General features: G+C 58.2%; 99 protein-coding genes and 1 pseudogene. 41 read left to right on the top strand and 59 right to left on the bottom strand.

Going from position 1 to position 87,694, the window contains the following annotated elements:
* Window positions 1-459: 459 nt before the first annotated feature.
* From ACYVNQ_RS04265 to ACYVNQ_RS04385, 25 genes are all read right to left on the bottom strand, one after another.
* Window positions 460-1,110, bottom strand: a complete 651-nt coding sequence (locus tag ACYVNQ_RS04265) for a TolB family protein (RefSeq protein ID WP_460901031.1) — start codon at window positions 1,108-1,110, stop codon at window positions 460-462.
* A 42-nt stretch (window positions 1,111-1,152) separates the two neighbouring features.
* Entirely contained in the window at window positions 1,153-1,524 is a 372-nt protein-coding gene (locus ACYVNQ_RS04270; protein ID WP_460901032.1) for a hypothetical protein, read from the bottom strand.
* Between the two features lie 106 nt (window positions 1,525-1,630).
* Complete coding sequence (locus ACYVNQ_RS04275) at window positions 1,631-2,260, bottom strand: hypothetical protein (RefSeq protein ID WP_460901033.1); 630 nt, start codon at window positions 2,258-2,260, stop codon at window positions 1,631-1,633.
* Between the two features lie 15 nt (window positions 2,261-2,275).
* The gene (locus tag ACYVNQ_RS04280; RefSeq protein ID WP_460901034.1) at window positions 2,276-2,542 is read right to left on the bottom strand and encodes a hypothetical protein; all 267 of its coding nucleotides are present in this window, start codon (window positions 2,540-2,542) and stop codon (window positions 2,276-2,278) included.
* A gap of 164 nt (window positions 2,543-2,706) precedes the next feature.
* Entirely contained in the window at window positions 2,707-2,907 is a 201-nt protein-coding gene (locus ACYVNQ_RS04285) for a hypothetical protein (protein WP_460901035.1), read from the bottom strand.
* A gap of 162 nt (window positions 2,908-3,069) precedes the next feature.
* Window positions 3,070-3,519: a hypothetical protein gene (locus ACYVNQ_RS04290; RefSeq protein ID WP_460901036.1), complete on the bottom strand. Its 450-nt coding sequence runs from the start codon at window positions 3,517-3,519 to the stop codon at window positions 3,070-3,072.
* Window positions 3,519-4,076: a hypothetical protein gene (locus ACYVNQ_RS04295; RefSeq protein WP_460901037.1), complete on the bottom strand. Its 558-nt coding sequence runs from the start codon at window positions 4,074-4,076 to the stop codon at window positions 3,519-3,521. The genes ACYVNQ_RS04290 and ACYVNQ_RS04295 overlap by 1 nt, the downstream gene beginning before the upstream one ends.
* Before the next feature lie 305 nt (window positions 4,077-4,381).
* Window positions 4,382-4,750 carry a hypothetical protein gene (locus ACYVNQ_RS04300; protein ID WP_460901038.1) on the bottom strand — a complete coding sequence of 123 codons (369 nt, stop codon included), beginning with the start codon at window positions 4,748-4,750 and terminating at the stop codon, window positions 4,382-4,384.
* 72 nt (window positions 4,751-4,822) lie between these two features.
* Window positions 4,823-5,047, bottom strand: a complete 225-nt coding sequence (locus tag ACYVNQ_RS04305; protein WP_460901039.1) for a hypothetical protein — start codon at window positions 5,045-5,047, stop codon at window positions 4,823-4,825.
* Window positions 5,044-5,304, bottom strand: coding sequence for a hypothetical protein (locus ACYVNQ_RS04310; protein ID WP_460901040.1), 261 nt, complete (start codon window positions 5,302-5,304; stop codon window positions 5,044-5,046). The genes ACYVNQ_RS04305 and ACYVNQ_RS04310 overlap by 4 nt, the downstream gene beginning before the upstream one ends.
* A 310-nt stretch (window positions 5,305-5,614) precedes the next feature.
* Entirely contained in the window at window positions 5,615-6,004 is a 390-nt protein-coding gene (locus ACYVNQ_RS04315; RefSeq protein WP_460901041.1) for a DoxX family protein, read from the bottom strand.
* A 76-nt stretch (window positions 6,005-6,080) separates the two neighbouring features.
* Window positions 6,081-7,289: an SGNH/GDSL hydrolase family protein gene (locus tag ACYVNQ_RS04320; protein ID WP_460901042.1), complete on the bottom strand. Its 1,209-nt coding sequence runs from the start codon at window positions 7,287-7,289 to the stop codon at window positions 6,081-6,083.
* Between the two features lie 60 nt (window positions 7,290-7,349).
* Window positions 7,350-7,619, bottom strand: a complete 270-nt coding sequence (locus ACYVNQ_RS04325) for a hypothetical protein (RefSeq protein ID WP_460901043.1) — start codon at window positions 7,617-7,619, stop codon at window positions 7,350-7,352.
* Between the two features lie 227 nt (window positions 7,620-7,846).
* Complete coding sequence (locus ACYVNQ_RS04330) at window positions 7,847-8,149, bottom strand: H-NS histone family protein (protein WP_460901044.1); 303 nt, start codon at window positions 8,147-8,149, stop codon at window positions 7,847-7,849.
* Window positions 8,150-8,495: 346 nt separating this feature from the next.
* Entirely contained in the window at window positions 8,496-9,350 is an 855-nt protein-coding gene (locus tag ACYVNQ_RS04335; RefSeq protein ID WP_460901045.1) for a cellulase family glycosylhydrolase, read from the bottom strand.
* Between the two features lie 137 nt (window positions 9,351-9,487).
* On the bottom strand, window positions 9,488-10,531 hold the full coding sequence (locus ACYVNQ_RS04340) for an acyltransferase family protein (RefSeq protein ID WP_460901046.1): 1,044 nt from the start codon (window positions 10,529-10,531) through the stop codon (window positions 9,488-9,490).
* A gap of 5 nt (window positions 10,532-10,536) precedes the next feature.
* Entirely contained in the window at window positions 10,537-11,658 is a 1,122-nt protein-coding gene (locus tag ACYVNQ_RS04345) for a hypothetical protein (protein WP_460901047.1), read from the bottom strand.
* Window positions 11,648-12,934, bottom strand: a complete 1,287-nt coding sequence (locus tag ACYVNQ_RS04350; protein ID WP_460901048.1) for a lipopolysaccharide biosynthesis protein — start codon at window positions 12,932-12,934, stop codon at window positions 11,648-11,650. Before ACYVNQ_RS04350 ends, ACYVNQ_RS04345 begins: the two co-directional genes overlap by 11 nt.
* Before the next feature lie 14 nt (window positions 12,935-12,948).
* Window positions 12,949-14,106, bottom strand: a complete 1,158-nt coding sequence (locus ACYVNQ_RS04355) for a polysaccharide pyruvyl transferase family protein (protein ID WP_460901049.1) — start codon at window positions 14,104-14,106, stop codon at window positions 12,949-12,951.
* Window positions 14,103-15,338: a glycosyltransferase gene (locus tag ACYVNQ_RS04360; protein WP_460901050.1), complete on the bottom strand. Its 1,236-nt coding sequence runs from the start codon at window positions 15,336-15,338 to the stop codon at window positions 14,103-14,105. Before ACYVNQ_RS04360 ends, ACYVNQ_RS04355 begins: the two co-directional genes overlap by 4 nt.
* Window positions 15,338-17,626 (bottom strand): polysaccharide biosynthesis tyrosine autokinase, encoded by a 2,289-nt coding sequence (locus ACYVNQ_RS04365; protein ID WP_460901051.1) that lies wholly within the window; start codon window positions 17,624-17,626, stop codon window positions 15,338-15,340. Before ACYVNQ_RS04365 ends, ACYVNQ_RS04360 begins: the two co-directional genes overlap by 1 nt.
* A 17-nt stretch (window positions 17,627-17,643) precedes the next feature.
* Window positions 17,644-18,156 carry a low molecular weight protein-tyrosine-phosphatase gene (locus ACYVNQ_RS04370; RefSeq protein ID WP_460901052.1) on the bottom strand — a complete coding sequence of 171 codons (513 nt, stop codon included), beginning with the start codon at window positions 18,154-18,156 and terminating at the stop codon, window positions 17,644-17,646.
* Complete coding sequence (locus ACYVNQ_RS04375) at window positions 18,153-19,205, bottom strand: polysaccharide biosynthesis/export family protein (RefSeq protein ID WP_460901053.1); 1,053 nt, start codon at window positions 19,203-19,205, stop codon at window positions 18,153-18,155. The genes ACYVNQ_RS04370 and ACYVNQ_RS04375 overlap by 4 nt, the downstream gene beginning before the upstream one ends.
* A 162-nt stretch (window positions 19,206-19,367) precedes the next feature.
* Window positions 19,368-20,750 carry an undecaprenyl-phosphate glucose phosphotransferase gene (locus ACYVNQ_RS04380; protein ID WP_460901054.1) on the bottom strand — a complete coding sequence of 461 codons (1,383 nt, stop codon included), beginning with the start codon at window positions 20,748-20,750 and terminating at the stop codon, window positions 19,368-19,370.
* Between the two features lie 102 nt (window positions 20,751-20,852).
* Window positions 20,853-22,127, bottom strand: a complete 1,275-nt coding sequence (locus ACYVNQ_RS04385; protein WP_460901055.1) for an EAL domain-containing protein — start codon at window positions 22,125-22,127, stop codon at window positions 20,853-20,855.
* A gap of 254 nt (window positions 22,128-22,381) precedes the next feature.
* Here ACYVNQ_RS04385 and ACYVNQ_RS04390 point away from each other — a divergent pair, with 254 nt between their 5' ends.
* A complete protein-coding gene (locus ACYVNQ_RS04390; protein ID WP_460901127.1) occupies window positions 22,382-22,951 on the top strand; it encodes a recombinase family protein in 570 nt (189 codons plus the stop codon).
* Here the strand turns inward: ACYVNQ_RS04390 and ACYVNQ_RS04395 are convergent.
* Complete coding sequence (locus ACYVNQ_RS04395; protein ID WP_460901056.1) at window positions 22,937-23,302, bottom strand: hypothetical protein; 366 nt, start codon at window positions 23,300-23,302, stop codon at window positions 22,937-22,939. The two genes, ACYVNQ_RS04390 and ACYVNQ_RS04395, sit on opposite strands and share 15 nt — an antisense overlap.
* Before the next feature lie 61 nt (window positions 23,303-23,363).
* The gene (locus ACYVNQ_RS04400) at window positions 23,364-23,966 is read right to left on the bottom strand and encodes a recombinase family protein (RefSeq protein ID WP_460901057.1); all 603 of its coding nucleotides are present in this window, start codon (window positions 23,964-23,966) and stop codon (window positions 23,364-23,366) included.
* A gap of 514 nt (window positions 23,967-24,480) precedes the next feature.
* On the opposite strand from ACYVNQ_RS04400, the gene ACYVNQ_RS04405 reads away from it, so the two are divergent.
* Complete coding sequence (locus ACYVNQ_RS04405) at window positions 24,481-25,524, top strand: helix-turn-helix domain-containing protein (protein ID WP_460901058.1); 1,044 nt, start codon at window positions 24,481-24,483, stop codon at window positions 25,522-25,524.
* Between the two features lie 215 nt (window positions 25,525-25,739).
* Here ACYVNQ_RS04405 and ACYVNQ_RS04410 read toward each other — a convergent pair whose 3' ends face one another.
* The 3 genes from ACYVNQ_RS04410 to ACYVNQ_RS04420 form a co-directional block, all read right to left on the bottom strand.
* Window positions 25,740-26,933, bottom strand: a complete 1,194-nt coding sequence (locus ACYVNQ_RS04410) for a hypothetical protein (RefSeq protein ID WP_460901059.1) — start codon at window positions 26,931-26,933, stop codon at window positions 25,740-25,742.
* Between the two features lie 253 nt (window positions 26,934-27,186).
* A complete protein-coding gene (locus ACYVNQ_RS04415; RefSeq protein ID WP_460901060.1) occupies window positions 27,187-28,194 on the bottom strand; it encodes a ParB/RepB/Spo0J family partition protein in 1,008 nt (335 codons plus the stop codon).
* Window positions 28,195-28,196: 2 nt separating this feature from the next.
* Window positions 28,197-29,396, bottom strand: coding sequence for a ParA family protein (locus tag ACYVNQ_RS04420; protein ID WP_460901061.1), 1,200 nt, complete (start codon window positions 29,394-29,396; stop codon window positions 28,197-28,199).
* Between the two features lie 398 nt (window positions 29,397-29,794).
* On the opposite strand from ACYVNQ_RS04420, the gene ACYVNQ_RS04425 reads away from it, so the two are divergent.
* Entirely contained in the window at window positions 29,795-30,139 is a 345-nt protein-coding gene (locus ACYVNQ_RS04425; protein WP_460901062.1) for a hypothetical protein, read from the top strand.
* Window positions 30,140-30,183: 44 nt separating this feature from the next.
* On the opposite strand, the gene ACYVNQ_RS04430 is transcribed toward ACYVNQ_RS04425, so the two are convergent.
* Both ACYVNQ_RS04430 and ACYVNQ_RS04435 read right to left on the bottom strand, forming a co-directional pair.
* Window positions 30,184-30,531 carry a hypothetical protein gene (locus ACYVNQ_RS04430; protein WP_460901063.1) on the bottom strand — a complete coding sequence of 116 codons (348 nt, stop codon included), beginning with the start codon at window positions 30,529-30,531 and terminating at the stop codon, window positions 30,184-30,186.
* A 540-nt stretch (window positions 30,532-31,071) separates the two neighbouring features.
* Entirely contained in the window at window positions 31,072-32,004 is a 933-nt protein-coding gene (locus ACYVNQ_RS04435; protein WP_175113301.1) for a LysR family transcriptional regulator, read from the bottom strand.
* 319 nt (window positions 32,005-32,323) lie between these two features.
* On the opposite strand from ACYVNQ_RS04435, the gene ACYVNQ_RS04440 reads away from it, so the two are divergent.
* The 5 genes from ACYVNQ_RS04440 (at window position 32,324) to ACYVNQ_RS04460 (ending at window position 38,569) form a co-directional block, all read left to right on the top strand.
* A complete protein-coding gene (locus ACYVNQ_RS04440; protein ID WP_460901064.1) occupies window positions 32,324-33,238 on the top strand; it encodes a 2-dehydropantoate 2-reductase in 915 nt (304 codons plus the stop codon).
* 735 nt (window positions 33,239-33,973) lie between these two features.
* Window positions 33,974-34,918, top strand: coding sequence for an AEC family transporter (locus tag ACYVNQ_RS04445; protein WP_460901128.1), 945 nt, complete (start codon window positions 33,974-33,976; stop codon window positions 34,916-34,918).
* Between the two features lie 161 nt (window positions 34,919-35,079).
* Window positions 35,080-36,096: a ketol-acid reductoisomerase gene (gene ilvC, locus ACYVNQ_RS04450; protein ID WP_460901065.1), complete on the top strand. Its 1,017-nt coding sequence runs from the start codon at window positions 35,080-35,082 to the stop codon at window positions 36,094-36,096.
* A 112-nt stretch (window positions 36,097-36,208) separates the two neighbouring features.
* A complete protein-coding gene (locus ACYVNQ_RS04455) occupies window positions 36,209-37,174 on the top strand; it encodes a putative 2-dehydropantoate 2-reductase (RefSeq protein ID WP_460901066.1) in 966 nt (321 codons plus the stop codon).
* A 24-nt stretch (window positions 37,175-37,198) separates the two neighbouring features.
* Window positions 37,199-38,569, top strand: a complete 1,371-nt coding sequence (locus tag ACYVNQ_RS04460; RefSeq protein ID WP_460901067.1) for an acyl-CoA dehydrogenase family protein — start codon at window positions 37,199-37,201, stop codon at window positions 38,567-38,569.
* A gap of 264 nt (window positions 38,570-38,833) precedes the next feature.
* Here the strand turns inward: ACYVNQ_RS04460 and dinB are convergent, their stop codons facing one another.
* The 3 genes from dinB to ACYVNQ_RS04475 form a co-directional block, all read right to left on the bottom strand.
* A complete protein-coding gene (gene dinB, locus ACYVNQ_RS04465) occupies window positions 38,834-40,042 on the bottom strand; it encodes a DNA polymerase IV (RefSeq protein ID WP_460901068.1) in 1,209 nt (402 codons plus the stop codon).
* Between the two features lie 60 nt (window positions 40,043-40,102).
* Window positions 40,103-40,321 (bottom strand): hypothetical protein, encoded by a 219-nt coding sequence (locus tag ACYVNQ_RS04470; protein WP_460901069.1) that lies wholly within the window; start codon window positions 40,319-40,321, stop codon window positions 40,103-40,105.
* 131 nt (window positions 40,322-40,452) lie between these two features.
* Window positions 40,453-40,743: a hypothetical protein gene (locus ACYVNQ_RS04475; protein ID WP_460901070.1), complete on the bottom strand. Its 291-nt coding sequence runs from the start codon at window positions 40,741-40,743 to the stop codon at window positions 40,453-40,455.
* Between the two features lie 81 nt (window positions 40,744-40,824).
* Here ACYVNQ_RS04475 and imuA point away from each other — a divergent pair, with 81 nt between their 5' ends.
* The 9 genes from imuA (at window position 40,825) to ACYVNQ_RS04520 (ending at window position 48,567) form a co-directional block, all read left to right on the top strand.
* Entirely contained in the window at window positions 40,825-41,463 is a 639-nt protein-coding gene (imuA, locus tag ACYVNQ_RS04480; RefSeq protein ID WP_460901071.1) for a translesion DNA synthesis-associated protein ImuA, read from the top strand.
* Window positions 41,464-41,628: 165 nt separating this feature from the next.
* Window positions 41,629-42,591: an SOS response-associated peptidase family protein gene (locus ACYVNQ_RS04485; protein ID WP_460901072.1), complete on the top strand. Its 963-nt coding sequence runs from the start codon at window positions 41,629-41,631 to the stop codon at window positions 42,589-42,591.
* 635 nt (window positions 42,592-43,226) lie between these two features.
* Window positions 43,227-43,820, top strand: coding sequence for a recombinase family protein (locus ACYVNQ_RS04490; protein WP_460901073.1), 594 nt, complete (start codon window positions 43,227-43,229; stop codon window positions 43,818-43,820).
* Between the two features lie 247 nt (window positions 43,821-44,067).
* Window positions 44,068-44,253 carry a hypothetical protein gene (locus ACYVNQ_RS04495; RefSeq protein ID WP_460901074.1) on the top strand — a complete coding sequence of 62 codons (186 nt, stop codon included), beginning with the start codon at window positions 44,068-44,070 and terminating at the stop codon, window positions 44,251-44,253.
* Between the two features lie 115 nt (window positions 44,254-44,368).
* Window positions 44,369-45,085 carry a hypothetical protein gene (locus ACYVNQ_RS04500; RefSeq protein ID WP_460901075.1) on the top strand — a complete coding sequence of 239 codons (717 nt, stop codon included), beginning with the start codon at window positions 44,369-44,371 and terminating at the stop codon, window positions 45,083-45,085.
* 910 nt (window positions 45,086-45,995) lie between these two features.
* Entirely contained in the window at window positions 45,996-46,382 is a 387-nt protein-coding gene (locus tag ACYVNQ_RS04505) for a hypothetical protein (RefSeq protein ID WP_460901076.1), read from the top strand.
* A gap of 142 nt (window positions 46,383-46,524) precedes the next feature.
* Entirely contained in the window at window positions 46,525-47,463 is a 939-nt protein-coding gene (locus ACYVNQ_RS04510) for an AAA family ATPase (protein ID WP_460901077.1), read from the top strand.
* Window positions 47,464-47,474: 11 nt separating this feature from the next.
* A complete protein-coding gene (locus tag ACYVNQ_RS04515; protein ID WP_460901078.1) occupies window positions 47,475-48,293 on the top strand; it encodes an AAA family ATPase in 819 nt (272 codons plus the stop codon).
* Window positions 48,274-48,567, top strand: coding sequence for a single stranded DNA-binding domain-containing protein (locus tag ACYVNQ_RS04520; protein WP_460901079.1), 294 nt, complete (start codon window positions 48,274-48,276; stop codon window positions 48,565-48,567). The genes ACYVNQ_RS04515 and ACYVNQ_RS04520 overlap by 20 nt, the downstream gene beginning before the upstream one ends.
* Window positions 48,568-48,780: 213 nt before the next feature.
* Here the strand turns inward: ACYVNQ_RS04520 and ACYVNQ_RS04525 are convergent, their stop codons facing one another.
* Window positions 48,781-48,981, bottom strand: coding sequence for a hypothetical protein (locus ACYVNQ_RS04525; protein ID WP_460901080.1), 201 nt, complete (start codon window positions 48,979-48,981; stop codon window positions 48,781-48,783).
* Between the two features lie 754 nt (window positions 48,982-49,735).
* A complete protein-coding gene (locus ACYVNQ_RS04530; protein WP_460901081.1) occupies window positions 49,736-49,948 on the bottom strand; it encodes a type II toxin-antitoxin system TacA family antitoxin in 213 nt (70 codons plus the stop codon).
* Between the two features lie 117 nt (window positions 49,949-50,065).
* Here ACYVNQ_RS04530 and ACYVNQ_RS04535 point away from each other — a divergent pair, with 117 nt between their 5' ends.
* Both ACYVNQ_RS04535 and ACYVNQ_RS04540 read left to right on the top strand, forming a co-directional pair.
* Window positions 50,066-50,707: a hypothetical protein gene (locus tag ACYVNQ_RS04535; protein ID WP_460901082.1), complete on the top strand. Its 642-nt coding sequence runs from the start codon at window positions 50,066-50,068 to the stop codon at window positions 50,705-50,707.
* Window positions 50,708-50,822: 115 nt separating this feature from the next.
* Entirely contained in the window at window positions 50,823-51,353 is a 531-nt protein-coding gene (locus ACYVNQ_RS04540; protein WP_460901083.1) for a hypothetical protein, read from the top strand.
* Here ACYVNQ_RS04540 and ACYVNQ_RS04545 read toward each other — a convergent pair.
* Window positions 51,350-52,057, bottom strand: a complete 708-nt coding sequence (locus tag ACYVNQ_RS04545; protein ID WP_460901084.1) for a hypothetical protein — start codon at window positions 52,055-52,057, stop codon at window positions 51,350-51,352. The two genes, ACYVNQ_RS04540 and ACYVNQ_RS04545, sit on opposite strands and share 4 nt — an antisense overlap.
* Window positions 52,058-52,184: 127 nt before the next feature.
* On the opposite strand from ACYVNQ_RS04545, the gene ACYVNQ_RS04550 reads away from it, so the two are divergent.
* Complete coding sequence (locus ACYVNQ_RS04550) at window positions 52,185-52,616, top strand: DUF29 domain-containing protein (protein ID WP_460901085.1); 432 nt, start codon at window positions 52,185-52,187, stop codon at window positions 52,614-52,616.
* A gap of 1 nt (window position 52,617) precedes the next feature.
* Here ACYVNQ_RS04550 and ACYVNQ_RS04555 read toward each other — a convergent pair whose 3' ends face one another.
* Window positions 52,618-53,433, bottom strand: coding sequence for a recombinase family protein (locus ACYVNQ_RS04555; RefSeq protein WP_460901086.1), 816 nt, complete (start codon window positions 53,431-53,433; stop codon window positions 52,618-52,620).
* A 193-nt stretch (window positions 53,434-53,626) separates the two neighbouring features.
* Between ACYVNQ_RS04555 and ACYVNQ_RS04560 the strand changes: the two genes are divergently transcribed.
* The 3 genes from ACYVNQ_RS04560 to ACYVNQ_RS04570 all read left to right on the top strand — a co-directional run bounded on the left by ACYVNQ_RS04560 (window position 53,627) and on the right by ACYVNQ_RS04570 (window position 59,365).
* On the top strand, window positions 53,627-53,800 hold the full coding sequence (locus tag ACYVNQ_RS04560) for a hypothetical protein (protein WP_460901087.1): 174 nt from the start codon (window positions 53,627-53,629) through the stop codon (window positions 53,798-53,800).
* Between the two features lie 88 nt (window positions 53,801-53,888).
* Window positions 53,889-54,419, top strand: coding sequence for a hypothetical protein (locus ACYVNQ_RS04565; RefSeq protein ID WP_460901088.1), 531 nt, complete (start codon window positions 53,889-53,891; stop codon window positions 54,417-54,419).
* A 638-nt stretch (window positions 54,420-55,057) separates the two neighbouring features.
* Window positions 55,058-59,365 (top strand): NACHT domain-containing protein, encoded by a 4,308-nt coding sequence (locus ACYVNQ_RS04570; protein WP_460901089.1) that lies wholly within the window; start codon window positions 55,058-55,060, stop codon window positions 59,363-59,365.
* 508 nt (window positions 59,366-59,873) lie between these two features.
* Here ACYVNQ_RS04570 and ACYVNQ_RS04575 read toward each other — a convergent pair.
* From ACYVNQ_RS04575 to ACYVNQ_RS04595, 5 genes are all read right to left on the bottom strand, one after another.
* Window positions 59,874-60,557 (bottom strand): hypothetical protein, encoded by a 684-nt coding sequence (locus ACYVNQ_RS04575; protein WP_460901090.1) that lies wholly within the window; start codon window positions 60,555-60,557, stop codon window positions 59,874-59,876.
* A 292-nt stretch (window positions 60,558-60,849) separates the two neighbouring features.
* The gene (locus ACYVNQ_RS04580; protein WP_460901091.1) at window positions 60,850-61,740 is read right to left on the bottom strand and encodes a helix-turn-helix domain-containing protein; all 891 of its coding nucleotides are present in this window, start codon (window positions 61,738-61,740) and stop codon (window positions 60,850-60,852) included.
* Between the two features lie 366 nt (window positions 61,741-62,106).
* Window positions 62,107-62,439 (bottom strand): hypothetical protein, encoded by a 333-nt coding sequence (locus tag ACYVNQ_RS04585; RefSeq protein WP_460901092.1) that lies wholly within the window; start codon window positions 62,437-62,439, stop codon window positions 62,107-62,109.
* Window positions 62,440-62,759: 320 nt separating this feature from the next.
* Complete coding sequence (locus tag ACYVNQ_RS04590) at window positions 62,760-63,737, bottom strand: hypothetical protein (RefSeq protein WP_460901093.1); 978 nt, start codon at window positions 63,735-63,737, stop codon at window positions 62,760-62,762.
* Between the two features lie 8 nt (window positions 63,738-63,745).
* A complete protein-coding gene (locus ACYVNQ_RS04595) occupies window positions 63,746-65,263 on the bottom strand; it encodes an AAA family ATPase (protein ID WP_460901094.1) in 1,518 nt (505 codons plus the stop codon).
* Between the two features lie 350 nt (window positions 65,264-65,613).
* Here ACYVNQ_RS04595 and ACYVNQ_RS04600 point away from each other — a divergent pair.
* Window positions 65,614-66,203 (top strand): annotated as a pseudogene (locus tag ACYVNQ_RS04600) (recombinase family protein).
* 489 nt (window positions 66,204-66,692) lie between these two features.
* Here ACYVNQ_RS04600 and ACYVNQ_RS04605 read toward each other — a convergent pair.
* Window positions 66,693-67,703: a hypothetical protein gene (locus ACYVNQ_RS04605; protein ID WP_460901095.1), complete on the bottom strand. Its 1,011-nt coding sequence runs from the start codon at window positions 67,701-67,703 to the stop codon at window positions 66,693-66,695.
* Between the two features lie 401 nt (window positions 67,704-68,104).
* Here ACYVNQ_RS04605 and ACYVNQ_RS04610 point away from each other — a divergent pair, with 401 nt between their 5' ends.
* Window positions 68,105-68,809 (top strand): hypothetical protein, encoded by a 705-nt coding sequence (locus ACYVNQ_RS04610; protein WP_460901096.1) that lies wholly within the window; start codon window positions 68,105-68,107, stop codon window positions 68,807-68,809.
* A gap of 218 nt (window positions 68,810-69,027) precedes the next feature.
* Here ACYVNQ_RS04610 and ACYVNQ_RS04615 read toward each other — a convergent pair whose 3' ends face one another.
* Window positions 69,028-69,267 carry a type II toxin-antitoxin system CcdA family antitoxin gene (locus tag ACYVNQ_RS04615; protein ID WP_460901097.1) on the bottom strand — a complete coding sequence of 80 codons (240 nt, stop codon included), beginning with the start codon at window positions 69,265-69,267 and terminating at the stop codon, window positions 69,028-69,030.
* Window positions 69,268-69,958: 691 nt separating this feature from the next.
* On the opposite strand from ACYVNQ_RS04615, the gene ACYVNQ_RS04620 reads away from it, so the two are divergent.
* From ACYVNQ_RS04620 to ACYVNQ_RS04645, 6 genes are all read left to right on the top strand, one after another.
* Window positions 69,959-70,141: a helix-turn-helix domain-containing protein gene (locus ACYVNQ_RS04620; protein ID WP_460901098.1), complete on the top strand. Its 183-nt coding sequence runs from the start codon at window positions 69,959-69,961 to the stop codon at window positions 70,139-70,141.
* A complete protein-coding gene (locus ACYVNQ_RS04625; protein WP_460901099.1) occupies window positions 70,142-70,660 on the top strand; it encodes an HVO_A0114 family putative DNA-binding protein in 519 nt (172 codons plus the stop codon).
* A 73-nt stretch (window positions 70,661-70,733) separates the two neighbouring features.
* Complete coding sequence (locus ACYVNQ_RS04630; protein ID WP_460901100.1) at window positions 70,734-71,060, top strand: hypothetical protein; 327 nt, start codon at window positions 70,734-70,736, stop codon at window positions 71,058-71,060.
* Between the two features lie 14 nt (window positions 71,061-71,074).
* Window positions 71,075-72,154, top strand: coding sequence for a HigA family addiction module antitoxin (locus ACYVNQ_RS04635; RefSeq protein WP_460901101.1), 1,080 nt, complete (start codon window positions 71,075-71,077; stop codon window positions 72,152-72,154).
* A 42-nt stretch (window positions 72,155-72,196) separates the two neighbouring features.
* On the top strand, window positions 72,197-73,594 hold the full coding sequence (locus ACYVNQ_RS04640) for an AlbA family DNA-binding domain-containing protein (protein ID WP_460901102.1): 1,398 nt from the start codon (window positions 72,197-72,199) through the stop codon (window positions 73,592-73,594).
* Window positions 73,595-73,665: 71 nt separating this feature from the next.
* Window positions 73,666-74,835, top strand: a complete 1,170-nt coding sequence (locus ACYVNQ_RS04645) for a hypothetical protein (protein ID WP_460901103.1) — start codon at window positions 73,666-73,668, stop codon at window positions 74,833-74,835.
* Window positions 74,836-74,992: 157 nt separating this feature from the next.
* Here the strand turns inward: ACYVNQ_RS04645 and ACYVNQ_RS04650 are convergent, their stop codons facing one another.
* Window positions 74,993-75,163: a hypothetical protein gene (locus tag ACYVNQ_RS04650; RefSeq protein WP_460901104.1), complete on the bottom strand. Its 171-nt coding sequence runs from the start codon at window positions 75,161-75,163 to the stop codon at window positions 74,993-74,995.
* A 242-nt stretch (window positions 75,164-75,405) separates the two neighbouring features.
* Entirely contained in the window at window positions 75,406-75,945 is a 540-nt protein-coding gene (locus tag ACYVNQ_RS04655) for a hypothetical protein (RefSeq protein WP_460901105.1), read from the bottom strand.
* A 728-nt stretch (window positions 75,946-76,673) separates the two neighbouring features.
* Here ACYVNQ_RS04655 and ACYVNQ_RS04660 point away from each other — a divergent pair.
* Together ACYVNQ_RS04660 and ACYVNQ_RS04665 are read left to right on the top strand one after the other, a co-directional pair.
* A complete protein-coding gene (locus tag ACYVNQ_RS04660) occupies window positions 76,674-77,360 on the top strand; it encodes a replication/maintenance protein RepL (protein WP_460901106.1) in 687 nt (228 codons plus the stop codon).
* Window positions 77,361-77,432: 72 nt separating this feature from the next.
* Window positions 77,433-77,633: a hypothetical protein gene (locus tag ACYVNQ_RS04665; RefSeq protein WP_460901107.1), complete on the top strand. Its 201-nt coding sequence runs from the start codon at window positions 77,433-77,435 to the stop codon at window positions 77,631-77,633.
* 102 nt (window positions 77,634-77,735) lie between these two features.
* Here ACYVNQ_RS04665 and ACYVNQ_RS04670 read toward each other — a convergent pair whose 3' ends face one another.
* Entirely contained in the window at window positions 77,736-77,981 is a 246-nt protein-coding gene (locus ACYVNQ_RS04670; protein WP_460901108.1) for a hypothetical protein, read from the bottom strand.
* Between the two features lie 338 nt (window positions 77,982-78,319).
* On the opposite strand from ACYVNQ_RS04670, the gene ACYVNQ_RS04675 reads away from it, so the two are divergent.
* On the top strand, window positions 78,320-78,643 hold the full coding sequence (locus ACYVNQ_RS04675) for a hypothetical protein (protein WP_460901109.1): 324 nt from the start codon (window positions 78,320-78,322) through the stop codon (window positions 78,641-78,643).
* A gap of 110 nt (window positions 78,644-78,753) precedes the next feature.
* Here ACYVNQ_RS04675 and ACYVNQ_RS04680 read toward each other — a convergent pair whose 3' ends face one another.
* Complete coding sequence (locus tag ACYVNQ_RS04680) at window positions 78,754-79,098, bottom strand: response regulator (RefSeq protein WP_460901110.1); 345 nt, start codon at window positions 79,096-79,098, stop codon at window positions 78,754-78,756.
* Between the two features lie 215 nt (window positions 79,099-79,313).
* Here ACYVNQ_RS04680 and ACYVNQ_RS04685 point away from each other — a divergent pair, with 215 nt between their 5' ends.
* Window positions 79,314-80,459: an ATP-binding protein gene (locus ACYVNQ_RS04685; RefSeq protein ID WP_460901111.1), complete on the top strand. Its 1,146-nt coding sequence runs from the start codon at window positions 79,314-79,316 to the stop codon at window positions 80,457-80,459.
* Between the two features lie 34 nt (window positions 80,460-80,493).
* Window positions 80,494-81,192: an SOS response-associated peptidase gene (locus ACYVNQ_RS04690; protein ID WP_460901112.1), complete on the top strand. Its 699-nt coding sequence runs from the start codon at window positions 80,494-80,496 to the stop codon at window positions 81,190-81,192.
* Here the strand turns inward: ACYVNQ_RS04690 and ACYVNQ_RS04695 are convergent, their stop codons facing one another.
* Window positions 81,193-81,504 carry a hypothetical protein gene (locus ACYVNQ_RS04695; RefSeq protein ID WP_460901113.1) on the bottom strand — a complete coding sequence of 104 codons (312 nt, stop codon included), beginning with the start codon at window positions 81,502-81,504 and terminating at the stop codon, window positions 81,193-81,195.
* A 118-nt stretch (window positions 81,505-81,622) separates the two neighbouring features.
* On the opposite strand from ACYVNQ_RS04695, the gene ACYVNQ_RS04700 reads away from it, so the two are divergent.
* Window positions 81,623-81,823, top strand: a complete 201-nt coding sequence (locus ACYVNQ_RS04700; RefSeq protein WP_460901114.1) for a hypothetical protein — start codon at window positions 81,623-81,625, stop codon at window positions 81,821-81,823.
* 19 nt (window positions 81,824-81,842) lie between these two features.
* Here the strand turns inward: ACYVNQ_RS04700 and ACYVNQ_RS04705 are convergent, their stop codons facing one another.
* From ACYVNQ_RS04705 to ACYVNQ_RS04720, 4 genes are all read right to left on the bottom strand, one after another.
* The gene (locus tag ACYVNQ_RS04705; protein ID WP_460901115.1) at window positions 81,843-82,145 is read right to left on the bottom strand and encodes a DUF7673 family protein; all 303 of its coding nucleotides are present in this window, start codon (window positions 82,143-82,145) and stop codon (window positions 81,843-81,845) included.
* A 25-nt stretch (window positions 82,146-82,170) separates the two neighbouring features.
* The gene (locus tag ACYVNQ_RS04710) at window positions 82,171-82,542 is read right to left on the bottom strand and encodes a type II toxin-antitoxin system PemK/MazF family toxin (RefSeq protein WP_460901116.1); all 372 of its coding nucleotides are present in this window, start codon (window positions 82,540-82,542) and stop codon (window positions 82,171-82,173) included.
* A complete protein-coding gene (locus ACYVNQ_RS04715; RefSeq protein ID WP_460901117.1) occupies window positions 82,529-82,759 on the bottom strand; it encodes an antitoxin of toxin-antitoxin stability system in 231 nt (76 codons plus the stop codon). The genes ACYVNQ_RS04710 and ACYVNQ_RS04715 overlap by 14 nt, the downstream gene beginning before the upstream one ends.
* Window positions 82,760-83,191: 432 nt before the next feature.
* Window positions 83,192-83,740, bottom strand: a complete 549-nt coding sequence (locus ACYVNQ_RS04720) for a type II toxin-antitoxin system PemK/MazF family toxin (protein ID WP_460901118.1) — start codon at window positions 83,738-83,740, stop codon at window positions 83,192-83,194.
* Between the two features lie 274 nt (window positions 83,741-84,014).
* Here ACYVNQ_RS04720 and ACYVNQ_RS04725 point away from each other — a divergent pair, with 274 nt between their 5' ends.
* Window positions 84,015-84,239, top strand: a complete 225-nt coding sequence (locus ACYVNQ_RS04725; protein WP_460901119.1) for a hypothetical protein — start codon at window positions 84,015-84,017, stop codon at window positions 84,237-84,239.
* A gap of 17 nt (window positions 84,240-84,256) precedes the next feature.
* Here ACYVNQ_RS04725 and ACYVNQ_RS04730 read toward each other — a convergent pair whose 3' ends face one another.
* Window positions 84,257-84,619 carry a hypothetical protein gene (locus ACYVNQ_RS04730; RefSeq protein WP_460901120.1) on the bottom strand — a complete coding sequence of 121 codons (363 nt, stop codon included), beginning with the start codon at window positions 84,617-84,619 and terminating at the stop codon, window positions 84,257-84,259.
* Window positions 84,620-84,767: 148 nt separating this feature from the next.
* Between ACYVNQ_RS04730 and ACYVNQ_RS04735 the strand changes: the two genes are divergently transcribed.
* Entirely contained in the window at window positions 84,768-85,040 is a 273-nt protein-coding gene (locus tag ACYVNQ_RS04735) for a hypothetical protein (protein WP_460901121.1), read from the top strand.
* 70 nt (window positions 85,041-85,110) lie between these two features.
* A complete protein-coding gene (locus ACYVNQ_RS04740) occupies window positions 85,111-85,338 on the top strand; it encodes a hypothetical protein (RefSeq protein WP_460901122.1) in 228 nt (75 codons plus the stop codon).
* A gap of 16 nt (window positions 85,339-85,354) precedes the next feature.
* On the opposite strand, the gene ACYVNQ_RS04745 is transcribed toward ACYVNQ_RS04740, so the two are convergent.
* Together ACYVNQ_RS04745 and ACYVNQ_RS04750 are read right to left on the bottom strand one after the other, a co-directional pair.
* Complete coding sequence (locus tag ACYVNQ_RS04745; protein ID WP_460901123.1) at window positions 85,355-85,636, bottom strand: hypothetical protein; 282 nt, start codon at window positions 85,634-85,636, stop codon at window positions 85,355-85,357.
* Window positions 85,637-85,688: 52 nt separating this feature from the next.
* On the bottom strand, window positions 85,689-86,513 hold the full coding sequence (locus ACYVNQ_RS04750; protein WP_460901124.1) for a hypothetical protein: 825 nt from the start codon (window positions 86,511-86,513) through the stop codon (window positions 85,689-85,691).
* Between the two features lie 88 nt (window positions 86,514-86,601).
* Here ACYVNQ_RS04750 and ACYVNQ_RS04755 point away from each other — a divergent pair, with 88 nt between their 5' ends.
* Complete coding sequence (locus ACYVNQ_RS04755) at window positions 86,602-87,183, top strand: hypothetical protein (protein WP_460901125.1); 582 nt, start codon at window positions 86,602-86,604, stop codon at window positions 87,181-87,183.
* A 205-nt stretch (window positions 87,184-87,388) separates the two neighbouring features.
* On the opposite strand, the gene ACYVNQ_RS04760 is transcribed toward ACYVNQ_RS04755, so the two are convergent.
* The coding region (locus tag ACYVNQ_RS04760; protein ID WP_460901126.1) for a transposase at window positions 87,389-87,694 on the bottom strand (306 nt) is incomplete at its 5' end.

An 87,694-nucleotide genomic window follows, 5' to 3' on the forward strand; every position in this document is an offset into this window, starting at 1 on the left:
GACACGTCGCCCCAGTTTGATGTACAGCCTGACTGCGCGGATGCGGTCTGCGTATGAATACATGAACTACCCTCCAGGTAGTCCAGGATTTTGTCCGCATCCCCCCCGGGTCAGGGTTCCGCGCAAATCAACACATTGTTGACCGCGCTTCGAGCGTTCGGTACGATGCGCTCCCAATGACGTCCTATAAGCCGATGCAAGGGACTGCCCGCCCTCACAAGGGGTCCAGCTAAGTCTGGGTAAGCGGATTCGGACCGTAGCGCTAGAAGCCCCGCCTACATGCGCGGCTTCTGCTTTTTCGGATCCCAGAATGAAAAAAGGCGCTCCTAAGAGCGCCCTAAACAATAGTCTCGCTACGGGGAATAGACGAGAACTGCTTGAAAGACCAAGCCGAATGTTAGCTGCAAAGACGACGTGTGGGAATTGTCCGAAAGTCCCCCAGCGACTTTTGTACGTCGGCTATCTCTCCGATTCGACGCTCGTCAGCGCATTGCGCCCCTCCCCCACGACCTTGATCTCCTTGCCCGCTGGCGAGACGAGCACCTCAGGATCCCACGAACCGTGGCCGTCCATATAACGATGCTTTCGGACGAGCAGCGCGCCCGTGTATTTCCCCCGCGTGACGACATCAAGCGAGTTTCCGTCAGTCACGAACCGCTGCCGACCGCCTACAGACGGCACCGCGTGGATTGCTCCGGACGTAGTCCATGCAGCGGTCATGAAGTAGACGGTCGCGCCATCGGGCGAGAAGACCGGACGGTCAATGCCAGCGAGCACTAGCTTCGAGTCTTCGTCTCCTTGACGCTTGCCGGTGACGAGCCGTGTGGCCTTATGGCTTGCGATATCAAGCACCCAGAGATCGCTCACGGGGGGTTCAAAGTCCTCCTCGTCAGCCGCACGCGTGAGGCGCGTGAATGCTATCAGCTTGCCGTCAGGCGACATGATAGGCGCACTATCAGCACCCGTCTCGGTCAGAACCTCGGTCGCGCCATTAGCTGCCGTGTAAACGATGTTTCCCTCTTGCACCGATGCGTGCGGATCAGCGGCGTGAGCAACGCGGAACGTGAGCGTCAGGCACAGCGCGGCAATCCCTGCCAGCTTCTTGTTCATGTAGTTTCCTTTGCGGCCAGCGAAGGGGCCGCTGAAATGATGTTATCGCCCGCTCGCCGGATCAATGACGGAACCGTAGTGCGGGAGCAGTCGCGCCGGATCGTAGAGCTTGAACAAAACTGCCAGGCGCATCGCGACCGTGGGACGCCCTAACTTCTCGAGATAGATCATTGCGCCCGCACACATGCTCTCAGAGCCGCTAGCGTGGTATGTGCCTTCGTCGTCCCATTCGCCACCTGTGCGGTCGTTGTGGACCGTTTTGTGGCAATGGAACGTGCTCCGGTCATCGTTGACCAGGCCGTCGACAATTCCGGCGAGCCGCCCCGGTGCCAGTTCGATCGCGCCGTGTGTGCGAAAAGGACAGTTAGCGCATGGCTTGCGCAGCGCGAAGAAGGATTCGTGCGGAGCCTTCATATGTAGATCTCCGGCGTTATCGAAAAAGGGGTGCCCCGTGCGGGGCACCCAAAGGACGCGGTCGACCGGGTTGGCAAAACCGCGTCTCCGAGGCGAAGGTGATCGTTTAGTCGGCCGCGTTGCCGGCGCGTTGCTTCAGGCGCGCCACGAGACCGTCGTTCATGAAGGCCACGAGTTTGTCTTCGAGTCCGGCCCGTTTGCTCTTGTCGAAGAACTCCGTGCACGGCATCGAATGCTCGCCGAGCGCATCAAGACGGCAGATGCACGACATGGCCGCGAGATCGCTGCAGCCGTTCTCTTTCCAGTTCGAGCCGTCGGCTTCGTCGAAGTAAACACCCGCGTCTGTAAGACCGTATCCACGGATGTTCACCCATGGCGTCGGCCCGGACGTCCCCGTGTACGCCACAACAAATCGACCGTTGTCGCGCGACTGCTCCGTGATCCAGAGCGTGTAGTCGCCACTCCCCGGCTTCGGCTTCAGGTCGACCGCATCGAACTTGATACCGGCCTTCGACGCCTGCGCATAGAAGCGACCCATCACCTCGATGGCGATCTTCGAGGCCTCGTCGTGCAGCTGTTCGGATACCTGTTTGAGATGCGCCTGGGATTGCGCACTGTTGTCGATTTCGGACTGCGCGCGCGCGGCATCTGCGAGATTGCCAGCGTGTGATGCTGTGCACGCCGCAGCCGCGGCACACATGAGGATCGCACGAGAAAGGAAAGCTTTCATTTTCATGATATTCCTCCGATCTCAATGCAAATTGAAATCACGGGTCAACGGGTTATCGTGCAGAGCGCACGCGCGAAGCGTCTGGAGCACGATGTGCCCGTCGGTCGCACTGCGCGCGATCTGCTGCAAATCCGCGAGCGTTGCATCGGCATCGATCTCGACTTCAACGTCGGGAAACTGCCCATCAGGAAATTGCATCCAGCGAACGGCCAGCTGCGCGGCATCGCAGGCATGCTGAAATTGGTTTACATCTGCTGCGCACTCGGCGCGAAAGGAGAAAGTGGTCATTACCAAGCCTCAGTTTTCATTTTTTTAAGAATACGTCTGCGCGTTTGCGACGCGTGCGTACTGTAGCTCTGTTGCCGCGCGCGAGCGTTCGAAGTTCACGATAGGGACGACGGCAGGATCACGCAGCGCGCGGGGTTGGCTCATCGGGGCTTGGTCCATAGCGTTTACTTCGTGAAAGGACTCGGACTCGTCTCGCCCACGCGGTCCCGCACAGCGGCGCGTTCGTATTCTTGAAGCCACTCCAGATGCGCAATTTCGCGATTGATCACGCCAAGGAGATCCTCAAGAATCTTGACGCGCGGATTGCGCCAGATGATTCCTTTGCGATAGCGGCGTCGCGGCACAGGAGTGGTTGTTTCGTCCATCGTTCATCAGGTAGCGAGGTCAGCTCGGCGCGCAGTATAGCCCTCCTCGACCGTCGACTGGCCGGTGAACTCACGGATAGCTGCCGTCGCGCCTGTCGCCCAAGCTTCGCCGACGCGAACGCCATTAAAGAACACGTCGTATAGATGCATGGACGCGCGCCCTCAGTTCGAGCGGCCGGTCGGCATACCCGGCTCCCACATTAGTGGCGTTGTGTCGAGCCGACCATGCATTGCGTCATCGAGTGCGAGATTGAGCGCGGTGCCGGGTTCGTTGCGAAGCGTGTCGGACTCGTTTGAATCCCCATCGTCGCCGTCCTTCACGCGAGTGACGAACTCGCATGGCCGCTCGCAGGTGTAGCTTGTGTCGTGCTGAACGTCCACCAACATCATCAGGGACGGCGACAGCGCCACCGCATCGACCTGTCGTACGATCAGCAGCGGCTGACCTTGGCCGGTCTCGTATGCGTAGAGCGGACCTTCATGCTTCACGTATCCATGGGCCGGTCGGAATGCCGATTCAGCGGACGGCGTGGACGGCTTGCAGGCCGCGAGTGCGGCGCTCAGCACTAGCATTGAAATCGAGAATGCTTTTATCTTCATGATCTTTTCCATTAATCGCCCGCCCCACTTGCCGAAGCTCGAGCAAGCTCCATGCAGATCTCGACGGCCTGCTCGATGGGCATCGTGTTCAGAATGATCGCGTTGGGATGACGCTCCTTTACACCGGGCACCAACGTCATCGGGTCAACGTCGGGGCGCGATGACCGGCAGAAGCACTCCTGGCCGTTATTGACGAACACGACATGCTTCTTGTACGTGCGTTTCAGCCGCAACGCGACGCGCCGGCGGTTGTCGACATCGAATGCCATCTCGTCGGCGACGACATCCGGCGTGTATCGCAATGTCAGCCCGTACGATTCGTACGTACCCCGCGCGTTACAATGCGCAACAAAGAGCGCCTCCTCAGGCGTCCCCGTACGCTGAACCAGCGAGTCATCGTGGTCGAACGTCGTAAAAGCGACCCGATGGGCTGCAACGTCGCGCCAATGAAAGTCGACGGGGCCACCGGACGCGTGATCCCTCACGTCGGCGACAGCGGCACCATCCCGATTTAGAACCGCGTGAAAGCCATAACCATCGCGCCCGCGAAATGTGCGCACCTTCGACATCGAGTAGGTGCTTCCGGATACCAGCGCAGTCTGTTGAAGCGATTTCATATTTGTCTCAGTGATCCGTTATCGCGCAGCACGCATCGCGTCGATGCAAGCCGACACGCGCAGTACCAGAGGATCGGCAGCGGGCGGCATGGCAACCCCCGTCCCTACTTCCGTCCCGGTGCTATGCGTTGCCAACGCCGGCGCCGCAGGATGCAAAGCCGTCGCGATCGCCGAAGCGATGATCACGCCGAACACTGCCGAGATAACCGCGACCGTGATCGCAACGCCTCGGTCTTCCTTCGCAATTACCATGACGCTCAACCCTTCCGGCGAACCGGGTGCGCCGCAAAGCCCGGGCGCGGTTTCGTGCTGTACGCCGGAATCTCCTGCAACTTTTCCATGACGTTCCAGACGCGCATGTAGGCGTCGTGCAGCGCCGCGTCGGCAACGCTATCCTTGAAGTTGGAGTAGTCAATCTTGCTGATCGACTCGGCGATGGCCACGCCGACCACCTCGCGCGGGATCAGCGCGCGAAAGCCGTAGTCGCGGCCCGGCAGTACAAAGACCTCGTATTTCGTTCCGAACACCTCTTCGATATCGCCCTTGCGTCGAGCGCGCACCGACAAGCTCGCCGGATCCTTACTGGCAACGATCGAAAGAAACGCCTGATTCTGACAAATCCACATATGCAACCCCTTTTATTTTGTATGCCTAATTAATATGAAAGCTTTATCTCGTTCGGACCTACTGATTCCCGGCTACTGCTGAGCGCGCAGCTCCGCGATCTTCCGGTCGCATTCGTCCGCAGACCGCTTATAGTCGATGCGGCGCAAACCTGCCTCCATCATCGCGACGCGTTCGCTCAAGACGACGGGCCGCTTCTGCATCTCCTGGATTTCCCGTTGTTTGCCCGCGGCGAGATCCCGGAAATGCCGTGCTTCGGACCGCAGTCGGGCAATGCTATTCTTCACCTGGGTGCTCATTTCGACAGGCTCCGCGCTGCTTGCGCGAGCATGGCCTGCGCGGCTGAAACTGTTTCGAGGACCAACCCGAAGGTATTACCGGAGTGGCGGTCGCGCGCGATATGCATTTCGACGCTCGCGTAGACGGTCGTGGCAGAGCCGAGCGGCGAAGCGGTGGATACCGAGCCGGCAGTGTGCGAGATGACGTGGGTAAGCAGATGCGCAGATGTGCGCGCGGTCTCAGTCATGGTGAAGCCCCTCTGTTCCGAAGTGCCCACCAACCGTCGCCAAACGGTGGCGGGCGAGCAAAAGCAAGGTTGGCGAACCGGAAGGGGCACCGGCAGACACGAGGTCTCCCTGCTCCGCCCGCCCATGGGACGCACAGAAGCGACGAACAAAAAAAGCCGCACAACGGCGGCTATCCGCCCCTTCTAGCCAGTCGCCAAACTGGTCGCTGATGTCTCAGCGCGGTCGCATGATCCCGTAGTATTCCGAACGTTGCAACTCATTGATTCGCCTAGTTTTTACACTATTCGATATCGATTTTCGCAATAGAGACGCACACCAAAGCTGACCCCGAAATCCGCGTTACCTGGTCCTCCGCGCAAACGTGATCATGAGCAGACCCCCGACCAGGCTGATGTGCTCGAGCACCACGCGCTGCTCTGCGACCGCCTGCATGCCCTGCATGTGCCAGAAGTCGTGCGCGATTGGAATCGTGGCCAGCGTGAATAGCACGAGCATCATGACCCCGGTGCACGGCAACCAGTCGGCCACGATCAGTACGGACGGGACGATCAGGACAAAGACCATCAGCGCCGCCGTCGCGACGGGGAACGGCAGATGAAAGAACTTCATCTCTTCGACGGCGCCCGGGAAATCGATGAGCTTCAGAGAACCGCTGAGCCAGAACAGACTCGTAAACATCAGGCGAGCAAAGGTCTCGAGCCGCGACCTTGGGGGATTAGTGAATATCATGTTTTTTCGGGTGTTTGAGGCAGCTACGGCGTCGGCACTGCTTCTCGCGGGCCGACGCCTCAACCACTAACTGCTTTTACTTACCCAAGCCAGCGGCGGCAATTTGCTGCTGAACATACTGAGCGAACAGCGCGTACAGCTTCGTCGTCGGATGGACGGTGTCAGCAAACATATATGACTGGTCCGCGCCGTCTTCCTTGAACCACGGGGCCGAGCAGAACAGCGAGCTCGCGAATGCCTGCGCCGTCGCCGGGCTAGCGTTGAAAGGCGCCGGAGCCTGCGATGCCATCTTCGTCAGATCACATGCGGTGTCGGTGTTCGAGACTTTGAAGCCGAGCGCGGGGGCGTTCGCGACCTCGCCATCCAGCCATGTCTGCGCATCGATGAAGACGACGTGCTCCAACATGTGTGCGCTATTCAGCCCCGTCTTCAGCCCATCGTTGAACGCTTCCACGGCCAGCGGCGTGAGCAATCCGGCAACCGCCTGCTGCGAGGCGGGAAGCGTCGAAATGTACGGCGTCGCAGCCAGGTCCGGGACGTTCACGACGACAACATGCTGTGCGCCCGCAGCGATGATGTTGGTAATGTTCTCGATCTGTTGCGAAACGGCAGCCTGAAGCGCCTGTACGGTTGCAGGAGGCAGAGCGACAGTCGATGCAGCCAATGCCACGCGCTGCGTCGATGCGCTAGAACGTACTTCTTCCTGTGGCGCGCTCAATGCCGACAGCGCCTTCAGAATGTCATTCGCACCGCCCTCGACCAGCACCAGCTGATTTGCGTTGAACGCATGGCCATGCGCAGTGAAATAGTTAGAAAGCTGCTGCTGCACCGGGATCGTCAACGGACCCGCATTGTTCGGCAGCCATCCGATACCGCCGCTGCCATCGGTGCCCTCAACAATCGCACCGCCTTGCGCATAGCTATAGCCATTCGGGTTGTCGACCGGTGCCCCGCCGAAGCCACCGGTCTGAGCTGCGGTGAGCGTATCGCCGTAATAGGTCGCGACGAGCTGCGTCCAGTTTTGGCCCGGGTTGGTCGTATAGCGGCCACCACCGAACTGCGATGCGACCGGCGCGTAGGTGCCGACGTCCGACAGGCTATCGCCGAACGAAACCACCTGCAGCTTCACACCACCCGGCGGAAGCGCTGCCGGCGGATTGTTCGCATCCGTTTGCGTCGAACTGTGATCACTGCCCCCGCATGCCACGAGCGCCACAGACGCGCCGATGGCGATGGCAACCTGTGCAAGGCGGATCATTTTTCTGAATTGTGGTACCTGATGCATTTGACTTCTTTTCCTTGGTTTTTGACGTCGGTCGTTTTCCGCGGGACGACCGTGACCCGCTTACTGCGTTGAAACACATCTATGCCGCCGGCGATGCACCGATCGCAGTGGACCGGGACACGCCGCTTCAGCTTCGCGCTCGAGCAGCTGGGCGGCCTGCGCCGCGAACAGGAAATGGAGAACGAAGTACGTCGCGGCCTGGGAAAGATGCATTGCTGGCACCTCCCATTGCGCGACCGGCAGCGGCCTGTCGAACCATGACTCGAACGCGCGATAGATCTCTTCGATGAAGTCGCAGAACAGAAGCGCGGTCAGATAGTGATAGGCCATGCGATTGCGAAACATGCATAGAACGGTGAGCGGCAATGTCAGAGCCTCTACGTACTTCCATCCTGTGTGGTGCCATGCGAATAGCAGCGTGATATTCGTGAGCAGCCCGCACGCGGCGAGATAGACGAGCGCGACGTCGCACGCGCGGAAACCTCTACAGAACAGCGGCGCATGCAGCTTGGCTCTTGTTTCGGTCTGCATCGCGTCAGGACTCGATCAGGAACTTGTTACGGTTGCGCGTTGGCGAGCCACTCGGGCGCGCGACCGCGACCGCTCCATGTCTTGCCGGATTTCGGATCCTGATACTTCGCCGGAAGGACCCCGCGTGTCGGTGCAGCTTTATGGGGTGCGCGCTTCACCCGCATGCCGATTTCTTTCGGATCGATCCGATATTCGTCGATCAACGCCCGAATGCTCGCAATCACTTGCACTTTTTCATCGGCCATAACTGCTTCGATCTGATCCGCGATTGATGCAAGTTCAGCATGCAGTTCGTCGCGGCGCTTTTTTAGCGACTCAAGTTCCTTCATTCCCCTACCTTCAAAGCTACGAAAAAAACTGTCCCATCCGACAAGCAACGGTTCTTGCCGGGGCGTGTGAAATGTGGCGACGTCGGTTAGCCGCTGATCTCCACGGAGGCTGTCAACGATTTCCGCATAGAATTAACCTTATGTGTGCCCGTCCAAGATCCTTGACGAACGCCCTGCGAGCAACGAATGAGGAAGGTAAAAGCGATCATCGCCACAGCGGCGGCCTTTGTCATAGGTGAGGCCTTGGTCGTTATCTTGTGGACAGCCGCATTGACCACGCGCGCAATAGCTCGCCTTTCGAGATGCGTGCAAGGAACTCGCCGTCGACGCTAGATGGGTCGCGGTATCACTCGGCATGAAGCGCGGCCCTCACTCTTCCAAGGACCGGCTTCTCGTCACCGTTCCCATCCACGAGACCGAAACCGCGCTCGCGGACCTTCGAGGCGCCGTCACTGTCCTGCCACTCATACAAGGAGATGAGAGTCGTCTGCATCGACGTCGCGTCGGCTAAAAAAGACTCTACGGCTTGAGCTTGGTGAAATTTCCCGATTAGGGGAACCGAGGACGAAACGCCCCACTCTGTGATCACTGCGGGAACCCCGTATTCATCTCGGACGTAGCCCGCAGTCGCACGAATATCCTGCAACGACATACCGTAAGCATGGTAAGAAACTGCATCCACGCATGTCTTCAATTGCGGCATTAACTGCCGCAGTAGCTGTCCGGATTTCGACTGAGGTGCTGGGGCAGTCGCAAACGCGTATCCAATGATTGGTACCTGCGCATGAACCGGTCTCAATTTCTTGCAAACATGCTGCATGTAGAAGGCGAACGTCGCGGATACGTCCCCGGTAGGCCAATATTTAGATAGCTCGGGTTCATTCCAAAGTTCTATCGCCAGGATGTCACTTCTGTGTGCGCCGACGATCTCCTGCAAGACGGCTACCAGCTCATCTCCTGCAACAAGCAAATCCGCCTCACGCACGTTCGCCCGACTATTCACTGGCGCGAGTGGGGAGGTGGACCTGATAGTGACAACAACGGGAAGCCCAGCCGATCGGGCCGCACGGAACGCTGATTCGACGTTCGCTCGGTAGTCCAATCGATGCATGGAGTTGACCCATACACCGAACCGGACGAAGCGAAATCCAGTGTCTCTGATTCGCGAAGCATCCTGCATGGTGAAGCGTTCGATCTTCACTTGCACACCTACTGCCGCACCCTTCCCCGCAATTGCATGCCACTCGCTAAACTGAAGTTGTGCGTGAGCCCCCCCATGCTGAGCGAGTCCCAACAGAAACAGCAAGCATACAAGTACCGCACGAGCAGATGTGTGAGTCATGCGGCCCCCACGCGATGCGTCTCGGCGCGCTTGAATAGTCCGCGCACGCGCGACAGGATCGGTCGCTCAATCCACAGATGGCAAGCGTCCCCGACAACGCAAGCAACGAAAATCGCGATCAATGATGCTCCGGTAGCGGCCCAAGGTGTCATGTGCATTTCTTGGCCGATAACCTTCATCGCGAGGCCAATCACGAATGGATGCAGTAGGTATATCGCGTAGCTGGCCGCACCTAGTCTCGCGATCAGGACGCTCTGTGTCGCGCATCCGCCCATTTCCATATGCACCAACGTCGTGACTAACGCTAGCGCGGGAAGTCCATATGCGGCGACTCGAACGAAACCAGTTGGCGCACCGACAACGTAAAAATAGATGGGGATAGCACATACCGCACAGATCATTAGCGCCATCCGCGCCGCGTGGAATAGTCCCCTCTGCGGAACCAGATATACGATCCAGTACGCCGCCACCCCGAGACCAAATTCGATGACGTAGGGTTGCCCCAGATACGTCGCCATGTTCTCCGAGGTGGAAAGACACGCACTCAGCAGGCTGTAGACAATGAGCGCTGCAGCGGCCGCGGCGGTTGCGAATCGCGGCGTGACGACATGCAGGACACCCCAAATGGCCAGATAGAAAATCAACTCGTATTCGAGCGTCCATCCATTAAGGTTCAATGGCCCCCAATGACCGTCTGCCTTGAGATATGGAATAAAAAGCAACGACTTCACTAGGTATCCGACGCTGGCGTTCGTCGTATGCAACCAGTTCGGCTTCACTTCTCCCACGGCATAGACACCAATTGTGGAGATCCAGTAGAGGGGCACGATCCTGATCAACCGCTTCGCAAGGAAGTCCCTTCTTCGCTCCTGTGGGGCGACATGGGACATGATGAACCCGCTAATCACGAAGAAAATATCGACGCCGCATTGGCCAAAAGGAAGTAACCCAACGTGGTATGCGACGACCATCAACGCCGCGAGGCCACGGGCACCCTGCACATTCCGATAGATTGCCGGTCTCAATTTCTGATCGATCACGTTCCTCATCCTTCCCCAGTAGTTCGGGCTTCGGCAATAGCTTCGTTACTCGATGTCGCAGAGTTTCGCGTCAAGAGTGCGGCGCCGCGGCGGGGTGATGAAGGTGTAAGCCTCGAAAGTGCATAAGCACACAACAGCGAGACACTCGATAGATGGCGCGTGTAACTGCCGAGATCCGGTTCAAAGAGCATCGAAATCGCCATGTGCCCGAACACGAGGCACAGGAGAAAATCCATGCTGCCGTTGAGAAAACTCGGTTCCGCATGCCGCTTTCTGGAAAGCACCGCACCGACCATGATCCAGAGAAATATCTGCATCGCGATTTCTTTCGGCCCCGGGAAAAACATGACGGGCACATTGAGCTTCAGAATCGCGTAAACATAGTCTCCGCAAAATGCCAGGAACGACACCGGATCAAACGGGTTATAGAAGCCGGTACGCGCTCCGTATGGCGATCCCGATATGAGATAGTCTTCCGCCATGTCCCGCGGGTGGAGAAGCGCGGTGTATGCTGCATCTGGCAGCATGTACAGGCCGACGATGACCGTCAGAGCAATTATTGTTTTGCCGCGCAACGGTACGGTTCGAAAGAACCAGATGAAGAACGCGGCGGCGACGATCAATACGAAATAGATTCTCACCAACCCTGCATATCCAACATAGAGGATGATCGCAGCAAGAGTGACTGCACGTACTGTGGCTATCCGCGCGAGCAGGACGAGCGTGACGGACATCAGGACAACAAGCGTGTCCTTGCTGGCGACGAACAGGTTAAAGAACACGCACGGTGCGATCAGCACGTTATTCAATAGAAGAGGTCCGACTCTCTTCGAACTACGCACCATCAACCAGATGAACGTCGCACCGACAAATATCACGAACAAACTCGTCCCAAGATCGCCCAGCGCCGCGTAAAACTTCGCAACCGCGTCGAATGAGGTGTCTTGGTATGTGTTTGAGCCGCCGATCTGCGATTGAATTTTGTCGGAATCCCGGAAGACGAAATCCGGCAAAAACAGACTCGCCTTCGCATAGATTGCAATGTACAAAACAATGAGCACTATAGCGATGAGTCGCGTGACACCGTCGCTCAATAGAGGGCCGAACGCGAGGATCTTACGAAGCATTTGTCACCCCTTTCGCTACAGTGGATATTCCAGTAACCACGCGTTGTCTGCGCGCAATTAGAGCCGAGGTCGTCACGATCGAAGCACTCGCAAGCAAATGACCAAATGCAGCACCGAGCGTCGCCCATCGCCCTACGAAGATGTAGTTCATCGGTATGCTGACCGCCGCGATCACAGAAATGGAAATGGCCATGTCCTTGCCTTTGCGCAACGCGACAATCCCGCTCCAAAGAACATCGCAAACAGAACGCATGACAAAAGAAACGAGCAGCACCGAAAGCGTCAAAAACTCGCTTTCATTGCTCGGCTCATGCGCCATACGGAATAGGACTTTGTGTCCCGTCAAGACTAGCGCCGCAGCTATGGACGTGATGACGACCGCGAAGAGAAGGCTTTGATAGAGGGTCTTCATAAACGCACCGCGGGACGACGACAAAGCTCGCGCCAGCCGGGGCGCCGCTGTTACGACGATGGTGGCATAGCAGACAGTCTGGATCGAGTTGGCGACTGACCATGCGAAAACGTACTGCCCGAGCATGTCAGCACTAACGACGCCGCTAACAACGAAGCGCTCGGCGTACTGCAGCCCAGAGAGCACCATGGTTGCGATATAGAAGGGCAACCCGTCGAACCAGACAGAGCGAAATGGTGACTGCGGCAGGGACGGGGGACAATTCGCAGCGGCCTGCTTAGGGCCGCCCCCGGTTCTCCGGATCATCCACCATGCGATGGTCACCGCAATAACATTCGTTGCACACCAGAGCGCGAACACCGCGCTGATGGATCGGAATAGTCCACACAGCAGCCCGAGAATTGCTACGGCCGCCCATGCGCCTGTCCGCAGAAAGAGCAGGACGGACCCCGATCTCGCCTTTTGCAACGAGAACAAGTACGACGTCCCCTCAAGGGCGGCGTGCTCTGATAGCGCTACGGCAGTCACGCCCCAAAGCGTGGTGGTGGCGACGCCGTACAGTGACCCGAAGCGGGTGAGGTGGTCAAGCGTCGCTATTGTGATAGCCAGAAAAATGTAGACGGCCGCGTATAGCGCGACCAAAGACCGCAGGTCGCGCATGGTAGACGCCGAATTTTCGAGGCTTAGGCGACGATTAATCTCTGTGCTGAAACCAAGGCCCAATACCTTTGACGACACCACCGACACGGCTAGCGCGAGCCCGTAATCGGCTACGGCAGCAAATCCCAAGGTGCGCGCGACGATGATCGTCAATGCGAACTTGAACGCCAACGAAACGATCCGCAAACTAATGCGAAAAATCATGGTCTGCGTACCGGTTACACGTTGCCGCATCGCGCGAATCGAAGCGCATTCATCACGTCATCTGCGCCGACCTGGATACGATCAAATCCCGCACGGGTTCCACGCCAGAATTCACGGGTCGCGCCTGGCATCATAATCGTCGTGGCGACGCGGCCAGGATCAAAATCGGCAGCATTGGCGACCCATCCGCTGATACCGAGATCTGTGTATGCGCCAAAGCCCTTGCGCTCGTAGCTCAGATGGAACGCCGGCACGCCGTGCAACACCGATTCGAGTGCGCCGTGCAGTCGCACGGAAACAACGACGTCCGGCCTGTCTGTTCGTAGCAGATCCTTCAGCGAAGGAATCTCCTGTTCAATTCCAATGCTGCGGTAGTAGGCAAGATCATCGTTACCGCGACCGGTACTTTGAACGGCGAAGCTCACCCGGGCACGCCCTTTCAGCGTTTCGACTAGTGAGCGTGTCGCCGTCTCGTAATGGCGGATCTGTTTTGCAGTCCAGCTAGGTGCGCGACGTAAGACGAATGCCACATGGCGCACATCTGGATTTGCAGCTTCCGCCCGCTTCAGGATTTCCGAACTGCGCAGCCCGAAGTCCAAGACTGCCAGATCTGGCGCACGGCGCGTGTTTGCGTTTGAGGCGAGAAAGAAAGCAGACCGGTCGTCACGGACAAATACAGTCGAATATGTCCCGAGGATCCCTATCAAGTGAGACATAACGGGCCATGTCGGCATCGACGGTCCGATACTCTGAGGCAGATAGACCGTCGGTTTCCGCGCTGCTTTGGCGGCACGCATCTGCAGAATATGGCCAGCTTCGAGCTTTAGTGCCTCGATGCAGTTACGCGCCCGAAGATAGCCGCCTCCAACACCTACAACCAGGTCCACGCGATTCAAGAGCGATCGGACCTCGTCCAGGCGACGATTTCGCGTAACAGGCACCATCGTCATGGAAGCGTTGCAAATTCGAGCGATACCAGTGTCGGCCAGCACCGGAGCGCCAAGGACATTCGAGTATTCAGGGAATGACGAAGGCGCTGCAGCGACAATCGAAACCTTAGTCTCCTCGCCAAATGCACGCTTCAAAAGGGACACCGACAGATCGACGAGAAGCCCGTCGCCGGAGTTCTTCGAACTGTAGGCGTGCAGTAGCGCCACGTGTGTCGTCGTCATGCGAATTCCTCGAGCAGCAATATGCGATAGAGATCAACGGTCTTTTTGACCATCTGATCAGCCGAGAAACGTTCGACGGCAAGCGCACAATTCCCACGCATACGACGCCGCTTAATATCGTCTTTCACGAGAGCTGCGGCGGCTTCTTCAAATTGCCGCGTGTCATCTTCATTCGGCACGACGATGCCGATCTCCTCGATTTCGATCAGCTCCGCAACGCCCGATACACGCGTCGAGATAACCGGCACGTTCGCCGCCATCGCCTCGAGCGCCACATAAGGAAACCCTTCATAACGGCTGGGTAGTGCCAACAGGTCGAACGCGGAAAAGTAGCGTCGGGCATGCGGAAGCGATCCAACTAGATGCACGTTTTCCGGAATCGCGTTCCGTTGGGCACCTGCAGCCGCAGCAAAGTCGCCGGGTCCAACGACCGCGAATATCACGTTAGTGAAGCCCTTTGCGTTCATGGCATTGACGATTCGTAGCAGACGATCAATGCCCTTCTGGAATTCGAGTCGCCCCACAAACCCAATCACGAACACGTCCGTCGGAAGACCGAGAGCAACACGAGCATCGTGCCGCGGAACGAGGTCAGGCTTCGTGACACCGTTGATGATCGTCGCGACAATACCGGCCGGGATCCGCAGAGACTGCCGCAGATGATCGGCCTCGTCCTCGGAAACCGCGATGATGCGATGTGTACGGAAGCGCCCCAGTAGCCGTTCCACCAGTCCATAGAACCGGCGCTCACTGCGCTGCAGGTATGGATTCAATGTATAGACGGCGTGCGGTGTGTAGACCTGTTTCCACGGGCCAAAGCAGACCCGCGAGAGTGCGGCCGCCTTCGAACTGTGACTGTGGACAATGTCCGGCTTGATCCGATTCAAGCATCTGAACAGATGAGCGAATGCCACCATATCCGCAGGGCCGACCGAACGCACCATCGGAATGCGATGGACGGACGTGCATAGCGCGAGTACATCCTCGCCAATGATCGAGGCATCGAAGCGGTCCCCGATTGGAATGACGAGATGGATGTCAATCGCACGATATGTGCGCAAGCCACGGATCAAATCGGCGATATGCACAGCTACGCCGCCGGCCGCTGCTTCCACGACGAGCGCGACTCGCATTTTCCGGTCGAGACTGTTCCATCTCGCACTTCTTTCCGTCTGCCGCAGACTGGCGACGTGTACCGTCGCGGTCGACCGACGCTCGGTTTCAAGTTCCATTAGTGGCCCCGGCCACTAGTGAACATCTGACGCAAGCGAGCGCTGAAGCTGGGCCGGGCGTCCTCGTACGTGTACTGCACGTAACGGTATCCGCCGTGTTTCCGGCCATATGCTTGACGGCCCGAGCGCGGATCGACCCCGTTCAGGAGAGCCCCAGTGACATTCACGCCGTTATGCGCGAATCGCTTTACCGCTTCCGATAGTTCCGCAATACGTGTCTGCCCTGCTCGGACGACGAGCATCACCGTCGCGCAATGCCGTGCGAGAATTACCGCATCTGTGACAACAAGAACCGGCGGCGAGTCAATGAGCACAAGGTCATAGTCCCGCGAGCAGGTTTCAAGAATCTCCTCAATACGAGCGTGCATCAAAAGCTCGGCGGCATTCGGTGGCAATACGCCGGTCGACAAGAAATCAAGATTCGGTGCAACGTTCTGGTGAATCGCATCCTTCAACTGGACACCGTCACTTACGACATCGGTCAGTCCCCGTTCGCGCGAGCGCCGGAAGTATTCGTGGAGATAACCCTTTCGCAAGTCACCATCGATCACAAGAATGCGTTTGCCACTAGACGCTAGCATCGCGGCGAGATTGGCCGAAACAAATGACTTACCAACGCCGGGAATGGGTCCCGACAGAAGGATCAGGTTGTTCCGCGCGTTGACCATCGCGAACTGCAATGCCGTTCGCAAGCTGCGTAGACTCTCGATGGCAGGTTCGCGTGGATGCGCCTCCGCCAGCAGACGATCACCCGGCGCGCGCTTGGCAATAAGGCGCTCAATGCGCTGCTGATAGGGCGATGCGGGAATCGTCGCATACACGCTCAGACCAATCTCCTTCTCGATCTCGTCAGGCTCGTCAATGCCCGCAAACAGGAAGTCGTGTGCAAACGCGAAACCGATACCGATCAGGAGACCGATCAATGCGCCAGCGCAAATGGTTACAGGCCGGTTCGGAAAGGTGACGTCTTCCGGCACCACCGGTGTATCGACGATTCGTACGCTTCCCGTTTTGCCAGCGCGCACCAACTCCAGCTGCTGGATGTTGTTCATCACAGCCATATACAGGTCGGTATTGACCTTTACGTCCAGCATGAGGCGCGCGGCGTCCTGCTGAAGATCAGGTAGTCGCTTGATCTCTTGATCGAATGACTTTTGCTGGAGCGCCAGCGTCGCCATTTGTGCATTAAGTGCGACGACTTCGGGATGCGTAGGGGTGTAACGCGCGGCCAACTCATCACGCTTCTGTTTCAGCTCTAGGAGACGCGTTTTCGCATCTGCACTTTGCTGCAGCGCAATCTTCGCCTCCTCTGGAAGATCGACTGTCCCCTCTCGGTTGCGCAGACTCGTGTACCGATCTTCCGAAAGCTCGAGCTGCCTCTTCATCATTGGCAACTGCGCGTTCAAGAAATCGAGCGACTGCGCCGCGTCTTGTGTCTTACGCTCGACATTCTGTTTGACGTAGTATCGCCCAACAGCAAGCATCTCATCATGGACGAGCTTCGGATCGTGGCCTTTTAGAGTCGCGACCAGAACGTCTGATTGCTTAATTTTTTCTTCGATATCGAGACCTTTCTGCATGGTCTCAATTGTTTCCAATCGGGAGTTCCGAACCAGTTCGAACTTCGTGCCCGCGAGTGCATTCGCCGATTTGACGTGTAGCGTAATAGGACCGTATCCAGTACGCGTAACTTGAGTTACACCGATCTTGCCAATCATTGGTGCGTCCAGATCCCAACCGCTCAGTCGATACTGGCCACCAGAAAGAACGGTGAGCGTAAAGTGATCACTCTCCAACCGTTGCGGGACATCAAATTGCTCGACTTCGATGCTTTCTGTACCCCATGCAAAGCCGCCGAGTCCGAAGACGCCAGGTTGCGTGATAGTGTCGTTAAAGCGTGAGATGAAGTCCCCGATCACCGGGAAACGCTTGGGCTTGGCGACGATGTAACCATGCAGCTCGTCGACGACGCTCGTCACTACGAGCCGGGACTCCATGATCTGCTGTTCGGCGGCTGCGGTGGCCTTGTAGTCAAACAGCGACGAGACATCGCCAAGCAGGCTCTGTGCCGCGGCGGCAGCCATGTCGCTGCTGTCCTCAACCTGAATGAGGGCATCTGCCGTGTACAGCGGCGGATATAGGTATGCAAACAGGGTGCCGATGGTGAGACACACCAGGATTGCCTTGACGATGAACCAACGATACGCGACCAGGACGTCCAATACCCCGATTAAATCGATCTCGTCCTTTGTTGGCTCCTCGCTGGTGAGGGGCTGATTCGTTTTCATTCTGAGAAAGTGTGCTTTTATGAACCGATCAAAGTTGAGATTTCTGTGCTTCGTGCCTGCGACAACGACGCAGAAACTTTAGCGATGCGTGACGACCAGCCTTTGACCCCAAGTTCAATGAGTCTCAAGCTTTCTTCGAAAGACGCGCGGTCCCTTCGATATGGATCGGGAACGTCATACCCGTCGACCGACAATCCCGGTGTCGCTGAAAATTCCCCAATCCGAAAGACGCGACCGTGCAGCGACGCATATTTCCGTTTGAGCAACTCCTTTTGCACGCCGTCCATCACCAAGACCAAATCAGACTCCGCGCAAAGGCCGGACGATAGCTGACGACCGCGATGTGCCTTGATGTCCAGGCCGCGCTCCCGCATAAGCGTCACCGCCAGCGGATCGGCGGTACGACCGATCAAGGCATGAATGCCCGCCGATTCCACTGATACCGAATCGACGCGATGTGCGAGCAGTGCTTGGGCCATCGGGCTACGACATATGTTGCCCGTGCATACGACAAGAACCCGCTTAATCATTTGGCGACAAGCCCGGCAGTCAGACCCGCATCGATCGCAGGGAGCAAAAGACTAAGAATGCGATTGATGCGTACGAGATCAGTCGCGTCCACGTAGACAACGTCGTCTGGCCGCAATGGGAAGCGGTTCGCCATGACCATCGACACGGGCGAGCGAGCGTCGAGGTGGAAAATCTCGGGGTTTTCGCTCTGTGCGCCCCTGATGACATACAGCTGTTTCGGATTCGAAGTCGAAAGGTTGAAGCTGCCGGCCTGTGATAAAGCGTCGGCTAACGAAAGCGTGCCGTCCTGTTTCGGGATGGCGATGGTGGGCTTCGCAACCTCACCAATGACGTATGCGCCGTCCTGGTCCCGCGAGGTGACACGCAGTACGTCGCCGCGGCGAAGATAGATGGATGACGGGCTAAGACCGTGCTGCATCAGCACGGGCAGATTGAGCGTGTACGACTGGTCGTCCCTGAGCAGTGCAATGCGTCCTTGATCAGCTGCCGCAGTAAAGCCCCCTGCCCGGCCGATAGCCTCAGTAAGTGTCATGGGGACATCGTTGATCTGCTGCGCGCCCGGTGCATGAACTTCCCCATCAACGAGAATCTCCTTGGATCGAAATGAAGCCACGCGGACCGTCACCTGCGGATGCTCGAAATCTTGGGACAATGCCGTAGTGAGACGTTGCTGAATCGCGCGGGTCCCGAGTCCTGCTACGTGGAGAGAGCCAACGTAGGGAAACTGAAGATTCCCTTCCTGATCCACCACAAAGCCTTGTGGTGCGTCGGCCTGTCGTGGCGCGCTTTGCGGCAACGCTCCTTGAGCGGCGGCGAGCTCCGGGTGATCCCATACGGTGATTTGCAGGATATCTGCCGGGCCGACCGTGTAGCTTCCTGGCTGGACGCTCAATGCGCGCACGCTGCGGTCGAGCTGCTGCTCATGAATCTGCATCGTGGTCGCCACGGTATCTGCGTCGATTTCCAGCACACGAGCGTTCGAAACGCGCTCGTTGGGGGCAGTGGCCTGACGGTCTGCAGTGGCTTTCATTTCAGCCGGGAGATCCATGCCAGGTGCCATCGCGCAACCGCCAAGGAGCGCTAATGCCAAGCCAAGGCAGAGAAGCGAGACTCTCTTGGGAGTGAAATGCTTGTACACGTCCGGTGCGGTTTGGGAGTGAGGCTGCATCAATTCTTCTCTTTCGTTAGTCGAGGTGGCGGATGTTCGTCGTTAATAAGCGCGTTCGCTGACGAAGCCACGCCAGATTGTCGAAGCGACGATGCGAAGATCCAGCCAGAAGGACCAGTTACGCAGGTAATACAGATCGTGATCGACGCGCGCGGCCATCTTTTCGAGCCGATCCGTTTCTCCGCGGTGACCGTTGATCTGTGCCCAGCCGGTTATGCCGGGCTTGATCCGATAGCGGTCCATGTAGCCGGTGATCAGCGAACGATAGAATTCGTCGTGCTCGAGCGCGTGTGGCCGTGGGCCGACGACCGACATATCGCCCCGAAGCACGTTCACGAACTGCGGAAGCTCATCGAGACTGGTTCGACGAAGGAAGCGGCCGAGACGCGTCACTCGCGGATCGTGGCGCGTCGCCTGCCGGACGACGCCGTGCTCCGTCCGATGTAGGCGCATCGTGCGGAACTTGTAGATAGTGAAAGCGCGCCCGTTTAGACCCTTGCGCTTCTGCCTGAAGAAGACTGGCCCCGGGGAAGACAATTTGACTGCGAGCGCGATACCAGCAAGGACTGGCGAGAGCATAAGCAGCGCGGCAGCTGCGAACAGGCGGTCGAAAACCTCTTTCCCGTTGATTACGTCACGCGGAATCGAAGATGGCGACAGTGAAATCGCTGGCCGCCCCATCAGATCGAGCACACCTGCCGTAGCGCCGATTCCTAGAGAAGCTACGTCGGGCAGGTAGCGTAGATCGACGACGGTGCCACGCAGAGTGTGGACACAGCGCTGAAGCGCTTCGTCCGCGGTGAGCGGAAGTGCAAGCCAGACCTCCCGCAGTTCAGCGGCCTCGGCCATTGCGTGCAGATGCTCCAATTCGCGGGAGTCCCGGCGCTCTGCTCGCGCCGACACCGGCCGATCCACACCATGCAGCTCGATGACCTTTACTACCCGGAATCCAAGTGACGTGTGCAGCGCGAGATCGCGGAGCACTTGATCGATGTAGGGGCTTGAACCAACGACTGCCACCGGCCTGATGTCCGCACCTGCGCTCCTGATGCGAGCCAAGACCACGTAGACGACGCCGCGGACACCGAGAAGCCCCAAGCCCGTAAAACATGTCCACGACGAAAGCCATTGCAGTGACAGGGAGTGAATGCCGCGCAGCGCGATGACGAGCGTCGCCCCGATCATCTGCACCGTGAGCCACGCCAGCGACACGCGCAGGAACAGGAGAACATGTGCACGCCCGCGCCAAGACCGGTAGATCCCGAACAAGGGAAAGACTGCGACGGCGATAGCCATGATCAACGCGCTGAAAATCGCATGAAGCAGCGGTTCGGGAACCGACTCACCGAAGCACAACCGCGCGGAGACAAGCGCCCCAAGCACGATCACCGTGATATCGGAGAGGCGCGCGCAAACGACCTTCACCTGATTTCCCCCGTATTGAAGTTGCTCCGCCGCGAAAAGTGGGCAAAGCCGGTCCCGTGGTCGCCCGTGGAGCAACCGCCAAATTTCGATTACTTGCTGGAATTACTGCGTGCTCTGGCCGTAACGAACCAGCCCCTTCCCTTGCGGAATGCGCTGATCTCGCTCCGCGAAATGGAAGCCCTGAAGACATGTCGCGCCGCTCTCCCGGGCAATACGCGCGTCCACTTCCGTCTCAATGCCTTCAACCACTACAGTCTTCACGCATGATTTCGCGAAGGCGACGATGTGCGTGAGACGCGATATTGCCGTGCCGTCAGTTCGCGCTGCGCGTATGAGAGAGCCGTCGATCTTCGCGATGTCGGCCCCGAGATCGAGCAGGCTTTTAAAGCTGCTGTGGCCACCGCCAATATCATCGAGCGCGATCCGACATCCAACGTGCTGAAAGGCCTGCACGAAGCCGCAAGCCTCTCGATAGTCCGTAAGCGGAACCGTTTCCGTGATCTCAATCGTTAGACGCTGGGCGACTTGCGGAGATTCACGGAGTGCCAGTAATGTCAGGGCCCACCATGCATCGACGGTGGCGCTCTGCGCCGAAATGTTGCAGCCGAGTCTCGCGTGCGGTTCGCCGCGCAGCGTCTCAATGACGGTATCAACGACCCAACGATCAAGCCTGCGCATCAGGCCGAGACGCTCGAGACTGACTAGTCCGCCTCCAACCCGGACGCGATCCGATTGATCATCCGGCGTTTCACACAGAAGCACTTCCTCGTACGCCACCATGCCAAGGTCAGTGGCTTCGTGGACCGGTTCGAATTCCACGCTCAGTCGTCCGGTGCTCATGGCGTCGAACATTCGCTCGGCAACATCCATGTCGACAAGGAACTGATCGCGCCAGGCCTTACCAGGCTGCGCATCTTGAAGTGTTGCTTCGGCGATCACCGAAATATCGAAGGGACAGTCGCCCATGTCGGCGACCTTCGCGACAATCACAGGAAACGCGAGTGCCGCGCCGGCCATGACCGGACGGTCGCCAAGAATGGCCAAGACGCGATCAAGCAGGATCGCCGTGATCGGCGTCCAGCCGACGTCGGTGGCGTGCTCCGAGGTCGGTATGTCGAAGATGAACAGCATGTGATTGCCGCTCGTCGCGACGGAGCCGCTGCGCTCTTCGCATACGACGCGCGCACGCTCAAACACGGTGTGCCTTATTGCGGTGGCAAACGTGCCGCCGTGTGCCTGCTCGATCTGACGCAGATTCGTGATTGAAGCAACGATGCAGAGGGGTTCACGCGTTGCATGCCCGGGCGCGTTTTTCACGCCGAGGCGAGAGAGAAGCGCGCCAAGCTCGAATGTTTCAGGCAGCGAACTGGAGTTCATGCGGCGGCTCGCACACAGCCGAGCACGCCCATGAAAAGGCTAAATGGGACGAAAACGTTCGTTTCTGCCAGAGTTCAGCCTACACGGAAAAACGCTTGTAGAACATAGGAAAATCAATGCTTCAGGTGCGGCTGGAAAGACGGGTTTTTGAATGGACGAAAAGGAAGGTTTCCGTCAATCCATACGAACAATCGAACGGCCGGCAAACACATCATCGCGGTTGCTTCCGGTCGGTTGACGATGCAGAGGCCGCAATGCGAAAAATCGGATACGCACGGGTGTCCACCGAAGACCAGCACCTGGACCTTCAACTAACCGCACTTCGCGAAGCGCAGTGCACCCTACTCTTCGAGGACCATGGGGTGTCAGGCGCGAGCGCGCGACGGCCCGGCCTCGAGCGCGCGCTGGCACGCTTGAAGAGCGGCGATACACTCGTTGTTTGGCGACTCGACAGGCTCGGGCGCTCCATCAGCCATCTGGTGAATCTGATCGAACGGCTAAGCAAGCGTCAGATCCACTTCAAATCACTGACGGAATCGATTGATACAGGCACCTCGGGCGGCATGCTCGTTTTTCATCTCATGGCGTCGCTCGCGCAATTCGAGCGCGCCTTGATCAGCGAACGAACCAAGGCCGGCCTGATGGCAGCGCGCGCACGTGGTGCTTCTCTGGGACGCGCGCCACGGCTCAGCGCGGAGCAACGCGCACAGGCACTAGAACTGCTGAGGTTTCAAACGTACGAAGAGGTGGGTGCCGCGTTCAACGTGAGCGAGCGGACGATTCGACGTCTGGTGGAGACAGCGATGAACTCAGATAGCTGTTGACTGCTCCGCGCTGGCAATAGCCTCGCGGAGCGTCTCAATCTCATAGATGCTGTGCCCCATCGCGAAGGGGAGCGTCTCGAGCAGCGTTAGGTATGACCGGCAATGGCGCAGGAGCTGGGGCATACATTCGCCCTGGTTTGCCCGATCACCGATCGATTGACGTTGAATGACGGAGCCGATGTGCCAGCCCTGAAAGCGCGCGGCATCCGTCGGATGCTTGTACGCCGAATTCCATTCGCCTCGGGCAATGCTCTCGTTGTCGCGCTCAGGGACGTATGCAAAGCGCTCGAACATTTCCTGTTCGAACGTCTCCAGGCTCTCAAGCAGTTCAGGCTTTGTCGCACCAGGCATCGGTCAGTTGAGCGCTCAAAATTGGTTGGGGCGAGAATATATCGCAGTACGCAGCGAGTTGTCACATCGCAGCGCTTGTAGGCCTTCCTCGTCGAACGTTTGTCGATAGCCCTACCCTGCTTAAGCTTCGCATCAGGGTCTGCGGGTGGATGTTATATCGTGCGGCGACTGTCGCGCGTGGATGAGCCTCGAGCAATCTCTGCGCCTCGTAGCACTGTTCCATGCTCAACGCACGTCGTCGCCCATGCGGTCGTCCGTTCGCACGAGCAGCTGCTATGCCGGCGCGCGTACGCTCGCCGATGATCTTACGCTCCAGCTCCGATAGCGCTGCGACGACGTGGAAATAGAACGAACCCATCGCCGTCGTGGTGTCGATGGTGTCGATGAGACTGACGAAGTGAACGCCCTTCTTCGCGAGGCGCCCCATCAGATCGATCAGCTTGGCGATCGAACGGCCGAGCCGATCCAGACGCCATACGATGAGCGTGTCACCCCTCTTGAGTGTGCGGAACAGTCGATCAAGACCGGGGCGCTTAAATTGCGCACCCGAGATTCCATGGTCAGTAAAGATCCGATCACACGACGCCTTCTGCAGTGCCGCGATCTGCAAGTCGAGGTGCTGGTCATCGGTTGAAACACGTGCGTAGCCTATTCTCATCTTCATCTTTCATCGGGCGAGCCGAGCCACAACCCGATGGCATTCGTTGCCTTGGGGCTGATCAAGTCACGCTTCTAAATTGACGATCCAGATTCGGTCACTGCTGCTGCGCGAATGGGTCGCATGTCACAGCGCAGATGTGCGGTTGGCTGCCAGCGGAAATCACCGCGGCGCCGTGGGGCTTGTGGCCTCCGCAGCGGGAATGGAATTCGTCTCGGATATATCGCTGCAACGCGCCAACGTTTGCTCGACCGTCTTTTAGTTGCGGTCACAACCGTTGTACCAGCGTCAGCGAGTCTCGATTTCGGATCGGAGAGAGAACGCAGCCTTATTAGCGGGCAATCAGCATGGCGCTGGTTACCTTGATCCTTCTTGATCGGCGTAAGCGTTCAGAGAACATCTAGTGGCAGAATTCTAGATCCACTTAAATACCAGTAGTTTCCTGTCCGTCCCGATGTTTGCCTGAGCGTCCAGGCCGGTCACATTGGTGACACATTCGACACAGGGATAGGAGTTCGCAGTGTCGTCGCCCGCCATGCAGCAGATACCGTACGTCCGATTTGATTCGAAGGACGTGCCGCCAGATGATCGCCTCGACTATTGGCAGGGAAGCCTGTCCAATGTCTGCACACTGAGCTTCCCGAAAGAGCTGACGGCCGCCGGCTTTACCGCGAGCAATGAGATGTGGCTGCTCGGCGATATGATGCTGAGTCGACGCGAATGCAGTCCACACATCCTGCATCGTTCAGAGCGCTCGATCAAACTCGACCAGCTCGATCACTACAAGATCCATTTTCGGGTCGGGCATTCGGCGAACACAGACATGATGGCTGGCCGTCGTTTTGTGCACGTTAATGCCGGTGAAAGCGTGCTCACCGACATGGCCCGCCCTGAGCTCGTTCATGTCGACGGCGGCACGACGATCGCGGTCATCATTCCGCGCGATCGTCTCGACGCCCTCCTCCCTCGCCCGGTCGACTTACACGGCGTCGTCCTCAATGGCGCGTGCAGCGTCCTGCTGGCCACTTATCTCGCGACCTTGACCGAGACCATCAACGGACTGGCACGCGAGCAGCTGCCCGGCGTCACGCAGGCCACACTTCAATTGCTCGCAGCGACAATCACGCCGACGGTGGACACCCTCGCTCTGGCCCGGCCAATTGTCGAAGCCACACTCATGCGCCAGATCCGGCACTTCATCGAAACAAACCTTGAGCGCCCGGGGCTTTCGCCCGAACTCACTTGCGTGCATTTCAAGATTTCGCGCAGCGCGCTGTACCGGATGTTCGAGCCGCTCGGCGGCGTAGCCAGCTTCATCAAGGAACGCCGGCTGTATAACATTCATGCTTTGCTGACCTCGAGCGAGAGGCGCCCTCACCTTCATCGACTCGCCGAAATGCATGGCTTCAAAACGGCAGCCCATTTCAGTCGCGCGTTTCGGGAGCAGTTCGGGTACAGCGCACGCGAGCTTTTCGCAGCGTCCCCACAACGCCCGGTCCATATCCCGGTTACGGGCGGTCCACGTTACTCGATGGATCGTTGGCTGCATCTGCTCCGCGGCTAATGGGCCCTCGCGCGATTATTACGGGATTCGTAACGTTTACTACGAGCCATCCCGTGGTGCTTCGAGATACCGGGCGCAGCGCCGCACATACCCCGCTCCATCGTCGCTAAGCGCGTGAAACATTCAGCGGAAACAAGGTGAAGCCCTTAGTGGACAGGCGTTTCGGCGATTCGCAAAACGCTCCCCGTATGTTTCACGGGTGGTCGCATAGGACATCACGCTGCCCTGCCCGCGCCGATGCCGATCCCGCGCAACGCGGCACGCAGATTCGCGAGATGGCTACCGGCCGTCGCCGTAATGACGCGTGGTGCGTCCGGCGTCGGCGTCAGGGGGACCGTGCGCGACCGGCGCTCCTGTGCGAACGCTTCGAGGTCTTCCTCGGACGCCACGCGGATACGACCGGAGCGGACAGCCCGCGCGAAGCGCAGCTGCCAGTCGCCAGCCTCGTGCCGGGGCACGCTTTCGTCGACGCTGTAGACCGCTAGCGACGCACCCTCGGCGTCGAGGACCAGCTTGCGCGTTCCGGTTTCGTCCACGAGCGTCTGACCGGCCAGCTCGGCGACGAGGGCCTGTGCGGCGTCACGTTCGGCCTCGGTGTCACGGCTCGCGGCGTGCTCGGCGTCGCGAACGCGGACCTGGTAGCCGAAGTCGACCGGATTGCGAAGCAGGGCGCGCAGGTAGCAAATCGGTCGCTTGGCGGCCTTCAGGTGCGCCCACGTGGCCTCCACAACGTCCGACAGACGCTTGCCTGCTTTACGGGCCTGTTTCATGAGGTTGAAAATCAAGAACTTCGAAAAACCCAAGGGCAAGAGGCGCTGAAGGTCCGCAGGCACTTGCCCCGGTTGTCTCTTTTGAAAAGCAGGAGGGGGAAGATCTCCATATATAGCACCGTCTGCCACGTTGGCACACGGACCCTCAAACGAACCGGCGGGTGCGGCAGGAGTAGGCGTAGGCGACGGCGGCGTAACAGCTTCGACGAGACCGAGCAGGGTAGCCGCATGTTCAGTCAGATGCAGGTGCACGCGCCCGAACTTGCCGACTTCGACGTAGCGAGCTTGAACGGTGCGTGTGATCAACCCGGTCGACTCGAGATCATCAAGGCTGCGATAGAACGTCCGTGGGGACAGCATCGCGCGATCCATAAGCAGCTCGCGTCGCGCGTAGATCGCCGCGTATGGGCGTGCAGCGTCCACGGTGCGGGCTAGGGCAGCCAGAACCGCACGCGCCCGCGACGGAAGCGCGTCGACCCGGGAGGCGCGGAACGCGGCCCGGAAGATGATCCAAGGGAGATTTACTGCCTCGCTCTGAAAAGCGACTAGCGCCGCTGCGTCAATGCGGTTATCATCCGGCCCGTCCTGTGAAGGGTGCACCTCACCCTCGCCAGCAACGTCATGTTGCGCGATAGACATATCCATTCCGTCTAGAAATGGTTGATTTCTCTTGACGGCCTGGTTCTATCCGCTACACTCAGGGCGTACGTAATCCCACCTAGGTTTTCGTACCCTCGCCCGCGTCAACGGGTTGAGATTCGTGTGTAAGCGATGGTCCAGCCATCAAGCACGTTGTTCAAAAGCCTCCAGCGTCAACTGGAGGCTTTTGTTTTTCTGCCTCTACATTGCCTTCTCCGGTGTTTGCACTGCAAACCCATTAAAAATCAAACACTTAACTTTTTGAATCGGTCGGCGTTGCGGCTGCGAGAGATTCCAGATGCTGGCGAATCAGGTCGCGGACGCTATCAGCCAATTCCTCAGAGGCGAACTCGATGCGCATGACGTTCTTCGCAGCGCGCACGTCGCACCATGTCGCCTTTCCTGATTTGACCTTGAAGGAACTCGCAGCTGGACCTTGCTTAGGCGCGGCGTTGCTCGCCTTCGCATACTTGATCGCCTGCGATTGATCCAGCTTCTTGTCGGCGAGCTGCTGTACGGCTGCGACGACGCGCTCGCCCTTGCCTTGTTCGCTCGCGGCGGCCAACTCGAGCGCGGCCTTGGCTCCCAGAATTCCCGGGTTGCCTGCGATAATCGCGAGCGCCTCTGACGGAAGCCGGTCAAACGCTAGCAACGCGCTCACATGCCCTTTGCTGACGCCGGACTGTTCCGATATTTGCGATTGAGTCCAACCGGGATGCCGAGACAGCAGCTCCTTAAAGCCGATGTACTTCTCATAGTCGGTCAGGTCGGACTGCAAGAGGTTGGCGTAGAACGCGCTTGCTGCAGCCTCCTCGTCAGTCATCTCGACGGGCACTGCCTCGATACGGTCGCGCCCGAGCTCGGCGTACTGCTCGCCTCTGTTATGGCCCGAAATGATCTCGAATCTGCCGTTCGCCAGCGGTCGAATCGTGATCGGATGCGTGAGCTTGTTGTGGCGCAAGTTCTCGCGCAGTTCGAGCTTTTGCTCGTCGGTCAGGATTCGACGACGACCGGGCACCTCGTCTAGCAGATCGAGCGGGACCTCGAATGCAGAACCGCTCTGCCTAGCCTTGGCCAACTCGCGCTGAAGTTGGTCAATTTCTTTCTGTTGATTCAGGACACGGCCCTGCAACCCCATGAGCTGACCGGGAGCAGTTCTAGGCGATGCAGGCGCGTGAGCAGCATCCGAAGGCGCCGATGCATCATCGTCGTCGAGGTTGATGTTGGCCGCTTTCAGTCGTTGCTTAGCCGCTGTAGACATGATTACTCTTTCTCCCACAGGTAGCAGACCTTGTTGTCGATCAAATCGACGATCTGGTCGTAGGCTTCTCGAATTCGACGAAACACGGTGGCGTTCCCGTCGTAAGTCGGAAAGTCGTACACCGTGGAAAAATCGTTCGTTGTCGTCCGGGCAATATCAGTGTCTGGAATTTCAACTGGAAGAACGCGCTCTCCGTAGGTCGTAATGACCCAGTCACGCACCAGCGACGCGTTAGATCGATCCTTCATACGAGTTACGAGGATGTCGATGAAGTCAAAAACCTTAACTGCCTCGTCCGATGACTTCTGAAACTCGCGCATCCCACTAACCATGTCGGAGAACAGCGACCAAAACTGCACCATGGACGCAAAGGAAAGCGTGTCCGGCATCACAGGAACGATCACCCCATCTGCGGCAAAAAGCGCATTGATCGTCAAATAGCTGAGCGTCGGGGCCGTATCGATGATGATGTAGTCGTATTCCTTCTTAAGGTCGGCAAGACCTTCGTTCAATACGTTCCAGAACTGCGTATCTGGCGATGCATGTACGCGGGCGGGCAGCATGAACTCCGCGTTAAACAGATCGGTCGACGACGGGATAAGGTCGAGATTGTGCCAATACGTCTCCTGAGGCAGAGCGCTCATGCTGTACTTCTCGCCAGCGACATACGCTTCGACTAATGGAAGGATGGTCTGGTCGCCCGTAACCTCGGCGTGCGGATTGATCCCGTACAAGGTGGTTGCGCTGCCTTGCGGATCCATGTCGATGTGAAGGACGCGGCGACCACGACGCATTGCGAGTCCCTGCGCGAGTATCATCGACGTCGTCGTCTTGGTTACACCGCCCTTAAAGTTGCCAATGGCGATTACCTTGCCATCTTTGCCCGCGGGGCGCTGCATAGGGCGCCGCTCAGCGTTAACCCATTGGATGACTTCGGCCAGCGAAAAGTGGCGCGCTGCGCCGGCCTTCTGTTGAGATCCCTGCGGCAGCTCCCCCTTTTTAATCAGGTAAGAGAACCGCGGCTTATCGATGCCGCAGAGCTCCTGCAAGCGAGTGCTAGGGAAGGTGGGTGAAACCTTCCGGGGAAACGGCTGCAGCATCTGCGTTCGGATGCGCTCGAGCATCTTGGCCGACCGCCCCGACAGATTGACGAGGTCGTCCGGTGTCACCTGAATCGGCGGCTTCGATAAGTTGATCTCCATTGAGGTCCTGGCTCCCGTGCGATGCTGAGTTTGTGGATTCTTCCTGATTCCGTATAAAAGGCTTAAACGGGAAGAAAATCGATGCACGGGAGATTAGTCCTCTGCGACCGTTTACGCAAGTAAACATTGCACGTTTACACAACGCTGGGAAGCCCGCCCAGCATGGCTCTCCAGGCGTTTTCTAGAATCCGGATGAGCAATCTGCGTATCGTGCAGAATGCCGACGGTCAGAAATTACAATTCGAATGTCCGCTGTAGCCGGTAAATGCGGCCGGTGAGGCCCCAGCGACCGATACACTTCACCACCGTTCACTGCAGGTAATCTGCGCATCGCACAGCGACGAACCAGGGAAAATCCCAGGTCAGAAAATCCGCGGCCAAAATGATGGAGACCTCCGATGACCGACACAGAAAAACTTGAATTCTTGAAATCGCTCGAGCGCGAGCGCGTGTATTTCACCGCTTTCGTCCCCGACATTTGCGGATCCCGGGAATGCAGGGCGACCGCAGCCCAGGCACTTCGTATGGCTACGGATCATGAGGGCGTCTATGCCGAGTTGACTGGCCTGAGCCGCGAGGACTACGCGACGTGGGTGGGGCAGGGGGGAAGCGTGTATTGTTCGGCGCGCACCCAGGCAGGCAAGCCATGCAAGAGCACGATCGTCGGCGGAACACTGCTCGAGCCGAGCAAATGGAAACAACTCAATGAGGCCGGGGGATATTGCAGCGTCCATGGTGGCTAACAACCGGCGTCGTGCCGGTCTACCAACCATGGAGGCTTGCTCCCTTAGCCGTGTCGCGGATCGAGTGCACCGGGGAACCTCCCGGCATGCGACGGATCGATGGGCGCCGGCGGTGCGAAACCTGGCGATGGGGCACCCGGCATAGGTGTCGCCATTGATCCAGGTCCCGGAAACGGTAGCGTCGGCGACATCGGGCGCGTCTCCGGAATGCGGTTTGCCACGAACGTGCCGGAGCTCAGCCCGAGCAGGTAGAGCAGCTCGACGCTGAACGTTGGCATCTGCAGCCTGTAGTACGTCGATGCCAAAAACACCATGAGCAGGGCAATCGTCCAAGCGACCATCTGAAAGCGGTAGATCGAATAGCCATCCGTATCGGCGAGTATGTCGCGCAACAGGGACCTGATGTGGCGCCTCGAATTCGATCGAGACCGTCACGCATCCATCACAAGTTGATACCGGAAATTGCGCCTATCCGGCCGCTGCCTGCCGACAGGTTTGCTGACACTTCCGCAACTTCTACTGGGTGAGGGGTAGGGTAGGCAGATCAATCCGCGCCGCACGTCGACGTCATATGACCGGATAAAATCGCAAGAAAGAGCGGGCCAGAATGCCGAACATAGTTGCAATGCTTATGAAGAAGCGTCTCAAGGCCACCGATGTGCATAGGTCAAACGGCTGCCTGCTTAGATTTTGGTGGAATGGCGGTTGTGGGTTCGAACGAGGGGCGTACACAGGGTACGCTAACAGCGGACGATTCATCGATTCAGCATCGGGCCGAGTGCGGCCATGAAGAGACGTTCGTCAATCGATCGATGATGACCGCTTTGCGATGAGTGGCCATCGGCCGGCGCGGTCCGGGACCAAACTCTATATGAGGCTGATGACACGATGGGCGGACGTGACCGCCGGGAGCAGCAATGACGTATCGCACATTAAGGCCGTGGCTCGGCGCCGGCCTGGGACACGAACGAGTCAGAGATCTGAAATCCCAGGGCACCCGCCGCGAGCGCTAACCAAGCCCTGCATCCATGGCTGACATAACTCTCCCGCAGTCGCACGAGTGCAAGCTCGAAGTGTATGGCAGGTTTCACAATGGGCACCGAGACGAAGTGCCTTACATTGTTCCTTTCGATGACAGACTCGGGCAAAACGGTTATGCCCATTCCGGATGCCACCATCGCCAGTACGAGGTCAAGGTGACTGCTGCGGCCAACGATCGAGGGAATGAATCCCTGCGCGCGGCACGCGTCTTCGATCAATTGACACAGTTTGAAGTCTTTAGTGAAGGTAACTAACGGCTGGCTCTTCAGCGCAAGAATCCTCATCGCTGAATAAGCGCTTATTTCGTGTCCCGGATTGACGACGAACATCAATCGATCCGCGGCGAACTGCTGTACGACAAAGCGCTCCGTGTCGACCGGCAGCATCGCCGCGGCAATATCAATCTCTCCGTCGTCGAGTGCCTGCTCAAGGTGGCTTGAAAAAAACTCGGCAATTTGCAGTTCGATGCCGGGATACTCCCTGCGAAATTTCGCTATCACGTCGGGAAAAAACGTCGATCCAACCAGAGGTGGTAACCCAACGCGTAACACGCCCTTCAGCTCTGACTTCATGTCTTTCAATTCAGAGGTGAGTTGGCGGGCTTGACGCAGCATCTGGGTAGCGTGCCGATAGACTACCTCGCCTTCGCGGGTGAGTTTCACTGTCTTCGGCTCGCGAGTCAGTAGTCGAACCCCACACTCCTCTTCAAGCAGGCGCACCGCGCGGCTGATTGCAGGTTGAGTCACGTGCAGGATCTCGGAAGCCCGACTAAAGCCCCCGCAGTTGACTACCTCAGCAAAATAGCGTAACGCGCGAATGTCCAAGCGCCGCCTCTATAACTATCCGTTATTTGTAGGCGACTATAGAACCTTCCTGTACGGCAAACATTAATCTTCATCGATCTGTTTGTGCCGCGATGTTGCATGTCAAAGGGCACAAACTGCGCATCTGTATGAGTATTGCCGACTGTAACAGCACCCGATGGGCAGGACTGCCCACCCGACCGTCTCCTATTACAAAAGCTTATGGCGACGATGACTATAAGTCACTTCATTTTTGTGCAGCGGCCGACCACACTTCCATGAACCAAATCGCATGACCATGCATGGCCGGAATACGGTTACTGCCGGAGAGGAGTTTTAGGTGACTCAGCGCACGTCGATTGCCATAATAGGAATGGGCGGTATTGGTGGTGTAGTGGCAAGCTGCCTTCAACTATCTGGACGTCATCAGATTGTCGTATGCGCACGCCGCAATGCCGAGGCGGTGACGCTGGAACAGCCCCAAGGTATACATCGTTTAACACTCGATGTTGTGACCGACCCCCTGCAAGCCGACCATGTCGACTGGATCATACTGTGTACGAAGACACAGGACACCGCGTCGGCTTCTGGCTGGTTTGAGCGCCTGTGCGGCCCCAGCACTTGCGTCGCTGTGCTGCAGAACGGAATAGAACACGAACGGCGAGTCGCGCCTTATGTGGGAAGCCGCGCCGTTGTCCCGGCAGTCGTATATTTCAATGGTGAACGGCGCTCGGCGAGCGATTTCGGTTTCCGCCATGCCAGCGAAGACGACATCGCGATTCCCGACAGTGCCACCGGTCAAGCCTTTGCAGCCCTGTTCGAAGGGACTTCGCTAAAGGTATCACCCCGGCAGGATTTTCCGCAGCGCCTGTGGACGAAATTGTTGTTGAATGCAGTCGCGAATCCGATTACGGCCCTTACGAGACGACGCCTCGCGGTTTTTCAGCGAGGCGATATTCATAGCGTCGCATCGGACATCATTCAGGAAGGTCTGGCCGTCGCACTCGCCTGCGGCGTCGATCTTGGCGAGAAGGCGCAGTCACAGGTGCTGGCGCGACTCTTGTCTTATCACCCGGATGTGGCGACGTCCATGTATTTTGACACCGTCAACGGACGCATACTGGAAGTGGATGCCCTAACGGGCGCTATTGTCCGAATGGGCGAATTGTGTGGTGTACCGACGCCCACGAACCGAATACTGTTAGCTCTACTACAAGCGGTAAGCGACGGCGCAAAATTAGAGGAGAGACGCTAGGGCTCACGACACCGCGGGTGCGATTCCCTGGTTGGTTTGCGCAATGAGCGACGGTTCACGCGCCGTCTGCAGCCGTTGATGCGACACACCTCGCCGACCGCTCAGGGTCGCGTGCTGCCGACCGCCGGCTCGCGAGATTCAGGTGGCGTATGCCGATTGAATCGGACAGCACCCGGCCAGAAGCGGCCGGTCGGGCATGACCGGGAGAACAGTGAAGGGCTCTGTGCGAGGATGACGTACCGACGATGCGCAACGCGCGAATGTCCAAGCGCCGCCTCAATAACTATCCGTTATGTGTAGGCGACTATAGACCCTTCCTATACGGCAAACATTAATCTTCACCGATCTGTTTGTGCCGCGATGGCTGCACGTCAAAGAGGGCGCAACCCGCACAATCTGTATGAGCATTGCCGACTGCACGTTCATTTGATCGGCAGGACGCTTGCCGACCGCCCCTATAACAATAGCTTATGGCGACGATGACTATAAGTCACTTCATTTATGTGCAGGAGCCGAGGATACTGGCTCGAACTGATCCAAATCGCATCACCACCGCAGACTTGTGGCTGCCGCCAAACCAGGGAGTGCTCAATGACCTCAGTGAGCATCGATTGCAGTAATAGTCTCGAGTTGTCCGGACGTCATCGTATTGTTGTATGCGCACGCCGCAGCGCGGTGTCGTTCGAGCAGCCCGAAGAAAATCCTGGTGGGGCAACCTACCGATGTGCACGACCGATGTTGACCACGCTCGAAATCCTGATTCCTGTCTTCGCATTGATCTTCGCCGGCTTTGGCTGCCGGCGACGCGATCTGCTCGGCCCGACGGCCGCCTCCGAACTGAACCGTTTCGTCGTGTGGCTCGCGCTGCCCGCGCTGCTGTTCGACTCGATGGCGCATTCCACCTGGCAACAGCTCGATCAGCCGGGCTTCGTTGCGACGTTCTCGGTTGCGTGCGTGGTGCTGTTTCTTGGCGTGCTGATCGTGCGGCTCGCGCAGGGACGGCATCTCGCCGACGCAAGCGTCGACGCGGTCGCGGCGTCGAATCCGAATACCGGTTATATCGGCTTTCCGCTCGCGTTTATCGTATTCGGCAATGCGGGCCTCACGCCGACGACGATCGCGACGATCATCGTCTCGTGCGTGCTGTTCGCCCTCGCGATCGTGCTCATCGAGGTCGGGTTGCAGACCGAGCGCGCGCCGCACAAGCTCGGCTTCAAGGTGCTGCGCTCTCTCGCAAAAAATCCGCTTATCGTTTCTCCGATCGCGGGCGTGCTCGTTGCGAGCGCGCATTGGACGATGCCGCACAGTGTCGAGACGTTCCTCAAGCTGCTGAGCGGCGCGGCGAGCCCATGCGCGCTCGTGAGCCTCGGGCTTTTTCTGGCGGAGAAGCGGCCAGTGGGCAACGGACGCAGTACATCGTTTGTATTCACGGCGATCAAGCTGATCGTACAGCCAGCGTTCGCTTGGTGGATGGCGGCGCGAGCGTTTGCACTGCCAGCCGATACGGTCGGCGTCGCCGTGTTGCTAGCCGCGCTGCCGACGGGCACCGGGCCATACATGCTGGCGGAGTTCTATCAGCGTGAGGTGCACGTGACGTCGCAGACCATTCTATTTTCTACGGTCGCGTCACTTGTGACGCTGTCGGTGCTATTGGCGATCATGCAGCGGCACGGGTTCTGATTTCTTTGAGCCACCGCAGGCAGCATGGGCGGGCACGTCACAACGCCACCCTGGGCCTTAGCGGAAACGTTCCACGCGATACGGCCGGGGGCCGTAAACGGCGTGCCGCTGGTAATCATGTCGGCGTCATGTGATCCACTCATTTGCATTTTGAGGAAAATATGCGAGTTTTCTACGATAAAGACGCAAACTTCTCGTTGATCAAAGGCAAGCAGGTCACGATCATCGGCTACGGCTCGCAAGGCCATGCGCACGCACTAAACTTGAAGGATAGCGGCGTGAAGGTGACGGTCGGCCTGCGTAAGGGCGGCGCTTCCTGGAGCAAAGCCGAGAACGCGGGCCTTACCGTGAAGGAAGTGGCCGAGGCTGTGAAGGGCGCCGACGTCGTCATGATGCTGCTGCCCGACGAGCAAATCGCCGAGGTGTACAAGAACGAAGTACACGCGAACATCAAGCAGGGTGCGGCGCTCGCCTTTGCGCACGGCTTCAACGTGCACTACGGCCAGGTGCTTCCGCGTGCGGATCTCGACGTGATCATGATCGCGCCGAAGGCACCGGGTCACACGGTGCGCAGCACGTACGCGCAGGGCGGCGGTGTGCCGATGCTGCTTGGGATCGCGCAGGACAAGTCCAGTGCGGCACGTGAGACTGCGTTGTCGTACGCGGCCGCGATCGGCGGCGGCCGTGCTGGCATCATTGAAACGAACTTCCGTGAAGAAACCGAAACCGACCTGTTCGGCGAGCAGGCCGTGCTGTGCGGCGGCACAATCGATCTGATCAAGGCCGGCTTCGAGACGCTGGTAGAAGCGGGCTACGCGCCGGAAATGGCGTACTTCGAGTGTCTGCACGAACTGAAGCTGATCGTCGACCTGATCTACGAAGGAGGCATCGCGAACATGAACTACTCGATCTCGAACAACGCCGAGTACGGCGAGTATGTCACGGGCCCGCGCATCATCACCGAAGAAACGAAGAAGGTGATGAAGGACGTGCTGAAGGACATCCAGACCGGCGAGTACGCGAAGAGCTTCATCATCGAAAGCCGCGCCGGCGCGCCGACGCTGCAGTCGCGTCGCCGCCTCACCGCCGAGCACCAGATCGAACAGGTCGGTGCGAAGCTGCGCGCCATGATGCCGTGGATCGAAAAGAATAAGCTCGTCGATCAAAGCATGAATTGATAACGTTAGGACTTTTTATTCGAATCTAGGCCGGACTGTGCAATGCGCACTGTATTCGCGCGCTGCAGCTTGGAAATTAACTGTCCTATATTTTTCTACCGGAGCACCTCTCGTGACCCTATCTTCTCCGCGCATTGGCATCATCGGCAGTGGCGCGATCGGCGGCTATTTCGGCTATCACCTTGTGCAGGCCGGCTTCGACGTACATTTCCTGCTGCGTGGCGAGTTCGAAGCGATCACGCGCAATGGGCTCCTGGTTCACGGGAAACGATTCGCAGACGCCAGGCCGCTCCCGGTCAAGACCTACCGCAGCATCGACGATATGCCGCCGTGCGATTGGCTTTTGCTCGGTGCCAAAGCGACGAGCAACGCCGTACTCGCACCGATGCTCGCTCGCGCCGCGGCGCCGGGTGCCAAAGTGATATGTCTGCAGAACGGACTCAGTGTGGAGGATAAGCTGCGCACGATGCTACCCGCGTCCCTGCACCTGATCGGCGGGCTATGCTGGCTTGGCGTGTATCGCGAGGCGCCCGGTGTCGTAAGGCATATCGCGCTGAACGACTTGCACCTAGGTTATCACTCTGGTCCGCAAGGTAGTCTGGGCTCGCCGCTGGACGTGCTTGAAGAGGGCGTTACGATGTTCAACGCTGCGGGAATCAACACAATTTCAATTCCGGATATCACCGAAGCGCGCTGGCGGAAACTGGTCTGGAATGTGCCGTTCAACGGTGTCGCCGCACTGCTGAAGACCGGTACAAGCTTGCTGACCGCGAATCCTGATAGCCAGAAGTTAGTGCTGACACTGATGCAGGAAGTGCTACAAGCCGCACGCGCATGTGGATATCCGTTTTCCGAGGAAATACCGCAGCAACTGCTCGAAATGACCAAGTCCTTCGACGACTATCTGCCCAGTATGTATTTCGACCGCGTACTGCATCGCCCGATGGAACTCGAGGCAATGTACGAGGCCCCGATTAATGCAGCCCGTGCGGCCGGCTGTTCGTTGCCGGCGATCGACATGATGCATCGGCTGCTTCGCGTGGTGGATGCAGGCGGCGTTGTGGAATCACGCTCCTAGCTGCTTGCACACAATATGAAATCATTGGTTGGCCTCGGATGCTTTACGGGTGTCGTCGGACTGCTCGACCGCCGCTCCCATCCGTCGCCTTTCGCCGACATGGAAGTAAGGGAGCGCATATCAGGAGATGCAATGAGTAAGATCGATACGGCGAAGCCAACGGATGCCGCGCACACTATTCATTCCAGCGCGTTCGGCGACAACGGAGACAGAGACGTTGTCGTCGCGGCCGCCGCGCTGGTTCCGACGCTGCGTTCACGCGCAGCGGAAACCGAAGCGTTGTCAAAGCTTCCCGAGGTGACGGTCGTAGATTTTGAAAAGGCACGCCTCTTCGAGATGATGGTGCCGAAGATGTACGGTGGCCTTCAGTCGCCCTTCGAAACGTTCCTCGATACGCTGATGGAAATTGCGCGTGGCGATGGCTCGGTGGCGTGGGCACTGGGGCTGATTTGCACGGGCACGTGGATGGCCGCGACGATGTATCCGAAGCACGTGACCGACCAGGTGTTCGCGCAAGGTGCGAATTTCCGCACCGCTGGCGCGCTCGCGCCACGCAGGGCGAAAACGCGGCGTGTTGTCGGCGGCTACGTGATCGAAGATGGACTGTGGATGTACAACACGGGTATCTATCACGCGCAGTGGGGTCAGCTTGGCATTCCGCTGGTTAACGATGAGGGCAAGGTGGTCGACCGCGGCGCAGCGCTGATTCCGGTATCGGAAGTGAACCTGTTGAACGACTGGGACACAATTGGCCTGCGCGGCAGCGGTAGCACAAGCGTTACGGTCAAGGATGTGTTCGTGCCCGACGAACGGATCTCGTCGATGAGCCGAAACTTGCAGGACGATTACGCCGGCATACACCTGCGTGGCGAAGCCATGTACCGGATGCCGATGGTGCCGGCGTTTGCGACGCGCCTGGTTTGTCCGATGCTTGGCATGGCGAAAGCAGCGGTCGAGCTTTTCATGGAAACGATCGGGACACGCGGCATCGCGTTCACGACCTACGAAAAGCAGGACGAGGCGACGGTCACGCACCTGCAGGTCGGCGAGGCGACTGCCAAGATCGATGCGGCGGAATCGATCATCAGGAATTCAATCCGCTTGCTGGACGAAAACGCGGCAAGCGGTAAACGAATGAGTGTGCAGCAGCGCGCACGGCTCTGGCGCGACGCTGGCCTCGCGAGCAAGTTGATCTGGGAAGCCGTGGACATGTTGGCGAGCGCGTCGGGCACCGCGTTCATCAATCGGAATGCACCGATGAGCCGCATCTGGCACGACGTGCGGGTCGCCTACATGCACGGCGGCCTCTACGCCAACACTTTTTTCGAGTTATACGGGCGAGTGTCGGCGGGTAAGGGGCCAAACACGCTAATGCTGCCAGAATTGATCAGCTGATTCGGGTGCGAGACCGCGTGATTGTCCGCCGCCTCTACCAGATAGGGACGTACATAACATCGCAACGCTTCGCCGTAAGCCGACATTCGTGCCCGAGGCGTCAAGGTCTGCAATGGGTCGAAAGCCGTCTCCCGTGCGAATCCACGAAACCCTCGTCGCGAACAGACCGCAATGTTTTCGCGCAAGAGGGTGCGCGCCGTGTGACGGTGCTAGTCAGTCTGCAGGAACGATATTCCGTGCCTTCATTGGTGAGGTTGATACACTTCAATGGCCATCGTAAATCTCTGTATCGTCCAGCGGAAGGCTGTGCTGGACCTCGCCGGTAGCACTTCTGCCTCGCTTTTCCAGCCCCGACAGACGAACCCCGAGCAGACGCAGGCGACGGTCCAGAACAACGCGGCGAAGGCATTCGGTGGCTGCCCGCCGTATCGCTATCGGGTCAGCAGTCGCTTCGGGCAGTGTGACGTCGCGCGTGACCGTCCTGAAATCGGCAAAGCGCAGCTTGATCCCCACCGTGCGGCCTACATAGCCTTTCCTCGACAGATCCTCGCTTACCCGTTTGCACAACGCTGTGAAATGACCGGATAGGGTAGGGCGATCCTGCCGTACATGCAGGTCTCTTTCAAACGTCGTTTCGCGGCTCATCGATTTTGGCTCAGAGCTGACCATGACCGGCCGATCATCGATGCCGAGCGCGACGCGCGAAAGCCATTCGGTGTAATTGCGCCCGAACGTTTCCTGCAGCAGCCCCGCATCGGCCTGTGCGAGCTCGCCAACGGTCGTAATACCGATCGCAGCGAGCTTCTCGTTCGCCCGCGGACCGATGCCGTTGACCTTACGTGCGGGCAGCGGCCAGATACGCGACTCGATGTCGTCAAACGTCAGTAGTGTCAGGCCGTCGGGCTTGTCCAGTTCGGAGCCGATCTTGGCAAGCAGCTTGTTGGGCGCCACGCATATCGAACAGGTCAGCCCGGTCGCATCGCGCACAGCTGTCTTGATTGCGGCTGCAACCTCGCGCGTGTCGGCGGCGACGCTTGTCAGATCGATGTAGATCTCGTCGATACCACGATCTTCGATCTGGTCAGTGAATGCGCGCACGGCTGTCTTGAAAAGCCGTGAGTAATGGCGGTACGAGTCAAAGTCGGTCGGCAGCAGATAGGCATCGGGCGCAAGCTGCGCGGCCTTCATCATGCCCATTGCCGAGTGCACGCCCAAGGCCCGCGCTTCGTAGGTTGACGTGGTAACGACGCCGCGACCCACGTATTCCCGTAGCTGCGCGTAGCGCCGGTTGCCGTCCGGTAGCGTTTGAGGCGCTGCCTGCCTTCCGCCGCCAATGACAACGGGCTTGCCGCGCAGTTCGGGATAGCGCAGCAATTCAACCGATGCGTAGAACGCGTCCATGTCCAGATGGGCAATGCGACGCGGTTGGGCAATGATGGCTTCGATGCCTGACACAGACGGATCTGAGGACATGGCGACTACGTTCACTGGCCGGCACGATCAGGATGACGAGACCGTGCCAATCTATTGGCCCTAGCCATGGCTATCAACCCATGCACGAGCCCATGCGATGCCCGCATCGGTAGCCTGCTGTTCGGTCTCAAAGTTGCCGAGAACGCCTGACGCCTCAACGAGCCTGGTACCGGCTGTAATCGTCCCGCTTGCCGCGTATAGCTCTGGCGTCAGGATGTCGGACTGCTGGGCTATGGCGTGGCCCCAAATCAGGTAGCCCTTATACGTTTCCTGGTTCATACCGCTTGATCTGCATTAAAAGATGGAGGTGTCGATGCAAGGCGAATCGCGCCCACGTGCACAGGTGGTCTGTCCAATGGTGCGACTCGCACCCGCGCGGTCGTGACATGCTGCACGACGTGCAACGGTGCTCATTCCTTGCACCGGATGTTCTGCCCCACGCAGGAGCCGTCGCATCCGGCGCAATAGCGCCGGTCGCGCAACGCACCATCGACCTTCCACGTCGTCGCCGAACCCGAAGAAGACGGCGTACCGACCGAGCGGCCGTTTTCCCGGGCATGGAAGGTCGGTTCACCAGCTTTACCGCGTCGGATCGCGTCGTCGATGATGGATTCGCCAAACGCCGACTTCAAGGCCGCGACGAACGCTGCAATCTCGGGCATTGGATGCCCGGTTACTGGCCTTCTGACTCGCGCATCCATCACGCAGGATCTCCGGCGGTGACCTGCCCGCCACACGTACTTGCGTGTAGGATACTGTATAAATACACAGGTGTGTCACCCATGTCGTCGCTCCCGACTTCCGCAGAGGAGATTCATCCCGCCCTGTGGCGAGCCACCCAGCTTGCCTGCGGAAGCGTACGCGTGGTCGAAACAGGATATCCGGCGCTCTCAGCTGAACTGCCCGGTGTCGGCCGGCCGCTCGGTGGGCTGGTTGAGCTGCTGGTACCCAGTCCGGGTGTCGGTGAGGTGAGATTGCTGTATCCGGCGCTTAACAACATGGGGCAGCAGCCGATTGCGCTGGTTCGACCTCCGCACATCCCGAATGGGCAAGGCTGGGCGCACGTGGGTGTCGCTCCCGCGCGACTGCTAGGGCTGAACTCATCGAGCGTTTCCGACACCATGTGGTGCGCGGAGCAAATCCTTCGCGCTGACTGTTGTGGTGCGTTGCTCGTCTGGCTGAATCATGTGCAGGCTGCCTCACGCCGACGACTGCATCTGGCCGCACAGACGTCGCGAACGCTTTTTGTACTGGTTCGCCCGGACAGGACCATTCACGATGCTTCTCCGGCGACGCTACGTGTGTCAGCCAGGGCTGCCCCAGATGGCCTCGCGGTCGACATCATCAAGCGACGCGGTCCGGCATTAGCCGGGCCGCTCACTGTCGCGATACACCCGACGCCGGTTCTACTGTCACCCTGAACGAGGCCTTCCAGACATCCGTTTCGCGTCAAGGTTAGTGAGCCTGTGGTTGAGTTTGCCAGCTGACGTCTGACGTTTTTGCGAGCGTTCGATCCATTGCCTTGCAGGCAGTCTGGCTGCGCAATACTCTGGACAAGATGCTTTACGAATTCCCGAGGCCCGCCAATGTGCTACAGCGCCCAGATACTCGCCGACTATCGCCGCTATGTCAGGATGTTTGGGGCCAACATGAGCCTCGAGGACTTTGCCCAGCTTTACCTCGGTCTCGTGGATGGGGCGAGCAGGACGAAGATCCCCAAAGCAATGGATGCCGCGTTTCTCGATTCGACCAGCGATGACTTCAACGAAATTCGCGAGCTCATTGCACGGTACAACGCCACGAGGATGACCGCACTTGAGCAGGAACTGTTCAAGCAGAAGAAGAGGCTTGCTGATGCGGAGCGAAGCTTGCAGACAAAGCTCACCAAGGCCGCTACTGAGAACAGGCGAATTGCTGCGGACAAAATCGACGCCGCACTTCGTCGTCTCGAAGACATCACGCGCGTGGAACTGGAGCCACGCGACTCACGCATCTTCCCGGGCTATTACGCGCCTGTCCTCATCGTGGAGAACGGGCAACGCGTTGTGAAGCCAATGCGCTACCAGTGTCGAGTCGCTGGGAAGCCTGCGAGCTACGATGTCAAATATCCAGGAACATACAACGCGAGACGCGACAGTCTGAGCGGGTTCTGGAAGCCGTGCTTCGGGTACACCCACGGCATCATGGTCGTGGATGTGTTTTACGAAAATGTCTCTCGCGCGAAAATGGAAGGACGATTGCTGGCAGAGGGCGAGAAGGATGAAAACGTCGTTCTCGAATTCCGCCCGAGCAACGGCCAGCAGATGCTGGTGGCCTGCCTGTGGTCGAGATGGACAGCGCCCGGCGAACCTGACCTGCTGTCGTTCGCGGCAATCACAGATGAACCGCCACCTGAAGTGGCTGAGGCCGGTCATGACCGATGCATCATTCCGATTAAGGAGCGATACCTGGACGCGTGGCTCAATCCTGATCCGGATGACCTCGCAGCACTGTACGCGATACTTGAGGACAGAGACCGGCCGTATTACCAGCATCAGCTGGCGGCATAAGTCGTATCGGTGCTGTGACACGCCGGAATCATGCTGTCTGCAAGCAAAAAAAGATGCCTCGCATTTTTATAGGTACGAGGCATATACGAGGAACTCGATAGCGCTAATACCGAGCTATCCGAGTCTAGGCTATGACGCGGACATCACAAAGGTTCGGTAACTAACTCGCTACTGGGCGAAGCTGCCGTCATGTCAGCCAAGACGTTCTGCTAGAGACAAGCGGCGGCTGAATCGAACACGGGCGCAGTCGATAGCCACAGGTCATCGAAGCTTGCGCATCGTCTTCGCCCCAAGGAGTTTTGACTCGCGCAACGCCGCGGCTCCTTCATGCAACGTTTGAATGTTCAAACTGGCGTACACCATCCCCAGATCAGATGTCGCCTTTTTCACTGCCTTGCGTGTCATCGGACGCCGTGACCCCACCTTCAGTTTTGGACCTTGGCGTTTGCCATGTGCAGGGGTTGTCCTTTTCTTGTGTCGTGCGCGACGGGCGATTGGCGAGGCGGCTCTATAGCCTTGAACGCTATAGAGCCCAATCTAAAAAAAGTGTCCGATTTACAGCCTAATTCGATTGCGTACGTACGCTGAGCTCGGTAGTGTGTCGCTCCGAAAACGTCATAAAAACAAGGGGAAAGATGAGCCGCACGTTTCTTTACGCACGCGTGAGCACGACCGAACAGACCACCGACAACCAACTGCTCGAGGTGAGCGCGGCCGGCTTTCACATCGATCCGAAGCGGATCGTCGCCGAGCAAATCAGCGGTTCGACCGCGGCCACGGCGAGGCCCGGATTCTGCAAGTTGCTGGACCGCATGGAAGAGGGCGATGTTGTGATTGTCACTAAGCTAGACCGGCTCGGACGAAACGCAATGGACGTGCGATCGACGGTCGATCTGCTCACCGAGATGGGGGTGCGCGTGCATTGCCTCGCGCTCGGTGGCGTCGATCTGACGTCGGCAGCCGGGAAAATGACAATGGGTGTGCTCGCCGCAGTCGCAGAGTTCGAGCGCGATCTGTTGGTCGAGCGCACGAAAGCGGGCCTCGAACGGGCGAAATTGGAAGGGCGGACGGCAGGGCGCAAGGCCGTGCTATCGGATGCGCAGCAGGCGCTTGTACTCGAGAAGCTCGAGCAGGGGGCCAGCGTAGCGTCATTGGCACGCGAGATGAATGTCACGCGCCAGATCATCATGCGCATCCGTGACAAATTTAAAGTTGTCGAACCGGCATAGGAGAGGATGTATGCCCGAAAGCCAAAGAAACGTACCGCCGATGCACGCGGAGCGCACACCAGAAGGCATTGTGCGTGCGTTCGCGCAGCGGACCCTTGAGACGCGGGCAGCATGGCACCGTGGTGATTCTGGCGCGCGCGAACCTTTGAAGCTCATGTAGCGGCACGCACGCGAGACGGGTGCGCTCGTTGCCGGTCCGCGCGGCAGAACGATAGTTGGCGTAAACCCGGCGCGCGTTCGCGCGGTCATGACGTATTTGTTGCCTGACGAGACAGCACATTTCGGCGACGCCGGCACGGGCCTGTTCATGTGGGTTGCAGCCCAATGCGCGGAGGCGGCTCATGCGGTGGAGCAGGGCGCCGATGAACGAGCCGTCCGCGAGGAACTGGACATCGTGCTCGATCACGTAGTGGCCCGGCTCACCGGCCGATAGCTTGGTGCAGTTTTAGACGCTCGAGACGCGTCTGCCACATCTACTACGAGCGGACCAACGCCCGCGCGAAAAGCGCTGCATCGCAAGGTGAAAGTCGTGATTCGACCATCCGCGAATGGAAATCGCGTACGTCGAGCTCGAATCGTTCCCCGGCGTGAAGTTGTTCCGTTGCGAACCATTGCACGCAACTCTGATGGTCGAGGCGTGCGCGAAGAATTTCCTCGCCAAAAAATATCCCGCATGCGCGACGGGATGCCCGATCGGTCAGCAACATGCTGGCGAGCAGGCACCGGAGGTGGTCGCAGCGATTGCTGATAAGGTCAAGCGCAAGGAAATCTCCCCGATACGCGTCGACCTTCAACTCTATTGCATCAGGTGCATGCGATCGGGCATGAATGCCGAGCGTTTCCTGGGCAGATTCCGTCTGATTCGCGACCATACGATTTGCGTAAACTGCTACAACCGCGAACTCGAGGTACACAAAGGCGTGAACGCGAAGGGCGCAAAACCCAAGAAATGGGCCGCTCTTCTGAAGCACACCGCGATCAAGCTCAAGCGGGTCGACCAGGTAGAGATTGTGGATATTGGGCTTACGTCAGGGCCGCTTGAGATCTTCGGATTGGCGCAGCGCCGCTATCCAGATTGGACGTTGGTCCGTGCTGTGTTCGACGGAAAACGGATATCGGGCAAGAAGATCAAACGCGCAAGAAAGAGGTACATCGCCCGCGCGTACAGGTGCGACGACGGGGCGAGCATGCGTGCGAGAGCGACTGGCCATGCGCATCGACGCGCGCCCGTGTTCATCACCGACGGCCGCACTCTTTACGGTTAGGCGCGAAGCCCGGTAGTGGTCCTGTCGAATCAAAGACTTGCGTGATATATTGCCTAATAGGCAATATTAAGTCATTGATTTTTCACAGAAATATGGCGATCGCCTCTTGCGCCGTCACTGTGTCCCCCCTACAATCTGCGTGTCCGGTTGGCAGCTGGGCGTGCGCAAAAGTGAACCGTGTCGTTAAGAACCCCGCGAGTGTTTTGCTGGGGCTTGTGATGACAGCTGGTCGAATAGGTTTCGGTTTACACCTGCGCGCGATCAGTCTGTCTGGCCTGCCAAGCCCATGCCCCAGCAAAGCATTACGCGGGGTTTTTGTTTTGGCGCGCCGTTCGGACTCCTATCGTCCGGGATCAATGCAACTGGGCCTGTATGGGCTGACAGGCGAAGAAACACGTAGCGTAGCCGGTCTGCTTCCAAGTCAACCGGTTAATCAAGCACGCTGACGTTTGGCGACCGGTGCAACTCCGGTGCTTGATGGGCTGGCAGTGGAATGGCCTCGAGGGAATGCGGGAGGGAAGAAGGCGGCGACGCTGAGTAACGGCCCGTATTTAAGATTCCACGCCCCGAAAGGGGGCTGATAACTGTGCTTTACCCTTTCTCCACCGCGAGCCCAAATGCGGTTGGGGGTAGGGGGGCAACTTCGGCTGATTCCTCCCCCCGCAGCAACGCGCGGAACTCGACAGGGTATTGCAGTGGTAGTGGGTGCCGTCCGGAAATCAGCACTGGCCGATTGATGACGCAATGACGATCCGCTCGTGCCCAGCGCGCGAGCAGCACCGTCCCCTTCCGCATCGAACGCGAATTGCAGCCAGCACCGACCGGCACGATTCCCTTTGTGAACACAGGCTATTTGCATCTGCGGTCGCGGCGCGTAAACTTCCGTCTGTCGTGTTACGGGAGATGGAGCATGAGGACGACCGGAAAGTTTGGGGTGGTACAAGGGCGCGAGGCCACCGTTGCGATCGGCGGTCTGTGTCCGTTCTGCAGCGACGGCTTGCGCTTCGAGATCCGCGGCGCGTCGTGGGTCGCCACACAGCAGGGCAGGCCGCATCTGTGTGAAGGGTTGGCCGCTGCGTTCGCCGCTTCGCGGGCCACCACACAACCGCCGCGCGATCATCACGCATCACCCGTGACACGAGAGCAGCAAGCTCGCCCAACGCCGCTCGATGCCGTCGCACACGCGCGAAAGAGTGGATCGTCGTGGAATGGCCGGCGTCTGCCGATTCCTCGCGATGAGAGTGCGCGCACGCGGGTGCGTCGGCCAGTGCAGCTCGAGCTTCAGGCGGTTGACTGAAAAGGGCGTACGACACATGACCATAACGGGGCGCTTCGGCGCCCTTCGTTTTTGCGACACGGTCGTGTCCCTTCGCCACACGACTCGCACCATATGAGTCGTGACGTGACGCTTTGCTCCATATTCACAGATGGAGCAAATAATGTTCAAAGGCACCAAGATCGAGTCGGCAGGCCTGATGAAGCTCGAGGCGGTCGCCGCGCTCGTGCGCGTGGCGAGCCCGAACACTATCCGGCGCTGGGCCAGCGTAGGAAACTTCCCGGCCCCGGTCGCACTGTCGCCGCGCATCAAGTTGTGGCGTAAGGCCGATGTGCTGGCGTGGATGGCGGAACGTGGGCTTTCCGTTGCTGACGAGCTCAAGGAATCGCCCAGCTCCGCGCTCAAAGAACGCCTTGCTGCGAAGCGCGGCCCGGGGATCTATGACCCGGCGGTTGACCTCGATAGCCTCGAGCCGTCTGCGCCGTGGCTGATGGCTGGCTGGTTGCGTGCTGGCGAGCTCGGCGTGATCTACGGCGCACCGGAGGCAAGGCCCGACAAGCTGGCGTTGCGCGTGGCGTGGGCAATTGCCGCCGGCGAACGCACGTTCTGCAGTGTCCCGACCGCAGGGGCGCCGGTCACCTATCTTTGTCCCGAGCCGTCCGAACGTTTCGACGACGACGTCGGCGGCATGACGAAGCGCGTGGGCAAAGCGAAGCGGCTGAGGATCTGTACGGATCCGCTGGACCTCGGCAGCGACGTCGACGTGGGCGTGCTGATAGACGGTGTTAACGGCCACCACCGCGGCCACGGATTGATCGTCATCGGCGCGCTTGGCGCCGCGACACCGGGCATTGATCTGGCCACGCACAGCGGCACGTCGACAGTCCTGCAGGCGCTCGATGCGCTCCGGAGCGAAACCGGCTGCGCGATCCTGCTCGTGGATCACAACGGCCATCCGGACAATCCCGAGCCGCCCGAACTGTACGTCCACAAGAACCTGTACGAGTCGCTCGACATGAGCGTGGGTGTGTGGTGCGATGGCGAATCTCAGGAGTGGGACTGCCAACGCTACGCCGATGAACTGACGATCACCGTGAGCTAGTCGAAGAACGGATGCCAGATGATCGAAACAATGAAAGACAAAACCGCAGCAAATTTCTCATGCCGCTGCGTAAGATCTACCGACCGTTTGAACCCGCGTGGATCGTGGACAAACTGATTGCCGACGGTGGGCTTGCCCTTATCCGTGGCCCGGCGGGAAGCGGCAAGTCGTTCGCTGCCCTTGAACTCGCACTCGCCGCGGCGACGGGTCAGCCATGGTTCGGGCGTCAAGTGCAACGCGTGTCGAAGGCATATCTCTGGATCGCGAAGCCGGACACCTACTTTCACCGGCTTGACGCGCAGCGAACGAAGCACCGCGTGTTTCCGGATAGCTTCTGCCCGCTTGGCGGCGATCTCGACCTCAGTGACTCGCCGTATCTCGATGATGTGGTCGAAATGATCAAGCGGGACAACGCAAAGCAGCCATTGCTGATCATCGACTCGATGCCTGAAGCGTGGCCACACTCAGCGGCACCGACGGTCCTCGCGGGTTGCGACAAGCTGCTGCAGGAGACCGGCTGCACCGTGGTGCTCGTGGACCCGTCAACCGAGACAATCGAAGCTCCGCGCGTCGGTACCCGCATGTCCAGCGCGGCCGACACCATCATCGAGCTCAGTGGCTATGGTGCCAACGACCGCGAGTGGCGCGTAGCCAAGGTGCGCGAGGCAGCTGACGGCGAGCGCCGCTCATTTAGGTTGCGGCCGGTACAGATCACGACGCCCGGGTCTGCATGGGACGCCATGTCGTGCGTCATCGATGACCTCGGCCAAATCGCCGCCGCGGCGGTAACCGACAAACTGGAGAAGGACGATGCTGAACGGCCTGATTAGCGGCACGCTGCTTAATACGCCGCGCGAGGGATTCTCGAGGTCTGGAAGTCCCTATGTTGCAGCCAAGGTACGCGTGGTCGACAGGGACGGAACGACACGTCCCGTGAATGTAGTTGCGTATGCGGACAACGCCCGAAACGCGCTGCTCCCACTCGATGAAGGTGACAGTCTGGCCATGACTGGCGAGCTGACCCTCGACATGTGGGATGCGGGCGACAAGATGAAGCTCACCATCGGCTTGATCGCCTACAAGGTAACTAGCCTGTATTCGTAGGCACCGAGCGACCGGCGCACGCGTGCTATGAGGATGCGTTGCTTCGGTCGTCGCCCCAAAGGTCGGTCTGACGCGGGGCGACCGAAGCTTCATCAGGCGCATCCGCCGGGGGCTGCTTTCGCGAGCGATTCGCGGGCTGTTCGATGCGGACCGGTGTGAAGACCTCAGCCGAAAAGATGACCCCTGGCGCGATGCGTACGAAGCCGTGAGGACTCACGCAGTCCTCGTGGCCGGGATGCCGCGGCGCTCGCATGCCTCGATGAAAATCTTCAGAGACAGCTCGCCTTCCTCACGCAATTTCACCATGTCGGCCGCGTAGAAATCGGCATAACCGGACAGCCCGACAAACTCGCCGCGATGCATTCCGATCGCCGGGGAAAACGATACGACGGCTTCGTGGTTGTCGATCAACATCACACGGTTCATCAGCTTCTCCTCGTTTTTCATTGCGTGGCTACGGACGTAGCGCGAGTTTCGCCAATGCTAACAGGCCGATTCTGCAACGTACATCACATTTGCCGCACGACAGGAAGACCGTGCATACAGCACGCGAACGCGCAAAAGAAAAAGGCCGCTCGAAAGCGGCCTTTCCCTTGACTTCACTCGCCCGGATAACGAACAACGAGCCCGGCGCAACAGCGAAACTTGATTGAACTCGCCCGCCTGGGTAACGACCAGCTGGTTCCAGCGCCCCGGCGAATTCGATTCGATAACCACGCTCGCCCGGGTAACTTCCTGCTGTTCCGGCGCCCCAGCGCAATCAACGCACGGATGTTAACGCGCGTCCATGGCGTATGCAACTGGAAGATCGCCGGGGGCGACTATCCGAAAGCATGTGGGCCGCTATTTTTGTGTCAGGAAGCGGCTAGTACCCCGCAGCGGCAGCCCATCCCGTGTTTCGCCCTGGCGGAGGCGGAGACAGCAATACAGGTCCGCCGCCTTCGATGATAAGGCAATGAGTGCGCCAAAACACCATATTCTTCAAGCGAAAACACAACTAACGGTCTGCCGCGCGACGCGCTCGCATGGCCGGGAGACCCGGCGAAAATCGTCTATAGGGAAGGGGGCCGACTAGTGTCGTCTACTTCGTGCTGAAACCGCGCGACTAGCGCGCTGTAGCGATCACCATGCTCGCGGTCGAGGATCGCATCGCCGCAGACGGGGCATTTCATCGCGCGCCCTGATCCCACGGTGCCTTCACAGCCATCAGGCGATCAAGCCCAGCATTGCGCGCCGGCAGCGGATGCTCGAGCGCCGCCATGAAGGCTCCAAACCGGACGTGATCGAGCGGAAACAGCAGCTGGTCGAGCTGTGCCGAAACTGATGCCGCGCATGCGTGGTGATCATCGCGTGCCGTGCCTCGCGTGGGCAACATGTCCATTCGAAAATCCCTTGTGAAAGCACGCGATTTTACTCACTGCTGGGCGATCCAGGCACCAGCGCAATGCGTATACTTGCCACCCGCGTACACGAGCTGCGCGATGTGAAGAGCCGTAGCATGGATTACTGGATAGAGAGACAAATCAAGAAGCTGCGCCCCTACAAGTTCTTGGCCGGCGGAACTGCAAAGGAATGGCGCCTGTGGGAAGAAAAGGCTCGTACCGAGCACCCGGTCGGCTGGTTCATCTTCGAGACCGTTGTCGATGGTGCATTCGACGTCTGGCGTTACCGCGTGGCGAAGCCGATCAACGATCTGGTGTGGTGGTTTCGTTATCGATGCTGTCGGCAGCATCAAAACCATCTCATCGATACGAAGCTGCCCCCCGGATATCACGATGCTGATAGGCAGCTGCTCCACGCATCGTTCGCGATTCTGACGGACTTCGTGCACCGCCAGAAGAATGGCGGTCATGTCGCTTGGGACGCTGACCCGGAGCATGCGAAGGTCTGGGCCGAAATGCAGTCGCTCGATATCTGGTGGCGCGATGAACGGCCGCTGCGCGACAGCGGTCTTCCAGAGCACCCGCACGTCGACCTACCGGACCTCGAGCTGTTCGAAGAGGAAAATCAGGACCGTGCGGACGTGCAAGAGTTCTATCGCGTCTGCAAGGTCCGTCGGACGATGGACGCGCAGTTCCAGCAGGAAGACGAAGATATGCTGATCCGGCTGGCTAAGATCCGCACGCGGCTGTGGGATTGAAATGAAGCGAACAAAGAAGTCCGTCGCTGGACGCCCGTTGCTCCGGAAGTACCGTCCACTGGACGAATCCGAACCGTGCACGACTGCGGCGCGCTATCGCAGAGCCACTCGCCGCATGGAGATCGAGTACGAGAACGGCATCATGATCTCATTTCCCGTGCTCGCGATCCAGGACTTGATCTCGTTGTACACGCGACCGACGGAAAGCGATCTGCGGCACGTTTCCGCAAATGGGTGGAGCGTTATCTTCGACCGTCTCGGATGCGGTCAACTGGCAGAGGCCGCTTTTCGCGGAAATTTTGGAACGCTGGGGTGGATGGAAACCCTGCCGCGGATGCGCGTGATGCGATCGCCTGCGCTTTCGAAGCGAGCTGGCCGCAAGAAGGCGTTGCAGGTCTTGCTCAGCACCAGAAGGGAGGACCGTCAGGTGTCGTCTCCTTGGCTGCGTGGATTGCTTCCCGTGTTGTCACGGCGAAGGACCGAGCGCCGGACTGCCATCAAGCGCGTGTGGCGAGAAATGCTCCGTCATGGCCGATTGCCGTTGGATGAGTGGCCCAAGGCCGAAGCCGAGGCGTGCTCCGGAAGCGGGTGGTGGATGGAGCGGGGGTGGTGGATACAGGCCGTAACGAGCCGACCTCGCCGTTAGCGAGGCGGGACATAGCCCGGCTGCGGCTGCATGTCGTCTCCATTGCCCCGCGTCAGACTGACGAGCCGCCATACCGAATAGTCGTCGGTGTACTCGTGAAACGCCTCTGGGAGTAGATCGACCGAGATAGCCGTCTCCAAGTCGACGAGCCAGCGCAGCGTCTCGGCACTCGCGTCGCCGGCGCATGCTGCCTTCGCATCCGCGGGCATGATTCCAATGATGACCTCCGCGAGATCCTGCGGTGACGCGTCCGCCTTGACTATCCCGTCGCCATGGTTCGCGAGAAAGCGCGTGCCGCTGCCGGTCGAATACCGATAGAACGACTCGGCGCGTCGACCAGGCGCATGAAACTCGCACCGCCAATACGCACCAGAGGGGGACGTGTACGGCAGCAACATCATCCGGCCGCAACCGTTCCGGATCAGCCAGATCCCGGCGCGCAGCACACACTTTGCGCTCTCCATCGTGTGCCGCTGCACGGACTGCGTGTCTGCCGTCGTCATTTCAGCGTCCTCCCTTCGGACCGGGCTGCTTCGCGTGCCCGCATCAGTTTGATTAGCACCGCCGTCGCCCGAGCGCGTTCCTCGGGCGTGAATGGTGACATACGGCGCTGCCAGTAGCTCCAGATGGACGATGCGGTGGATTTTGTCGGGTCCATGACGATTACCTTTCGTTGGATTCGTTTGAACAACAAACCCGTTCACGAGGTCGGGATGTTCGCTCTGGTGTACGAAACTATCAAGTCATGTTTTCGTACATCGTGTTTCGAAATATACATGGCAAAATCGCCACCCGCCGGAACACGAGACGACCAGAAACTGGAGCAAAGCGATGGGCACGAAGTATGACGACGATATCTGCCTTTGGACATTCGAACAGGCAGCCCTTGTACGCGATGGCAAGTTCGACCAGCTCGACAGCGAGCATGTCGCCGATGAGATCGAATCCGTGGCACGGACCGAACAGCGCCTGTTCGCGGCCGGAATCGCTTCGGTTATGACGCTTATGGCCCGCATCCGATACAAGCCGGATGAGCCAGCCAGCACAGCACGTGAGCTTAAGCACGCACGTTACAAGGTCGACTGCATGATCAGGGACACGCCGAGCCTGGCAGGCCGGCTGACGGATATCAAGCGGGTCGAACGCATATGGGGCGATGCGCTGGTCGAAGCTTTCAAGCACGGCCTCGTGATCGAACAGATGTCCGAGACTTGCCCGTGGACGATGGAGCAGGTGCTGAGCGACGACTTCCATCCGATTTGACTTACTCGTTCGCGAACTCGGAGATGCTCGGCGCCAGGTCGGCAGCTGCGTCGTCGCCCACCCCGAATCGCGCCAGGATCCGGCGAACCAATTGCTGAGGGGTCTCTTGCGGCGGCAGGTAAGGCACCGGCTTAAGCTTCTTGGGCTTGGTCGGTCGCGTTGCAGGCGGAGCAGATGAGGTCGCGGGTTCTTGCAGCGGCGAGTCATCCAGGGGTAGGAGCTTCTCTCGAACACGGGTGATGGTCTGGCGACTGCACATGAAGTTGCGTGCGATCGACGCGATGGTTTCGCCGCGCTTGAGGTGCTCGGCAACGTCGCGCTCGAGCTGCGGCGTGAGCACGCGCGGCCGCCCCATGTGCTTCCCGCTCGCTTTCGCACGAGACAACCCGGCCTGCGTGCGTTCGATGTGGACCGCGCGCTCGAATTCGGCATATCCGGCCACCATGGCGAACGTCATCTGCCCTGCGGGGCTTTTACGATCCAGCCCGTCCAGCTGGAAGCACCTGATGTTCACGCCAATCCGCTCCAGAAGCTCCCAGGTTCGGCTGATATCCATCGCGTTACGCCCAAGCCGATCCAGATGTGTGACGACGAGCGTGTCGCCCGGCTCGAGACGGTCGATGAGGCGGATAAAGCCGGGGCGGGAGAGGGCAGGCACAGAGCCGCTGATCGTTTCGCTGAAGACGCGGTGCGGCGCGATTTCAAAGCCGGCGTCTTTGGCGGTTTGAACCTGGCATTGCGCGTCCTGGGTGGGGGTGCTCACACGAGCATAGAGGAAGGTGCGGGACATCGGAGTTTTCTGGTCAATGGTGTTCAAGGTGCGAACGCCGCAGCACACCAGTGCAACGCGGCGAACGCATCCTAGATCGACTCACAGCCAGCGAACAGTGCCCTAAACTCGACCCCTAGGTTTTGAACACCCGGTTCGACACCGACATCAAAATCGCTCACAATCCGTAGGCCGATTAAAAACGGCCAGCATGTATAACGCATGCCTACGGGGATACCTGATGGACGAATTCAAGCCCGATCTGCGGGCGTTTTGGGAATACCTGCGTCAAAACCCACACTTGGCACTCTCGGGTGCGCTGTTCTTCGGGGGCATCCTAGGCCTTGCCTTCGGCGCCCCCCAATCGCAGGCGCGCTTTTTGGTGCTGGTGCGGCACTTCTCGGCGGATGGATAACGCTAGCGAATACCCAACGTGCGAGCGCCGCAGAGAAGGCCCGTCGCGAGCCGATGCCAAGCGTTATCTGACGCCCGAACTGAAGCGTGTGATCGACAGGCTGCTGTTTATTCATCAGCGCGCACTTGCCAACCATTCCTCAGCGGCCACGGACCAAGCCCTGCCGAGCGACGTTCAAGCGGACTTCATCCCTTTTATGCCGGTGCTGTACCCGAACGCGCCGCAGTTCCACAATCTGTCGGGCGATGACGCCGTCGCGCTGGTTGGCTTGTACGATTCGCTGCATGAATTGCAGAGTTCGGTCACCGATTGGTACGACCGGCCTACGCAGCTGAAAGTAAATATCTTCAATGTGATGCTTCATGACGTCGATCAGAGCCTCAAACTGGCGCAAATCTGCGTGACGCGCTTCGATATCGATGTCCTGTATCCGGCCAAGCACGAAACGGTCGGCACCACGTCAGCTCGAATCGAGCGCTGTCTCGGCCAAAGCGCAAACGCCCGCGAAAACCACATCAAGCGCTTCAACGAACAGCAGCAGGAAGAACAACGGCAGAAGAATGCGCAGGGCACCGCGAATACGGCGCGAGGGGTGCGTCCGCCGCGACCGAGTCGTTAGACGCATCGCGCACGTGTGTTCATGGGCGACACCCGTCAACTCGGCGCTTCATCGATCATTCACTACATGACGGGCGGCGGTGGCGGCGACGGACGAATGATCGTCGATTCGCTTCATAGCTGCTTTGGCGATGTACAAAAACCCCGTCAGAAACCGCATAGACCTTAATGGTGGTGCACGGAATGACCGGCCACCAAAAGCAGCACACATATCAGAATCAGCATGCCTCCCGCAAGTGCGCGCAGACCGTGGCGAGCTTCAGGCGCCTCGAGCCGAACGAGCGCCGTTCATGATCCGAAATGCGCCTCATCGCGCGACTACCTGGTTCGCTACTGGCGTCATTCATTCATGCACCTCGCATATCACCACTCAACGTGGTCCTTGAATGATCTAGTCTTGGTGCGCACTCTTGCGTAGCATGCCAACAATCGGACGACAGCTGCTGTCCGGGGCTAAATGACGCCAAATTGGGCTCGCGTCGCACCACTCGAAGCAACTTGCCTCAATGAGCAAACGATCCGGCAGTCCATATGTCCTGCGCGTACAAGATGAATCGAACTTTTAGAGAAATTCGAAATACCGATCATGCGACCGACCAATCGGGTGAATCATGGGACCGGTATTTCAGAGCCAATCCCATGAGCTGGTCCGACCTTCTCAACATTCCGCGAATTTTGCTGATCTCGGAAGCAGGGGCTGGAAAGTCCCACGAATGCGAGCAGCAGGCAATCTCCCTATTCGACAAAGGCGAACCCGCGTTCTTCCTTCCGCTTGAGCACATCAGAACAAGCGGCGTGCCGTCCATGCTCTACGGGCCCCATCTCGATCGCTTCAAACAATGGTTGGCTTCATCGTCTCAGACCGGATATTTTTTCCTAGACTCCATCGATGAACTGCAACTCGTTCACGGTTCCTTCAAAGGTGCTCTGCTCCGACTGGCGCACGATCTCGACGGCGCACTGGGGCGAGCAGTCGTAGTTGTTACATCTCGGCCCGTAGCAATCGATCGAATGGCGTTTAGGGAAATCCTTCCCGTACCACAAGCAACAACCGCAGTTTCTGCAGGCGACGAGTTTGTAAGTATCGTGCTTGACTCTACAGAGGCCAAGAAAGCTGCGTCGCCTGCGCTATACATCGAAGTCGAACTCGTGCCACTTACGGATCGCGAAATCATGGAATTTTCGCGCGGTCAAGGAGTAGCGTCTCCCGAAGCTTTGATGTTGGCCATTGATGCGCGACACGCGCGCGACTTTGCCCGCAGGCCGCAAGATCTCATCGAACTCTGTGACGATTGGCGTACACATGGAGAGATACGCGCTCATTTTGAGCAGGTCAAAAGCCACGTGCGTGCACAGCTAGCGGCGCGACCTGATCGAAGGGAGAAAGCCGAAATCTCGATTAACAAGGCACTTGATGGGGCACAGCGACTCGCTCTGGCGAACATTCTCGGGAGGCGTTTGACCATTCGATACAGTGTCGGCGCCGACCTGGAAGCTTCGGGAGATCCAGCGATCGATCCACGTGTGCTGCTCCCGGCGTGGAACACGCACGAAATCGCGACGCTGCTGGAGCGCCCCCTCTTTTCGGAAGGCGGATATGGACGCGTCCGCCTGCACCATCGTTCGGTAATGGAATATCTGGCCGCACGCTACATCGATACCCTAATTGAGTCAGGCGCAATTTCAATCTCCGCTGCCAAACGATTAATTTTTGGCTTGACTGGCACGAACGAGGGAATTCTGAAACCTTCGATGCGAGCCGTTGCAGGATGGCTCGGCCTGCTTCGTCAGGACATGTTCGATGCTGTCCTGACGGTCGAACCTGGTACATTGCTCGCGTACGGAGATCCTGAGTCTCTTTCAGACTTGGAAAGAGAGCGCGCGTTACTGGCGTTTGTTCAACGCTACGGAAAGGGGCAGTGGCGTGGCCTTGAGGTACCGCATCTCCAGGTGACTCGCTTGGCGCGGCCGAGTCTCTCGGATGCCGTTCTGTCCGCGTGGTGCATGGATGTTGAGAACCCGGAAGTGTGCGAACTGCTGCTTAAGCTCGTGGCAGCCGGTCGACTTGGAAGATGCGTCGATCTGGCCTTCTCTGTTGCCATCGATACAAAACGAACCGACAGCGAACGATTCGAAGCGTTAGTCGCTCTTGCTCGTTGCGACGATGTTCGGTTTGAATCGCTCATCAACGCCGCGATCGACTCCCGAAACGGATGGCCCGGTCAGATCGTCCAATGGATTGCCACCGTCCTTTATCCGGAACACATTAGTGATGAGCAGTTGATTGAGGTACTAAAGAAAGTGCCGCCCCGGAAGCGTCGAGGCGACAGCTTTACGTCTAGGTTAGCTTACCTACTTGAATCGGCCGACCTCGATACAGATCGTCTCAGTACGTTGCTGCCGGCGGTGGTATCAATGACGCGAGAAAGCTGCGAAGAAAACGAGAACATGCAAATTGTCGTTCAATCGGGCCGTCACGACGTATCGAAAATCGTGCACACCTTATGCAAACGCCTGATCGAGCATGGTATCTCTACCAGAGAAGTAATCGAGGCGGCTGTACTTGCGCTGAGGACCGGGGGCGCGGACGCTGACGTCCGAATCGAAAGGGACGCCCTTCGTGTACTTCTCGACAAGCTGCCAGTCGCCTTGAGACGACAAATATTCCAGGCGGACTATACCTGGCTATCTATGCTTGAAGCAAAACGTAGCGCCCAATTCAGGAGCGGACGTCTTTTATTGGGCGGAGCGCTCTCGTACGATCGTGAGCGGGACTGGAGCTGGGCGCTAGACGCACTAGCGGGACTTGAGCAAGCAGCCGACCTGCGGGCAGCACTTCTGCAACTGTTGATATGGATATCGGCAACAGGAACAGACAGCGACGCGGATTTTGCTGCCATTGGCCGTGCGGTCTTGGATTCGCCGACTCTTACGAGTGCATGGAGCGAGCGGGTCAAAGCTATCAGTTCAAACGAGGCAGCACTCAAGGTACGGGAAGAGGATCGCAAGCGACAAGAACGCCAAGAGCGAAAGGTCGCAGCGCAGCGGAACGAGTGGCTAACGTTCTGGAATGAGCTCGCAACTCGTCCTGCTCTAGCATTAGCGCCGGCTCGCGTGAATTCGACAATGTGGGACCTGTCCATTGCCCTCCGCAAGGCACGGTCCGGAAGCCAGCAATTACGGTGGGACCGAGCCTTCCTCGAGAAGCATTTTGGACAGAGTTCGACAAATGCAATTCGACGCGCGTTGATATCCTACTGGCGGAATTTGAAGCCGTCTATCCGCAGTGAGCGCAAGCCAGAGGAAAAGCATACCTACCTCATTGTCTGGACTATCGGTCTAATGGGCATCTACGCGGAAGCGGAAGATCAGAAATGGGCGAAAAAGCTGACTGGTAACGACGCTGAACTCGCAGCACGATATGCATTAATTGAACTGAACGGCTTTCCGCAGTGGACCGCGAGTCTCGTCGCAGCTCATGGGGCGCAGGTGGAGAACGTCATCGGGAGTGAAGTTGACGACGATCTCGCTGCGATGGATGGTGCGAACGGTTGGTACTCGACGGTGTTACAAGGACTGTTGTATGGCCCTGTGGAACTTGCCGCCCTCATGCAAGCACGACTTATGCGTTGGATCGCCGGGCCGGGCAATCAGCTGATGCAGCGCCCTCATGAGACTGACAACGAGCGCAAGCTCGATCAAGTTGTGGGGGTTCTCCTTGCTCACGGCGATCAAACGGTGCGCGGTACGTTAGAAAGCCTCGCCGCTTCGCAACTCGACGTTGTCGGCCACGGTCTCTTTCTGTTTTTCTGGCTACCAGTGCTTTGCTCCCTCAATCCGCAGCGAGGTGTGGAGAGATTGCTTCACCTTCTGGAGCGACTGCCCGTTCAGAGAGACGGCGTTGCCGTAAAAGCGATCGGAAGCATCTTCAATGAACGGCGTTCGAAGGGCGCTAAAGACTGGCGTACTACGCTGACACCCGACTCGCTGCTGAGACTAACTGTTGCTATCTATCGGCATGTCCAGCCAGAAGAAGACAGCAAACACGAGGACGCGTACACACCTGACTCCAGAGACTTCGCCGAGAACGGCCGACGGTATGTTTTCGACGCGCTCATGCAGGCTGCTGGACCTGAAGCTATGCGTACCAAGTTGATACTTGCGGCACACCCTCCATTCGCCCATCTGCAGGACCGCATCGCCGCGCTCGCGCAGGAGCGCCTTGCGTCGGAACTTGACACGGCCGTCTTTGACGCTTCTGAGCTGGCTAGAATGTTCGAAGGGAAAGAACTTCCGCCGAAGACAGGGACTGACATGGCGCAAATACTGATTGACCGACTAGATGACTTGCAGGAGCTGATGCTACGGGATACTGGGCCGCGAGGTGCGTGGGCGACGGTGGCCGATGAGAACACGCTTCGTCCCGCGATCGCTCGCGAGATCGAAATTTCAGCGCGGAATGCGTATACTGTAGATCAAGAGGCCGTCACTGTCGACGGTAAAGAAACGGATATTCGTCTTCGATCCGTCTCCGGTCATCAGGCTACTATCGAGCTGAAGATTGGTGAGAAGCAGCGCTCTGCCAAGGAGTTGCGAGACACTGTTGAGGACCAGCTTGTCCAAAAATATATGGCGCACAAATTCGCGAGAACAGGTTGCCTGCTCGTTACAGTCGCCGATCCCAATAAGCGCTGGCAACACCCCGACACGAAGGCCCGAATCGATCGATTCCAGCTTGAGGAACTCCTGAAGGAGACGGCACAAGCGGCGCAACGTAGACTTGGGGGCGACGCCAGAGTCGTGGCGCGTGTACTCGATCTTACGCCACGCCTCGGATCGGAGGCCAAAATGGCGGCCAACGCTGGGCAAAGCGCGAGGCGATCCCCAGCCGACCGAGACAGGACGATGTCGTCGAGTCCGCGTCGCGCAACTCGCACCAAACAATAGAGAATGGCTAAATCGAATAGCCATGGAGATACCCATCAGTCAATGGGGCTGCATGGATGGCAGAGGGCGGCTTCTGCCCGGACGCGGTCCGATGCGAATTCGCAAAGCAAATATCGCGTATTCGCTCGTGGGCGGCGGCTGGCAGCACGCGACCCGTTCCGGGCGTACAGCGCGCTTCTGCAAACGTCCTCACGCTGTTCAAAAGCACCGCAGCACCGGACACTTGGGGGGAGACGCTTAAGCAGCTCGCATGGCTAGCGGGTGCCGCAGTACTTTTTATCGACGATCTGAACCGAAAGGTTGCACCGTGGTTAGTCGATCATCCCAACTTCGTCGTGAGGCTGGAGCGGAACGTCCGCGAAGTGATGCGCTGCTTCTTCGTCGTCGTTCGACTCCTATTGGTGTCTAGCTCGTGTGTCGAGATCACGCCACGGCCGCCACTGTGTCCTGCTCTGCGCATCGCGCGGCGGAATTGGTACTGAAGCCCCGGCATCGCTATGTATGACCGTCATCGACACTGTTTTGGGTCTTTCCGGTACGGCCTGAGCGTTGCGCGTGTTCGCGCCAGAAAGAAGCCACGATGTCGCTCGAACACCGACCCAAAGGCATCACCAATTTCGCGCAGTTCTGCTGTGAGGTTCGAGTCATCCATTAGCAGGATGAAGGACTCCGCGGCGGCGATGGGGCCTAACAGTGCCATCGAACCAAGTAGCAACCGGAAAGGGTCGTTGAAAAGCCCCCAACCATAAACACGGGACGCAGCGTCAAGAATCTCCGCGGATGCCGGCAGGAGGGGGGGGGAAGCCAGTGCCAACCGCAGTTGCGGCGTAAGTATGCCCGGACCGTCAAACCTGCTAATGTTTTCTACGTCGTGCATCAGGCGGCCGATCGGACGCGCGGTCGCATAGATGACCAGCTTGGCACGCTCGGCCACTGCGCGCACTTGATCATCGCCAATCGGTTCTTCATTCGCCACGAGTACTCCATGTTCCATGTAGCGTTTTCGTTGACTCACACAATTCAATCTGTGCTGGGTTTCGCTCGTCACTGAATCACGCCACCTGATTCCCAACACCGATTTCGGTTCGAGATACGCTTCCAGTCCCAGTGTGCCAAGCTCGCGACGGATTTCCGATTGCTTGAATCCGCCGCATGGTACGGCCGGGTCGTATGGAAGGCCGGTGATCAGCACACCGCCCGCGTCGATGCGTGCCGCGGCCCAGTGCAGATAGAAGTCGCTCTGCGACCGTATGCAGTGCGACTACCGTGGAGTATTATCGTTTCCTATCTTCGGATACCGTGTCTTTCACAAAACCACGATCAACTGCTTAGATTGGCGAGCAGCGATGGATATGAACGTTAGCAGCGCGTTTGCAATAACAGCGCAGCAGTGCCCAGCCGCCGGCCCGAGCACGGGCCCGATCGGGGACTTGCTATTTCCCACTTGGCGTCTCTGAGCTGATTCCTTCGCAAGCGTCGCGGTGTCACCCACTCAGGCGGGCAGCAGATGTCCGGATCCGCGCGGGGGTGACCCCAAGTCGTCGAGTGAAGATGCTCGTCATATGGGCCTGGCTCGAAAATCCGACAGCATACGCAACCTCCGCAATACTGCTCAACCCATGTGTCAACATCTCCCGAGCGCGGCGAACGCGCTGTTCAAGGACGTATTGGTGCGGCGACTGCCCCAGGGTCGACTCGAACGCGTAAGCAAAATGACTCGCACTGATGTTCCCCACGGCGTACGCAATGTCCTCAACCGTAATTTTGCTGGAGTGATGCTCATCAATAAAAGAGAGCGCTCGACGAATGCGGGTCGCATTGAGCCAACAGCCTGGCAGCATCAACGCTTTTCGATAGGCTCCCGTCTGGTACGCTTGCGATAGAGCCGCTAACGAGACACGCGCCAGTTCGACAGCTAGTTGTAAAGCGCTACCACCCATGAGAAATCGCCGGCGAAGTGCAAGTGCGGTAGCAGTGAAGGCACTGTCCACCATGTCGTCGAGCACATGGCCAGGAAGAGGAGGTAAGAAGTTGGCGAAGCGTGGGTCGAACGTCAAGAGCATGTATTCGATCGGCGTTTCCTTTCGTACCTCGATAGATGAACCCGCAGGTACAAAATAGAATCCTCTCGATTTCTGAATAGTAGATACCTCTGGTCTGCCGTCTACCCGAAGTGACACGATACCCGGGTCCAACTCGATCCCGATCAAATGATGGTTCATTCGGACATGCGCGTGCCTGAACTTTGCCGGACAATAGAGAATGACACCGTATTCATGTGCCACGCTCCATGGGACCCTGGTTAGTCGGCTATCTGCGCTGTCGCCATCCAACGGTAGTTCAATGAAAGGCGGGTTATCGAAGTTCGCAAGCACGCCGCTTCTCCTTCGTTCGCGACTAACTGCATTGAATTGCTTCGCCGAAGACCAGTGTGTAATCAGCGAGTACAGCACTCTATCGGCCGCCGGCGCAACCGTAATGGGGCCGACGAACTGGAATGGATGCGCTTCGAATGTCCCGAAACGTTTTGAACGGTACCGCCCCCCTTCGTGAACTTCTCGACGATCAAAGGGACGCGCGCCCAATACGAGACTCTCAGAGGACATCCAACGCAGTCACATAACAGACTGTGCAAAGCTGATATTCCATTTGCGATCAAAAAACGTAGTCCGGGCAGATTGCCTCCATGGCCCGCCTCTCTACGCAACCCCGAAAAAAGCCCTTACGTGCCCGCGCTCCCCTCATGAACCTGGGGTCGGATTCGTCGCGGCCGTGTTTCTGGTGGATCGCCCAACCGAATCGTAGGTTTGTGAAAGACTGACGCCGGGATTCGAACCGATATTTATCCTGAGCAGAAATGCATTTGCTTCGGCCCGGCCGTTGATCGCGACCACATAATGCACGATCAATGGTTCGGTGCTCCCGAGTGCACTGATCTCTATACCGGGAACACGCAGTTTTTTGGAGATAGATAAATCGTTGATAATCCTTATTTTATCGTTAAACCCGACGAGCGTGCGCGCACGCTCAACGCGTGTTTCGTTACGGTGTCGACGGGCAGGTTCCGCAATCACCCGGGAACGGCTCTCTGGCCACCCAGTTATTTACCGACATTGCCGATGAAATTCCCGATGGCCCTGCTGATATACCGAAGCTATTGGAAGTATTTAAACGATATCGCGTAACCGTCGCGGGCTAGAGAGTGAAAGGGACTGCCCCGTCCCGAGGTTACGGCGGAGGTCCCTTTCATTATCTAGGTTCTGAATGCCTCTTGACAGGTAACGTGACAGCGCTTATCGACCCAAAGCGGGCATTCGACTAGGTGTTGCCGAGTGACCGCTTTTGGCCGAGGGCACATGCAGTTGATGTTTACCGACTCGGCATAACATAACATTCAAAGCTGATACTTACTTGAATTGTGACGAAGTTCCGTCTCCGACTTTTCAAAGACTGAGTCGGTTGCTCGATCTCTTCGCCAGAGCACACAATTCGCATGAGCCAACGCGCCGGAAAATGCCCCAATTCCTCTATCCATACCGAATACTGCGTAGTCGCATCTCATATACCGATGGTGCGCGTGTTGACGGAAGACCCGATCATCCACCAGATTTAGTTTAATTTCACGTATCCCATCGCCAGAAAATTTGCGTAGTTCTCCCACAAATTCGGCAACGTCGCTAGATATCTTGGGATCGCCCACGAAAAGGGTGACATTTGCGGGCGCGGATTTGCCGCGCGCGTGAACGGTGTCAAGCATTCTCGTGAGACCAGGTTTCTCTGCACCGCGAAAACTTCTTAAATAGTCTTGCGCTCCGTATCGATCGACGACAACCACGTTGTCACAGATTCGAAGCCACGCGGAGTAACGCTTGCTCCACTCATCCGCGTTGTTGGCGTCTTTGAGCAGGGAGGTATGTTGAGTTGCGCGGGCTTGATTCAACCGAATTGACTGTTCAACTGAGTGAAACCGGCATAGCTCAACATCGCCGAAAGCAGGGACGCAGGCGCTGTGCTCAGCGTCACCTATGTCTGTGTAGCACGTTACTTTTGCAGACTCCAGCAATGCGAGGTCAATACGAGCGAGAACATCCAACTGGGATTCAAGGCTGTTACCGAAGTCACCATCCCATTCGACCGAACAAGGGACCCGCTTGTTCGCTTTGAGGGCATTAATCCATAGGGACTTTAACGCGACAGGCAATTTATCGACGTGCTCCAAGAATGGAGATTCCGTCAGACGCGTGCCCGCATGAACAAATATCCCGACTTCGCGCCACGATTCAATCACGCGACGATGGAGTGCCACCGCTAACGAATGCTCGAGATTTCTTGCGTCCAACGCTTCGGGGTCAACTGCGAATTTTATAAGCATAGATCCTCTTAGCCGAACATTTCCCGAAATCCTTCCTCGAAAAATCCTCCCGGCCACTCGTCGATGAAGTCACCGGACTCGTTCATGCGGAGTTGCAAGATTTCTGATCCAGCACGTCCGGTCGGATTTACGAAAACGACGGAAACATTCGAGCTATTAATTGATCCCTCTCGGATTCTCCTCTGAATTCTCAGTAATATTGACTCGCTATGGGTTTCTGCGATCCACTGGCAACCGTTTTGCCGATGTGTCTCAATAAAAAAGTCGCCTATATGCGCTTGTAGTCGTGGATGCAAATGTAATTCTGGTTGTTCAACGCAAATTACCCGTTGCGGCGCAACTCTGCTTGGCCTTTGGTCAGCTAAAATGCCTTCGATTATAATCGGCAAAATCTGTCCTATTCCGAAGCCAACGTCAGTTGCGGCCACAGTGACACCCGTTCTTTTATCAACTAGCATCAGTTTCGCGATGTCGCCAAGCACCTCATCGCCAACTTCGTCGACTTTAAGCAAGTAAGGGATTTCAAAATTCTCAAGCCAGTGATTGACGCGATCGGATACAACCTCGATTCCTTCAGAGTCGATCCTTTCACCCAATGCATCAATTGCATATTCACCACTAACGCCTACGCTATTAGTGAATTGCCGAGAGTATTCGTACACCCGTTTTGGCCGGGATCGCAGCGGCCCCAAATATGAGACTGAGCCAAGAGCGCGCTCGTACGCGCGCACAATCGTAAAGAGCACTCTGCTCGCTGTTGAATATTCGTCGATACCCCGGACGTTACGGCTCTCTGGCCCTCGGATTTGGCTGGGGAGAAATGTGCTATTCGCGGAACTGATCATTGGTCGAAAGGAAACCCGTCCCTGCTCCGCAAGCCAAATTGCGTCTTGGCCTGTCACCTCACCGCGATGTCGTACAGGCCGTGTGGCGCGATCCTCGCAAAACAGTAAAAATTTTTCCACCTCATCGTTTCGTCGGAACCGAAAGAAATTTTCACGAAATATCTGATTCCCACTGATCAATTCTTCCACATCGGAAAGCAAAGGTGGACTTTCTTGAGCCTCACGCTGCAGCCCAACACTGAAAGCTCGCCTATGTATGTCCGTTATACCTAGCTGTGCCTTAACCAATTCAGGAAGCGGCCGTCTTCCAAGAATGCCAAAATCTTTGAATGACGCAAAAACCGAATAAATATCACCATCTTCGGTTGGGGAGTTGAAATATTCTGAAAAAGCGGAATCGGAAATATCCATACCGAATGATATGGGTTTCTCCAGATTATGCCCGTGATGCATCGATTTGGATTGCCCCAAATCTACATGTGCACCATTCGGAACCAAGAATTTCTTCTTGATGCCAACATTAATTTTCGACTCGATCGACTGTTTTTGAAGTAGCAGCGATTGAATTATAGAACTCTTTCCGCTGGAATTTGGCCCATATATCAGCGTGATAGGTGCAAGATGCGCCGTCTGTCTCGAGCCAAACGCTTTGAAATTGTCAATGGCAAGCGAATGTAGCATTATCTTCCCCGTCGCGTGTTCGTGGAAGGATACCAGCGACCGTGAGTTACCACCATACCAATGCATCTTGGTCATATTTTAGTGCGACCCAGACACAGATTTGGACGGGGGTGTCGGGCGCGGCAGTCGCCTTGTCTGCATATATTTGCGCTTGATTTGCAAGCGTTGGCTTTGGCCGAACGGGAAAAGTCCGGCAAAAATGCTACGTATACATCGATTTGACGGGCAGCAGTCCGCAGTCGACTCGGACCGGTCGTTCGAGCGATAGCGCTCAATGACCGCTCATGGCCTGCAAGCGTCCGCTCGCCGGCCAACGATCAAACTTCGGTCTGCTCAGCCATCTCCAGCGCATCGTCTACCTCGATGCTCAGGTATCCACCACGGATGGCCAGTCCTCCGCAAGCCAGCACGAGGCCCCCAAAGTCCACGGTGTGCAGGAAAAGGATGTTTTCATTGATGAGGGCGTCAGCGGCTACCACGTGGCCCCGAACGCTCGGCAACAGCGGCGCAAAGCGGAGCACGATCTGCGGCACGGCGGCGTCCTCATCGTGCGCTGGCTGGATCGTATCAGCCGCCGCTATGACGAGCTACACGCGACCATGCGTCGACTGATGGAACAGAGAGTGCGTGTCGAATGCGCGCTCAATGGGATGGTGTTCGACGGAAAGGCCAAAGGCTCCATCGAGAAAGCGACGCGCGATGCGGCGCTGGCATTCATGGCAGCGCAGGGCGAAGCGGACTATCTGAACCGCGTTGAGATGCAGCGTCGCGGCGTGGCGAACGCGAAGGAAACTACAAAGGACGCGCACGCTCCCACGACTACGCGATGATTAAAGCGTGGCGCGAAGAGCGTGGCGCGAGCATACGCGCAACTGCTGAGAAGTTCGGGGTCGGCACTGCGACGGTCAAGCGAGCGTGCGCAGACGTATGTTACTCGTGACGGGCTCGCCGGACTCTCTCTTATCCTTTTCGCTTGAATTTCGCAAGCTCATCAGCAGGCTTAGCCTGTAAGGGAGGTGGGTCTCCCAAGACGCGACGGCGTCCACAAGAATGCACTTTGCGTACGACATAACGCTGCAGCACCAGTTGTTGAGCATATGCAAATCCCCCTTTCGAATTGAAGACAGCAAAGCAATGAGTTCTGAGATTACGAATCCCCAATAAAAACCAATGGGACCTACAATCACATAGACACAGCCCGCCATCATCAGTCTCAGGAGGCCACCTCTGAGAGACGCGAATCGCGTTTCGGCAAGTAATTGTACCTGATGCGTCAGCACGCGCTTGAGACTTGCGTTGATTGCCTTCCTGGAAACTGGCGATCGTGCAGTCAATGCGATAGAAATGAGCTTTGCAGACGAAGATGCGAAGACATGGCGTCACATTAGTTGACGCGACACGAGATGACTGGTTGATCAGGTCCGTTCCGTTAAGCACCCGCCGACCGCGCGGTTCTCTTAACGTGCTCATCCACGTCCTCCTCATAGTCGGGACCGTGCTCGTTGAGCAGAAGGTAAGCGAAGATCTCTCGCAACGACCGACGTAGGTGTGGAATATCGTCGTGCATAATCGGTGCGTATGGCATATCTCCGTATCTGCTTGCGGGGTGCATAGTCATGATGCGCTCTTCGTAGAACGACTCGAAGTACTTCTCCGTTGCGTCGGGAGCGGGTAGGCCAAACGGGGCATCAAAATGCTCGTGCAGCCATACTGCCGCATCGTGCGCCGTCGGGTTCTTGTTGCCACATTCCCGTAGGCGGCGCTGCACTAACGAGAACGAAGCCTCGAGCGCGATGTAGAGCGACACAATGGCCTCCTCCGAAAATTCATAGTGTCGGCTCAGCATATCGGCCTTGATTAGTGTGTACACCCCTCGGAAAAACACAAAACTTGCGTCGCCTAGAGAGGCCCAAATTTCCGAGAGCCGATCGAACCCATATCTGCTCGGGTCTACAAGATCATGTTTCCTACCAAGGAGGCCTTCGATCCTTGCATGCAGGCCAAATGGCCCTTTCGCGCTTTCAGCCGTTTCGACTATAAGTTCACGCACCCTGACCACAGTGGCTGGATCGCGTAGGTCAAGCTTGCTCACGTCGAGTATCGGACCATATCGAACAACTGGATAAAGGCTCGCGTATGGACCGTCGCGTCGTTCGCATAGCACAAGCGACACCATAAGGCGAAGTTCCTCTGGCGAAGCCCAATTGAATTCCGAGTAAGGCGCGTCCGGGAGAATCTCATCCCAAGATCGACCGCGTACCACAGAGAAAGCGATTTCCTCGTCAGCATAGAAAAAGCCCGATCGAACGAACTGCGTGCCGCTTGGGTACGTTCCTCGCGTGTCAAACACCATGACCCGATAGGCTGGCCCCTTTCTGCGGGCAATCCCGCCTTTGCCCGAGAGAAATGCGAGCGGCTTCGACTTATTGCGGTGGTTCATCGTACGTCCTATTGCCTCGGGCCTGTACACCAACGGATAACTGCTTTCTTGCCTACGTCAGACGCACTTGCGGTCAAACTAATAGCCGCGATTGCGCAGAGTCCGTGTCACTGGCCGAACGCTGCCCTAGCGGAATGTGATCGAGAGCGTAACGCGGAAAAGGCCTACCAAGCCGCCAGGGGAATCGTTCAAGGAGAAATCACAGAGGTTGCAGCCGGAATACAGAAGGACGAAGCTACGATGCAACAAATGCTCGACGCAGCCAACGCACATGCGTCTAACTAATTGCATTCGCTCAGCGTGCTCGAATGAGGCCCCATGGCGCGTCACTGTCGCATTCAAACAGCATAGAGTTCGGCAATTAAGCCGCAATCAACGCAATGACTAATGAGGGGTAAGGTATGGGCGAGATCAACATTCCTCGTGGCGAGCAGGATGTCCTGAAAGCGGTTGACACCAAGGTGTTGGACAAGCTCATCGAGGAGTGCTTGTGCGAGGAACGGTCGGATGCTTTGCAAATCCTTCGACTCGAGAGTTGCGGAGCGTACGTCGCTGCACGCCTTCGAGGGTATGAGAAGGCGTTGGCAGAGCACGGCCGAGCCAAAGCGGCAAAAAAGCGTGCTGAGACGGAAAATCGCGCTCGTAGAGCCGGTATCGAGCTGGCGCATGCCGTCCGGCAAATGAAGCACCGGGTGGAGACGGAAGAGAAGGAAGGGCTGCTTTTCTTTGTCGATGATCAAATCACGCCGCCCTATCGCTTCAGGGAACGCTTGACTGTGCGAGTCAGCTGCCGCTGGCGCCGTGCGATCGAGGAGGAATGGGCACACAGCAGCATAACCTTCACTTACGACGTCGATTTACCGCCGACCTACGCCGTGCCGCCATCAAAACGGAAGGCGAGCGCCACCAAACAGGAGCAGGATCGACAGGACACGCTACGTCGCGAATGGGAGCACCTAATGAGGTTGGGACTTGATTCGGTCAGAGAATATTTGAGAAGGGGCGAGGGCGGAGCGGCGATCCCGCCAACGTTCCAGGCGAAGGTTGATCCTTACACCCGAGGATTGAACAACTACAGTGCCCAATTCTGGCCTATCCAATCATGACCTTCGCAGTACATGAGCGCAGGGGCACTGCGCGCGCCGGCTCTCACGCGACACGGGGCTGCGGACCGTGATGTGCGCGCCTACATCGTGTCCGAAAACGAGCCATGATTTACGGTCACGTACGGAATGCGGGGAGGGTTATATTTCGGTCAGGGGTGTGAGGGGATGTATGGTATCGGTCGAATCCGGTCACCCCAAAACGCTGTAAGGATGGCCAGTCACTCGTCGGCTTGACGGGATGGCAGAGAAGACCACAGCTCGTCGCGATACTCGGCCAATGGCAGTCCGTGGCGTTCTACGAATGCGTTCGTTGCGGCGATGAACCTGGCGTGCTCGATCGCCCAGCTGCTCGAGGCGGTGTCGCGGGGCGCGAGCTCCGGCAGGCACTTGATCGCGTGGCTGTGCCTCATGCGAGGCGTGTCGTCGGTGCTCGAGCGATCATCGTCGGGGTTTGACATGGCATCTCCTGCGTTGAAGGGCACGCATTCTACCCACGGCCGCGAGCGCGCGTAGGGCTGCGTCAAGCCGGTAAACAGGCCAGTCAACAGCGTCAAGCACGCGGTCAACGGACCCAAGCAGGGCGGGCAAACAGGGCGCGGGTTAGGGTGGCCGAATTTTCCCGCCAAAAGGTAAAGTACACCCGCGCGTCTCGGGCTATGTGCAGGCCTTCTCCCCCTTCATCGCCTTACCTCGGCACATCCCACTCTTCGAGAATGCGTAAACATCCACAACGCATTTTCAAACACTCGTATCAATCCCGTGCACAGGACCTCGGGCAGGGCAGCGTTGTTAACCGCGTCAACCAAAGTAAACAAAGTAAACAGCAAAACGTGTTGGTTCTGTTAACAAGGCGTTGACGGGCTTAACATCCGTCAACCAGCGGGAGAAATCGCCAGCATTTACAGGGGATTTCGAGTAAACCGAAACTCGTCCGCAGCCTGCCTATGAGACAGAAAAGCAGTTGACGCCGGGCCGATTTAGTTTAGCGCGCGCCTTGTCGGGCATGTTTACGTCAAGCGATAATCCGTTTTTGCTTGTGTTCACAACGGATTTCGAGTTAACCATGCTGGCAGCACACACCGGACAAGGATCAATCAGATGCGCGTAGTACAGGCAACACGGCGCCGCGATAGGCAACGTGGTTTGTTCATGACGAAAGTAGCGGCACTAGCCGACTTTGATGTGGCGATGCACCTCACAGACGAAGAGACGATACGGGCGTTCGTCGATCTGTCCTTCGCCGATGGCAACCCGCTCGAGATCGAACATGCGCTTGCGATCGCTGCGAAGGCCTACCGCAACTTTGAAGGCCGATCAGCGTTGAGGGCATAGATGGCTCGAGAAGACTTCATGAGGGACCTCACAATCCTCGTGCGCCGCGATACGGAAGCTATGCTCGAAGAGATGAAGGATCACGCTATCCGGGTATGGAATGGCGACCGATCCGACGTCGACACTGCGTACTTCACGTATCCGTCCGCGACGCAATTGTTCGATGACCTGACGCCAGATCGCTGGGAGCTGGTCGAACTGCTGCAGGGGATGGGCGAGACGAGTCTGCGTGCCCTTGCTCGTGAGCTGGAGCAGCCGGTGCGATTGGTTGCCGAAGATGTCCGTGCGCTGCTGCAGCTGGAGCTGCTCGACCGGACAGAGAGCGGCAAGCTGTACGTGCCGTACGAAACCATCCGCATCGTGTTCGGCAAAGGCGCCAGGCGACCACACGCTGAACTGGTGGCTCGCGCGGGTGTGTTGAAAGGGCGGATGACTGTGCCCGACGACTTCAATACCGCGCATGCTGATGAGATCCGCTCGATGTTCGAAGACGGGGACGTTTTCCCGCCATCAGCGTAACTTATTGATTCGATTACAAGCTCAAAATTGAGCTGGTGTTTTTACGGTGTTCGCACGCGATCAGGAGATGGGCATGGAGCAATACACGATGGAGCAGGTCAGCCGCATGACGTACGCTGAACTTGGCGCTATTGAAGACCCGATGGATCTGATGGCCACGGGCGGCGTCGCACCGATGCTGGTGCGTTACATGGTACGCACTGGCCAGCGCGACACCCGGTATCCCGGCATTGCGCTGCCGATGCTGCTGCGCGCGATCACGGAAGCTGCTGCAACAGTAGGCTGGCCGCTCGACACGGTCGCACAGGCTGCCCCGTTGGCCGTTGAGGATGCCACCGTCGATGCGTATCTCGACAACGTCCAGCCGCAAGTCTATGCGGTGCTGAAGGCGATGCATTGATCCGGATGAGCACGATGCATAACCCCGCACACCCGGGCGAAGCGCTGCGCGACTGGATCCCAAGCGGTATGAGCATCGAGCAGGCCGCGGCAGCTGCGCAGATCGAGCACAGTACTCTCATAGCCTTGCTGGCTGGCCACGCGAGCGTGACGCCCGAGATCGCCGTGAAACTGGCCGCGTGGCTGGGGACGTCGGTCGAAACGTGGACAGGCATGCGGACGCAATGGGATACGAGCCAAGTGGAGCGTGGCACTGTTGGACCCAGTGATAAGCACGACTTGCCGAGGCGCGCTGCACAGATCTCCGAATTGGCACGCATCATTTTCATCGACAAGGGGCGCCAGATGGCCGCGCTCGCGAATGTGCTCGCCGGGAAAAAGGAATCAGAAATGCACAACGCACCGTTCTGGCGTCGGTATTTCCGCAGCTCGTTCCAACCGCACCTTGAGCGCGTGCTCGAGGCGCTGGAGAAACGTGTCCTGCCGGCGTTTGACGATATCGACGCCGAAGCTACCGCACTTCAGGAAAAGACGTGGAACGATCTGATCACGGGGCCATACGATCCAGACGTGGATGAGTCGATGATAGCCAACGCCGCGTTCGAAGCGGGCTATGACCATTACGCGGGGATGCACGCCGTCAGGCAGTCGCTTATCAATTCGTTTGCACCGATGCTCTATCACACATGGGAACAGCAGCTGCTCGCCTTCCACCGCAAGGAAGTGCTGCATCCTGCGCAAGAGCACGACAACGAGCTGCTGACCCTGCAGGAGCTGCGGCAGCGTCTGAGCGCGGAAGGTTTGGACATCACGAAGCTGTCGAGCTGGTCGACCATCAGCGAGCTGCGACTGGTGGCCAACACCGTGAAGCACGCTGACGGCGATTCGGCTGACCGGTTGAAGAAGCGTCGGCCAGACCTCTTCGATTGGCAGCACGCGCAGGGGCATGTGAAGATGCCGTCGACTTTCACGCGCCACGTCTATCGTCCCATGTCGGGCGAGGACCTGTACCTCACGCTTGACGACTTACACGCATACGGCCGCGCGACGATCACCTTCTGGGATGAGTTTGCGGACGCACTTGAACATGCGTAGCAGTTCATTTAGGCAGTGAGCATCAATATCAACGAGCGGAAAATGGCAGACATCAATCGGGAACACATTGAGCAGTTGGTCAAACGGCCAGGCGAAAGTCTGGTCGTTGAGATCAAGACGTGGATCTCGCCATCGGACCCAGCTGGGCAAGCCAAGATCATCAAGGGAGCAATTGCGCTGCGGAATAGGGGCGGCGGCTATCTTGTGATTGGGTTCGACGACAAGACAATGGCAGCCGACAAAGAAAGCGCGCCGACGGATGTGCGGTCGACCTTCCATGTCGATGTGATACAAGGGCTGGTCACAAAGTACGCGTCGCAGGCGTTCGAGATTGCGGTCGAGTTCGTCGAACGCGACGATGTAGTCCATCCCATTATTGTGGTGCCGCCTGGTGTCCGCACACCCGTTTTCGCAAAGCAGCAACTGACGGGCGACGGCGGAAAGATTCTCGTCGAACGTGATGTGGCGTATGTCCGGACGCTGAACAGCAATAACACCCCGAGCACGGCGAAAGCGCAGTACAAGGATTGGGACGAACTCAGCGAGATCTGCTTCAACAACCGCGAAGCAGACATCGGCCGATTTCTCCGTCGCCACCTCGTAGGTGCCGATCCCAACGCGCTTCGCGAATTTGCGATGACACTAGCTGGCAACGCCTCAGCACAGGAATCCATCCGTGAGCGTCTCGACAAAGTGATGGCGGAAGGCTTCGGGCGCTTCCAGACTGTCATCAAAGAACAAAATGGAAGGCTCCCGGAGCACGGCTCATGGGACGTAGCATTAGTGGTCGACGGCCATGTTCCGTCGCAGGGCGGCCTCGAAGAGTTTGCGAACCTGCTGAGCGCGAGCAATCCCTCGCTTACTGGATGGCCGGTGTGGCTTAGCAGCCGTCAATTTCAGGACCCGAAGCGTCGACCTTATGTCCTTGATGGCGCATGGGAAACGCTAATTGTCGCGCTTGATCCCTCCACCTTCACGCACATTGACTTCCTGAGGCAAAGCCCGAATGGTTGCTTCTACAGTTATCGGGCGCTCGAAGATGACATTACGCCTAGCCCTCGCGGACCGACTCCGATGACCGTACTGGATGGAATCCTGCCGGTTCTTCGTGTGGGCGAAACGATCGCTGTGGGCCTGGCGTTCGCCAAGGCGCTCCGCGTGGACGAACAGACGAATCTTCAGTTCCTGTTTCGATGGATGGGCCTGAAAAATCGCGTCCTCACATCTTGGGTGAATCCGGGACGTCATATCAATCCCCGCACGTCGCGGCAAGATACCGTGACATCAACAGTTACCGTGCCGATCAATACCGCACCCGCCGCGATTGCTGAATACGTGAAGGCGGTAGTGCACCCGCTTTATCAGGTGTTCGATGGATTCCCGATGCCGGACTCAGTCGTCGAAGAACTCATCGAGAAGATGCTCGCAAGGCGCTTTTAACCTGTGCAACGCAGCGGTAAATAACGCAATGTTGCACTCTGTGCGTCCAAATCAACGAATGAGGAGTTTGGATGGTTTTCGCGACCCGCACTATCGGTCCGCTTCACTTCGAAGACCTTGAACCGAAGCGGTTCGAAGACCTGATCCGCCAGCTGGTCTATGACTTCAAACCATGGCGCCGCCTCGAGGCAACTGGTCGCGCCGGGTCCGACGATGGATTCGATGCGCGCGGGTATGAGGTTGTCGAATCTGAACCGCCCGCGGCGTCCGAGATCGATGACGAGGAAGCAGTGGTGGTCGGCGCCGGTGATCGCCTCTGGCTCGTCCAATGTAAGCGCGAACGTGCAATCGGCCCGACGAAGCTACTGCAGTACCTGGACGAGATCCGCTTGGCCGATGGCGAGGTTCTGCTCGGCATCATCTTCGCAGCCGCGTGCGATTTCTCGAAGACCGCACGGGATCGCTTCCGCGACAAGTGTGCCGCCATGGGATTGCAGGAATGGTATCTCTGGGGCAAAGCTGAGATCGAGGATCGACTGTATCGGCCGGAGAATGACGGGCTGCTCTTCGCATACTTCCGCGTGTCACTGACCATTCGCCGGCGTTCACAGCGCACGGAGCTGCGTGCCAAACTGGCTATGAAACGCAAGGCGAACCGGCTACTCGATTCTGTCGAGAACAGCACGGTGCTGCTTCGTTCGCCCGACGCAATCCAGTATCCCGACCACGAAGAGATACCGAACTTCGAAAGGCAACCGCAATGGTTCGTGAGAAAGTATCTCGGCCGTTGCCATGATGGTCTGGAGTTCCTGACCCGGCGTCATTACGCCTACCTCGCCGATGATGGAGAAAGCTGGGACGCGATGTACTGCTGCAACGAAGCCGCTCACTTGATCGGCGAGACGCCGTGGTCGGCCCCTCAGACTGACAGCGCAATACGCGCCGAAGCGTTGCAGGTATGGAAGGAACTCCCTGCTGAAAACCGCGTTTGGCTCGAGGTCGTCGCAGTCATCCCGTTCGAAAGAATCTTGGACATCGATGATATCGGTGATGAATATGTTGACGATCCGCACGTCTATGTCCCGTTCATTGGAGAGAGTGGCCCATTCGCCCATGCGTGCGGACGCATCGCGAGGTTTACTGACTTCAACGGACCTCACCAATGGATTCTGGACGAGGAAGAGCACCGCATCGAGAAGTTCCCTGCACATCTTCGGCAACGTCCTGACGATCAAGGCTAGTCGGAGAAGCGTCGGTGTCGGCACTATCGCGTGCGAGGTCGGCATGGGGATCGGGGATGATGAGGCTACCCCCGACCCCACGCCTTAAGCGTATTTGTTGGTAGCCCGTCCAAGGGTTCGCTTCGCCGCTGCGCGCCCTTGACGGAACGGGGTGCGTCTACGAGTCCGGATCCTGCTTCGACCGGGCAGCTGGCCGCATTAATTGCTCCGCGACGTCGGCACCGACAATCTCGGGCAGCACTTCGGACGCCGGGCGCGCGCGTGCGAAATCCTCGGCGGTCCATTCGGGGTTTTCGTCGTCAATCGGGTCGTCGGGTCGTTTGCTCATCGCGTCGTGTTTCGCTAGGTGTCGCGCGCATTTTACCTACTGATCACGCTGGCACTTCGCGTTTTCTCGCTGCGCGTGCGCGGTATTCCGAGCGATGTAACGCGCCCGCAAAATGTCTGCATGCGATGCGGACAAATTGCGGGCAGCTCGCGCGTTTGCCCGCGGCCGGTCACTTGCCGTTCGATGGGTGTTCGCCGAACGTTCGATGAGTCTTCGCCGAGCAGAGGGCGCGGGGGCAAGGCTTAGTGAACAGCTTCGGCCGGTTCGCCGCTGGCCATGCGAGACTGAATACGCGTGGCCGCGTGCACCACGTCGTTCAAATCGAAGCGCGAGTCGTCCGCGTCCACGATGATCCGCGCACTGGCGCATGCGCGCACCAAGGCTGCATCGATCCGGATGTCATTCGCGACGTCTCCCTTCTCGATCCAGCGGGCTGCGCACGTTTCATCGCGAAGCACATCGCCAAAGTGCATCAGGCGGAGTGCGATTGCAGAGATAGTTCTTTCGTCGATGCCGGCTGCCTTCAGGCGGACACCCACGGATTTAAGCCCCTGATTGAAGGAAATGCCGGCGTGCCCGACCATGGAGCGCGCCGCATGCACCATTCGCGACACACGGCTTGCTGCCGCCGTGTCTGCCGTCGCGAGGTAGATCCCGATGCAATCAGCGAACAGATCCTCGTCGACTGGCCAAACGGCCATATCGCTGATAGCCCGCACGGATTCTGACGAGGCGCGCTTCGCGCGTTCCTCACGTGTGCCACGGCGTCTTGCTTCACCCATTCTCTTCCTCGCTGGTTGGTTGCGCAGGCATCCATGCAAGCTCTGCGGCTGTTGTCGGTGCTTAAGCGTGTGGGTACTACTTCGGCGCGTCAATGGGCGATGTTCCCTGAGTGGTCGACGCCGACCGGGACTGACCGTTAGTTGTGTTTTGGCACGGTCAGATTCCGGCTTCATCAACTCCGCGCTGGGCTTCCCGACAAGCGCGACGCTTCGTGCCGAGCCCTTCGGGTTTAATCCATAAATACAGAGTGAGAAGGAATTAGCCGCAAACCCTTGTCGCGCCTAGGGTGCACCTTGCACTAGTGCAAAGTTTGCCTAGCACAAGTGCAAGGTTTTTCATGGGCGACGGTAGTGGAAACGCGGTTCGCGGACACCACTGGATGGTCCGAGCGTGCGTCTTCTGGCGATGCTCGCGGTGCGCGCATGCAGGCAGCAGATCGCAGCCAACACGTCGACATCACCGACGAAAATGCCGCGCATATTGATGGCCAAACATTGCGCTGCCATCAATGCTCGGCATGCGCCAGGCTGTGCAAGTCTGCATGGGCACCCAGAGTCTTAGCGGGCGGGGCGGTTGACCGTGTTGACGGCGTCAAGTGAACCTGTTGACCTTGCACTTTTTCGCGAAAAGTACTCGATGAACTTTGCACTTTTTTGCGAAAAGTGCTTGACGAACCTGCACTCGGTGCTCGAAAAAGTAAGCACTTTTAATGGAGAAAGTGCAAGGTATGCCTCGCCTCTACAAGCCCAAAACAGCGCTCAACCGGCTGCAGTTTTCGCCTACCGTCAATCCGCTCTTGAATCCTGACGATATCCAGATCAAACGCCGCAAGATTCGCAGCGGCCATGAGCGTCAACTCGTCGATACCGGAACTGGCGAGGTATCACATATCAGCCAGATCGTAACGATCGAGGAAAAGGACGACGCCGAGTTTGTGAAAGTCTTCGCCGCCGGCGTCAAAGCCATCTACCAGCTGAGTCATACCGGGGGCCGGGTCTTTCAGATTGTCCTCGACGTCTATCAGAACACTGCCATGCATGGCGGCTTCGCGGAGACCGTCGAGCTGTACTGGTACGAAGGCAAGCTGAGTGGCGTCGAAGCCGACATGAGCGAGTTCACGTACAACCAGGGCTTGCGCGAACTCATCGACAAGCGGTTCCTGGCACCTCGTCTCGTGGGGAGCTTCTGGGTCAATCCCACCATGTTCTTCAAGGGCGATCGCGTGCGCTTCGTGAAGGAATACGTGCGCGTCCAGAACGGCGGAACACGGTCACGCCGCGGTCGTCCTTCAGCCAAGCCCAAGGCAGTCGCCAGTGAAAACGTCGCCGTCAGTCTGGAACTCGTGCCGAGCGTCGCGCCGCGTCTGGAACTGGTGCATACCGAGCGCGAGCGCGACGTCGTCGACGCTGCTTAAAGCACCGCAGGGCTGGATAAATCGCGCCGTCCGCCCCATCATCTGGTCCGCTCAATCAACAGGAACTGAACGATGCAACTGATTTTGCAGGCCGTCGTGGTGGCGGCGGCCGCAGGGGTGCTGGTGGCTGCGGGCGCATTCGCAAAATGGCGTTGCGACGTCGCGCGTCGGCGCCGTGAGAAGGCGGAAGCGATCCGTGCGAGGGCGCGCAATCTGACGCTCGTCCATAGCGTCGAAGCGGTGCGCAAGCGCGCGGTGGGCGGTGAGTGGTGAGCTTTTACGGGACGAAGTAGTCTGTACTGCGACCCCGGTAAAAAAAAGCCGGGGTAGTTGTCCCAAGACGAAACGGCCCCCGAAGGAGCCGTCCGCATTACCTTACTGCATCAAAACCTCAGCGGGCCAATCAGCGGCCTCGATCACTTCCAACGCCGCAGTCTTCGGATCCACGCGGTAGACAGCGACAGCACCGTCTTCATTCGCAAGAACGACGTACGGATGCTCATCACCGTGTGCAACCTTGGAATGCTCACGCGTCGCGCTGTATTGGTTTTGTCGCCAATTCAGCTCGTACTCGCCGAGCGCCTTCATGATCAAAGCTGCTTCGTTGAACTGCTGTGCCATACAAACTCCTCACCGGTTTAAGAAGGAAAGGAGTTGATCTAGCGTGCGTCCAAGGTCAACGCGATCAACTTTTACGTCTTTACTTCGTTCCAGTGGAACCCATGCCTCACCACATTCGACCGACCAAAACGCTGTCGGCCATTCACAGACCCAGAGGGCCCGGAGCTTGGACGCGATAGAAAGCGTATCAACGGACACGCGGCGCGTCGACGTACGAATAGGCTGAATTTTGGACCAGGGGGTCTCGAGCACGTGGCTCGTCGCAGCGACAACCAGAGTGGTGACGCTATTTTTAGCGCCACAGCGCCGACGGGCGCGTTCAACCGGAGAGCCGATCGATGTCTACCTTCGAACTTATCGCCTATCAGCCGATGCAAACGCTGGAAACCGATGCCGATGGAAAACAGCGCTTCCGATCGAATGCGATCATTCAGTGGATGCTCGCCACGAAGCGCCTTTCGTTGACGGAAATGGCGCACGGCGATTTCCCGGTCGAAGACAAGATCCAGATCGCTCAGCTGGCTGGCTGCACGGTTAGCGCCTACCTCGGGCTGCCATACGTGCCTGAAGAGAACCGCGATGAAGTACGCCACGTCGCGAAGACCGTGCGCGACTTCGAAGCGTCGCTGGGCGCGCCGGACCCGGACGATAACGATGACTAGCGGGGAAGGCTATACGCGGTCCGGGGGCATATTCGGTACGGTCCACAGTTCGGCAGCAGTCTCGTTGCGAGTTGCCCGTCCTTACGCGCGCGACGTGGGAAGAGGCCCCGCTAACAAGCCAGTTGCTTGAGCAAATACATCAACGATTCAGGCGTTGCGCCTTTCTTGCAATACCCATCAAACCCGGCCGCAATGCCATGCGCCCGAACGGCAAATTCGTCTTGTGCGGTAAAAGCTACAATAGTGACGTGCCGCGTAGGGCCGTGCTGTCGCAGAAGCCGCGCGACCGAAAAGCCGTCCATGCCGGGCATGTTAATGTCGAGTACCGCTATGTCCGGCGTCCAGCCATTGATGGCGGCCATGACCGCCATCCCGCTGAGGACAAATTGTGCTTCGTATCCGGACATGGAAAGCGACACCGTCGTGGCTTCAGCGCCAGGCCGGTAGTCGTCCACAACCAGCAGCCTGCGCCGTTGACCTGTCTGCCGCTGGGGTAACTTGCGCGACGTCCAGCGTGCAGTGTTTTGGAATGGTCTCATGTGTAATGGTAGCTTTCAGCGTGCGTTCCCCCGTGAGAAGCCTTTAAGCATCTGCTGTTCCTAACACCCGCGAGCGTGAGGTGGCAAAAAAATTGCATTGCTCTTGGCGCCCGTGTGTAACCGAGGGAATCATGAGCCTGTCGGATTTCATCGAAGTAAACCTTTCTGAACTGATCGACGAGTGGGCGGCGTTTGCCGGGACGATCAGCCTGAAGGACAATCATCTCAGTGAGAGCCAGTTGCGAAACTCGGCTCGCGACATCCTGACCCGGATTGCGGAGGATATGCGCGAGCCGCAGAGCAGCGCGCAGCAGTTGGCCAAGTCACGCGGCGACCGGCACGATTCAGACTCCGCTTTTGACAGAACCGCGCGCCAGCACGCCGACGACCGTCTTGCACAGGGCTACGGAATCAACGATGTGGTGGCCGAATATCGGGCCCTACGCGCCAGTGTGCTGAGGCGATGGCACCATCCATCGCCGGACGATGCTGTGGCTACCGGGGAGATGGTCCGGTTCAATGAGGCTATTGACCAGATGCTCGCGGAATCGATCCGGCAGTACGCGCAACGCACGGAACGCATCCGGGATCTGTTAGCCGGCGTGCTGGCGCACGACCTGCGCTCCCCACTTGGCGCGATATTGAATTCTGCTGAGGTCGTCCTGCATGACGAGGGGCTGTCGTCATCCAGCGTGAAAGCGGTGGCGATCGCGCAACGGAGCGCCGCGCGCATGAAACGGATGATTGACGATCTTCTCGTCTTCACGCGCACCCGCCTCGGCGACACGCTTCCAGTCGACTTTACGCCGCAGGATATGGGGCGTATCTGCAACGACGCGGCCGACGAGGTGCGCGCTTCGTATCCGGACGCATGTATCGACGTGCGCCTTACCGGCGACCTTACCGGCAGGTGGGACGGAACCCGCCTCGGCCAACTGGCAGTCAACCTGCTTGTGAACGCAGTCCAGCACGGCTCAGGGGATATAAGCGTGAACGTTCTCGGTCAGGCTGGGCATATGACTCTCATCGTGTCCAACCAAGGCAACCCGATACCGGAGGCAGCGCTGCCGACGCTCTTTGATCCAATGACCCGAGCAAGTCATTTGCCGAGGCAAAGCGGGGTGACGTCGAGCATGGGCTTGGGTCTTTACATTTGCCGGTGCATCGCACAGGCACATAACGGCACCATATATGCGGAAGCGATAGGAGGCGGGACGAGTTTCACGTTGAATATCCCCTGTTCTCAGTCGCCCGAAGACTTGATCAAAGACAAATAACCTTCCATCTCATGGTAGCTGTCGGAGAACCGCCATGTGCGGACGATACTCACGCGGTCAGAAAGACCTGTTCTACGTCGAGCCACTGATGAGCGATGCGCTCGATCCGCGCTTTGCCGATCAACGGGAGATCTTCAAGCCAAGCTGGAACGTTTCCCCGGGCACCCAGCAGCCGATCATCGGCCCGACAGGTCCGCGCGTCGAAGTGTGGGGATTTCGACCGCAGTGGGCAGTTGCGCGCAAGGTGCCGATGATGATCAATGCGCGGCTCGACAAGGCGAACACGAGCACCTGGAAAAGCCTGTTCAACACGGGGAGGGTGCTGGTGCCTGCTGATGGCTGGTATGAGTGGTTACCGGTCGCGGGCAAAAAACAGCCGTACTTCATCCAGGCGAACGCTGGACCGCCCGTGTACTTCGCCGGGCTGAGCAGCGCGCGTCCGACCAGCGAGACCGCCGCGGCCCCGGGCCTCGTGTACGGCTTCGTGATCGTCACGGCGCCGGCGGAAAGCGGCATGCTGGACGTCCATGACCGTCGGCCACTGGTGCTGACGCTCGAGGAAGCCAAGGTGTGGCTCGACCCGGCGACGACGTTCGACGAGGCCGTCCATCTCGCCAACGATGCAGGCAAGTCCTCCGACGACTTCCACTGGTTCAAGGTGTCGGCCGCCGTCAACCGGAGCGGCAATGACAGCTCCACATTCAACGATCCGATCGACGACGTGGGCAGCTGATCAAGAGCCTCGCCCGACAAGCGTCGGCGCATTGGGATGTGGTACCGGCGGCGACCTATAAATCTTGTCGGCTCGGCTGATTTCAGCGTCGATCATTCGAATCAGCTGGTTAAGCTTCTTCATGCGCACAATTTGCGGTTGGTCGTTCTCGGTATCTATGCGGCATGCGTCGGCAAGGGCGCGGATCTCCGGCAGCGCGTAGCGCTGGGCCTGTACCTCGAATATCAAGCGGCGTACGTCGTCGGACTGATACTGCCGGCACCAGGCGCGTAATTCGTCATATTTCGGCGGCTTGAAAGGGGGCAGGATCATACGAACGCTCCGCAGAGATACTGTATATGCGTACAGTATCTCACACGGGAAAGGGCATCTGAGCGACCGCCCCTCGTGACCTTATCGTGCGACGTTCGCAACCGTCCCCAGCAAAGCCATGGCCAATATTTCAGCCCTGATTGAAGGTCTCAACATCCTGCAGCGTTACGAGCCCACCGCAGACGTCTACGGCGTGTCGCGGTCAGTCGGGTCAATCGAAGTGAACGAACAAGAATTCGATCAGATCTCGCAGGAAGACCGTAGGGCGCTGCAGAATCTGGGATGGCGCAGCGCTGGCGTGTACACGTGGCGGCTGTGACGGACAATCCGCCCGGTACTTAGCCCTTAACCAGCTCGGGACGCCATTCCCGCACGACCGCTTCAAACTGCGGGCCGTAGCCGAGCGTGTCCGGATAGCTGTGCGCACGCGTCGCGAGGCGAAAGACGACGCACATATCGTCGGCGATCGCTTCGTCGACGGCCCACCCGGTGGTCATGTCGTACGAGCCGCATGAGCCAGCGTTCCACCATGCGAGCAGGAAGTCCGCGACACATCGACTCTGGTCCGTCATGCCGCGGCCATGTTCGAGCAGGCGCTCCAGAGCTGCGCGCTCGGTCGCCGTCATCTGTTCGGGTCGCATTTTTTCAGGCTCCACAGTTTGAGCGTTAGCGGAGAAGAAGCAGCTTCATCGCGTCTTCGACGCGGCGCATGTGGTTCGTGGTGAGCGTCGTCAGCGGCTGGTCATTCATAAACCGGGCGTTGGAAATGGCGCGGATCTGATCGATCAGCAAATCCGTTGCCTCATCGGGCGCTTGGCCGGGCAACCGCCCGAGCGCGATCCTCAGCGGAGAATTATCTCCGGACACGATGTCAGACGTACCGGGGATAACGATGGTCGTAGGATGGCCGACGTCGTTGAGCAGGTCCGTCTGAATTACCAGAGCCGGGCGCTCACGCTTGCCCGGCTCCTCTTTGTGCGTTTGTGGGGTGAAATCAACCGCCCACACCTCGCCGCGTTTTACCTTAATCGAGGCCATCGGCGATCGATTCCTCTGTAGATTCGTTGAAAGCAGCATGCTTCGCCGCGAGCTTGCGCGACAGGTTGCCTATCCGCTCTGCCATCAGGCGTTCGTTTTTCTCGCGCACAGCCTCGCGGATGTAATCGGAACTCTTCAGGCCAACCATGCTGGCGAATGATCGCGTCTCTTCGGCGAACTCTTCCGCCGCTCGGAATGAAAGTGTCGTAGCGTGCATCTCGCCCTCCATGGCATGTTGCAGACGTAATCTTAGCAAAAAACGTAATACGCCGATGTAAGACGGATTTTGGTGCGAAAAGTTCGCTCCGAATTTGCAAACGCACGACCGTTCAAAACGTTGATCATTAACATTATGTCAACTCTCATGAAATGAACTTCGACCCGAAATATTGGTCCAAGCGTATGCGCTTGCCGCGCGTCCCAGTGAGGCGCATGGCCACAGCAGTACCGTGGCCATGCGCCTCACTACGCTCTCTTCGTTTTCCGGGTGTGACATTGTTTCGCCCCAGAAATGCAAAAGCCCGGCTATTAACCGGGCTTTTGCGTCCCATCGAGAGGGAACACTACTTGGTGTTACTTTTGGCCTCGAAGGCCGACGAAGCAATCTTCGCGTTTTCCTAATATGTTGTCAAGCACAATATCCCAGCGTTCACATGGCATTGTCGTCAGTTTTGACATCGGCCGCAGCATCGGCCGCCAGCTGTTCGCCACCCTGGAGCAGCTCCTCAATCGTGGCCGCAGTAGCGGGTTCAGGAGCCTGAACAGGCGGCTCGACGGGTTGCAGTAGCGATGCGCCGCCGATGGCCGTCAGGACGGCGCGTTGAATCATGGCCACGACATCCCGAGGCAACGTATCGGTGACGTATTTTCCATCATCACCGCGCAGCGTGAAAACGCGCTCAAGGCTCGCGTATTGCATCAGTTCTGCTTTGGCCCAACGATCGCACGGTTGCCAAAATTTCGTTTGCGGGACGTGAGCCGGATCGACCTTGACATGGTAGCCGCGCGCCTCTTTGTCTTTGTCGTACGTCGAGGACAACGGGACGACGATGCAGCCCGGCCCGAGCTTGCTGTTCATCACCACGGCCAAACGGTTCTTGATCATTTCGGGCGGCATTCGCCCATCCACGTGGTGCTTACCACCTTTCCCGGGTCGGTAAACGCCAAAGTTGCAAACGACAATCTGCCCTACTTTCATGGTCTACCTCTTGCCCTCGGTGTTTGTTTTTATGCGGCCCACATACATCGGCAGTACGGCTGCGATCGGTAAGCGCGCGCGCTGTGAGAGCATAACTTACTCAAAGCTCAACCTGTCACGTTCTTGACGCTTGGTGGTGGTTAGGCAGCCCCGAAAAGTGACTGGCCTTGCAAGCGTCCCCCGGAACGCCTGATAATCCCCATGTCCCGCTTCACCCCGATGAGCCCGCCGCGCGCGGGCTTTCGCACATTCAGCAATTGAAATGAGGTGCGATATGGCAGGAACGGCAAAACGCCGCGCGGATCGGGCGCGGCTTCAGCGCAAGCGCGCGTACCGCTGGTGGGGACGACGCCTCACCTCTGCAAAAGATCTCGGGAAAGTCGTCGATACACCGACGCCGTGCAGCTGCTGGATGTGTGGCAACGCAAGGCGCTACTTCGGCGAGCGCACGGTTGGCGAACGGCGCTGGTTGCAACGCTTCGGCGACGACTCCGAGTAGAGCGATCCGGCCGCGCGTTAGTGCTCGTCGCTCGGGGCAGCGTCTGCGGGTCTTCCATCGCGCTGCTCTCCGGCCAACGTATGCACGAGTTCCTCGACACTCGCCAGATTCTTATCCGCCACATCATCAAAGTGTCTGGCGACACTCGTCCATCGTTCGGCAGAGACGGTCGTATGCAGCCCAAGCTGTTGTGCCGTCTCAAGAGGCATACGGACCACTACACGCGCGCCGACCCCATTCTCAAGTGTCGTCAACTCCTCGATGTGGACACCCTCGAGTTGGAGATAGACGACGCCCGGTTCGAAACACTCTTCATAGAAGTGCCAACCGGCCCCGTCACCGGTCGCTTCCTGATGGGCGATGGTCGATTTCGTGCTCATGTGTATGTTTCCAAAAAAAGGACGAAGCCTACCTGGTGCAGGCACCGCCTAGGTCCCGCCGTAACGTAATCGTGGGTCCGAGATTTCGTACGGGTTGTTCAGCGGAATTCGCGTGCGCTACACTCCGCGGCTCCGCCGGAGGCCGAAAATGACTAATGACAATAAATGGCTCGAGCAGCTGATGCAGCAGCTCGACGAGTCCGTTATGACGATCGATCAATATCACGCAAACTACCTGACCGGGTATATCACGGAGGCGCTGATCTTCCGTCCGGTGATCTACTGTGGCATTGACTACGTGGCTACCAAGAAAAAGATCCCCTACACGCCGCAAGCCGACGACTATGATCCACCCGTGACCCGGCTGCTCCAAGTTCTCAACGATCTCGGCTTTACCCTTCAAGTCGTGCCGAAGGACTGAGCCGTGAAACTTGCCTCATAGGCAACGCGATCCCACGTAGCATTTTCCCTTTGGAACGCTGGGGAAAGCGATGTTTCGCGTGCTCGTGTGGATGCTATTGTTCGCGACGATCGGCTCGGCCATTTCGGGGGCCGACGCTTATTTCAACTGGCAGCTCGCAGTCCTGCTCAATCCGATTGGTTGGCTCGGCGACTGGTGCGCCGCCGGGGCAGTCGTAGCCGTCGCTTTGCGGCAGCGTTATCTGCTCCGCCGCGTGCGTGACCTCGAGCGCCAACTGCATATCGCAGTGGGCAACTAGCGTGTCGGTGCGCCCTTCATTCCACCGCAGACTCACTGTCTGATTCGCGGCTTCGCGCGCGCTCACGCTCGTCCATCGACGTCACGCGAAGCCACGGCCCGAGCGTCTCGCGAAGGCAATGCTGGCAGAGCTCAATCTCGACCTTTGACGTGTCGCCGAATATCGACTCAAAGCCGCCGACAAACTCGAGCGAAACGAACTCGTGGAACTCGAAATCATCCGGCTCGTGCTTGCGTTTGCATCGATCACAAACATAGGCCGCGACCGTTTGCGCAGTGATTGCACGGTATTCGCGCATGGTAGCTCCTCGTTCAACAGGGGCGCCATGTTGACGCCTTATCGACGTCATATCAAGACCCGACCGCCTTGTTGATGGCTTCCTCCGCGATGGGACGCAGATACTCGGCCACGTCACGGGCGAGATACAGGCCTGGCTGCGGACGAGTCACCCATCCGGACTGGCCCTCTTGCATCGTTCTGAAGAGAACGTACGTTGATCCGCCAGTCGATTCCTTCATGCGTACCATTCCACCATACCGACGCTGCGTTTCCTTTGACTCATTCGCGAGCTCGCTGCGCGACAAGCGGCCTCCCCACGCGTATGAATTCCGGTTCACCATCTCGTGCGCTCGGGTCTGGAGACTCGAACGGAAAGGCGTCTGTGCCGCGGCAGCATGCATGCCACGCCCCGGCGTACGCTCCGTCACTTCCCCGCTCGGCCGCGTGCCGGTGTTCGTGATCGAACTCATGCGCAACTGACTCGCGAGCGCGTAGACGCCGCTAGGCATGGCCGCAGCATGCGCCGCATTGTTCGGCGAACTCGCGCGTATGGGCACGATCAAAAACCGTTTCCCACTCTCCGTTCTACGTACCTTTGGACTCGTCGCGAGAATGCGCTTCATGTCGCGCCCGGGTCGCCCGGTCTCGATCTCGCTCGCATACTTGTAGTCGCTCACGACTTCCGCGCTCAGCTCGGTCAGGTAGCGCACCTTGATCGAGTTGATGTACGGCGTCTTCTCGCCGCTCCAGATCTTCGCGCTTTTCACGGCTTCGATCAAGTTCAGCTGCGCCTCCTGCGCGATCGCGCGGATTGCCTGCGCGATACGAGGAATCACCTGAGCGTCAATGTCGGCTGCGACGTCTGGAATATCGAGTGTGATCGAGTAGTCGGGCACGGTAATCTCCTTTGAACACATTGTGCGTGCTCGACTGACGGACGGCAGCGATGCAGAATAACGCGTCCCACTACCATCAATAATCACCATGAAACACAGCGACTTTCGTATCGGGCTGCGCTTCCTCGGTGCAGCCGGCCACCCGTATCTGTGCACCGACGTCGGAACACGCATCATCACTGCGATCGCGATACCGGATCCGGATTTTGTGCCGAGCTGGGACGCCCCCATTTGGTTCCAAGGGCCACCGTACATCCTTAGTGAGGAAGTCTTCGACGAGCAACGCATAAACCGCTGCCAGCTCTCAATCGAGGACACGCTCCAGGAAACCGCAGAGTCGATCGGTAAGTCCGCCCATCCGGGATTCCATGGCGACGATCACTCGCGCGTGACGAAAGCGCGTTTCAAGTCAAAGCGCGGAGAGCGCCCCTACCCTCCCGCACGAGCTGGCGTGCTCCGGTTCGACCGCGTCCGCGGCGACGGCGAGATCCTGCACCCCTATGCCGCGAAGCTGCGCGATGAAGAGCAGTGGACGATCCTCGCGCTCGAGCTGTTCGACCGGCAGCACATTGAGATCGACGAACTCGAGTTCATCGCGCTGGCCCGCGCCACCGAAGATGATCTGCGCGCGCGAGCAGCAACACGCGACAAGAATGCCGGTAAAGCCTGAACTCTTATCCACCGATGCCGTGCACAAATCTGTGGATAACGCCGGATCCCTACTCGTAAGTCTTTGACCGATCAGGGGTTTGCTGCGGTGCGTTAGAAACGTGCAGCTGACGCATCGAGGCACCGACAGCAGCGTCGGCATGCATTGTTTGTTGATTTGCGCGGAATCCTGACCCGGGGGGGATGCGGATAAAAACCTGGACTGGTTAAGCGATGATTCCCAGACTTTTCCGGTACTCGACTGGGCTGAGTGCGCCCAGCGAGATTTTGATCCGCTTTTCGTTGTACCACCGGATATAGGCGTCCAGCGCACCGATGAACTGCTCAATCGTCGTCGATTGCCAATTCCTCGGATAGAACAGCTCGCTCTTCAACCGACCGAAGAAACCCTCGCACGCCGCATTATCCGGTGAGTATCCCTTGCGTGACATCGAGCGAATCAGCTTTGCACGGGCGATGCGGGAGATCCAGCCTGGCCAGCGATAGTGCGCACCGCGATCGGAGTGCACGAT

The sequence above is a fragment of the Paraburkholderia jirisanensis genome (assembly GCF_054782355.1).

Coding starts and splice junctions, on each gene's coding strand:
- ACYVNQ_RS04265 (WP_460901031.1), bottom strand. CDS start 1,110: ATGAACAAGAAGCTGGCAGGGATTGCCGCGCTGTGCCTGACGCTCACG.
- ACYVNQ_RS04270 (WP_460901032.1), bottom strand. CDS start 1,524: ATGAAGGCTCCGCACGAATCCTTCTTCGCGCTGCGCAAGCCATGCGCT.
- ACYVNQ_RS04275 (WP_460901033.1), bottom strand. CDS start 2,260: ATGAAAATGAAAGCTTTCCTTTCTCGTGCGATCCTCATGTGTGCCGCG.
- ACYVNQ_RS04280 (WP_460901034.1), bottom strand. CDS start 2,542: ATGACCACTTTCTCCTTTCGCGCCGAGTGCGCAGCAGATGTAAACCAA.
- ACYVNQ_RS04285 (WP_460901035.1), bottom strand. CDS start 2,907: ATGGACGAAACAACCACTCCTGTGCCGCGACGCCGCTATCGCAAAGGA.
- ACYVNQ_RS04290 (WP_460901036.1), bottom strand. CDS start 3,519: ATGGAAAAGATCATGAAGATAAAAGCATTCTCGATTTCAATGCTAGTG.
- ACYVNQ_RS04295 (WP_460901037.1), bottom strand. CDS start 4,076: ATGTCGAAGGTGCGCACATTTCGCGGGCGCGATGGTTATGGCTTTCAC.
- ACYVNQ_RS04300 (WP_460901038.1), bottom strand. CDS start 4,750: ATGTGGATTTGTCAGAATCAGGCGTTTCTTTCGATCGTTGCCAGTAAG.
- ACYVNQ_RS04305 (WP_460901039.1), bottom strand. CDS start 5,047: ATGAGCACCCAGGTGAAGAATAGCATTGCCCGACTGCGGTCCGAAGCA.
- ACYVNQ_RS04315 (WP_460901041.1), bottom strand. CDS start 6,004: ATGATATTCACTAATCCCCCAAGGTCGCGGCTCGAGACCTTTGCTCGC.
- ACYVNQ_RS04320 (WP_460901042.1), bottom strand. CDS start 7,289: ATGCATCAGGTACCACAATTCAGAAAAATGATCCGCCTTGCACAGGTT.
- ACYVNQ_RS04325 (WP_460901043.1), bottom strand. CDS start 7,619: ATGGCCTATCACTATCTGACCGCGCTTCTGTTCTGCGACTTCATCGAA.
- ACYVNQ_RS04330 (WP_460901044.1), bottom strand. CDS start 8,149: ATGAAGGAACTTGAGTCGCTAAAAAAGCGCCGCGACGAACTGCATGCT.
- ACYVNQ_RS04345 (WP_460901047.1), bottom strand. CDS start 11,658: ATGCTTCGTAAGATCCTCGCGTTCGGCCCTCTATTGAGCGACGGTGTC.
- ACYVNQ_RS04350 (WP_460901048.1), bottom strand. CDS start 12,934: ATGATTTTTCGCATTAGTTTGCGGATCGTTTCGTTGGCGTTCAAGTTC.
- ACYVNQ_RS04355 (WP_460901049.1), bottom strand. CDS start 14,106: ATGACGACGACACACGTGGCGCTACTGCACGCCTACAGTTCGAAGAAC.
- ACYVNQ_RS04360 (WP_460901050.1), bottom strand. CDS start 15,338: ATGGAACTTGAAACCGAGCGTCGGTCGACCGCGACGGTACACGTCGCC.
- ACYVNQ_RS04365 (WP_460901051.1), bottom strand. CDS start 17,626: ATGAAAACGAATCAGCCCCTCACCAGCGAGGAGCCAACAAAGGACGAG.
- ACYVNQ_RS04370 (WP_460901052.1), bottom strand. CDS start 18,156: ATGATTAAGCGGGTTCTTGTCGTATGCACGGGCAACATATGTCGTAGC.
- ACYVNQ_RS04375 (WP_460901053.1), bottom strand. CDS start 19,205: ATGGATCTCCCGGCTGAAATGAAAGCCACTGCAGACCGTCAGGCCACT.
- ACYVNQ_RS04385 (WP_460901055.1), bottom strand. CDS start 22,127: ATGAACTCCAGTTCGCTGCCTGAAACATTCGAGCTTGGCGCGCTTCTC.
- ACYVNQ_RS04390 (WP_460901127.1), top strand. CDS start 22,382: ATGCGAAAAATCGGATACGCACGGGTGTCCACCGAAGACCAGCACCTG.
- ACYVNQ_RS04395 (WP_460901056.1), bottom strand. CDS start 23,302: ATGCCTGGTGCGACAAAGCCTGAACTGCTTGAGAGCCTGGAGACGTTC.
- ACYVNQ_RS04400 (WP_460901057.1), bottom strand. CDS start 23,966: ATGAAGATGAGAATAGGCTACGCACGTGTTTCAACCGATGACCAGCAC.
- ACYVNQ_RS04410 (WP_460901059.1), bottom strand. CDS start 26,933: ATGTCTATCGCGCAACATGACGTTGCTGGCGAGGGTGAGGTGCACCCT.
- ACYVNQ_RS04415 (WP_460901060.1), bottom strand. CDS start 28,194: ATGTCTACAGCGGCTAAGCAACGACTGAAAGCGGCCAACATCAACCTC.
- ACYVNQ_RS04420 (WP_460901061.1), bottom strand. CDS start 29,396: ATGGAGATCAACTTATCGAAGCCGCCGATTCAGGTGACACCGGACGAC.
- ACYVNQ_RS04425 (WP_460901062.1), top strand. CDS start 29,795: ATGACCGACACAGAAAAACTTGAATTCTTGAAATCGCTCGAGCGCGAG.
- ACYVNQ_RS04445 (WP_460901128.1), top strand. CDS start 33,974: ATGTTGACCACGCTCGAAATCCTGATTCCTGTCTTCGCATTGATCTTC.
- ilvC (WP_460901065.1), top strand. CDS start 35,080: ATGCGAGTTTTCTACGATAAAGACGCAAACTTCTCGTTGATCAAAGGC.
- dinB (WP_460901068.1), bottom strand. CDS start 40,042: ATGTCCTCAGATCCGTCTGTGTCAGGCATCGAAGCCATCATTGCCCAA.
- ACYVNQ_RS04470 (WP_460901069.1), bottom strand. CDS start 40,321: ATGAACCAGGAAACGTATAAGGGCTACCTGATTTGGGGCCACGCCATA.
- ACYVNQ_RS04475 (WP_460901070.1), bottom strand. CDS start 40,743: ATGGATGCGCGAGTCAGAAGGCCAGTAACCGGGCATCCAATGCCCGAG.
- imuA (WP_460901071.1), top strand. CDS start 40,825: ATGTCGTCGCTCCCGACTTCCGCAGAGGAGATTCATCCCGCCCTGTGG.
- ACYVNQ_RS04485 (WP_460901072.1), top strand. CDS start 41,629: ATGTGCTACAGCGCCCAGATACTCGCCGACTATCGCCGCTATGTCAGG.
- ACYVNQ_RS04490 (WP_460901073.1), top strand. CDS start 43,227: ATGAGCCGCACGTTTCTTTACGCACGCGTGAGCACGACCGAACAGACC.
- ACYVNQ_RS04495 (WP_460901074.1), top strand. CDS start 44,068: ATGACGTATTTGTTGCCTGACGAGACAGCACATTTCGGCGACGCCGGC.
- ACYVNQ_RS04500 (WP_460901075.1), top strand. CDS start 44,369: ATGGAAATCGCGTACGTCGAGCTCGAATCGTTCCCCGGCGTGAAGTTG.
- ACYVNQ_RS04505 (WP_460901076.1), top strand. CDS start 45,996: ATGAGGACGACCGGAAAGTTTGGGGTGGTACAAGGGCGCGAGGCCACC.
- ACYVNQ_RS04510 (WP_460901077.1), top strand. CDS start 46,525: ATGTTCAAAGGCACCAAGATCGAGTCGGCAGGCCTGATGAAGCTCGAG.
- ACYVNQ_RS04515 (WP_460901078.1), top strand. CDS start 47,475: ATGCCAGATGATCGAAACAATGAAAGACAAAACCGCAGCAAATTTCTC.
- ACYVNQ_RS04520 (WP_460901079.1), top strand. CDS start 48,274: ATGCTGAACGGCCTGATTAGCGGCACGCTGCTTAATACGCCGCGCGAG.
- ACYVNQ_RS04525 (WP_460901080.1), bottom strand. CDS start 48,981: ATGTTGATCGACAACCACGAAGCCGTCGTATCGTTTTCCCCGGCGATC.
- ACYVNQ_RS04530 (WP_460901081.1), bottom strand. CDS start 49,948: ATGGACATGTTGCCCACGCGAGGCACGGCACGCGATGATCACCACGCA.
- ACYVNQ_RS04535 (WP_460901082.1), top strand. CDS start 50,066: ATGGATTACTGGATAGAGAGACAAATCAAGAAGCTGCGCCCCTACAAG.
- ACYVNQ_RS04540 (WP_460901083.1), top strand. CDS start 50,823: ATGGAGATCGAGTACGAGAACGGCATCATGATCTCATTTCCCGTGCTC.
- ACYVNQ_RS04550 (WP_460901085.1), top strand. CDS start 52,185: ATGGGCACGAAGTATGACGACGATATCTGCCTTTGGACATTCGAACAG.
- ACYVNQ_RS04560 (WP_460901087.1), top strand. CDS start 53,627: ATGGACGAATTCAAGCCCGATCTGCGGGCGTTTTGGGAATACCTGCGT.
- ACYVNQ_RS04570 (WP_460901089.1), top strand. CDS start 55,058: ATGAGCTGGTCCGACCTTCTCAACATTCCGCGAATTTTGCTGATCTCG.
- ACYVNQ_RS04590 (WP_460901093.1), bottom strand. CDS start 63,737: ATGCTTATAAAATTCGCAGTTGACCCCGAAGCGTTGGACGCAAGAAAT.
- ACYVNQ_RS04595 (WP_460901094.1), bottom strand. CDS start 65,263: ATGCTACATTCGCTTGCCATTGACAATTTCAAAGCGTTTGGCTCGAGA.
- ACYVNQ_RS04605 (WP_460901095.1), bottom strand. CDS start 67,703: ATGAACCACCGCAATAAGTCGAAGCCGCTCGCATTTCTCTCGGGCAAA.
- ACYVNQ_RS04610 (WP_460901096.1), top strand. CDS start 68,105: ATGGGCGAGATCAACATTCCTCGTGGCGAGCAGGATGTCCTGAAAGCG.
- ACYVNQ_RS04615 (WP_460901097.1), bottom strand. CDS start 69,267: ATGTCAAACCCCGACGATGATCGCTCGAGCACCGACGACACGCCTCGC.
- ACYVNQ_RS04620 (WP_460901098.1), top strand. CDS start 69,959: ATGACGAAAGTAGCGGCACTAGCCGACTTTGATGTGGCGATGCACCTC.
- ACYVNQ_RS04625 (WP_460901099.1), top strand. CDS start 70,142: ATGGCTCGAGAAGACTTCATGAGGGACCTCACAATCCTCGTGCGCCGC.
- ACYVNQ_RS04630 (WP_460901100.1), top strand. CDS start 70,734: ATGGAGCAATACACGATGGAGCAGGTCAGCCGCATGACGTACGCTGAA.
- ACYVNQ_RS04635 (WP_460901101.1), top strand. CDS start 71,075: ATGCATAACCCCGCACACCCGGGCGAAGCGCTGCGCGACTGGATCCCA.
- ACYVNQ_RS04640 (WP_460901102.1), top strand. CDS start 72,197: ATGGCAGACATCAATCGGGAACACATTGAGCAGTTGGTCAAACGGCCA.
- ACYVNQ_RS04645 (WP_460901103.1), top strand. CDS start 73,666: ATGGTTTTCGCGACCCGCACTATCGGTCCGCTTCACTTCGAAGACCTT.
- ACYVNQ_RS04650 (WP_460901104.1), bottom strand. CDS start 75,163: ATGAGCAAACGACCCGACGACCCGATTGACGACGAAAACCCCGAATGG.
- ACYVNQ_RS04655 (WP_460901105.1), bottom strand. CDS start 75,945: ATGGGTGAAGCAAGACGCCGTGGCACACGTGAGGAACGCGCGAAGCGC.
- ACYVNQ_RS04660 (WP_460901106.1), top strand. CDS start 76,674: ATGCCTCGCCTCTACAAGCCCAAAACAGCGCTCAACCGGCTGCAGTTT.
- ACYVNQ_RS04665 (WP_460901107.1), top strand. CDS start 77,433: ATGCAACTGATTTTGCAGGCCGTCGTGGTGGCGGCGGCCGCAGGGGTG.
- ACYVNQ_RS04670 (WP_460901108.1), bottom strand. CDS start 77,981: ATGGCACAGCAGTTCAACGAAGCAGCTTTGATCATGAAGGCGCTCGGC.
- ACYVNQ_RS04675 (WP_460901109.1), top strand. CDS start 78,320: ATGTCTACCTTCGAACTTATCGCCTATCAGCCGATGCAAACGCTGGAA.
- ACYVNQ_RS04685 (WP_460901111.1), top strand. CDS start 79,314: ATGAGCCTGTCGGATTTCATCGAAGTAAACCTTTCTGAACTGATCGAC.
- ACYVNQ_RS04690 (WP_460901112.1), top strand. CDS start 80,494: ATGTGCGGACGATACTCACGCGGTCAGAAAGACCTGTTCTACGTCGAG.
- ACYVNQ_RS04695 (WP_460901113.1), bottom strand. CDS start 81,504: ATGATCCTGCCCCCTTTCAAGCCGCCGAAATATGACGAATTACGCGCC.
- ACYVNQ_RS04700 (WP_460901114.1), top strand. CDS start 81,623: ATGGCCAATATTTCAGCCCTGATTGAAGGTCTCAACATCCTGCAGCGT.
- ACYVNQ_RS04705 (WP_460901115.1), bottom strand. CDS start 82,145: ATGCGACCCGAACAGATGACGGCGACCGAGCGCGCAGCTCTGGAGCGC.
- ACYVNQ_RS04710 (WP_460901116.1), bottom strand. CDS start 82,542: ATGGCCTCGATTAAGGTAAAACGCGGCGAGGTGTGGGCGGTTGATTTC.
- ACYVNQ_RS04715 (WP_460901117.1), bottom strand. CDS start 82,759: ATGCACGCTACGACACTTTCATTCCGAGCGGCGGAAGAGTTCGCCGAA.
- ACYVNQ_RS04720 (WP_460901118.1), bottom strand. CDS start 83,740: ATGAAAGTAGGGCAGATTGTCGTTTGCAACTTTGGCGTTTACCGACCC.
- ACYVNQ_RS04725 (WP_460901119.1), top strand. CDS start 84,015: ATGGCAGGAACGGCAAAACGCCGCGCGGATCGGGCGCGGCTTCAGCGC.
- ACYVNQ_RS04730 (WP_460901120.1), bottom strand. CDS start 84,619: ATGAGCACGAAATCGACCATCGCCCATCAGGAAGCGACCGGTGACGGG.
- ACYVNQ_RS04735 (WP_460901121.1), top strand. CDS start 84,768: ATGACTAATGACAATAAATGGCTCGAGCAGCTGATGCAGCAGCTCGAC.
- ACYVNQ_RS04740 (WP_460901122.1), top strand. CDS start 85,111: ATGTTTCGCGTGCTCGTGTGGATGCTATTGTTCGCGACGATCGGCTCG.
- ACYVNQ_RS04745 (WP_460901123.1), bottom strand. CDS start 85,636: ATGCGCGAATACCGTGCAATCACTGCGCAAACGGTCGCGGCCTATGTT.
- ACYVNQ_RS04755 (WP_460901125.1), top strand. CDS start 86,602: ATGAAACACAGCGACTTTCGTATCGGGCTGCGCTTCCTCGGTGCAGCC.